Origin of the sequence: Psychrobacter sp. Arc9, from assembly GCF_041431295.1 — a bacterium.
Lineage (GTDB): Bacteria > Pseudomonadota > Gammaproteobacteria > Pseudomonadales > Moraxellaceae > Psychrobacter.
In genome coordinates, this window is the sequence record NZ_JASMRK010000004.1 from 57672 (window position 1) to 173014 (window position 115343).

The window sequence follows — 115343 nt, forward strand, 5'->3', positions numbered from 1 at the left end:
TATTAGCGCAAATCATTCGTATGGTAGAACAAGCCCAAGGCTCTAAATTACCGATTCAAGCATTGGTGGATAAAGTCACCCTGTGGTTTGTACCAGCGGTGATGTTTTTATCAGCATTAACCTTTATAGTTTGGTTGATTTTTGGCCCTGACCCTGCTTTAACCTTTGGTTTAATCAATGCGGTTGCCGTGCTCATTGTAGCCTGCCCTTGTGCAATGGGATTGGCCACTCCCACCTCTATTATGGTCGGTACGGGTCGTGGTGCCGAATTGGGTGTGCTATTCCGTAAAGGTGAAGCGCTACAAATGCTTCAGGACGTGAGCGTGGTTGCCGTTGATAAAACAGGCACATTGACTGAAGGCAAACCTACGTTAACGGATTTCCAAGTCCAAAAAGGGTTTGAGAAAGAACAAGTCCTACGTGTGGTGGCATCGGTTGAAGCAAAATCTGAGCATCCCATTGCCTTGGCCATTGTACAAGCAGCAGAACAACAGAGTATTCAACTGCTGCCTATCACTGATTTTGAGGCGATGACAGGTTTGGGTATTCAAGCAAACGTGGCAGGCCAAGTGATTCATATTGGCGCGGATCGTTATATGCAACAATTGGGGCTTGATGTTGCGCCTTTTGCACAAGATGCGCTACGTTTGGGACAAGAAGGTAAAACCCCACTCTATGTATCGATTGACCAGCAATTGGCTGCTATCATCGCCGTTGCCGACCCTATTAAAGAGACGACTCATGCCGCCATCGCCGCACTACATCAGTTGGGCTTAAAAGTGGCCATGATTACAGGTGATAATCGCCATACCGCCCAAGCGATTGCCACAAAATTGAATATCGATCAGGTAGTAGCAGAAGTATTACCTGAAGGAAAAGTGGATGCAATACGCCAGTTGCAAGAGCAATATGGCCGAGTGGCATTTGTTGGTGACGGTATCAATGATGCCCCTGCATTGGCTCAATCTGATGTTGGATTGGCCATTGGTACAGGCACAGACGTGGCGATTGAGGCGGCTGAAGTGGTGCTAATGTCAGGTAGTCTGCAAGGCGTTCCTACTGCGATTGCCTTGAGTAAAGCTACCATCAGTAATATCAAACAAAATCTGGCTTGGGCATTTATTTATAATATTGCCTTGATTCCGATTGCCGCAGGTGTCTTGTATCCCGCATTTGGTATCCTGCTCTCACCCATTTTTGCGGCAGGCGCCATGGCACTGTCTTCTATTTTCGTATTGGGTAATGCGTTACGCCTCAAGTACTTTAAAGTATAGTCAGCGAACTACTAAACCGCTACAGAGTAAATATAGAATCGTAAAGGATATCCATATAGGGTTTAAACATTAATGCTTAAGCCCTTTCTAGGTTAGGAGGAAAAATATGAATATTGGTCAAGCATCCAAAAAATCCGGCATCTCTACCAAAATGATTCGCTACTATGAACAGATTGGCTTGCTAGAAACAGTCAATCGGTCGAACTCAGGTTATCGCTTGTATTCTAAAGACGATATAGACGACTTATGCTTTTTAAGACATTCTCGTGACTTGGGATTCTCATCCAAGCAAATGAAAGAGTTACTGTATTTGCGCAAAAATGCCAACCGTCAGAGTGCAGATGTTAAGCAACTGACACAAGAGCATATTGAAACGCTAAACCAAAAAATTGCCCAATTGCAAGAGATGGTCAATTCGCTACAGAACTCTTTTGATCATTGTGCAGGCGATGATAATGCAGACTGCGCTATTCTGGATGATCTTGGGCAAGCTAAATAGAGCTCTTAACGAGCATCTCCTAATGTAGAAGGCGTTAAAATGTCAGGTCATGCTGTTTTGCACAACTAAAATAAAAGTAAATATTCATACTGTTCAAGTATTGACGGTCAGCTTAGTGCCCATAGTAGTCGGTGGTAACACAGTCATAAGTTGTGAGTATTATCTGGCTCAAATGTGTAGTGGAGCAGAACCGAGAAAACTGTTAGCAGTTCCGCTTCAAATGCTTGTTATATCCCGTTTTTAATAGACTCTACTTGTGTGTTTAATATATTCCGCATCATTATAAGCGAGAACTTTACGCCATCTTTTTCGGAAAGAATCTCGCTTAAATATATTTTTTTATCATCATATTGTTCTGGAAAATTGATACTTATATATGTCATTTTTTTCTTCTCAGCTTCCCAGAATCTATACTTTATTTCGGTATGACCAGCGTACTTTTGGAGAAAGCGATCAATGGTTAACCCTTCTTTTTGCCAATTTACTAAGCCTTTTGTTAACCAAACCTCATTCCAACTCTCAAACAAGGGAAAGTGAGCAAAAGTATTTCTAATAAATTTAAACAATGGGCCACCAATTTCAGATTCCATTGGAGGTCTTTGTTTCTTAATTGCCTCAAGAACATACTTAAAGGGCTCATAAGCTAGTAACTCTGCATAAACTGAAAATAGGTTAATCACTTTGCTAAAACGATACCAGTCTTCTTGTTCCCAAAATGAGTCTTCAATTATTTCATCGGCAAGATCATAAAACCTATTGTAAGCAAGGCTTAAAAAAACTTCTTCTTGTGATGTAGGTCGCAAATTCATGAAAGAGAACTCCTAGAAACATAACGCCGGGTTAAACTGCAAAAAACGTGTGTTAGCATTTTGAGCGAAGCCGAACCAACTTTTTTATTTCCGTTTAAACTGCTTGTTATATAAATGTATTAATCATCGATCTTCAGGTTTTGTGTGTTTAACTTTTGCTGAGAACTCTTTAAGTTCTTCAATGCTATATTTGGTATGTACTCTTTCAATTGAAGGAGGCTGATGGTTGATACTTAAACCTATACGTCTAGCCATTTTAGGTCGAATAGGTCGAGGAACAAAACCACCGCCACAATTTGGGCATACATTTTCTAGTATTTCATTTACACATGTGACGCAAAAAGTGCATTCGTATGTGCAAATCATTGCTTCGGTAGAATCTGGTACTAAGTCTTTATCACAACATTCACAATTAGGTCTAATTTCCAGCATATATCAACTCCATTTTAATTCACCTAGGGCTTAATTCTTGGGTTGCAGAGCGCAATTCGTGTTGCAGCCCATAGCAGTTACTTGTCATATTTTGATGCCTACCAATTAATGATTAATGGCAAAACTGGTCGTAAGTCTTCAGATAATCCACTACGCTTATTATCAGGAGATCTCAACTTTCTTGCTAGCCCATTATTCGATTCTTTACTATCACGTACGTATAGTATTTCGAGAATTTTAGCCCGCGCCTATGCGGATTAGACTAGCAGAAAATCTAACTAGTATGAATTGATTATAAAATTTCTGCTTAGGCTATTATTTTATACTTCCTACTTTTATCCTCTCAACCAAGAAATCGACGGCGGCTTTTACCTTAGGCACTAGATAGCGCTGCTTTTGATACAGCAGATATACGGCCATATCAGCATGCTGCGTGATTGCTAATGGATGCTCAAATTTAATCTCTTGCAATGCCCCTGACTCAAGATATGAGGATAGTGCCCACCTTGTTGACATCAAAATCCCTTCACCATCACAAGCCTTTTTGGCTAGCCATGGTCCATTGTTTGAAATTGCCACTGCTGGCCCTGAGACATCATGCCACTGATCGTCCACATAGCAGAGCCAAGGCGTTGGCCCGTTTGGTGCTTTGAAATACAGGCCTTTATGTTCCTTTAATGCCATCACATGACTAGGTTCGCCATGCATCTTTAAATAACTGGGCGACGCAACCGGTATAAAGCCATTGTCCATGAGCCTAATAGCAATCACGTGCTCATTTGGCGCATAACCACCGCGAATCGCAATATCGACATCGTCACGTCCCAATGCGGATAATTCATCACTGAGACTGACATCTAGCACAATCTCTGGATACAACTCACCAAACTCATCCAACAGTGGTAGCAGTATTTTTTCACCAAAACCCACCATAGAGCTGACGCGTAACCGTCCCATCGGCGTCGTTTGATAACTGCGTACTGTTTCTTTGCTTTGCTCGAGCCGATCCAATATTTGCTGCATATCGTCATAATAAACCTGCCCTACTTCGGTCAATTTAACGATTCGAGTCGAGCGCTTTAACAGTGTCGCGCCCAAGCTCTTTTCTAAATCAGATACTCGTCTTGACAGTGAGGATGGTGGCACTTTGAATGCATTTGCTGCTTTAGTAAAACTGCCCGTTTCTACGACTTTGCTAAAATACTTAATGGCACGTAATTGATCCAACTGACCTCTCCATTTAGATGAATATGTGAGCATTTTCGCTTTATTATTGTCTTAAAAGCAATAGTGATTCACGTTATTCCTTATATATAACCACATTAAAACCAGTAATAATGTGTTTAACTTAGGGCGTGCTTGATATTCGACCATGGCACTGACAGAGACTATTTTTTGCCACTTCATTGTTAAAACATAGACGCTTAGAATGACTAAACTTACTATTTTTAACGTCGAACTGTCTAAAAAATAGTCCTGTCTCCTTCTGTTTATATTGGAGCTGATGCTAAAACTGCCCCATACTGTGTTGTAAATCTAGTTAAGGCACGAGCATTACCGTCGTTTTACGCCTTGTCTGGAACCGTTTTAGCAATCAGCAGTGCCTATTTGTGAATATCAAACACGCCCTAAACGTTGCAATGAAAACACGATTAAAAATAACTTTTACGTCAACAATGGAAGAATGACTTATGATTACTTTGCACGGCTTTGCTGCAAGCAACTATTACAACATCGTAAAACACGCTCTTTTATATAAAGGCATCCCATTCCAAGAGGACCTTTTGTACGCTGGTAGTGATGATCTACTCACCGTCAGTCCAGTGGGTAAAGTACCTGCGATCACCATGCCGGACGGTTTTAATCTGTCGGAATCTAACGTGATTTGTGACTTCCTTGAAGAAACGTATCCTGAAAAGCCACTATATCCTGCCGATGCAGCAAAACGCGCGTCTGTACGTCAGATTATGAAAATAGCAGAGCTATATTTTGAGCTACCAAGTCGTCGTCTAATTCCATATGTATTTTCTGGTACTCAAGCACCTAACGCAATCAAAGAGGAAGTTCGTCAAGTATTGGGCCGCGGCATTATTGCTATGAATCGCTTATGTCAATTTTCGCCTTGGATTGCAGGCGAGCAATTCACCATGGCTGATATTTACGTGCATTACGTCAATACTATTGTCAACGCTTTTGGCGCGACTCAGCTTGAGTGGGATGTACTGGCAGAAGTGGACGGCATGAAAGAATGGAACAAAGCCATGAGTGAAACCGAGATTGCAAAAAGTGTTCAGGCAGATAGTCAAGCAAACATGCCTGAGTTTATGCAACACGTTAAGGCTCTAATCCAAGCCGCAAACGCTAAATAACTTGTGGCAATGTGGCTACTAAAAATGAGCCACATTAAGAAAATTACTAAAATTCAATAACCTAAAGAACGACCAATGCCGTAAAGGGATTGGTCTAAAAATCTAACTATTTGCAGGAGCAAATCTTATGACCGATAAAAATAAACAACTGGTTTCAACCATCAGTGATGACAACAAATTAACCCTGTCTTTAAAAGATATCGAGATGCCGCAACCCGGTGCTGACGAAATTGTCGTTCGCATGGAAGCCATGCCATTGAACCCTTCTGACTTTGGTGTGATGTTCAGCGCCGCTGATATGTCAACCGCTGTACAATCAGGCACTGATGACAACCCGATCATTACTGCTGATGTGCCTGCGAAATTCATGCCATCACTCAAAACTCGGGTAAATAAAGACACGCCTGTCGGCAATGAAGGCGCTGGTACAGTCGTCGCCGCAGGCTCATCAGAAGCCGCACAAGCACTCATGGGCAAAATGGTTGCGGTGATTGGTGGCGGTACATATCGTCAATACCACTGTGTCAATGTAAGGAGCTGCATAGAAATGCAAGACGGCACGACAGCTACCGAGGCTGCATCGTCTTTTGTAAACCCGCTCACTTCACTGGCAATGGTCGAAACCATGCGCGCTGAAGGCCACAAAGCCATCGTACATGCAGCAGCCGCTTCTAGCCTTGGTCAAATGCTAAACCGTATCTGTATGGCAGACGGTGTTGATTTGGTGAATATCGTACGTAAAGACTCGCAAGAAAAGCTATTGCGCGATATGGGCGCAAAGTATGTGGTGAACTCAAGCAGCGAGACGTTCCTTGCTGATTTGACCGCCGCGATTACTGAAACAGGCGCTACGATTTCGTTTGACCCTATCGGTGGCGGTAAGCTCACCAGCGATATTCTAAACTGTATGGAAGCCGCTATCACTCGTGACGTAGAAGAATACAGCGTCTATGGCTCAAATACCTTTAAACAAGCTTATATTTATGGCGCCTTAGACCGTGGTCCAATCACCTTAAACCGTAACTTTGGTTTTGCGTGGGGTGTGAATGGTTTCTTATTATTCAATGCACTTGGCAAACTTGGTAGTGAAACGGTTCAGTCCATGCGCAAACGCGTGGCAGAAGAAATCACCACCACCTTTGCGAGCAGCTATACGCATGAAGTGACGCTAGAGGAAGCACTACAATTGAAATCAATCGCCGCTTATGGCAAACAGGCGACTGGTGAGAAGTACTTGATCAAACCTCAAGCTTAATAATTGTTTGAAGCATAATATAGAAATAAAAAAAGCAGATATTCTAGGATGTCTGCTTTTTTGTGCTTGATTGCTATAGCAACGTTTATTTTAGAGTCGAATAATATTTATTCATTGTAATAATTCTTCTTTAAGTTTCTATTATGAAATATTTTTTAGCGTAAATTTCTAATCAGAAAATTGTTAATACCTAAAGGCCATGACATCTTTTATACTTTTTTCCACTTCCGCAAGGACATGAAGCATTACGGCCGACTTTTCGTTTTTGCTTTGGCTCTAACTTTCCCTTAACGGCATGATCGGCTCTAGATTTTATTTGCTGATTCATCCGTTTCGCATCTTCAAATATGAGCATATTTTCTTTAGTCTGCTCCACTGGAACATTAATTTTTAGAGGTTGTGCCGCTTCATAAACACCTCGTTTACCAACTTTAAGTAGTACCCCTATTAGGTTTTCTACTTTAATCGATATAGCAACAACACTTGCTTTATGGTTTACCTTCTCCCATTCAACTTCATATTTTGAGTTTTGCATCCAGACAAGAATTGGATTAGCTTCCCCACCAAATGCGAAATAGCGAGCTGGATGCTGTTCGATAGTTTTGTCTAGATCAGTAAGGTATTTTGCAAAGTTATTACGTGCTTCCTCACCAAAATCTCGAATTAGGCTATCGACAGAGAGCCATCCTGGTTCACGAGAAATATCAAGTGCTGAAAGTACCTTTAAAACCACTTCAGGAAATTCTTGAGTAGGTTTTGAGCTTGTTTCCCATTGTTCACTTGCGAAAGCGCTGTCTACAACGTCACTCATCCCATTATATATTACTAAACTAGCATTTTCGTCCTTAGACTGGTCAATGATATCCTGATCAAAGCGATTTTTAGTTAGGTAAGCTCCTAGATGATCGAATTCATCGAAAAGAAGTCCTTGTTTAATGCCTGCAATTGCTTGTCGCACTTCCATATAATGTGCAAATACTCCAGGAGTAGGCAACATACGTCTTAGAACAAAAAGGTCATCAATGGAAATCGAAACAAAACTATATTGCCCAACCAGTGGTTTTACTTGGGGTAAGTTTTTAGAAAATGATGAAAATGGAGAGAATGACTCAACTGTTAGCCCAATGGGGATCATTACACGATAGTCTGAATGACGGAGTTTTCCTACTTCCTCATATTTTCCATTTATTAGGTTGAATAGTGGGACTTCGTGAGACCATCCCAGATTCTGTGTAACTGCCATTTAGATTAAATGCCTGCTAATACGATCATCAAACATAATCATAAAGCGATTCAGAGCAGACGTCCAGTTACGAATCGGCATCGACCACTTTTTAGACGCCTGCTGGGTTGCTAGATAGACTACCTTAAACGCTGCCTGATCAGAGGGGAACACCTTACGCTTATTCACTGCCGTACGAATCACACTGTTTAGCGACTCAATAGCATTGGTGGTATAGATGACTTTTCTGATGTCTTTCGGGTAATTAAAGAACACCGTTAAGCCTTCCCAGTTATTGCGCCAAGACTTGACCACGTGCGGGTATTTATCGCCCCACACTTCATCAAAGTGCTCAAGATTGGCCTCTGCTATCTCAAGCGTATCCGCACCATAAATGGCCTTTAAATCAGCCGCTACGGCCTTTTTATCCGTCCACGGTACGAACTTCATTGAATAACGCACCATGTGTACGATACACAGCTGAACCTGAGCATTTGGATAAACAGTGTTAATGGCATCAGGGAAGCCCTTTAAGCCGTCGACACAGGCAATGAGGATATCTTGTACGCCACGGTTTTGAAGCTCGGTAAGAACACCTAGCCAGAACTTAGCGCCCTCATTTTCTGACAGCCACATACCAAGTAGCTCTTTCTTACCATCAAGTCCCACGCCTAGAGCCAGATAAATAGCCTTGTTGATGATCTGCTTGTCTTGACGTACTTTGACGACAATGCAGTCTAGATAGACGATAGGATAAACACTGCTCAATGGCCGGTTCTGCCATGCAGTGATGTCCTCTAAGATGTTGTCAGTGACTCTTGAAACCAAGCTACTTGAGATATCGACATCGTAGAGCTCTTTAATGCTCTCTACAATCTCGGTGGTGGTTTGGCCCTTGGCGTAAAGAAATATGATTTTATCATCAAGCCCTGAGATACGGGTTTGATGCTTGCGCACAAGTGTAGGTTCAAAGTCACCATCACGGTCTCTTGGGGTAGATATCTCAAGATCGCCTGTGTCACTGCGGACGGTCTTTTTAGTGTGCCCGTTGCGCTTGTTAGGCTTATCCGCCTTTTCATGCTTGGGATAGCCGAGATGATCTTCCATCTCAGCTTCAAGGGCAGTGTCGATAAAGGATTGCATGAGCTGCTTTTGGAAGTCTTTAATGTCATCGAAGCTTTTCATGCTACCAGCCATCTGCTGGGCCAGTTTCTTGATGTCGGGTTGAGTAGTCATTGCTTATTCTCCAGTTAGTGGATTATAAGCAGTTACACAAAGTTTGGGAAAGGCTCGACTTCGTCAGCAGATTTTAAATATTCAAAGAAACGTTCACACTGCTTGTAAGCCTTTATTATCAAATCTTTTATAGATTGTGAATGGCGCTTAAAATCAAGTTCAGGTGAAGCTATGCTCGCAGCTGCGCCAGCTTTAGCTTCAACGAGGTAAAGTACATCATCAATTAAAACTAGGGTATCGTTTTCAGCCCATTGTTTAGTTTTGGGGTCTTTATAATAGACTTCTTGATAGATTACTGCTCCACTCAGTTGTTCAGCAAGTATTTCGGGGAACGCAGCTTCACTCATTACTTTCTGTCGTTCTTTAAAAGCTTCTTTGTAATCAGGCTTCTTTTGCAACAAATTAAAAAGAAGCGAACGGTACCCTGCGTCCCGGATAAAACAAGGATCTACAGCATAATAGTCTTCACCAAGTTTGATTAAAGGTTTTTTACGAGCAGGTAATGTCCTGTAAGGTGTGCCGGAAAAATCACCTTCACTGAAGAAATCAAGCTCCTCACCACGTGAGTACGCCAAATCTGCTAAAAGTTCTGAAGGTAGTTTTGTATGTCTACTGACATTGGATATACCACCTCTTAGCATATCATCCACAGCTAAGCCCGCACTTTTCGTTTGTTGAGCGTTTGCTTCGACCCATTCTTCCATAGCATCTTCGAGCGGTTTATTCTGCTTTTCAGCGAAATCTTGAGCAGCTTGAAACTGCTTCATCATTTCTTCAATAGCATTAGCCTGGCCTACACGCGTTGCATTGGCTAACTGTTGAAACCCCTCAGCAATTTCAATAGCTCCAATACCATAAATATCTTTTAAAACATCATCATGTGGTGCAAGAACATATTGATAAAACTCACCTTCTAACACCTGATAGCGATTTCCTCTGAGCATAAGCCAAGATGATTTGGCCTGAAATTCAATATCCGCCGTATTAGAACCGAAGTCTTTATTCTGAGTATTTATAGAAGAAACCATCGCAAAACACATGGATTTTTCTCGTAAATTTCGACTAAGTGCAAATAATTCACCGCATTTTCTTTCATCAAACACCACATATTCTTGGGCTACATCAGAAGCAAGAACCGCATGCACGTACTCTAATAAGAATTGAATTTCATTTTTTTCTTTATTTTGAGTATCGGAGCTTAGTTCTGGCGAAGTGGTATTACTGTTCATCATCATAAGTTGGCCATAAATGTACCCAAGCAGTTCTTCTGGTGGGATCCCATTTATTAAAATACGTATTTTTGTAGCAACCTGCTCCATCTCCTTTAACAGGTTAGCGATTACTTTTTCTTGTTCGATATTCATCACTTTCAATCCTTTATAGGAAAAGTAGAAATTCAGCGCGATACAACGTTGATGAGGATTTGTAAAGATAAGCTCACAAATATCAGTTTAATGATCGAAAAAAGCACTTGCTCAATACTAACAGTTAGTTATAACCAATATAATTCCGGCATTATCAATCTTAATATTAAACTATAAGAAATTAGTATTACTGGTTATTCTCTAATATCATTCTATTTATATTCAATAAAACGTGGAGGGTTATAACTAAGATATATTATAAAACCATTACCCACCAGATTTGCACAAAACCCGTTACCATTCAACCCATCGTATTTACTCGCAATTTATATAAACGTTATCAAAAAAATCTTGCGATAGCGGTGTCAAAATTGGACAACCAAATACCAAGAGCCATGAATTAACATCACTAACAAACCTATAGTTGCATCTGACGCTTATTACGCCTAGTATTTCGCTCCTTTAAATAACTCTATTTTTAACAATAGCACCTCCATAGGTTTGTCTACTCACAATAAAGAAGGATTCGTTATGCCAATAAATACAACCACAATTATTGATGGTGGCATGGGACGAGAATTGGCGAAACGTGGTGCACCGTTTCGTCAACCTGAATGGTCAGCACTGGCAATGATAGAAGCGCCAGAGATCGTTCGTGATGTACACCGTGCTTATATAAAGAGCGGCGCGGCAGTCATTACGACCAACAGTTACGCCCTAGTACCCTTTCATATCGGCGAGGAGCGTTTTGTGGCGCAAGCACAAGATTTGGCAGCAGCATCAGGCGAAATGGCACGTGCAGCAGTGACGCTAGAAGGCGCAGCAACCAAAGTAGCTGGCTCTATCCCGCCACTATTTGGCTCCTACCGTGCAGACTTGTTTGATGCTGACCACGTAGAAGATATCGCCACCCCACTAATCAAAGGTCTAAATCCGTATGTCGATTTTTGGCTCGCTGAGACTCAGAGTCTAATCGCCGAGTCTATCGCTGTTCGTGAGCTACTTAGTACGCTAGATACAGACAATAAACCGCTATGGGTAGCTTTTACTTTAGAAGACAGTATGGATATCGATGTACCACGTCTGCGTTCAGGAGAAACCGTCGAGGAAGCTGTGGCAACGATGGCTGCTCTCGATGTCGAGGCGATACTCTTTAACTGCTGCCAACCTGATGTCATCGAGCAAGCACTAGATGTCGCACAAACTGTACTGCAAGCAAAACAAGCGCAGCATATCAAACTTGGCGCTTATGCCAATGCTTTCCCGCCGCAACCAAAAAATGCTGCGGCAAATGATACGCTTAATGAAGTACGTGATGATTTGACCCCGCCTGCCTATCTGCTCTGGGCACAAAAGTGGCAAGCACAGGGTGCTTCATTAATCGGTGGCTGCTGCGGTATTGGCCCTGAGCATATTCAGGAATTAAGCCAACATTTCACTGCTACTGCCTAGACATAGGCTGATCTGAACATAGAAAATGTAAGATAATTAGATCGTTGAGTTCATCATGCTGACGACCATCGAATGTTATTTAATGGTCGGCATGTTGCTGGTCATGGAGCTATGCTGTAAACGTATCGAAAAATTCAGTAGCAGCTACAGGCTTGAATGAAATCATTGACTAGCTTGTCATAAATATGCGTATTGTATTTTTAACAGCCTACCATTCCTACCGCTACCCTGAAGTCTTTCTACCCGTTTGTATCAGTAGGACACCACTTAAAATCAGTACCAACGCTATAATTTCTAAGCTGGTGATGTCCTCTCCAATTACAGCGCCAATGATGACAGCAACGACTGGAGCAATATAAGTAGCACCAGCAGCCCGCACCGAACCCAACGTCTCGATAATAAAATAATAAATCAAAAAAGCAGCGCCAGTACCCAAAGCACCCAGACCAAGTATCGTTCCCCACATTGCCCTAGTATCTGTCGACAGCTGGGTTATACCATCGAAATCGATGAGTATCGAAAGCGTTATGACAGCCAACCCCACTTGCCAAGTGGCTAACGCCAGTGGCGGCAACCTCAAAGGAGACAGATAGCGCCGCGCATATACAAAAGACGCACCCACACTCAAAGATCCTGCCAACATCCACAAAACGCCAACGAGAGAGACACCAGTAGCGCCTTGCCATGGTCGCGCACTTAATGCGATACCAGCAAATCCTAGCGCAAGTCCAATCGCCATTTGCTTGGTCGGACGCTCATCAGGTAAGAACAGCGCCGCGCCCAAAAAGGTAAATATAGGGATTGAGCCACTTAATAGACCTGCAATGCTACTGGGCAATAGCGCCGTACCTGCGACAAATCCATAATAGTAAAAAGACGTTGCGAGCACTGACATCACTATAAAGTATGGCAAATGCTGTAACTGCGCCCGAGTAATTACTTTACTGTGCCAGGCAACGGCAACCAATGGTAAGAACCCAAATAGCAGGCGTAAAAATACGGTTTGTGAGGGGCTAATTAGAGCCGTCGCCCATTTCATAAAAATAAAATTCGACCCCCAGATGACACCAAGTAGCACCAGTGCAGCATATGCTCGAAACATAACATTGGCCTTAATAAATAGATGAGCTGCTTTTTTCAAGCAGCTAGCGTCGATAGTGTTTTATTGCTTGTACTAACAGTCTGGTATTAACTATCTTGTATCAATAGGCTTGTATTGATTGATTCGTTACACAGAGCGAATGACGCCACCATCAACCCGTATATTCTGACCAGTGATATATCCGGCAGCTTCGGATAATAAAAAGGCAATCGTTGAGGCGACTTCTTCAGAGGTGCCATAACGCTCCATCGGTACACTAGCACGTCGCTCATCGACTTCAGGCAAGCTATCAATCCAGCCAGGTAAGACATTATTAATACGCACACCTTTTGCTGCATAGTCATCTGAGAAAATCTTGGTAAAAGCGCCAAGGCTGGCACGAAAAGCCGTTGACGTAGGAAAAAGCGCAGTCGGCTGCGTTACCCAAGAGGTAGATATATTGACGATAGCACCGCTACCCTGTGCCACCATGATTGGCGTGACCAAACGAATTGCACGTACCGCACTAAGAAAGTAAACCTCTAGCCCTTTATGCCAATCCTCATCAGTGATGTCCAAGATAGGTGCGCGCGGGCCATGACCAGCAGAGTTTACAAGCGCATCAATACGTCCCCACTGTTGCATCGCCAAATCAACCAAACGTTGTACATCTTCATTAATAAGGTTGGAGCCAGTAACACCAATGCCGCCCAACTCTTTTGCTAAAGCCTCACCTTTACCAGAGGAAGACAGAATAGCGACATGATAACCATCGGCTGCAAGTTTACGAGCAGCGGCAGCACCCATGCCTGATCCGCCTGCGGTGATAAGCGCTACTTTTTTTGTTGTTGTAATATTATTCATCTTTCTTTCTCCATTAGTTATCGTTTCATTTATCATAACCAATAAAATCAGATTCCTAACATCATAATAAAAGATGCTAGACTGTAGAAAATCTATAGTCTAGGAAAACAAAATGTCAAACAGCCATCGTACATTGCCACCGCTCAATGCCTTACGTGCATTTGAGGCTGCTGGGCGTCATCTTAATTTTCGGGCGGCGGCGGATGAGCTGTTTGTGACACAGGGCGCGGTCGCTCAGCAGGTAAGAATGCTAGAGGAGCATATCGGCTTTCCTTTGTTTCAAAGACTACCAAGAGGCGTGGCTCTCACTAGCCAAGGTTCTGTTTACTTTGCAGAAGTTACTCGCGCTTTTAAAATTTTGGATAAAGCAACAGCTCAGCTACTCAGAGAACCCAAGACAGTCACTATCAGCGTGACACCGACTTTTGCCACCAAGCTATTATTACCTCAGTTGTCAGCTTTGACCGCTGCTATCCCTGATGTAGAATTGCGTACGGTAGCGACTGAGTCCATTGCAGATTTTGACCGTGATCAAGTAGATATCGCTGTGCGTTTAACACGCCCTCCCTTTCCTACCTCACTCGAGGCTCAGCTACTGTTTAACCAAACACTCGTGGCAGTTGCCAGCCCGCACCTGATAGCCAGTAGAGAACTGCCTATATCAACAGAGGCGCTACAAGAAATGCCATTGCTCCATGACTCACATCATCATTGGCCACGATTTTTTGGTACCACAGATAAGCTGCCCGGCGCTGTATTTAACCAAACCGCATTGGCTTTAGATGCAGCGCTGGCGGGTCAGGGCGTTGCGATTGCTTGTCAGGCTTTTGTACAAGCGGATTTGAATGCAGGAAGATTGGTTCAGGTAAGTGAGTCAACGCTAACAGTCGATCCAGATTATTATCTCGTTCGCAAAAAGAGTTCGTCATCAACACCAACTGTCGACGCTGTCTGGAACTGGTGTGTCACTCATTTAGCACTGGCTTAGTACAGGCTTAGCACTGACTTGATTTAGCTAGGGCTAGCTAAGCATTAAGTTAAGCGTCAATATACATAATCTAATCTCAAACTTATTAACGTAGTTAGCTTCTGAAACTAACTACGATTTCAGTCGTGCTTCAACGTAATGATGTAGACCTTTCTGCTTTTTTATCCTCGTCTTTTCTCCTCTTTTTTCCTTATGCTAATTACCCTAACTTAAAAATAAAACACAGCTACCTACCCCATTCTGAATCAAAAAACGCCCTATTTTTACGTTATTAAACTACTAAGTTTTTATGTCACATTACATACAACTTACACAGTTAATTTATCACAAACAATTATCGGCTAAATTATTACTTAATTTTGTATTAGTATGCCTTGGTATTCATTAAATGACTGAGGATACAAGTACTTACATTGTCTATAGGCCCATTCTTTCTATATAAATTTCATTTGCTGTACATGCTTAAGGACCAGACATGACTGCTAACACACAAAAAGCTCTAACTAGCGCAGCACTCAGTTTTCAATTGATGACGCGAGCTGAGCCTCCAGAGCTGGTTATCGCCACGATAAAGTCGTTATTAGCAGTAAAAGAAGCGTGTGACGAGATATTAATTATCGATAATAATAATAAAGAGACGTCGTTATATGAGCCGTTAGCAGCATTTTGCCAAAGTTTAGACGCTGAGTTGAATGTTCATTTTTATCACATTGATCGTGTCGAAGGATTTAAAGCGGGTGCTTTGAACTTGGCACTTGGGTTAATGAGTCCAGACTGTAGTCACATTGTGGTGGTCGATAGTGATTACCAAGCATTACCACATGCTAGAGCCTCTATTACGCAGGCTATCGCTCAATATCCTGAGTATACCCTACTGCAGTTTCCGCAGTTTTATCGTAATGAAGGACAGCTCGATGCGCATAGCGAGTTGAATCACTATTTCAATCATCATTTGTATCGTCCTTTTAATCGCAATCGCGCCTTATCAACGGGTACTTACGCAGTCATTCGACGCTCAGACCTTTTGAGCATAGGAGGCTGGTCAGGCGCTTCTATCACTGAAGATGCTCAGATGGGCGTGCTTATGCATCGACAAGGTTTTCGCAGTCAGTTTGTGCCAGAAGTTATTGCCACAGGCTTACTACCTAACACGCTAGATGACCTAATATGTCAACGCCGACGCTGGATCTACGGCAATATGCAAGTGCTCACGGATTACTTGTCAGTCCCGTACAACTCTCCATTTCAACATGTCTCGCAATCTAAAAGTATGGATGAACGTTTAGCATATATACGCGCTCATCTGTCTCAATTAAGTGCTTGGGCAAACTTCACGGGGTTCTTTATCCTTTTGCATATCTGCTCATTATTGGTAATGGTTGATATGCTTTTAATAAATAACGCTGACGTGTCGATGCTTGCACCTTTATATCTGGTTTATGCAGGCTACACATTTTTTATCCTTAGACGTCTATGGGCTTACTGCCGTGATCAATCGCCTCTCAATCAACAAATAGATGACAGCTACCAGCCCCGTTTTGGTAGAAAAATACGTGCATGGTTGATGCATTTGAACTTTTGGGAAATTGGTGCCTTGTCATGGCTTCCGGTGCTGTGGGGACGAGAAAAACCTTTTGTCTGTACGCCAAAACAAAACTATATCCAAAATCGTCATTCCTTATTCCTTAAGAATATAGCGGCGTTACCAAAACTGCTGTTGGTGCTAAATATCATTACAGCCATAGTTGTAGCGCCATTTTCACCGCTCTATTCGCCAGTACTATTTATATGTGCAGCGGCAGTTTGTATTCTTAAACTAAGCGCCGCCAAGGTCGCAATGGATAATTTCTCTGATGCTCGAGCAGATATATTAAGTATGAGTAAGGTTCTGAGACAGACTCTAAAAGTAGCCCATGAAAAGAAGACGACTATCACGACATCTTATGCGACGTCTTTATTTAAAGATAAAAAGACCATCGACTCGTAAGAATCAGTACTTATAAAGATAGCGGTTTATATAAGCCAATTTTGAAACAAGGTCATTCTATTGTCTTTTATTGTTTCTATACTAAGTTCCCTATACGCCACTCTACTAACCAAAACGCTTATAGCCATGATGCTTATAACTATAAAGGTCTTAAAAACATGATTAGGTCTTCGAATTCACCGCTACGTATTGCCATTATTGCGCATTCACTATATCCCATTGCCCAGCCTTACGCGGGTGGTCTAGAAATGATTACCCAATTGATTTGTGATGAGCTAGTGGCGCAAGGTCATGAGGTATTGCTTTACGCTCATAAAGATAGCGAGACGAAAGCAACGCTGGTGCCATTATTGACTCGTCATGAGTTTAACAAGATGGTCTATGATAATGAGCATGAAACGGTCGCCATGGGCCGTGAAGAGATGTACCAATATCTCACCTATCAGATAGCCCTACGAGATATTATCGAACGTGATGAGCGCGGTGAGATTGATATCGTACATAACCACAGTCTGCATCATATTCCGATGATGACAGGCCAAGCATTTGGCGAAAGGTTTTTTACCACTTTTCATACGCCTATTTTTCCACAGTTACGTTTGGCACTTTTGACGCTACGCTCTGGTACAACCACTCAGTTTACAGCGATTAGTAAACATCAACAGCAGTTATTCGCTGAGTTTGTTCCCTCACAAGTGGTGTATAACGGCATCGATGTCGAATCCTTTACTGCCAATACAGAATCGCTTGGCAATACTAATGGTAGCGATGACGAGGTGTATTTGTGGTATGGACGCATCTGCCCTGAAAAAGGCACTCATTTAGCCATGCGGTACTGTATGGAAGCTGGGAAGAAACTTATCATAGCAGGACCTAAAAGCAACGAAGACTACTTTAATCAAAAAGTAGCCCCTTTATTATTTAAAGACAGTAAGAGTGGCGATGACAAACTATTCAGTTACGTAGGTCATGTCACCAAGGACGAGATTAACAATTACTTATGCCAAGCAACTGCCATGCTATTCACCAGTACTTGGGACGAGCCATATGGATTGACCTTGGCTGAAAGTTTGGCATGTGGCACACCAGTGATTGGTTTCGATGCTGGAGCCAGTGCAGAAATTATTACTCCAGAGACAGGAGTCATCGTACCTAAAAAAGACAAAGCCGCCTTTATCAATGGCTTTGCTACGATTAAAAACATATCACGCCAAGCCTGCCGTGACCGTGCTTTAGAGTTTTGTTCAGTGTCAGCCATGGTAGACGGCTATCTGGAACTTTACCGAGCAGCGTTAAAAAATAGAACTGCGTTAATAGAAGACAATTCAGTAAGTTATATCAACAATATCAACAGCTATGAGCTCTCTGATTTAACAAAAGACTCCCTGCAGTTTTTCAATCAGGCCATTCAAGCACCAATTGAAACTGATAATGATCTTGTTAGCTTTTCTGAGGGATCGTAATGATGCGTATTGGATATTATGCTCATCATCACGGCTCAGGACATTGCCGACAGGCAGACAAACTGGCTGCATTGCTACCTAATGACGCAAGAGCGCAATTAACGGTATTTACGAGCTTAGATATAGATAGCTATCGTTTTACCGCTATTGATGAACAACAAATCGTACGTTTAAATGCAGAAGATGAACGCCCAGATGACATACTAGCAGGTCGTGCAGGAGAATATTGGCAACCAGCCAGCCTACATTACTCGCCCGTAGGCAATGGCGACATTCAAAAACGCAGTCACCAAATATTAGACACTATCTTTCAATGTAAGATTGATCTGATGATTATCGATGTCAGCGTTGAGGTGGCAATGCTCTGCCGTGCAGCAAGTATTCCTTACCTTTACGTTAGGCTTCCTGGCATTCGCGATGATACGCCACATTTGGGTGCTTTCGTTGGCGCGCTTGCCTTACTAGCACCTTATCCTAAAGCGTTAGAGTCTGCCCAGACATCTGAGTGGGTCTGTGATAAGACGCTCTATCTTGACTTTATCTACTCTCAAAAAGCTGAGTCATACACTTATGAGAGTTTTATAGATATCTTGGCAAAATTAAGCGTAGGTGGCGAAATTTCTGCGCCTAAATCTACAAACCTACCATCTATTGAAACTCAATTAACAGATAAGTCCGGAGCTACAATACCTGTTATCACCGTTATCAAAGGCTACGGTGGACACAAAGCGATTGACGAAAAATTATCAGAGTTGCGCTCACTGCTACCCAATGCATTAATTATCTCTCTCGGGCCTATAGACGATGACAAACGATGTTATGTCGATATCTCAACTGAAGTAAATGACGTCACACCATTTATTTGTCATAGCGATTATCTGATGATGGCCTGTGGCTTAAATGCTGTTGCGCAAGCGTATCATTACGATACGCCGCTCATAGTAGTGCCTGATGACAGACCGCATAATGAACAGGTCGTCATGGCTGAAGCGTTAGTTACTCAAAATAAAGCGCTAAATTGGCAGCAGTTTAAAACCTTGATGAGCGTCAATAACGGTCAACCTGAATCTATTGCCCAAACAATTCATGGTCGAAATAAACCACACCCCACTACCTCGGTTGATAGCATTGAAAAAAATAACAGTGAGGAAGATAGCATTGAGGAAATCAACGCAGTTACGCCAATAGCTGCTCAAGCGTTTATGCATAGCACCACTGATTATCCTACTACTAATCTTTGGTTTGAAAACTGGTTGCTTCCTCGACTCAACTTAATGCCCGAATCAACAATTAAATACTGACTTATTAAAAATAACAGGCAACCTGATAGCGAGGTAAAGACAAGCGATGACCATTCAGCCAACGAATAACGCTAGCACAACTTCTGATACTGTATCGATGACCGTCATTACGACTTGCTATGGTCGTAATCGTCATCTCTACAACCTACTCAGCAGTCTAGAAAATAGTAGTGTAAAGCCAGCCGAAGTCATTATCGTCAATGACGATGCCGATCCCAATCGGTTAGCTGAATTTTCACTAAATATCGTGAAATTACCAACTACGGTTAAATCAGCTGTAAATGATGGTGGTGATACTACAACTACAGAGTTTGATATCGGACATAATCGCAATCTTGGAGCGTTGCAGGCAACTCACGATATGCTGATTTTTTTGGATGTTGATTGTATCGTAGCGCCTACGTTTATTGAGCAAATGTATAAGAAGCTTCTACAATATCCTAGTGCGCTTTTGATGGGTCAACCGCGCTATCTAACGCGACCATTATCAGTAGAAGAAAATGCACAATTAAAAATCAATCATCTGCCTTTGTCTCTTTTAGACGAGCTGTCTGTCTATAACCCTTATCGTTATAATTTTGATGAAGCTGACTCATATCCTACTGAAACAGAGCAAACAGCCATCAAACAAACTGATGATTACGGTGCATTTTGGAGCCTATGCTTCGCTATCAAGCGGCAGACTTTTGATAAAATTGGCGGTTTTGACACCCAATATACAGGTTATGGTGCAGAAGATACCGATTTTGCCTTTACAGCACGTCGATTAGGTATCAATTTTTACCTTACTGCTGATATCGCTTATCATCAGCAGCACAGTGTCTACCGGCCACCTCTTAATCATCTGGACAGTATCATTGTCAATGCCAATCGCTTCTATCAAAAATGGCACTGTTGGCCCATGACAGGATGGCTGTCCCAATTTTCCGATATGGATCTGATTGATTGGAAAGAAGAACAGTCATCATTGATAGCCGTCCGACGAGAGCCTGACGATAACGAGATAAAGCGCGCTCATTGCCCAGACGCTCCTTATGTTTAACTATTTCTAGCAATTTTTAGCTAACGAAAACTTAGCTAATCAATATTCTAGTACCGATGAATAGTCACTCCTTTAGGTAGTCGACTCATTTCCTGACGTTCAAAATCCCAATTATGACCATGCCAAAAGTGAGCAGTTTTATCATTGTCATTGAAGCCGATCATTAATATCTCTAATGGTAGTTTTGTCTTTTGAATATGGTGTAAGTATGCTCGAGCTACCAGCATCAGCCGATATAACAGAAAACCTGATGAGGGTGCTGACGAATGAATCTCGGTAAAGCATGGATAGTCAGCAACGACTTTATGATGCTCTGATAGCACACTGTGATAGGTAGGGCTTGATAATAGTTTTTGCATGTTCGAGGGAATATCTAAGATGCGATGAGCAGTGATAGGATCGTCATTAGGGCTTGGATCATCAGCTAATGTTGGAAACTGATAAGGCTGGTTGCTCGTCAATATCCCTAATGGCGCGGTCTCTGCCATTTGCTCCACCACTGATATATGATTGCTTCTAGGCGGTAGGCCAAAATGCAGTTTACTGTCACCAATCTGACGAAAAAACAACAGCTTAGGCAGTAAACTAGCTAGCTGATGGCTAGCAAAAAAATCAGCGTGAATAAAGTGATTAAATAACACTAAGACATCATCGGGCTGTAACAACATCTCAAGCTGCGTCGTGGTTACAGCAGGATTATTTGCAATTAGAACAACTCGTTTAGCTTGCTCTAGTGCAGTCTGTATAACGACTGGTAGTGTTAAGAAAGCAGATTGCGCTGTATTTATGTCATTAGATATATATTCGCTATTCTTTGACAGCGCGATACTCTGTTTGAATATTGGTTTTTCTGTATTGGACTCTATATTAGACATAGCAACCTTAGTTAATGTGAACTTTTTATTGCTACTTTAGCATTATTAGCGATTTTTATAGAAAAATTGACGATGTTAGTATGCCTATTGCTTTTGCCTTAAATAAGTAAAGCCCTTAAAACTTATACTTGATCAAATTTTTTCACGCTTATATATGAAGCCTTCTTCGTCATAAATTTGATAAGTAACATCTAATAACGTTTCCAGTAATCCAGACTTATCAAAATGTCTAACACTCATCACGATTGGCGAAGTTAATATCCCCTCTTCAAATGGGATATAGGTTATCTCTTGATGACGTAAATGCTCAAGTGTCTTTGGTACGATAGTCAACCCTTCTCCTGCTGCTACTAACCCTAGGGCAATATGCAATTCACGTACTTCCATGAAATAATTCGCCTTCAAATTACGATTTTCAAATAGTTCTAATACGTAATCAATGAAACTGGGCCTCGGTGCTGTTGGATAAAGTAAGAGGTTTTCATTTGTTAAATCGATCAAGCTTAAACTGTCGCGTTTTTCTTTTGATAATGGGTGTTCGATAGGAACAGCAACTACTAAATCTTCCTCTCTAAGCACCATTCGCCTAATAGAAGCATCTTCAAATAATAACCTGCCAAAACCTACATCTATCTTACCTTCTGTCAATGCTTGCATTTGTTGCCAAGAGTTTAGCTCATACAATTTAACTTCGATATTCGGATGAACTTCTCTGAAACGGGATATTACTCTCGGCAATATGCCATACAATATAGATGATACAAAGCCTATTGAGAGCGAATTATCAAAATTTCCCTTACGAATAGTCATAGTACGCAGATCGTCTGATTTTTTTAAAATTTGAATAGCATGATCATAAAAAAATTCGCCAGCCTCAGTGAGTTTCAAGGGACGATTCTCCCTATCGATAAGCGTAACGCCAATCTCTTCTTCCAACTGTTTTATCTGCCGGCTAAGTGGTGGCTGCGAGATGTATAAACGAGCAGCTGCTTTATTGAAGCTTTTTTCTTCTGCCACGGCTATGAAATAGCGTAAATGCCTGAGTTCCATTATTCTTCCTTGATTGACTTCCTATTGTTTCTATCCTAAGTCGTTCTAATTTCTTCCCTTTTATCCATCACCTACTTCATATACAAAACATCCATACCTAAAGAACATAACATACCACCTACCTTTCGACAAAATACCTAAAAAGTATTAAAAAAAGACTAAATAGGTCTTAGACATGTCGATATTTAACACTTATAGTTCTTATTAAGCATAAGGAAGCCAAAATTTTATACTAAGGATAGATATGATTCGTTCAATTAATACTTTACTAGTACCAATACCTACTATTCGAGCGCATAAACTGGCTTGTACCGTGATGAATGAACAAGTATTGGTTCTGGTGCATATCCAAACCGAAGATGGCTACGAAGGTTGGGGCGAAGCAACGACGATTGGCGGCTTAAGTTATGCTGAAGAAAGTCCTCATAGTATCAAAACTAATATCGATACTTACTTTACCCCTCTCTTGATGAAAGAAAAGCCTACAAGCACAGCAAAAGCAATGCAGCTATTGAATACCCACATCAGCGGCAATCGTTTTGCAAAATGCGCGATTGAAACTGCTCTACTCGACATCGAAGGCAAAAGACTCAATCTACCTATCAGCGAGCTCATCGGTGGTCGCGTCCGTGATCGTATCGAAGTGGCATGGACGCTTGCTAGCGGAAATACTGATACCGATATCGCTGAAGCTCATCAGATGATTGAACAGAGAAAGCATCGGATTTTTAAATTAAAAATAGGTAGCAACCCTATCCTTGATGATGTCGCCCATGTGTTAGCTATTAAACAAGCTTTACCTGATTGCCGCATCACCGTTGATGTTAATCAAGCATGGACAGAGCTTGAAGCTATGAAAGGTATTAGTCTGTTGCAAAATGGCGGTGTTGATTTAATCGAGCAACCAGTATCGATGCGTAATAAATCAGCGCTAAAGCGTTTAACTGAACACTTTGACGTGGCTATTATGGCTGACGAAGTCGTGCAAGATCCACATAATGCGTTCCAATTGGCAACGGATCATTGTGCCGATGTCTTTGCTGTAAAAATCAATCAAGCTGGTGGATTAAAAGCTGCATGCTTAATCGGACAAATGGCACATCTAGCAGGTATCGAGCTTTATGGCGGGACGATGCTTGAAGGACCTATCGGTACGGCAGCATCCGCCCATGTGTTCTCGACATATCCAAGTCTCAACTTCGACACTGAACTCTTTGGTCCTTTGTTATTAACTGACGACGTTTTAGCACAGCCTCTTGATTATCAAAATTTTGGATTGAGTGTACCTACGGGCGCAGGCCTTGGTATCGAAGTAGATAGCGATAAAGTCTATCACTACGCCAAACAAGCAGTCCCTACGTTACCTAAACCATCAAATCCATAATTCTCTACCAACGCTCAAACTGAAACGCTGTAAAAGTCAGCCAAATTATCTTTCATCACGTATAAGGAAATAATTATGTTATACCACGTCAGAATGGATGTCTTAATCCCAACAGATATGGATACCGATAAAGTCAACGAGCTTAAGGCAACTGAGAAAGCACTGTCACAGAAGCTGCAAGAGCAAGGTAAATGGCGTCATATTTGGCGTATAGCAGGTCAGTATTCTAACTTCAGTATCTTTGATGTTGAGAGTAATGAAGAGCTACACGATATTATGATGTCATTACCACTTTATCCGTACATGAAGGTTGAAGTGACACCGTTATTGCGTCACCCATCATCTGTTCGTAGTGATGACAGTTAAATCAAGGCATTAAATCTGTAATCAGAATCTATAAAAGGTGGGTAAGAATACTCACTGTAGTTACCCCTTAATAAAACAGTCCTCAACAAGGAGAGAGACATGGAACGCAGCCAAATTGAAGCATTAGCCACTCAGTTCATCAAAGGCAAAATCGACTTCCCTGAACAAGTAAATCCACGTGTACAAGAGATTGTATTACGTATTGTGACCGACCTTATGCAAACCATTAATGACTTAAAAATAACCGCCGATGAGTATTGGTCTGGGGTTGAGTTCATTGGTGATTTAGGCAAAGAAGCCGGTTTGTTATCACCAGGTCTTGGTTTTGATCACTTCATGGATTTAATGATTGAAGAAGATTTAAAAGAAGCAGGATTGGATGGCGGGACTGTACGTACTATTGAAGGCCCTCTCTATGTCGCTGGCGCACCAGAAGAAAAAGGGTTTGCACGTCTTGATGACGGTACAGATATTGATAATGGCACGGTGCTATTTATGCAAGGCACTGTTTATGGTGAAAATGGAAAACCTCTTCCAAACGCAAAGGTAGAAGTATGGCATGCCAACAGCTTAGGTAACTACTCTTTCTTTGATGAATCACAGTCTCACTTCAACTTGCGTCGTAGCATCATTACAGATGAGAACGGCAATTATGCATTCCGCAGCATCGTTCCGCTAGGTTACTCGGTACCACCAGAAGGAATGACGCAAAAAGTATTGGGCGCGCTAGGACGTCATGGTCATCGCCCAGCTCACATTCATTTCTTCGCCAGTGCTGACGGTCATCGCAAACTGACCACGCAGATTAACATCGATGGCGATGAGTACCTATGGGATGACTTTGCTTTTGCAAGCCGCGAAGGTTTGGTACCAGAGGTAACGATGGTCGAAGATGCGGACAAGCTAAAAGAAAAAGCGCTGGATAAGCCTTACGCAAGTATCGACTTTGACTTTCATTTAGTAAAAGACATTGACCAAGCTGTACAAGGCAGCGAAGTAGAACGCCGCCGTGCTCAAGGTTAATGAGCACTCATATTAAATAGCATTAATTAATTGATCACTACTAGCGACTTACGTTTGATATGCCCTCAGTTGCCGTATCAAACGTAAAATTCTAATCTCATTTTATACCGTCATTATACAAGGAAGGCAGCCATGAGCGAGCGTATCAATTTAGTACCTGAAGGATCAGACATCACTATTGATGATTTTTTAGAAGAGAACAGTGAAAAAGGGATTTATCGTCTGCATCGTAGCGCCTTCACTAACGAAGAGCTGTTCGAGCTTGAGATGAAGTACATCTTTGAGAGCAACTGGGTCTATTTGGCTCATGAGTCTCAAGTTCCTGATAACAATGACTACTACACCTCATACATCGGTCGTCAGCCCGTGATTCTTGCCCGCAATAAAGAAGGCGAGCTGCATTGCATGATTAACTCATGCTCACATCGTGGTGCACAGCTCTGCCGTCATAAGAAAGGCAATAAAGCCACTTACACTTGCCCTTTTCACGGTTGGACTTTTAACAACTCAGGTAAGCTGCTTAAAGTTAAAGACCCAAGACACGCCGGCTACCCAGAATGTTTCAATAAAGAAGGTTCACACGACCTAAAACAAGTGAAAATGGCCAATTATAAAGGCTTTATCTTTGCTAGCTTAAATGATGATGTTCAGTCAATTGAAGACTGGCTTGGTGGTTCTACCAAAATTCTTGACATGATTGTCAATCAGTCGCCAGAAGGTCTAGAAGTTCTACGCGGCACATCAACCTATACTTTTGATGGTAACTGGAAACTGCAAGCTGAAAACGGTGCTGATGGCTATCACGTATCAGCTGTGCATTGGAATTATGCGGCTACCACTGCACGTCGTAAAGAACAAGAAGCAGTCAAAGAAGACAACATCAAAGCCATGAACGCTGGAAAATGGGGACGTCAAGGTGGCGGTTTCTACTCTTTTGAAAACGGACACATGCTGTTATGGACACAGTGGGAAAACCCACAGGACCGTCCAAACTATGCCTATCGCGATGATTATGTCGCTAAATACGGTGAAGCAATGGCGGACTGGATGATTGGACGTTCACGTAACTTATGCCTATATCCAAACGTCTACATTATGGATCAGTTCAGCTCACAAATTCGTATGCTCCGCCCTATCGCGGTTGACAAAACTGAAGTCAGCATATGGTGTATCGCACCAAAAGGCGAAAGCGATGAGTCACGTGCACGCCGTATCCGTCAGTATGAAGATTTCTTTAACGTTACTGGTATGGCAACACCTGATGACTTAGAAGAGTTCCGCTCATGCCAAGAAGGTTATAACGGTATCAAACTTGAATGGAATGATATGTGCCGAGGCTCCGAGCACTGGATTCAAGGAGCAGATGAAGGCGCTGCCGCTATTGACTTAAAACCTTTAATGAGCGGTGTTAAGACTGAAGATGAAGGGCTATATACCGTCCAACATCGCTACTGGCATGAAGAGATGAAAAAAGCTCTAGAGCAAGAGCAGCAGCTACACGGTGCTAATAGCGACTAATACATTTTTATTATTACTCTGCTATTTATTGTAGAACTGACAAAAAATAAGGATATCAATCATGAAAAACACAACTGTTAACATTGAAGACATTAGACAGTTTCTATACCGTGAAGCGCGTTTATTGGATGAGAAAAAATGGGAAGAATGGCTCACTTATTACGATGAAGACTGCCCTTTCTGGATGCCAAGTTGGGATGATGATGGTCAGCTCATCAGCGACCCACAACGAGAAATTTCGCTGATTTATTATCCGGACCGCCGTGGTCTTGAAGATCGTATCTTCCGCATCGAGACTGAGCGCTCATCAGCGACCATACCTGATACACGTACCACGCACAATTTATCAAATATTGAATTACTCGAAAACAATGACGGTATTGTGACGGTACGTTTCAACTGGATCAACAAGTCCTTTCGCTATCACGAGACCAATACCTATTGGGGTTACTCTCAGTACAAAATAGACATGACTCAAGACCAACCAAAAATTTTGGATAAGTATGTGGTCTTAAAAGACGACTATGTGCATCAAATCATGGATGTCTATCACGTCTAATCATTATTCACTCATTACTTAATCACTAGCTTTTAATTAATACGTGTTGAAAAGGGATATTTCTCATGGAATATAATATTGCTCTACAGTTCGAAGACGGCGTCACGGGCTTCATCAAATGTGAAGCCGACGAAACAGTTGCCGAAGCAGCGTATCGTCAAAAATTTAATATCCCTGTGGACTGCCTAGATGGTGCTTGCGGTACTTGCCGTTGCCATTGTGAATCTGGCAGCTATGACATGCACCCTGATATGTATATCGAAGATGCACTCACAGAAGCTGAAGCTGAAGAAGGTTATGTACTCACCTGTCAGATGATTCCTGAAAGCGACTGCGTGATCAAAGTACCAACCTCCTCTGAAGCTTGCAAAGTTGGCAAGTCTGTATTCAAAGGCAAACTACAGCAGCTGAATGTACTGTCTGAGTCTACCATTCACTTTGGCGTCGAAGTCGATAATCCAGATGCGCTAGTATTTTTGCCAGGCCAGTATGTCAATGTCAGTATTCCTGATTCTAACGAGACACGCTCCTATTCATTTAGCTCTATACCTAGTGCCAATCAGGCCGAATTTGTCGTCCGCAATATTCCTAACGGCAAAATGAGCACCTTTTTATCTGATACTGCAACTATAGGCCAAGAGATTAATTTTGAGGGTCCATTTGGTAGCTTTTACCTGCGCCCTCTAATCCGCCCGACCCTATTTCTAGCAGGCGGTACCGGTATCGCGCCTTTTTTATCGATGCTAAAAAGTTTAGAAGTGTCTGGTGCTCATCATCCTGTCAGGATGGTCTACGGCGTCACCAACGATTTTGATCTGATAGAAGTCGAGAAACTAGAAGAAGTAAAACAAAACCACCCTTGGTTTGACTACCGCACCTGTGTCGCCACAGAAGATAGTAGTCATGAGCGTAAAGGTTATGTTACCGGTCATGTTGATAATGAGTGGCTGAACGATGGTGACGTCGATGTGTACTTGTGTGGTCCGTTAGGGATGGTGGATGCGGTGAGTAATTGGTTAGACAGCAGTAATCTAAAACCGTGCAATTTTTACTATGAAAAATTCACGCCCAGTGAACAATAACATAGCTTAGCCGTATTACTCTACTAGCAAAGCATGAGCAAGATTTTTAGGAGACTGTCATGAGTAAAAGATTTGATAATAAAGTATGTATCGTTACTGGTGCCGCCCAAGGCATCGGGCGCGGAGTCGCATTACGCTTAGCAAGTGAGGGCGGAAAAATCGTCATGGCAGACTTTTCTCCATTAGTAGAAGAGGTGCTGGCTGAAATCATTGCTAATGGTGGACAAGCCGTTACCATTCAAGCTGACCTTGAAACCCGTCAAGGTGCTAAAGAGGCTATTGATAAGGCACTTGATAGCTATGGGCGTATCGATATATTAGTCAACAATGTCGGCGGCGCAATATGGATGAAACCTTTTACCTGCTTCTCTGAAGCAGAAATCCAAAAGGAAATCAGTCGCTCATTATTTCCAACATTATGGTGTTGTCATGCGGTATTACCAACCATGGTCAAACAGCAGTCAGGCATTATTGTTAATGTGTCCTCTATCGCTACTCGTGGTATCAACCGCATACCCTACTCGACAGCGAAAGGCGGCGTGAACGCCATGACCGCATCGCTCGCTTTTGAGTATGCAAACGATGGCATCCGTGTGAATGCCGTGGCAACTGGCGGTACTGAAGCGCCGCCCAGAAAGATTCCACGTAACGCCAAACCATTAACTGATGATGAAAAATCATGGATGAATGCGGTGGTTGATCAGACCATTGATCGCACCTTTATGAAACGCTACGGCACGATAGATGAGCAAGTCAATGCCATCTTGTTTTTAGCATCCGATGAGTCTTCTTATATTACTGGTAGTACCATTCCTGTAGGCGGTGGCGACGAAGGCTAATAATAAATCTGTCAATCAGTAGCATGCATCTTAATTTGCAACCCCGTAACGAATGCTAATTTGCAAGGAAGCAATATGGCCTCTGTAATCCAAACCTTAAAAAACGACTGGTCGCTCTCTGCATCGGTTGCAGGGTTCTTAGCGGTTCTTATTTCCTATGCAGGTCCTTTGATTATTTTTTTTCAGGCCGCACAAGCCGCACAAGTATCGGATGCCATGATGGCGTCTTGGATTTGGGGTGTCTCCATTGGTGCTGCCATTCCTGGTATTTATTTATCTATTAAATATAAAACACCGGTTATTACAGCATGGTCCGCACCTGGTACCGCTTTACTGGTTACCCTATTTCCACAGATGAGTATTAATGAAGCTGTTGCCGGTTATATCATCTCAGCGATTGTCATATTTATTATTGGAGCGACAGGTTACTTCGACAAAATATTAAAATGGATTCCTAACGGTATTGCCGCTGGCATGATGGCAGGCATCCTATTTCAGTTCGGCTTAGAATTATTTAAAGCCACTGATAGCATGCCATTTATCGTCTTTAGCATGCTCGGTTGCTATTTATTAGCCAAACGCTTTTCGCCGCGCTATACGATGATCTGGGTGTTGATATGCGGTGTTATCTTAAGCGTCTTACTTGGCAAAATGAACCCTGTCCATTTCGATTTAGCCGTTACCATACCTAATTTTATTGCACCTGAATGGTCGTGGAACTCAACGTTTAACCTCGCTATACCACTCATCCTTGTGAGCTTAACTGGTCAATTCTTACCCGGCATGGCTATTTTAAATCTAAGTGGCTATGACACGCCAGCCAAGCCTATTGTGAGTGTTACAAGCCTCGCCTCTTTAGCAGTTGCATGTGTTGGTGGTATCACTATCGTACTTGCCGCTATCACAGCCGCGCTTTGTACTGGCAAAGATGCGCATGAACTTAAGGAAAAGCGCTATATCGCAGGTGTCGCTAATGGCATCTTCTATTTATTTGGCGGTTTATTTGCTGGCAGTATCGTGATGGTATTTAGCTTGCTTCCAAAAGAGCTTGTCGCGGCACTGGCCGGCCTTGCGTTAATCGGTGCCATTTCTGCCAATATCACCATTGCTATGAAAAATGATGAGCAAAGAGATGCAGCGTTAATTACCTTTTTGGCGACAGCATCGGGTATGAGCTTTTTGGGATTAAGCTCTGTGTTTTGGGGCATTCTTATTGGCATGATTGCTCACTATATTCTGACCAAAAAACGCCTACTACCAACATCATCTATCTCATTAACGACCTCTAATAATGAAGCCAATTAAAAGCAAGTCTCTTACAAAAAATTTAAGTAGTGTCAGAGCAATGAGTCTAACCCATGTACCACTTATTAATTTTAAAGACACTACCTCATATGACTTTTTATAGGATATAAACATGATTAACAAAGCTGATAAAGGTATCACTGACGTACTTAGTCAAATCAAAGATGGCGCCACCATTATGATTGGTGGCTTTGGCACGGCAGGTCAACCCGCTGAACTCATTGACGGGCTTATTAATTTGGGCGTAAAAGATTTGGTCATCATTAATAATAATGCCGGTAACGGCGACCATGGCCTTGCCAAACTCTTACAAACAGGTGCTGTACGTAAGATAATTTGCTCTTTTCCCCGTCAATCAGACTCTTGGGTATTTGATGAGCTTTATCATGCTGGCAAGATTGAACTGGAGCTAGTACCACAAGGTAATTTGGCTTGTCGTATTCAAGCAGCAGGTATGGGACTCGGCGCAGTATATACGCCAACAGGCTTTGGCACTTTACTCGCAGAAGGTAAAGAGACTCGTCATATCGATGGTAAAGACTATGTTCTTGAATATCCGATAAAGGCTGATTTTGCCTTAATTAAAGCCAATAAAGGCGATCGCTGGGGCAACTTGGTGTACCGCAAGTCTGCACGCAACTTTGGTCCAATCATGGCAATGGCAGCTGAAGTAACTATCGCCCAAGTCTCTGAAACGGTGGATCTTGGTGAACTTGATCCTGAGTATGTTATTACACCGGGTATCTTTGTGCAGCATGTGGTGCAAATCCAGCCTACTAGTACTGAACCTGCTAGTGATGAATATGCTAGCACAGCAACGACAGCCACCGCTTAATACTGCCAATTATAAGGATCGTCATCATGAGCCATACTTCCTACACCGTTTTGACCCGCGATCAAATTGCCGAGCGCGCTGCACAAGATATTCCAGATGGTGCTTATGTCAATTTAGGCATCGGACTACCGACCAAAATTGCCCAATACCTACCGGATGATAAAGATGTATTTTTACATTCAGAAAATGGCTTACTAGCTTTTGGACCACCACCTGCTAAAGGTGAAGAGGATCCCGAGCTGATTAATGCCGGCAAAGAATACGTCACCATGCTCGATGGCGGTAGCTTCTTCCATCATGGCGACTCTTTTGCGATGATGCGTGGTGGTCATATCGACATTTGCGTATTGGGCGCGTTTCAAGTGGCAGCCAATGGCGACTTAGCCAACTGGAGTACCGGTGCAGAGGATGCAATACCTGCCGTTGGCGGCGCAATGGACTTAGCCGTCGGTGCCAAAAAAGTCTTTGTCATGACCAATCATACCACCAAGACGGGCGACCCTAAAATCGTCAGCGAGCTTACTTATCCTGTGACTGGCAAAAACTGCGTTGATCGCATTTATACTGATTTATGTGTCATTAATGTCACCGATAAAGGCTTAGTAGTCACCGAAATGGTCGATGGCATTAGCTTCGAAGACTTACAGGCCTTGACGGGTGCCACACTGACTGACGCTACTACAGTAAAATAATAAAAAGGATAATATCTACAATGGATAACTTAACAAACGCTTATATCATTGACGCCATTCGCACCCCTTTTGGACGCTACGGCGGCGGTCTAGCACCCGTACGTGCAGACGACCTAGGCGCTATCCCTATCAAGGCGTTAATAGAACGTAATGCTAATGTCGACTGGGTACAAGTAGATGACGTCATCTATGGCTGTGCCAACCAAAGCGGCGAAGACAATCGCAACGTCGGACGTATGTCGTCATTGCTAGCCGGCCTACCTTATCAAGTGCCTGCGACAACTGTTAACCGCTTGTGCGGCTCGTCGATGGATGCGTTAGCGATAGCTGCTCGTGCGATTAAAGCTGGTGAAGCCAATTTAATTATCGCAGGTGGTGTTGAGAGCATGAGCCGTGCGCCATTTGTGATGGGCAAATCAGGTCAGGCATTTGGTCGTAGTCAAAAGCTGGAAGATACTACTATGGGCTGGCGCTTTATCAATCCAAAGCTTGATGAGCTATATGGCACAGAGACTATGCCGCAAACCGCTGAAAATGTCGCAGAGCAATTCAATGTCAATCGAGCTGACCAAGATGCATTTGCGCTACGTAGCCAACAACGTACCGCAGCGGCGCAAGCGTCAGGATTCTTTAAAGACGAGATGACCCCTGTCGTCATCCCGCAGCGTAAAGGCGAGCCTGTCACCGTCGATACTGATGAGCATCCTCGTGCTGACACCACCCTTGAGAAGTTGACTAAACTGCGTCCTATCGTCACCGCAGATGGTACGGTGACTGCTGGTAATGCCTCTGGAATTAATGATGGTGCAGCAGCCTTCCTAGTAGCGTCAGAGCAAGCGGTTAGAGAATTTAATCTAAAGCCGCGTGCGCGTATTGTGGCCTCAACTACGGTAGGCGTTGAGCCACGTATTATGGGTTTCGCCCCAGCACCAGCGATGAAAAAATTGCTTGAGCATACGGGACTAACGCTTGATGAGATGGATGTCATTGAATTAAACGAAGCTTTTGCCGCGCAAGCTCTAGCTTGTACGCGTGACTTGGAGTTAGCTGATGATAGCGAGCGCGTCAATCCTAATGGCGGTGCGATTGCCCTTGGTCATCCACTCGGCGCCTCAGGTGCCCGTTTGATCTTAACTGCCCTCAATCAACTTGAAAAAACGAGTAAGCGTTATGCAATCTGCTCAATGTGTATCGGTGTTGGACAAGGCATCGCAATGATTATTGAGCGCGTTGAAGGCTGATTAATCGTTCAAAATAAAATAAATAATACCCACCTCAATAGGTCAAAAGTAATACTTCAATCACACGATAGTCAAAATAAGGACATTCATCATGCCTGTATTTGAAAATAAAGACGTAACGCTAAATTATGCCACCTTTGGTGATAGCAGCAACCCCGCCCTAATATTTTCCAACTCTTTAGGTACTAGCTATCGTATGTGGCAACCACAAATCGATACCTTGCAAGATGATTATTTTATTATCTGCTATGACACTCGTGGTCATGGTAAATCATCAGCACCCAGAGGCCCTTATAATTTAAACCAGCTGGGGCAAGATGTGATTGATTTGTTAGATCACCTGCATCTTGATAAGGCATTTTTTTGTGGCATTTCTATGGGCGGCATAACAGGTCAATGGTTAGCTATCAATCATCCCGATCGCTTCCACCACTTGATGTTATGTAATACCGCCGCGAAAATTGGTAACGAAACAGCATGGACGGAGCGTGCAAGGTTGGTACGTGAGAAAGGTCTAGCGCCTATCGCAGCTACAGCTGCTCCGCGTTGGTTTACAGCAGATTTTATCGATCATTACCCAGATGTAGTCGCGGCATTGTCTAGCGCTCTTGCGGCTGGCAGTGCAGAGGGCTACGCAAGCTGCTGCGAGGCGTTATCTATCGCTGATACTCGCGAGCAGTTACAAAATATTCGTGTACCCGTCACAGTAGTTGCAGGTATCGAGGATCCAGTGACAACGGTTGCCGATGGTCAATATATAGTCGATCATATTCCTAGTGCTAAGCTCGCCACTATCAATGCCTCGCATATCTCAAATATTGAACAACCTGAAGCATTTAATGAGTATATTAAATATTACCTGCAATAACGCCAATAAATGCTTTTAAAAAACACATTCATTAGCGTTGATTAATTAGGCTAATTTTATCTATTTATCTTATATTTTTAATCATCTATATATTTTTTTAGTATATGGATGATTTTCTGCGTATTCAGTATTTTCATAATAGAAATTAATGAAACTTCTTGGCGTTAGTTGTCTTACACACACTCACTGCAAGCATCATTCTTCGTATCTAATACTTTATAAGAGTACCGAATACTCTAATAAAGATAAAAGTCAACATTGTTTCAATAGAATGTTATATAGAAAAATATACCTTTTAGGTATCGATTGATACCTAGATAGTTTTTGACTTAGCACCTGTAAAACCCTAACTTGTAAAGCACGTATAAGGATATCATCAACGGAGAATATGAATGGAATCTCAAACCTTAAACATCAATAAAGTTATTGATGAAGCCAAATTTTCACCTTTTCATTGGAAAGTCCTGTTTTGGTGCTTACTGATTATTATCTTTGACGGCTACGACCTCATTATTTACGGCGTGGCCCTGCCATTACTTATGGAGGAGTGGTCATTGACTTCGGTACAAGCAGGTTTTCTTGCTAGCGCAGCACTATTCGGTATGATGTTTGGTGCCATGATTTTTGGCACTTTATCTGACAAAATCGGTCGTAAAAAAACAATTATGATTTGTGTCGCTCTATTCAGTAGCTTTACTTTTTTTGGTGCTTTCGCTAGCGGGCCTATGCAGTTTGCGGCTTTGCGCTTCATTGCAGGTCTAGGTATTGGCGGCGTGATGCCAATCTGCGTGGCACTAACATCTGAATACGCACCGAAACGTATGCGTAGTACTTTAGTCGCTATTATGTTCAGCGGTTATGCAATTGGTGGTATGACGTCAGCATTATTAGGATCTTTTTTGGTGCTAGATTTTGGCTGGGAAATTATGTTTTATATTGCGGGCATCCCTACTTTGCTATTGCCAATTATCTGGAAGATGCTACCTGAATCCTTGATGTATTTGGTCAAAGAAAAGCGAGAAGACGAAGCTAAAAATATCGTTCAAAAATTGGCTCCTCAAGAAAAAGTTACACCCTCTACTACGTTAGTACTAGACGAACCCACCAAAGGTGATGATGCACCAATTAAAGCGTTATTTCTGAACAGACGTGGATTCACTACTATTATGTTTTGGGTAGCATTTTTTATGTGTTTGCTGATGGTTTACGCTTTAGCAAGCTGGTTACCAAAGCTAATGATTCAAGCCGGTTACTCATTAGGTGCTAGTATGTTATTTCTATTTGCACTTAATATTGGTGGGATGATTGGGGCTATTGGCGGTGGTGTCCTAGCTGATAAATTCCATTTAAAACCTGTACTAACTATTATGTTTGTCGCTGGGGCAATAGCATTAATTTTGCTTGGCTACAACAGTCCTCAGATTGTACTATATACGCTCATTGCGATTGCAGGTGCTACAACCATCGGCTCACAAATTCTGCTCTATACTTTTGTGGCTCAATATTATCCTACCGCTGTACGTACGACTGCTATGGGTTGGGCGTCAGGGATTGGACGTATTGGTGCTATCGTAGGTCCAATCCTAACTGGTGCGCTTCTCACCTTAGAGCTGACCCATCAGATGAACTTCTTATTTATCGCTATACCAGGTATTATCGCAGCCATCGCTATCTTCTTAGTAAATCTGAGCGCAGCGGTCGACAGCAAAGAAAGCAAACTGCAACCAACAAGATTAGATACTTCAGCAGCGTAAAAGTAATATTGACTTTAAAAATCGTATTTCTGTTACCGTAGAAAACACATAGTACCTTATCTTTTTATAAACTAATATAACTGGCGTTTCGATTCTTACAATTGCAACGTCAGTTATATTTATAAAAAAGCTCCTAGTATATATTCTAATACCTGAATAACATGATAAGTATCAATAAAAAATCATTAATCAAGATAATACATCCCCACTATAACTATGAAGATGCGCCATCGTATCGCTTACTCCTCTCAACACTTCAACTCAAAAATCATATTTTGCCATTATTTCAATTTGCTGACCTGCTGGCATCCATGGGAATGTCGTTACGTCCTGATTTCTCCACTCAATACCCAAATCTAGATCTGGTAGATACTCATAGATAAGGTTTGCGCTTTTTACATTAGCAGAAGTGTCTGCCGCATCGTTTACATTTACTTCACCATAACGCAAGTTGCCACGCAGCTTTTGGGTAAACTGATGCTTATATCCTACGCTATAGCCAGTTTGCGAGATCAGCTTCCCATCCTCGGCATCACAGTCTACGCCGCCATTCATAATTAGCGGTCCTCCAACACAGATGGCAGAATAGGCACCCATGCCTTTACCATTATATATACTGGCATGGAGCGAATCTTTACCCAATGTTAGCTTGCCAGCTAAAGAAACACCGATACCCACATCTGAACCATCTCCGTTCTCAGCATCACGAGCCGTGACAGCCACGTTATAGTCAAAGTTAGATATCTTATCTTTGTAGCTTACCACCATATCAGGTAAGCTCGCATTATCGTAAACAGGGTCTTGCGCCGTAAAACGTAGCCCCTTATAAGTATAGTGCAACGTCAAATCTGGACGAATATAAGAACCACCACCAGAGGCCGTGCCCAAACCAGTGCCCCAAAAATCAAGCTGCTCCGTAGACAGAGGTGCCACTGCCAAAAATTGACCGTTCCAAGTCTTACCCACTGTCAAATCATCAACCTGAACATAAGCATGACGCAAACGCAGATTTGAGCCGCCCTTGGCGTAATCGCCATAAAAATCACCTTCGATAAACCCCGTGAGTTTTTTATCATCTACCGACTTAGTCGTTTTCACATTAATACGAGACTGGCGTAAATTACCCTTAAATTCCGACTCGCCTTCATCAGGAGAGTTAAAAGCACCTTCTGCTTTGATGTAACCACCGATACTCAAAGTCGTGTCATCTGTTGTCACAAGATCGATTGCTTGTGCAGATACGCATGTTACAACCGTAGCAAAACCTACAGATAGCCTTTTTATATAAAGCATCATTCATCTATTCCCTGTTTTATGTTGATATCCTTATCAATCCCAATTGCTACTACGCTTTCTTTAATCCATAAAAATAAATAATCCTTTTAGATGAAAATTAACTTCTAATTAATAAGTACTTTCTAATTAAAAACCCAATCATAATTTGACCGATATATTAGGTTTTAGGCTTCTTGATTAATACTTTCCAAAGCAGCAATCGCGTCTTTTTGCGACTCATTGATAGGCTTTTTTTGCCCACTCAATTTATCGAGATATACCAACACCGACTCACCGATTGCAACGACTGCTTTCTGCACCGTACTGTAATAGGTATATTCATGAATCAGACTTGAATTACCTATTTTTTTGACCTTGACACCAATCCATAATTCATCAGGGTAAGCAACCGATTTGAGGTATCGACATGACGAGGCAGCCATCACCGAAGACGTCTGTTCGTTAAATAAACCAAGCCGCCTGTTGTAGTAGATACGAGCATTTTGAGCATATTCGTAATAAACCACATTATTGACATGACCAAAGGAGTCCATATCACCCCATTCCACTTGCTGAGGATAGATAACGGTAAAGTCATGCAATGGGTGATTGTCATCGCTTGTGACAATCTCTTGTATTTCTGGGAACGTAGGCGCAGCTTCCATAATTTCTCTCTTTTTATTAGATAGGCTTTGTTATATAGACGATAAATATGACTCAGGGTGCGCGTGACTCACACACCTCCCCTATCCCTAGCATTTAATCAAGCACTAGGGTTTATGCAAGTTTTCCTTTTGTCAGAGTCGATTTGATGGTGACCAGATTATTTGACTAGATGAGGTTTTCTGAGTACATCGACCGCATGCGTTTTTTATCGAGTTTACCGACGCTGGTTTTTGGCATGTCTGGCAAAAACCTCACTTCACTTGGCACACCGTATTTTGGCAGATGACCTCTCTCTACTGCTTGATGACCCAATGCCAAAATATCTTCCATTTTTGTGTCGACATGGTCTGGTTTTAGCACTATCAATGCCAAGGGGCGCTCGCCCCAACGCTCATCTGGTACACCAATCACCGCGATATCAGCGACGCTAGGATGAAAGGACAAAATGGTTTCGACCTCAAGCGAGGACACCCATTCGCCGCCAGATTTAATGACATCTTTGAGCCTGTCTGTGATGCTTAGCGTACCATCAGCGGTCATGCAGGCGATATCTTGAGTATGCATCCAGCCGCCTTTCCATAACTCATTACCTGCGTCAGGATTTTTAAAATAGCTTTGGGTCAGCCAAGGCGCGCGTATCACAAGCTCGCCTGTCGATTTGCCATCCATGGGTTGTGGTTTACCGTTCTCATCCCAAATTTCCATCGAAACTAACATAATTGGCGAGCCTGATAGACAGCGATAATTCAGATTATCCTCTAACGTCATCGACTCTGTTTTGTCATCGAATACTGCTCGAGACAGTACAGGGCAAGACTCTGACATACCAAAGCCTGACATAAACTCTATACCACATTCGATTGCTGCCTTTGCCAAGCCTTCGTTTAGCTTTGAGCCACCTAGTAACAGTTTAAGATCTTCGAATTTGCGGCCACGCTCTGCCATTTCTTTGAGAAGCATTTGCAATATCGCAGGGACACCATGTGACAGCGTGACCTTGTGCTCCTCAATCAAATCGACCAGTTTTGGTGCCAGATATCGTCCTGGATATACTTGCTTGAGCCCTATCATGGTTGCGCCATATGGCCAGCACCACGCATGTACATGAAACAAAGGCGTCATTGGCATATAGACATCGTTGTAGCGCGCGCCTTGACCTTCGGCATTGAGGGCTGACGCCAAGGTACTTGCCATCGTCTGTAGTACAATCTGTCGATGAGTGAAGAAAACCCCTTTTGGATCGCCTGTCGTACCACTGGTGTAAAACGTAGTAGCGATGGTATTTTCATCAAAATCTGGGAAGACAAACTCGTCACTAGCAGCTGCTAATAGCGCCTCATATTCGCCATCGACATAGTCTGGCAGCTCAGCTTTATCACTTTCTGCTTTATTGTCATCTTCATCATCAGCCCACATTACATGCTCGATAGAAGGCGCATCGTCACGATAATCTTTAATCATCGGCGCAAATTCAGCATTCAACAATAAGGCTTTTGGCGCAGCATGATTGACGGTATATAGCACTTTTTCTTCAGACAGGCGCACATTAACGGTTTGCAAAATCATGCCCGACATTGGTACTGCAAAGTAGGCCTCAAGGTAACGATGACTATCCCAGTCCATGACCGCGACCACATCACCTGCCTGCAAGCCCATATTTTTTAATACATTGGCCAAGCGATTGATACGTTTAAAAAACTCAGCATAGGTATAAGTGACTTTGTCGGCATAGCTAATGGTTTGGTTAGTGGAAGCAATCTTGGCGCGGTTTAGTAGCTGTTTGATAATTAACGGGAAACCATACGCGTCTTCGGCTTGATGGTAATTATCGTGTTCGTTGAGTATGGTTGTCATGGTATCTTCCTTGATAATAAATTGTCCTTGATATAGTCAATTCTCTATAAAAGAGTGACAGCGTTACCCTCACTTGAAGTATCACAGTTACATCTGCGATCGGTTGCCTTGTCTCTCTTCTAAACTGAATCAACTATAATCAATAATGGGGCGAGCATGCTTTTGAGTCTCAAACGCGTTCTATCACCATGGCAAGCCCTTGCCCAATACCAATACACAAGCTGACCACGGCATATTTGCCGCCCGTACGCTGTAGCTCTCGAGCAGTACTCAAGGCGATTCTGGCACCTGATGCGCCAAGCGGATGACCGACAGCGATGGCCCCACCATTGGGATTGACACGCTTATCATCAAAATCAATATCTAACCCTTTTAGACAACCCAGTACCTGTGAGGCAAAAGCTTCATTGATCTCAATGACAGACATGTCCTCAAGGGTCAGATCCGCACGCTTTAGTGCTAGCTTAATCGCTTCAACAGGACCCACGCCCATGATATTGGGTTCAACACCCATTGCACCTGATGATAAGATCTTGGCAATCGGTTTAAAGCCTAGCTTTTTCTCTGCTTGCTTTGAACCAATGATGAGCGCGGCAGCACCATCATTGATGCCAGACGCATTACCTGCGGTGACGACTCCATCTTGATTCAACGGTTTGAGTTTTTGTAGTGCTTCAATATTAGAGCTGGCACGCGGATGCTCATCATCTATGACTACTTTTGCAGGCAATTTCTTACCTTGGGATACAGTAATAGGTGTTATCTCATCGTCAAAAAACCCTGCTTGCTTGGCGGCTTGGTACTTGGCTTGCGATGCGGCTGCAAATTTATCGGCTTCCTCGCGCGTAATACCATACTTCTGCGCGACATTATCGCCCGTCTGCGGCATGGTATCACTGCCGAACTGCTCAATAATTTTTGGGTTGGGAAAACGGCTACCAATGGTGGTATCAAAAACTTTAAAGTCACGGCTAAAAGGCTGTTCTGTCTTGGCAAATACAAACGGCGCACGCGTCATCGACTCGACCCCACCTGCTAAAATAATATCCCCTTCATTGCACGTAATACTGCGAGCAGCATCGACAACAGTAGACAGACCTGATGCACATAGACGGTTTACTGTCTGACCTGGAGTTGTTACATCCAACCCTGCTAGCAGAGCAGCGTTACGCGCGATATTGCGAGAGTCCTCGCCTGCTTGGTTGGCACTACCTAGCAACACTTCATCAAAGATATCAGCAGATAGTTGGTGTTTTTCGACCAATGCTTTCATCACGGTAGCAACCAAATCATCAGCACGTACGGTTGCTAATGCGCCAACATAGCGACCAAATGGACTTCTTAATCCGTCATAAATATAAGCATCTAACATAACGTTTCCTTGTCGTATTTTTTAACTCTAAATAATGGTTTTATGGTTTAATAACCATATCTTGTCGTTCAAATTAGTAAGTGTTTTGCTGAGTAAACAATGACATGTCAAGCTTGGCACGGCGTTGCAGCCAAGAGCTTGGACGATAACGTGGGTCACCTGTCAGCCCGTAGATGCGCCCTAAAATAAGCAGCACACGCGAGGCCCCAAGATGGTCGCCCCAAGAGATAGGACCATATGGATAACCTAACCCAAGCTTGACAGCATTATCGATGTCCTCAGGTGAAGCAATCCCTTGCATAGCAATGTCACAACCAAGGTTAATCACCATAGCGACCACACGTTGTGCCACAAAGCCGATGCTTTCTGTAATTAGCGTGGCACCGACAGCGGATTGCGTGGTTGCTTCACTGTCATCCAAGCCCTTACTGAATAATGCATAAGCTTGTGCGATAAATGTTTCCTGCGTGACGAGACTTGGCATCAAAGTACGATGCTTTGCTAGTCCAGTGAGCATATCAATGGCAACGGCTTGCTTAGGATTAACTTGATAACGAATGGCAGCATTGGTCGTATCTTCGCCATAGGGTGCGAGCAGCACCAAACTATCAGGGTTTGGCTTGTCGTTGTCATCGATCGCGACACCCTGAGACTTTAGGTAATCGACCAGTTGAGTTTTGTCTTCTGCCAGATCAGCGCCAACCCAAACTGAGGTAATAACGGCATCAGATATGAGTGCTTCGGACGACCGATCTTGAGCAGTAGCTGCTGACAACTTCTGACCGTTTTCATAGTGATAGAACCCTGCACCAACCTTACGACCAAGCTTTTTACCTACTAGCATTTGACGGGTCAATGGATGCGGGCGATAACGCGCTTCGTGATAGAACTGGTTGTAAATCGACTCCATCACGGGGTGCGATACATCGATACCAGTGAGGTCTAATAGCTCAAACGGCCCCATGCGAAATCCTGCGCCTTCACGCAAAATTTGGTCAATATTCTCAAACGTGGTTACCCCTTCACCCAATATTTTTAACGCTTCTGTGCCGTACGCTCTACCGCCATGATTGACGATAAAACCCGGTGTGTCTTTTGCTACCACACCTAGATGACCCATACGTTTGGCCAAATCGGAGAGAACGTCAATCACTGATTGCTGAGTAGACAGACCTGGAATGACCTCTACAATTTTCATTAAGGGGACTGGATTAAAGAAGTGAAATCCTGCCACGCGCTCCGGATGATCACAGTCAGCAGCAATTGCGGTCACTGATAAGGATGAGGTATTGGTCGCCAAAATAGTATCGGCAGTGACCACACCTTCTAACTGGGCAAAAAGCTGTTTTTTGATGTCTAGATTTTCGATAATGGCTTCAACCACTATCTCAGCAGTCGCAATTTGGTTAAGCTCCTGTAGTACCGTCAAATTACTTAAAGTATCCTGTAACTGCGCATCGGTAAACTTACCTTTAGCAGTTAGTTTTTCTAGGGTACTTTGCAAGGATTGTCGTCCTTGTTCAGCAGCGCCTGACTTAGCGTCATACAAGAGTACTTGGATGCCAGCTTGAGCAGCAATTTGAGCAATACCCATGCCCATAATACCAGTGCCGATAATGGCAATTGTGTTCACAGTCATAATAACTCTCTACATAGTGTGCTATGAAATTTTGGTTCAAAGGTGATAACTTGCTTCAAAAGCAATCACAATGTGGCTCTGAATTCACGTGCCTATGAATTCACGTGCTTATGAATTAACGCGGCTAGGGATTAATGCCCTTTGTACTCCGCAGGACGCTTTTCTAAGAAGGCTTTAGCGCCTTCTTTTTGGTCGTGAGTATTGAACAAAATCTGGAAAGCCTTACGCTCTAAAGCCAACGCACCTTCTAAAGGCATATCAACACCCAAATTTGCCACTTCTTTGATTTGCGCTAAGGCAATGGGAGAGTACTGTGATAGCTGCTCAGCAATCTCAATGGCGCGTGTGATAGTAGCCTCATCTTCAACGACTTCAGATACCAGCCCCATTATGTCCGCCTCATCTGCACTGATCATATCGCCCGTTAGTACCATCTTCATGGCCTTATGTTTGCCAACCGCGCGAAACAAACGCTGCGTCCCGCCAGCACCTGGCATGAGTCCTATCTTGATTTCGGGTTGACCAAATTTGGCAGACTTGCCTGCGATGATGATGTCAGCATGCATGGCCAACTCACAGCCACCGCCCAGCGCATAACCATTGACGGCAGCAATAATGGGTTTTTGGCAGTTAGTAATGGCATCCCAATAGCGCTCACTATGACGCAGGTACATATCCGCTGTACTAGTAGTCAGGAAATCATTGATATCTGCACCAGCGGCAAACACCTTGTCACCACCAGTAAGGACGATCGCTTTGGTTTGTGGGTCATCATTTAGTTGAATGAACAAATCTGCCATTTGTTGACGTAGCTCGCTGTTTAGTGCATTGCGCACTTTGGGGCGATTAAGTCTAACGACACTCACGCCCTCTCCTTTTTTCTCACAAATAATGAGCGGCTCTTCCATGATCGACCCCTTAAACTTCATTCTTGCATAAAGTATAAACACCCTAACAAAGTATTTATTTTGAATATTAAATATCGCTATGCGGTATTTAATATCAATATATACTGTTTATTTTGGTTTGTGAAGCATAAAAATTTGATATATTAGAATAAATGTAAAGTAAAACGCTATATTCAATTATATAAATACCGCAATGCGGTTTTTTAAACCAAAACTATTGTAATTTAATAATTCATCGATTATGCTGTTTATCCAAGGACGTCAGATTATTTAGCACCGTCATAGAGCCGATATTGATATCAGGCATCAATCAAACAAGGAAGATTCATATGATTAGAGATAAAGAGACCCTCGACCACATCACTCAAACCATTCGTAACTTCGTTAACGATCAACTTATCCCTATGGAACATTGGGTTGCCGAAAATGACCGCCTTCCAGAAGAGATCATTGAGCAAATGCGAGAATTAGGGCTTTTTGGACTGACCATACCCGAAGAGTACGGCGGACTTGGTGTCACTATGGAAGAAGAAGTCACGCTGGCATTTGAGTTAGGACGCACCTCCCCTGCGTTTCGCTCATTAATAGGGACAAATAATGGTATTGGCTCATCTGGCCTAGTGATTGATGGCACTGAAGCGCAAAAGCAGAAGTATCTACCTCGGTTGGCCAGTGGTGAAATCATCGGTTCGTTCTGTTTGACCGAGCCGGAGTCGGGATCAGATGCCGCCTCATTGAAAACGACCGCTATTAAGGATGGTGATACTTATATCATCAATGGCACCAAACGTTATATCACCAATGCCCCGCAGGCTGGCGTATTCACTGTCATGGCACGTACTGACCCACAAAACAAACGCTCTGGCGGTATTTCAGCATTTATTGTGGAGAGTGACACACCAGGTATTACTTTGGGTAAAATTGACAAAAAAATGGGCCAAAAAGGCGCGCATACCTGTGATGTGATTTTTGATAATTGCGTCGTACCGGCGGATGCACTCATCGGCGGTGTTGAGGGTGTTGGCTTTAAAACGGCCATGAAAGTTCTTGATAAAGGGCGCTTACATATCGCAGCAGCCAGTACTGGAGCTGCTACTCGCATGCTGAATGATGCACTCAATTATGCTGTCGAGCGTAAGCAATTTGGTCAACCGATTGCTAGCTTTCAGCTTATTCAGGGCATGCTCGCTGATTCAAAAGCAGAAATCTATGCTGCCAAATCCATGGTGCTAGACGCTGCACGTCTGCGTGACGAAGGCAAAGACGTCGTTACTGAATCCTCATGCGCTAAAATGTTTGCCACTGAGATGTGTGGCCGTGTTGCTGATAGAGCGGTACAAATCCATGGCGGTGCCGGTTATATCGCAGACTACGGTATTGAGCGTTTTTATCGTGATGTACGTCTATATCGTTTGTATGAAGGTACCACACAAATTCAGCAAGTCATCATTGCCCGCAATATGATTAAAGAAGCCAGCGAGTAATCCCTACCACTTTTTTACCCACCAGAATGCACGGCGGTATTTGCTAGGATGCTGATACCGTTCCCCTCTATTTTTACCACTACGCATCAAATTAGTTTTTCATTCTCACAACGTTAAGGATATAAATTGTGAAAAGTGTCGCTATAACTGCAGATCCAAGTATGAGCTCCTCCCAAAAACAACCTTGGAAACTGGCCTTTGTTTTTTGTTTTTTAGTTTTACTATGTGATGGGGCTGATATCGGTATTCTTGCCTTTACCTTATCCAGCCTAAAACTAGAGTTTGCACTGACCAATGTACAGGCTGGCGCTCTAGGCAGTTGGTCGTTATTTGGGATGGCAATCGGTGGGTTTTTTGGTGGTTGGGCTTGCGATCGCTTTGGCCGAGTACGTGTCATCGTTCTTGCGACTGGCATGTTCTCTATATTGTCTGGTTTTAGTGGATTGGTGCAGAGCTATGAGCAGTTTGTCACGCTACGGGTTATTGCCTGCTTGGGGCTTGGTAGTCTTTATATCGCTACCAATACGCTTATGTCAGAGATGGTACCTACCAAGCATCGAACCACCGTCCTTGCTGCATTAATGACTGGATTTACTTTAGGCTCATTGGTTATCACCAGTGTATCCGCTTGGATCATCCCTAGCTATGGTTGGCGTACACTATATCTACTGACTTTTTTGCCGATACTTTTGGCAGTATCAATGTACTTTTTAGTCCCTGAACCCCAGTCTTGGAAAGACGCTCGAGCACTAAAACTGAGCGGCGCACTAGATACTCTCAAAAAAGCAGAGAACCCATACAAAGCGATAATGGAAAATCCGAAACACCGTATCATGTTTATCCTATGGTCAATGAGCTCAGGACTTTTGTTATTCGGCTATTTTGGTGTCAGCAACTGGCTACCTTCTTATCTAGAAACTGAATTGGGTATCAAGTTCAAAGAAATGGCACTGTATATGGCGGGAACGTACCTGACTATGATGTTTGCCAAAGTTGTGGCTGGATTTATGGCTGATAAAATCGGACGTAAGATAGTATTTGCCTTTGGTACGATGGGCACCGCATTGTTTATTCCTATTCTAGTGTATATGCATACTCCAGAAAATATCGGCTGGTTAATGATCACCTTTGGTTTCTTATATGGTATTCCTTATGCCATTAATGCCACCTATCTAACCGAAAGTTTCCCTACTGCTATCCGAGGTACTGCGATCGGTGGTGCATTTAATATTGGACGGCTTGGCTCTGTAATTGCTCCTGTTGCCATTGGTTATATGGCCATGCATAACTCTATCGGCGCAGGTTTATTACTTATGGCAGGTGCATATTTCTTATGTGGTCTTATCCCTACTTTGTTTATTAAAGAAAAGCAATATGATCCACAACAAGCCTAACCATACCTCTTATAACGACTATTGCTACCGTTCATACCGCATAGCGAAACAATAGTTTCTCGTTATGCTATGCTGAGAATGAGAATGTGAAAGTAAATTGATATAATATAATTAAAGAGACAGTGGGTAACTGTGAGCTGATATTAGCTCACAGAATGCTATGAATAATAAAGTTTTGTGATTTTATAACGCTTGTATGAATTTGATTGGGGATAATAGACGACATATGACTAATGATACCCTTACCGATGAAGACGCTAACAACGAGATGCATATTGAACTGTTAGAACCCATTGCAGAGATGAGAGATAAAAATGACCGACAATTTGTCACAGCGTTGGCTCGAGGGTTAGAGCTGCTGCGTTGTTTTACCCCGCAGCGACCTTATCTAGGCAACCAAGACCTAAGTCAACTGACAGGCCTTCCTAAAGGCACCATTACTCGTCTGACCTATACGTTGGTCAAATTGGGATATTTAAAACAATCGACCAATAGTAGTAAGTACCAGCTTTCGACAGGGGTACTAAGCTTTGGTTATACCATGATGACTAATATCTCTATCAATAACCTTGCGACTCCTTATATGGAAGAGCTGGCAGACTATGCCAATAGTGCCGTTGCCATGGCTACTCGTGATCGACTGATGATGGTGTATCTCAACGTTGTGCAAGGCCAAGGGACCACGACCATGCAACGCAATGTCGGCTCTTATTTGCCTATTCATTTAAGTTCGATGGGGAGAGCCTGTTTGGCGAGTATGCCACCTGCTGAGCAAGAGTTTATCCTTAATGCCATTCGTAGTAAGTATAAAGATGATTGGCTAAAGATTAGACGAGGATTAGATAAAGCCTTTCAAGACTATGAAGACTATGGTTATTGTTTTTCAATTAGTGAATGGCAAAAGGATGTCAACGCGGTAGCCATTGCGCTGATGCACCCAACGGAAGGCTTGCTCACTTTTAACTGCGGCGCACCAAGTTTTATCCTTAGTCGTACCAAACTAGAAGAAGACATTGCCCCTCGCCTGCTGCATATGAAAAACATGATCGAGAGTAATCTATATATTAGCTAGCATCGCTTAAATGTGCCCCATGAAAATAACGATTCATCTCCACCAACTATTCAAGCGATAGTCATATAAGTCACTCATATCGTTTTGACATTTTATGTTACGTGTCTTTTTATTTTCAGTGCCTTTAGACGTTTTTTGAGGATTCACCATGAGCCAGCTTTTTTCGCCTTTGAAACTTGGGCAACTCACATTAGATAACCGTATTATCATCGCACCCATGTGCCAATACTCTGCCAACGATGGAGCGGCAAGTGATTGGCATATGATCCATTTGGGCCAAATGAGTTTGAGCGGCGCAGGACTACTTATTTTAGAAGCAACAGCGGTCAATCCACAAGGACGTATCAGCTATGCTGATTTAGGTTTATGGGATGACAGGACTCAAGCTGCACTAGATAAAACGCTAACAGCAATCAGACAGTACAGTCCTATGCCAATAGGCCTACAACTGGCCCATGCTGGACGTAAAGCGTCAACCGAAAAGCCATGGGACGGCGGCGGTTCGATTGCCCCTGATGAGGTAAATGGGTGGCAAACGGTGGCACCATCAGCGCTTGCGTATGACGAAAACTCTACTGTACCCACAGCCATGGACCAAAAAAACATTGATTCGCTCATCAGCGATTTTGTCGATGCGGCAAGACGTGCCGATGCGCTGGGTCTTGACCTGATTGAGCTTCATGGTGCGCACGGCTATCTATTGCATCAGTTTTTATCGCCGCTTTCTAACAAGCGTGATGATCAATACGGCGGCAGTCTTGAAAACAGAATGCGCTTGTTACTTGACGTGTTTACAGCGGTTCGAGCTGAGTTTTCAAGTAAAAAGCCAGTGGGTGTGCGTGTGTCTGCAACCGATTGGGCCCAAGGCGGCTGGGACCTTGCCCAAACGATCGAGCTGGCTAAAGCATTAGAGGCATTAGGCTGTGATTATATCCATGTGAGTACCGCAGGACTTAGCCCAGACCAGCAAATTCCTGTGGAAGCGAACTTTCAAGTGCCTTTTGCAACCGCGATAAAAGAAGCCGTCAATATACCCGTCATCGCAGTGGGCTTAATCACCGAAGCCGAGCAAGCGCAAAGCATCATTGCTGAGCAGCAAGCGGATGCGGTTGCATTAGCACGCGGTATGCTTTATGACCCGCACTGGCCTTGGCATGCGGCGGCCGAGCTTGGCGCAACCGTCAAAGCGCCTAAACAATATCTGCGCTCAAGCCCACATGGCAAGCCGTCTCCGATAGAATAAGTGTAATCGAACTACGAACATAGACTGAAGACATTACTTGCTTCAGTCTATGCATTAACTCACTTTAATTCAAACTAAAGTAATTATGGCTTAAAAGTTAGATAGTCATCAGTGTATTCAACTTGACAAGTGGTAGTGATATCAACGCTGCCATAATTTACCGGCTGAAGTGTAGCGCAGGGAGGTCAATTTATGGTCTTGTTAGGCCTGCTAAATGTTCCATAAGCGGAATTACCTCATTGTAAATACCCCATTCTTAACACAACATCATCGTAGAATAATTAAGCCACCTGCCTGTACTCAGCAGGTGTCATTGTAGTGGCATAATGAAATAGGACAGTAGATAAGAGGTTATACTATCACCAAGACTGGAGAGAAGATATGACCACTACACACCGCACAAACAAAAGTATTAAGCTATTATTCTAGTAAGTAATGAAACAAAATTATATATGGTTTTCCGTTCACCCTGAGCCTGTTGAAGAGTAGGAAAACCGTTATGGTTCGACAAGCTCACCACGAACGGTTTTTTATAATTTAAATTTGTTCAGTTACTTAAATCAGAATAGTATGATGAAGAAAGCCTTTCCTAAATTAGATACGCATAATATTCTACTGCTTTTCACAATATCACCATCTACAGTTTAACCTATCAAACGCTGTGCTAAAAAATTCACCAACACGCCAATTTTTACCACATTACGGCTAGTGGGCGGATACACCAAATAAATCCCGTCATCTGTCGCCAAAGACGGGGTCACTTGCCAATCAGACAACACCTGTACCAACGCCCCAGACTGCAACGCTTTCTCAATCAGCCAATTAGGTAAATGGCTAATCCCTTGTCCATCAAGCGTGGCTTGTTTCAGCATTTCTATATTATTACCCATCAAATTCCCTGTCACCCGCAAACTTTGCGTTTTACCCGTTTGATGGAAATACCACTTTGACGCATAGCCTTGATACATAAACGGCAAACAATTATGCTCGGCTAATTGTGACGGTATTTGTGGTGTTCCATGCAATCGTAGATAATCGGGACTGGCACATAACAGCCGTTGCTGAGAGGCAATAAATTTTGCTACCAAGCGGTCATCCTCCACACGCCCTAACCGCACCCCTACATCATATTTCTCATTAAATAAATCTACAAATTCATCACTGGCAAATAGCTCCAATTCAATTTTTGGGTATAAATGGGCAAATTCGGCAAGCAATGGGGCGATTTTTTCAATCCCATAGGCACTGGGAAAAGTAAGGCACAATCGCCCTTGTGGCTCAATTTGCTCCTCTTTAATCGCTTCATTTACCTGTTGTAATTCAGCTAATATCGGCTCGGTCTGTTGTAAATAACGCATCCCTGCATGGGTCAAATCCAAATGTCTGGTTGAGCGATTCAATAGCTTAACTTGCAAGGATTGTTCTAAGTTATCAATTTGCCGAGTGACAGACGACACCGCCAGCCCAAGCTGACTTGCCGTGGCAGTAAAGCTATTAGTATTCGCCACATGGTGAAAAATAGTGAGGGCATAGAAGTAATTGATGGTCATGGGTTTGTTAGCAGTTAAGTGTATTTTTGAATAAACATATTTTTGCAAAAAAAGCAAAACTGTTTCTAATTTTACCCCAATTATCATTAAAAATAAAAGCATTATACTAGGGCTATATTTTTTAATGCTTAATTTAACGGAGTGACTCCCATGACCACAAGCTCACAAACTGCTGTACCAAACCTCTCTGTTCTTGGACAAGACAATAGCCAATTATTTCACACCGCTGAGACGAATGAAAATATAACCCCGCAACAAAAACAACTACCCCCTCATCTTGCCAATCACCCTGCATTTAGTGAGGTGTTTCAAGCGGATAAACTCACCTTGGGATTGATTGCCCCGTTTAAAGGCTATCCCAATAGTCCGATTCCGAGCTTAGAAGACTTTGGGGAAACCGCTGTCTTAGCAGAACAGCTTGGATTTTCTGCACTATGGTTGCGAGATGTGCCATTTTATGACCCAAGTTTTGGCGATGTTGGACAAGCATTTGACCCCATGGTTGCCATGGGCTATTTGACTGCGAAAACCCAACGAATTGCGATAGGTTCAGCAGGCATCGTTGCACCTTTGCGGAGTCCCATTCATATCGCCAAAGCCTCAGCAAGTACGGCAGTATTAAGCAATAATCGCTTTATTTTGGGGATGTCGAGTGGCGATAGACCTGTGGAATACCCTGTGTTTCAGCAAAACTTTGACAATCGTGCCGAGCGTTTTCGAGAAAGTTGGGACATGATTCGTGCCTTAACCACCCAAAAATTTCCGCAGTTTAAAGGGCAACATTATGGGGATTTAACAGGCAATATTGGCTTTATCCCTATCCTTGAACAACGCTTACCGATGGTTGCTATTGGTCGTGCCAGACAGGAACTAGATTGGCTTGCTAATACTGCCGATGCGTGGATTTGGCATGGGGTAAACCCAAAAGATACCAAAAATATCGTGCAAACTTTGGCGGATTTAAATCAAGATGACGCTTGGCATCCTTTTGGTTATGCCAATTTTGTCGAACTTAGTGAGAATCCGAATGAGCCTGCTCAATTATCTCGCAATATTTATCTACGAGGCGGGTCACATAGTTTGCTGGAATTTTGGCAAGAGCAGAAAGAACAAGGCTTATCTCATGTCACCATTAATTTAAAGCCTACCAAACGCCCTGTCAAAGAAACGTTGCAAGACTTAGCAGAAAATGTGTTAGCCAAATTAAACCAATAAAAATGGGGTATAAAACCATGAAAACGCTTGTCATTGATACCACAATCAATGCCCATACTGAGTCATTTTCGGCTCAGTTACTACAACAAATCAAACAGCAATTTGCTGAAAGCACAACCTATTTGCCATTAAATGACATGGATTTACCTACCTTGGATGAGGCAACCCTAACGGTCATTTATAAACAAAAAGCAGGGGAGGCTTTGAGTGTGGCGGAGCAAGCTATCGCCGACACTCGGCAATCGATGTTACAGCAGTTTAAAGCGCATCAAAAAATCGTTATTATCTATCCGATGTATAACTACAATATCCCTGCTCGACTCAAAGATTATATGGATATGGTGTTGGTGCCACGAGAGACTTTCCAGTACAGCGAGGCAGGTAAAATTGAACCCTTATTGACCGATAATAGAGCCGTGTTGTTTCTACAAATTAGTGGGTCGATGTTCTCATTGGATAAAGAATGCCAACAAATGGAATTTGCTTACCGTTATTTGGATATGATGTTTGCAAAAATGGGCTTTAAAAAACGCACCTTGATTCGAGCAGAAGGCACAGCCATTTGTGATAAAGAGGCAATTTTACAAGCCACGCTAGAAGATTTTAACCAATGGCAAGTTAATTAAATTTTAAGATAGCTGATACATAAGCTCAAGTTACCCAATATACTGTTAGGAGAATTTTCTTATGAAATCAAAATACCACCCTTTATTTCAACCTTTTACCCTTAATAATGGCATCGTCATCAAAAACCGTTTGGTAGTTGCTCCTATGACGCATTGGGGTTGTTAGAAGCAGCTATTACAACAGTACTAAATCTAGGTCTATAGACATTGAACTTATAAGGCTCAAAGCCTTAATCAGAGAAGTATTTGAGCAGTCAAATGGCTCGGCTGGTGCAAGGACGGTATCTGCTATCGTCACGCATCAACATGACATTAAACTCACACGCTACAGAGCAGTTAAACTGATGGCACAAATGGGGTTGATTAGTCGACAGATAAAATCACATAAGTACAGGCGTTGTGAAGAATTCCATAAAGCTTATGGAAACATACTAGACCGTCAGTTTGCGCCCACTGCACCAAACCAAGTGTGGACAGGTGATGTTACTTATATTCGTATCAAAGCCGGATGGTGTTATTTAGCCATCGTTATGGATTTATATGCTCGACGTATTGTTGGTTTTGCCTTGTCAGATAGCCCGAATACCCAGCTGACCACATCTGCACTAAAAATGGCATATCACATAAGACTTGAGCCTAAAGGCGTGCTGTTTCATTCAGATCAAGGCAGTCATTATACCAGTGAAGAGTATGCTAAATGCGTAGCCAAGTGCAATGGTATGTCGCATAGTATGAGCCGACGAGGCAACTGTTGGGACAATGCACCTACAGAGAGGTTCTTTAGAAGCTTTAAGACAGAGTGGATGCCAAAAAACGGCTATGACAATATTGATGAGGCTCGGCAGGCAGTAAATGATTATATTTGGGGCTATTATCAAAGTGTAAGACCACACAGCTTTAATGAGTATTTAACACCGAGCGAGAAAAAGAGACTTTATTTCAACAAAAACCTCTTAAGTACTGTCTAAAAATATTTGACCACTACAAGTATACAATGTGTATTCTCCTACGTTCTTTCAAATCTATACTTTACCTACCACTCACCACTCATGTGATCATATAAATAACTTCAAATACCAGATATTAACAAGGAAAAATCACCACCTCATCGCCTTCTTGCCATGGTTCAAACTTAGTCATAACTTGCAAAAATAACGGATGTTGCAACCAATGTTGTAGCCATAGCTGTAGCTTGGGATAAGGCAAACTATAAAAAATATCACGATCTACATGGGCAAACTGGCGAACAAACGGCATGATACCGATATCAGCAACCGTCACGTTATTACCTAGTAGATACGTATTCTTAGTCAATAACGCTTCTAAATCCTGCAGAAAAACTTCACCCTGCTGCCGATATTCTATTTGAGTCATCTCAGGGTGACGATCGGCATATTTGTAGCGATCGAGCCACTGCTTAAACTCATTGTCGTTTTGTGCTATCAGTGCATTAGCCTCAGATGAAACCTTTTCACCTAGCAGTCCTTGAGGATCGTTTTGCTCAAGCGCCCACATCATGATCTCCGCACTCTCTTCAATGACGGATCCATCTGAAAGCTGTAATACAGGAACCGTGCCTTTTGGACTAATCGCTAGCATCTGATCTGGCTTATTCTTTAACGTTATTTCTCGTAGCTCTAGTGGTAACTCGGCGAACATTAGACCGAGACGAGCGCGCATAGCATAAGGACAGCGACGAAAAGAGTACAAGCGAGGCAACGAGGTGTTCATAGATTCCTCCATAGTTGAATAGGAATTAAGCAATAGGTAAAAAGCAAACGAAGAAAAATTAGCAGACGCAAACCTACTGACATCGATAGTTATTAAGGCGCTGTTGAATAGGTGACAGACTTATAATTGGCCATAGTTTCTACCAACGACTGTGGCAAATAGGCATTTTTCAGGTGCGCGTGCGAATAATGCTGCTCAATCCACGATTGATAGTTATAGACAGTTAGCGTACCACAATATAATAAATATAAAACCTGTACACCGATGCTACGCGACAGCCCCATCACGCAATGAAAATTGATAAGTGTGATGAAGCTATCCTTTACCTGATTACCTTCTACCTGACTACCCTCTACCCAACTCTCATTATTAGCGGTTATCGCTTGTGTCTCTACCGATTGTATCAACGCTTCAATTTGTTGAAATAGATCAATATAGTCTTGGAGCAATACGTCATTTAATGGCTGCAAATCCAACAAAGGCAAATATAAGTAATGAACAGGCATCTTAGTGATATCGTTAGCAACTACTTCAAGATTGTGGGTGTGGCTAGATATCTCAGCAGCTAAATCAACAACAATAATTTGATAGCGAACTGCAGGCCGATTGCTTTCTAACGAACTTCGCAACTCTAATGAGCTGTAGCTAGATAACCAATACGTTATATGGCTACTTAGATCCGTCTGCATCAATCGAGGTGAAGCAACAACATTGACCTTGTCATTAATAGCATATGGCGTGAGTGAATACTTTTGACTTTTGGAGAAAATTTTGAAATACCACTGTCCAAACAACGACATGCCATTGTAAATAATAATGATTGGTGCAAACTTAATCCAAGTATGTAAGGTCAGTCGACCGCTACTGGATTTTTGAAACCAGCGTATATCTCGTATTGGCTTGACCTGTTGATAGACACCAGCCAACATCGTAAAGCTGATTAACCAATATGAAGCAATCATAATGGCTAAATCTTCTACAACTTCAGACGCTATCATACTCATATTAGCAAAGTAAAACCCTGCTATCGCTATCAATAAGAATCCTATTACTCCTAGTGTCAGATGCTTGATTACCAGTGCATTACGGATTCGATTTGAGAGTATCAGCACCAACACTGCCAATACTACCCCGCCGAACATATCTAGCAAATGATGTTGATACGTCAACACTGTCGACAGGGCAATCAATGTACATATGCCAGTCAGCAACAATCGATAAGCCGCTGAAATCCATCTCTTTTTAGACGCTACAACATCCCATAAGGATACGCCAAGCAACATGGCATAGCTGACATGCAATGATGGCAACTGATTGAATGGCTTGTCCACCAACTGCAAAAACTGATAACCAAACTGCGTCCAATCATCAGGTATCGATCGATTGAATGAGAAACGAGCGGGATAGAGATAGAAAATTAAACAGGCAAAGATGGTCGTCAGAATCAAGCGATAGCTCAATAAAGATAATTGTGTAGACGTCCGCACCAAAAAAAAGCTAACCACAAATAAAACCAACGACCAGCTATAAGGAATAATCATAGCGGGAATAAAAGGAACAAATTTATCAAACGGTGTGGCGAGATTATAAATTTGCGATGGGTAGCGTGTATATAAAGATACGCTATAAACAGTCGTCAAATTATAAAGCAAATAAAATATCGCTAACGCAAGACCTAGGTGTTTGAAGCGATTTAAATTTGATGGAGTTTGCAACACCTAGTACCTCATTTGACTATTGAATAAACATTTCAAAAAACTTTGGCAATATAATCATAGTCAAAGTTTTCACAATAGCAACTTATTGTTGGCTAAAAACCGCCTAAACCCATTGGAAATACAGTGGTTTTGAACTTATACTTGACTATTTTCCGGACTTAGAAGGATTTGAGAAATGCAGTTTTTGAGGATGATAAGTCAGCAGTTGAGTCGATTTACGGCATTGGTTATTATTTTAGCGGCCGCAGTGACATTTATAGAGCCTGCGACTTTTTCTTGGGTGACAGGTGATGCCCAAGTCATCGTTCTGGGTGTCATTATGCTCGCAATGGGTATGACACTAGGTAAAGAAGACTATAAGGTGTTGGCCCAGCGCCCGCTTGATATTTTTATCGGTTCAATTATCCAATATACCATTATGCCGATTTTAGCGATTAGCGTGGCCAGATTGTTTGATTTATCGCCTGGGTTAACACTGGGTCTAGTATTGGTTGGTACTTGTCCTGGTGGTGTGTCTTCAAATATTATGAGCTACCTTGCAAAAGGTGATGTGGCATTTTCGGTAGGTATGACCACCGTATCGACCATCATTGCACCGTTAGTGACGCCGCTTTGGCTCAATTATTTGGTTGGTCAATCTGTAGAGATGGATGGCTGGGGTATGTTCCGCTTTATGCTATTAGTGACATTGTTGCCAGTCGCTATCGGCTCTATGTTAAACATACTATTTCAAAACAAGCACTGGTTTAATGATGTACGTGCGGTGATGCCAGGCGTAGCTGTATTAGCCTTTGCCGCTATCGTCGGTGGTGTTGCCGCTGTATTTGGCGATCAGTTCTTGCAGTCAGGGCTAGTTGTTATTTTAGCCATTGCGGTACACAATATCGTCGGCTATATATTGGGTTACTACTCAGGTGCCTTATTTGGTATGAGCAAACCCAAAAAGCGCACCATATCTATCGAGGTTGGCGTACAAAATGCAGGGTTGGCCACGGGCTTAAGCACTAAGTTTTTCCCTGGCAATGCAGAGTCCGCCATCGCTGCCGCCGTTGCTTGCATTTGGCACTCTGTTTCTGGCTCTATATTGGCCAATATCTTCGCTTGGTGGGATAAACGTCAAGAAGCGAAAAATCCTACCGTCATTGAGACTGAAGAGACCGTAGAGCTTGGTAAACCAATTAGAAATCATTAGTACCGAGAAAGGTAATGCTCAGTAAGGTAATACTGAACTAGGTGATATTGAACTAGTTAGTAAAGCTAAAACGCTATGAGTTAAAATACTATGCTAGATTATTGTTTCTAGCATAGTATTTTCTAATAAAGCACCTTCTAATACAGAGTCTTTCAACATAGAGACTTTTAAATGTGAATTTTCTAATAAAGCACCTTCAAATATAGCGCTCTTCAGCATAGTATTTTTAGCATAGCACTATCGGTAATTTGCATGAACCGCTAGCCTCTCTTCTAGGTTCTCACTTAACGTAGTCTACCGCAACTCATTTCCAAAACGTTTACGCACCTGACGCAAGTATAAAGCTGGTGCAATACGCCACAGTAAACTGCCAAAGCGTGAGGTAGGGTCCGGCAATATCCAACGTTTGCGCCGCTGCAAACCTTGATCGATCTGTTCGGCCATCCACTCAGCACTACGCATATTACCGATCATTGAGCGTGGATGCTTTGCGATACTGCCATCACGGCCGAGCGCGTGGTTCTCGATAGGTGTATCAAGAAAGCTGGGATAGACCATAAGAATATGTATACCCTCAGACTCTAGTTCCAAGCGCAATACTTCAAAGAACTGGGTCAGCGCACCTTTTGCCGCACAATACGCTGCCCGTCCAGGAACTGGCATCCAACCAGCCATTGAGCCGATACAGATAATTTGACCTTTAGATTCTCTTAGCATCGGTAGCGCAGCCATAGTCAGCTCCACTGCTCCTTGCCAATCTACCGCCATAACTTTGCGGAACACTGCAGGATCAGTCTGATGTGCTGGTGATCGATGGGTAATCCCAGCATTGTTCACCAATAAATCAAGACGGCCAAAGCGCTCGCTAACTTGCTCAATAAGGGCAGCAATATCATCAATTTGAGTAATATTAGTGACGACTGTCATGACTCTAGCAGAGTCCTCTAACTCACGAGCGCGGGCGATCAGCGCTTGCTCATCTATATCAGCGAGTACTAAGTGATGCCCAGCGGCATACCAGTGCTGTGCCATCGCCCAACCAAGTCCTGATGCAGCACCAGTGATTAAAGTAACAGTTATTGATGACATTGGTGGCATTGATGGCATTGATGGCATCGATGACTTTCTCCCTATCAAGGTTTACGCAATCCATTACATTCGATGAAGTACTCGAAGGTTTCGGCAGACGTTTTTTCTAAACAATAACCAAACTCTTCTTTGAGTCGCCTGTTACTCAGTACTGGGCGATAACGCAAAAAATTAACCTGCTCTGGCCCTGTTGGCTTACCGCTCCACTTTGCCACCTGTAAACCAGCTTTAACCAAACCCACTGGCAGAGTCAATAGCGGTTTATTAAGTCGGTTTGCGATATCCCTCATCGTCAGTGCACCATCGCCTGCCATGTTATAGATGCCAGATTTGTCCTCACGAATACCTATTTCCATCGCGCCGATCACGTCTTGATCCCAAATAAACACAAAGGGCGACTCACTGCCTTTGAGCGCAAGCACACGCGGCGCCATGAACAGACTGGTAATTTGATTGCGCGTATCAGCGCCTAGTACGGTACCAGGTCGAAAGATCAGCTGCTGTAATTGTGGATGCTGCTCGCGAAAATCTGCAAGCATTTCCTCGACTTGTCTTTTGTGATCCGAGTAGGCAAACTCAGGATTACCGCGTAGTGCATCTTGCTCATCAATCCATTCAGGATTGTCAGCATGATATCCGTAGGCAGCACCCGAGCTGGTGAGCGTTATATGTGCGACATCTTCTTTGATACAGCAATCAAGTACGTTACGCGTGCCATTGACATCGATATCATAGTCACGAGCACGATCTTTTGACGCTTGCAAGATAGAGGCGAGATGCACGACATGGGTAATGCCCTCTTCTTTTAGTAGCGTTGCCAAACCCTCATCGCGCACATCTAATACGTGAATTGGAAAGTCTAGATCATCGCGCTTGCGAATATCTGTGCCGACGACATGGTAATGATCAGCCAGGCGATTGCCCAACTGATGGCCGATGTAACCTGCGGCACCAGTGATTAATATACGTTTATTCACTATGCTTTTATTTATTGCGCTTTTATTCATAGGGTATCCGTGCCCAAATTTGTGAAAGTGTCAGTCCTGACACCAAATGCCATACACCCCAGAACGCCGTGATCAGCATCATGCCACCTGCCTCTGGGAAAAAAGTAAATAAAATAACCAATCCTAGCCCTGAGTTTTGTATTCCTACTTCCAAAGTCACCGCGCGCCGATCCGCGACTGGCAACTTGAGCACCAGCCCCATGCCATAACCTAACGAAAGCGCCAATAAATTATGGCCAACGACCAACCAAAAAAAGCTATGGAAACGCTCTAAAAATAGCGCGAAATTGCTAGAAAAAGCGATTGCCACAAAAGCCATCAGCACGAGTAGCGAGAAAATACGTAGCGGTTTTTGGATACGTACGACCAGATCTGGCAAGCGGCGCCCCGTTACCATCCCTAGCACTAAAGGTAACGCTAACACTAATAGAACCAGTATCAGAATACTGCTAGGCTCAATCGTTATCTTTGTCAGATACTCACGCGTGTGTGGGTTAAGCCAACCATAAAAGGCAAAATTGACTGGTGTTAATATAGCTGCAGCGAGGCTCGATACCGCAGTCATACTGACTGACACCGCGACATTACCGCGTGCCAGCCAAGTCATAATGTTAGAAAAACTACCACCTGGGCAAGACGCGACCAAAATCATTCCTAGCGCCAACTCAGGATCGATATTCAATGCCCACGTAAACAGGCACGTGGCTAAGGGCAGTAGAAAGAACTGAGCGAACAGACCTGCTATCGGCGCAATAGGATACAAGACGATACGCTTAAAATCTTCGAAACGTAAGCTCAATGACACGCCGAACATCATCAGCGCCAAGATTAGATTGAGCAGAATCAAACTCCGTGGCTCAAACGCCACTGCCGCTATCATACCTCTAACGCCAATACAGGCTGCTCTGTTTCAAGCTCGGCAATATGCTTGGACAGCGTTTCTAAGTATTCATCTTTGTTCACGTAATATGCCATACGCGCAAGCTTAATATAATCATAGCCACCATCGAGTGTCTTGCCAGCTCGCTTACGCTTCACTTTATTAAACTGTTTAGCAGCTGCTGTATTTTGCTGACGCTGCTGAATATATAGTGCGACAAGCCGCGCTTGGTGATTTCGTCCTTCCCAGCCCAACCCTGCTGCTTCAACCATACCCATCATAAATAAATTATCATGCTCAGGATGAAAGACATTCATATAAAGCTGAGGAGCGTCATGATTGGCAGGCCAATTAAGATGCGCGCGCTCAACAAATGGATAGTCTAGTAAATACCCAGTCGCCATAAGAATCAAATCATAATCATGACTTTCTCCATCACTAAAGGTCACCGTATGACCATCGATGCGGCGAATATCACGGCGCGCCTTAATATCGCCATGACCCAAATGATGTAATACCAATGAATTGACCACAGGATGTGATTCATACATGCGATAGTTTGGGTTTGGCAATCCATAATCAGAAGGTTTTCCGATAACCATACGAATCATCGCCGCATCCATACGCTGCTTAACTGGACGCGGCAACTTTAGTTTTCCGCCTAGTGTGTCAATTGGCTGACCCTTGATAAATTTGGGAAGAAAGTAATAGCCGCGGCGCAGACTGATATCCACCAATTTAGCATGATGCACCGCGTCAACAGCGATATCAGCACCAGAATTGCCACAGCCAACGATCAACACACGTTTGTCTTTAAACACTGACGGGCGACGATATTCAGAGGAATGCATTAACCTGCCTGCAAACGTACCTGGCAGACTTGGTATATTTGGGGTATGTAAAGTGCCATTTGCCATAAGCACACCTTCAAACAGCCGCGATTGCTTTTGACCATTGCACTCACTAACTAAACGCCAGCCATCCCCTTCAGGCACCATGCTGACCACACGCGTGGAGAATTCATAACATGATTTTAGATTGAACGTATCTGAAAAGTCGCGGAAGTACTGACGAAGCTGGGTATGATGAGGATACGCCGCGACTGAGTCACTCATAGGAAACTCTTTGAACTCCGTCATACGCTTGGACGAAATCAAATGGGCACTTTCATACATGGTACTGTGCGGATTGTCGATATCCCATAGGCCCCCTACATCTGTATGTAGCTCAAAGCCGACAAAAGGAATATTGAGTTTTTGCAAATTTCGGGCTGCAGCGAGCCCCATTGGACCTGCTCCAATTACTGCATACATAAGCGCCACCTTAAAAATCCATTTCAATTATATAAATCAGTCAATTCCGTTTGACTGCATCTCTGGTAAGCGATACCAACGTACTCCATACCAGTGATAATACAATAGCATACATTGGTACATTAGCTGGCTCAAATGAACGAAGCGCTCAAATAGACTGCTTATAAAAGGTAAACCAAACGCTGATTAACACTCCCTTTTTGGTTCAAAACAAACCTAACTTCGCTCAGTATAAAAATACTGTCCTAGTTGCAGGCTATCCTATTATCGAAACATAAAGCGATCTCTCTAATTTACTCAAATATGATATAGTAGAAATAGGTTCAGCAAACCATTGTAATAATAATGATTATCATTATAATAAGCATTTAACTTACATGCTGGAAATATTCATGCAACTATCTCGCTTATCTGCTGCGTTATTTAATCTTTCGAATGTATCTGGTTCTTCTCTACGATTAGCATCTATACCCTCGCGATTGGTATCGACGAAATCACCCTCTCTAAAGACACTATACTCAACCTGTCTATCTACTTCTGTCATCGTATTAGCAACGAGTCAATCGGCATGGGCACAGGTAGATGATGTAGATGCTCAAACCACTCCTAACGTGGTACTTGATACTATCGTCGTAACCAGTAGCGCTGATGCTTCAGCAGATGGACTACCAAGCGCCTATGAAGGTGGCCAAGTTGCGACCGGCAGCCGCGTCGGAATCTTGGGTAACCAAGACATCATGGATACGCCGTTCTCTACCACCTCATACACCAATGAATATATCGCCAATCAGCAAGCGCAAAGTGTAGGCGATCTACTCAAAAAGGATCCTACTGTTCGTGTAGCAAGAGGTTTTGGTAACTTTCAAGAAGCCTATTTCATGCGTGGCTTTATCACCACATCAGATGACACCATGTACAACGGTCTATATGGCATCTTACCAAGACAGTACATTGCAACTGAATTGTTCGAGCGCGTCGAGGTTCAGCGCGGTGCCTCAGCAATGTTGAATGGTGCGGCACCGAGTGGCGGTAACGCAGGTGGTACAATCAATTTGCTACCGAAACGTGCTGGTAATGAGCCACTACGTGAAGTGACGCTTGGTTATGGTCAAGGTGACCAAGGCAAAGTCGCAGTAGATGTTAGTGATCGCTTCGGTGCTGATGACGCTATTGGGATTCGCTTTAATGCTGCTTATCAAGATGGAGACAGCGCAATAGATGATGAGTCTTCGACCTTGGGTCTGGCGGCGCTCGGTTTGGATTATAGAGCGGATCAGTATCGCCTATCGGCCGATTTGGGCTGGCAAGACAATAAGCTGTCAGAGACTCGTCCTAGTGTCAATCTTGGTGGGGTGTCTAGTGTACCAAATGCTCCAGACGGCTCAAAAAATTGGGCGCAACCTTGGACCTACTCCGATGAAGAGGATGTCTTTGGTACCATTCGAGGAGAATATGATTTTACTGATAACATTACCGCTTATGGTGCTTACGGTGTGCGAAGTGGCGAGGAAGAAAACTCACTAGCCACTTTAACTGTCAACAACGTTGATGGTGCGGGCACGATTTATCGCTTTGATAATTCCAGAAAAGATTTAGTACAAAGTGCCGAGCTCGGTCTGCGTGGTAAATGGCAAACGGGTGAAGTGGCTCATAATTGGGTACTAGCAGCTGATCTCTATGACCAAGAAGAAAAAGGTGCATTCGCGTATGATTTTGGTAATCAACTCGCGACCAATTTGTACCACCCTACCGACTACGCTGAGGTCCCTTTTACAAGCACAGCAATCTTCGGTGGTAATTTAAATGACCCAAAATTAACCAACAAAAAGCAGTTTCAAAGCTTTGCGCTAGCAGACACCATATCACTGTTCAACGATAAGCTAAAAACTACGGTAGGCGTACGTCATCAAAATATCAAAACAACCAGCTATGACTATAATACCCAAGCCAAAACAGCTAGCTATGATGAAAGCGCATGGACACCAAGCGTCGGTATCATTTATCAGCCAACGATGGACTGGTCTGTATATGGTAATTATATCGAAAGTCTAGCACCAGGAAAAAGAGCGCCTCTAACTAACGATAATGACGCTGTCACTAATGGTGGTCAAAATCTAGATCCGTACGTGAGTGAGCAAACTGAACTGGGTGTGAAATACGACAATGGTATGATTGGCAGTAGTCTCGCTGTCTTCCGAACTGATGAACCGCGTGCTTATATCAACAACTCAAATACGTTTACTGCTGCTGGAGAAAATCGTCATCAAGGTGTGGAGTTGACTGTCTTTGGTAGCCCAAGTGAAAACATGCGCCTCAATGCTGGTGTTACTTACTTAAGTGCTAAGCAAAAAGACACTGGTGATAGTGCATTAGATGGTAATCGAGTGATTGGTGTGCCTACCTTACAGAGCAATGTCAACCTAGAGTATGATTTAGCCGCCGTTGAAGGACTGACATTGACGGGTGATATTATCCACACAGGCTCTCGTTATTCGGATAATGCCAATACCTTAAAGGTTGATGGTTATACTACCTTAGACCTTGGTGCACGCTATCGCACTATGTTGGCAGGACAAGACGTTACTCTAAAAGGCATGGTAACCAATGTCACAGGTGAAGACTACTGGCAGTCAGTAGGCGGTTATTCAGATGCAGGCTATCTAAATGCAGGTGAACCAACGGCCTTAAAAGTATCGGCAACGTTCGACTTTTAAGCTTTATTAGTAGGCTTTCTTAGGTTTTATAAAAGGGATTAGGCGCGACCTACTCCCTTTTCTGCTATCAAAAATTTATTCTATTACTGAGTTACTATGTCCTCTCATACCACAGCGTCCTCTCGCATGACTGCTTCTTTATACCATATGATTTGGGCGAATTATCGTCTGCCTTTTCTCAAAGTCATTTTGCTAAATTTGGTCAATGCCGCTGTCAGCGTGGGTATTATTGCCTATATCAACCACACCTTTATCAGTCAGCCAGTATTCGATACCTTATCTTGGTTAAGTTTGGCGCAGTTTTCACTGCTGGTGTTGTTACTGCTATTGACGACTTTTTTGTCGCAATATGCATTGACGCGACTGGGGCATCGATTTGTCTATGAGCTTAGAACAAAACTGGTCAAACAAATCATCGATACTACCGTTCCTCAGATAGATCATTTGGGTAGCGCACGCCTACTTGCCAGCTTGTCTTCAGACATTCAATCGATTACCGTTGCTTTCGTCCGTATGCCAGAGCTAGTACAGGGTGTTATCCTATCTGCTGGTGTTGGATTGTATTTGGGTTGGTTATCGCTGCCATTATTATTTATTGTCCTGTCTTGGATTGTGATGACGATTTGGATAAGCACCCTCTTGGTCAAGCATGTTTATACCCATTTGACCGAATTAAGAGAGATTAATGACGCGTTATATCAGGATTATCAGTCGATAATAGAAGGTCGTAAAGAGCTGGCACTTAACCAACACCGAGCAGAAAAACTGTATACAGATGATTTCTTGGCCCATGCCAAATCGTACGAGAAGACCGTGACTAAGTCTGATACTTTTCATTTATCAGCGGTGAACTGGTCCAATATTATGATGTTTGCATCGATTGGTATCGTGTTTGCAATGGCCAATTATCTCGATATTCCGATGGGGGTTGCCACTACTTTTTCTTTGACGATTTTGTTTATGCAGTCGCCGCTCCTACATGCGGTTGGCGCTTACCCAACATTGCAGACCGCTCAAGTTGCGCTAGAAAAGATACAGTCTTTAGAATTGGCCGAGCATCAGCCGAGCTTTGCGACAGACACGGTTGCACAGGACTGGCAGTCCATAACTTTGAATAATATCAATTATCGCTATGTAGGCAGTAGTAATAGTAGTCATGCACCAGACACAGCGGTTAATGATAATGCTCAAAATAGCGATAACAGTGATAACAATCAGAACCCTTCCAATAACATCTTAAAGTCCGTCAATTTAACCTTGCAACGAGGTGACGTGGTTTTCTTAATCGGTGCGAATGGTAGCGGCAAATCTACCCTTGCCAAAATCATTACTGGTATCTTTACTCCTACTACAGGAACGGTACAAGTCGATGGACAAAGCGTTAATTCAGAGAACAACGCCGATTTTAGACAGCTGTTTTCTGCGATTTTTAGCGACCAACATCTATTTAAACAGCTGATTGGATATGAGGGTAATGATCCTGATGAGGCCCTAGTATCTGACTGGCTACATAAGCTCAATCTACAAGAAAAAGTAAGTGTGTCTGACCATAAACTCTCTACAGATAAGTTGTCGCAAGGTCAGCGCAAACGCTTGGCTATGCTAATCGCTGTCGCCGAACAAAAAGACATATTACTGCTCGATGAGTGGGCAGCCGACCAAGACCCTGCCTTTCGCCGCGTGTTTTACCAAACGCTCATTCCTGAGCTAAAAGCCATGGGTAAGACACTGTTTATTATTAGTCATGATGACGGTTATTTTGAGCATGCTGATCGATTATTACTGATGAAAGAAGGCCGTCTCATTGAGCTAAATGCCGAAGAGCGACAGCGTGCCAGCAAAGATGCCATTGCTATGCTCAAGTAAGCAATACTTTAACTACTAGCATGAACCGATTTATTTCAATCCCATAAAACGTTTGATCAACTTTAAGCTAAATAGCAGTTAATCTGAGTATTTTTTAAGCAAAAAAAGGAGCGCCTTACTGTAAGGCGCTCTTTTACTATATAAGGAACAACGATATCTTACCGTTCGCTTATTTTAACCGTTTCTGCAAAAACCCAACTCGAGAAATCACCAAGAAGTCTAATAGCGCGATAGCTATAATCGCGATAATAGCAGTCGGGAAGATGATAGCCACAACTAATAATGGAATAGCAAGCGGCCACCAGACGGAAACATTTAAGCCGCGAGCTGGTGGGTTTAATCCCGCGCTATTGCTTTCCTGACGAGGGCGACGCTGCCACCACATGATATAGCCACTGACACAAATAACGATTACCGCTAGGCAAAATAGTACATTAGCCAGTACGCTCCACCATCCGAGCGTACCCATATGCAGCGCGATACCAGCCGCCATGAATTTACCAAACGCATTATAGTCATCAAAATGAATATCAGCTAAGGCATTACCCGAATAACGGTCGATATGTACCGTACGATCTGCTATCGGACTTTTCATATCATAGCTCATTGAGTCTTGGCTAATGGTCCAGACGCCTGTACTACCTTGTGGTAGGTTCAATTGATAACGCCCTACAAAACCGATTTCACGAGCGTAGCGATCCACCGTATCAATCATAATGGGTATATTGGCGGCGATACCATCTTTGCCCTTGGTCGTACCTGATAAAGGCATTGGCGTCAGCTCAAGTACCCAAGGAACTTCTTTGTTGTCGCCAGAGTTTAGAGCACTGCCATGTGTGGGTGCATCAGTATGCGCTTCTGACGCTGCCGCACCATGTACATGCGGCGCTGGTGTAGACTCTTGCATGGCAGCATGTTGGCTGTGGTCAATTGATACGGGAACAGGTGCAACGCCCCACTTACCTGCAGGAAACTGGCTCCATGCCTGCACCACTCTCTCACCCCATACACCTGCCCATGCCATACCTGATATACAGAAAAACAGTAGCAGCACAGATATCCAACTGCCCAATGTCGCATGAATCGTACGGATAAAAGAGCGTTTTTTCTTATTGGTTACGCTCTCATTAGGTATCAGCATAGCTTTGACTGATTTACGTTTTTGCCACCACAGATACCAACCAGACAAAATCATTAAAATAGTCAATGATGCCGCCGTTTCTAACAAGTAATCACCAACTTTACCAATCAGCAAATCACTGTGAATATCGTTAAACGTACTATAAAGACCGCTACTGGTAGGCACACTTTGGACGATATCAGCCGTATAAGGGTTGACTGCCACCATATTGCTTTGGTCGTCTGATTTTATCTGAAATAAAGCCACCGTATCGGTATCACGAGGGGCGATATATTTAATCAGCGTGCTATCAGGCAAGGTGCTCAGCGCGTTCTTTGCTTGAGTAGAGACAGGTGCTTGAACCGTAGACTCTGGCACGACAACCGTTAAGCGGTCGTTGTCACGTCCTACTGTGTTGGACATAAACAGCATACCGAGCGCCGTTATCGCCAAAACAACTAAAAAAGGAGCAACAAAAATACCTGCATAAAAATGCCAGCGCCACACTGTGAAATAGCGTTGGTTGTTGGTGGGTTGGTTGGAGGGTGTGTCCATAAATGTGACCTTAAACAATCTTTGGTTGCTCAATAAACAACGTAAACCTATCGATAATAATGGTATATCTGCTTGCAAGACTAATCTTAAAAGGTCTCGCAAAGAACTAGGATAACGCCGATACAGCGATGTAAAAAATCTACTGTAAATAATTGTATTCAGAATGCTGCTGCATAATACGAGAAAAATCTGAGAAAAACCATCGTTTAAAATACATCGTTCAAAACAGTAAGTCTGCATGACTCTATTCGTAATACTGCTTCATTTGCAACACTGCGTCTCTACCTTTTTAAGTTCTGAAAATACTTCTCAAAACTGTCTCGTTGTAATTTTTTAATGATAATAATTATCATTAGTGTTATTATTAGCGTCGTTGCAAATTTGCTTTAACTGTCACAAATAATATTCAATCATTTTAGTCCAAGAGGAAATCTGATGCGGTCTCATCTAACCAATAACGTCATTCGCAAAAAATATCTCACCACAGCAGTACAAGTTGGCCTGATCATGGGTATGAGCCACGCCGCTTACGCTGTAGAGACGACAAACAATACTGAAAATGATGAGGCTGCTACACCCTCAGCCACCTTAGATGCTATTACCGTTTACTCAGATGGCTATCGTAGTACTGGCACCAAAACTGCATTGGATCCAAACGATGCGCCAATGAGTTATACCAGAATCGATCAAGACCTGTTACAAAAGCGTCAGGCAGATAGCGTCAATGCTGCATTACGTTATGAACCAGGTGTAAGCGCTGAGAGCCGCGGTACAGTCTCTATCTTTGACGAATACAACATTCGCGGATTTAAGACCTATTCAAACTTTTATGACGGTCTAAGATTGCCTTATGATGGTACATATAACCTGATGCCCCAAGTAGATATCTATGCAACTGAAGCGGTCGAGGTAGTGAAAGGTTCGGCATCTTCATTGTATGGTTATGCAGCACCTGGCGGTATGGTCAATCAAATCGCCAAAGCACCTAAAAGCACTCAAGAAAACGAAATCCAGCTACGCTTTGGTACTCAAAACCTAAAAGAAGTGGCTATCGATAGCACGGGGCCTATCACCGACACTTTGGATTATCGATTTGTGGCGCTAAAACGCCAAAAAGATGGTCAAATGCAAACTACGGAAGAAGAGCGTCTATTGATAAATCCATCGCTTAAATGGCAAGCGACTGATGATGTCTCGGTACTTGCTAACCTCTTTTATCAAGACGATCCCGACATGGTACCCTCTACCCCATTACCTGCTGTCGGTACTGTCTATAATGCCAGCTATGGCAAATTGGGTAGCGATGCTTATGCAGGCGATAAATGGAATAAATTTAGCAAAGAAGTATTTATGCCAAGCGTCACCGTAAACTGGGACATCAATGATAAGTTAACGTTTAAACATATCACGCGCTATACCGATGCCGAAGCGCAGCAGCGCAATATGTATAACAATGAAGGATTTGTAGAGGGTAGTGATACGATTCTAGACCGTATAGCTTACACAACAGATGAAAGCATGAAAAACTGGACCACAGACAACCAGCTGGCCTATAAGTTTGATACCGCCAATACCTCACATAACCTACTGTTTGGTATTGAGTATCAAGAGACAGACAGCACCGCAACTTATTATGACGCTGGCGCAGATGGCACACCAAACCTTGACTTATCGAATCCAGATTTTTCACAAATCAGCACCGATATTCTACCATTAGATACCTTTAGTCGATACGATGATATCGAACAAAGCCAGCTTGGACTCTATGTGCAAGATGAAATGACGTGGCAAGACTGGACAGTGGTGGCAGGCTTACGACATGATAAATTCAAAAGTATCCTTGATCGAACCGATACATCGAAAGGTGTAATCCCTAGCGAAAAAATGATCGACAATGACGCGTCAGAAACCAGTGGACGTCTTGCTGCTATTTATAACTTTGATAATGGTCTATCACCGTTTTTGAGCTATTCGCAGTCATTTCAGCCAGTGGTCGGTAGTAACTTTATTACCAATGAACCATTTGAACCGACCACTGCCGATCAATTAGAAGCTGGTATCAAATATCTGTCTCCAGACCGTGCGACCAAAGGAACGTTTGCGGTATTTGATATTGCCCAAAAAAATGTCGTTGTGTCAGATTACGTCAAATATACAGATCAAACACAAACTGGTGAAATTGAGTCAAAAGGCTTTGAGATATCAGGTAGCCGTATGCTCAACGATTGGGTAGATCTCTCGGCAAGCTATAGCTACACCGATGCTGAGATCACAGAAGAAGAAATTAATCCTGAAGTGGTCGGCAACACTCCTGCCCAAACTGCTAAACACAAAGCCACGCTATGGGCAGACTACTATGCTACGGACAAACTCACTCTCAATGCTGGCATTCGCTATGAAGATGGCATGCAAATTGATAAACAAAACACAGATGAGCTACCAAGTGTGACCTTGGTTGATATTGGTGGCAGTTATCAGATCAACCCTATGCTCGCTGTCGGTGCTAGTATCAATAACCTCTTTGATAAGACTTATGTTAGTTCTTGCTATGACATTAACAACTGCTGGATGGGACCTGAGCGTCAAATGACAGTCAGTCTAAAAGCCAACTTTTAATCAAATTTATCCGTAGCGGGTTGGTTCTATTAGTAAGCCAACTCGTTGTTAGAAGGAAAGCACAATATGGCAAAACCTACTCCAAGAGTACTAGAAGTTATTGGCACTAGATACATTACGCCAAATATGTACCGTGTCACGCTTGGCGGTGCTGGCATGGTTGATTTTCCTATCGATCAAGAAAGTGCTTATATCAAACTGATATTCCCTCAAGATGCAGGTAGCCGCCCACTGATGCGTACTTATACAGTGAGCGTGCAACGTGATGACGCAATAGATGTTGATTTTGCTTTACATGAGACGGAAGGACCTGCATCGGCATGGGCACGAAATGCGCAAGTCGGCGATCAAATTTTAATAGGTGGTCCAGGGCCAAAAAAACTCATTAACAATGAAGCAGATTGGTTTTTATTAGTCGGCGATATGACCGCGCTACCAGCGATTACGGTCAACTTAGCCCAGTTGCCTACTGAGGCTCGTGGTTACGCAGTACTTGAAGTGACGACTGAGGCAGATCGTCAGACGCTCAAAAAACCAGAGAACGTCGAGATACATTGGGTGATTAATGCGCATCCAAATGCAGACGATAGCCCCTTACTGGACTGTGTTAAATCTTTGAGCTGGCTTGATGGTCAACCTGCCGTTTGGGCTGCGTGTGAGTTCCATAGTATGCGTGCATTGCGCCAGTACTTCAAAGTTGAGCGCGCAATACCAAAGACGCATTTATATGTTTCTAGCTACTGGAAAGTCGATAGCACAGAGGATCAGCATAAAATCGTCAAAAGTCAGGATGCGCAAACGGAAGATCAGTAATTACGTATTTCGAAACAAAAAAGGAGGAGCTAAGATTAGCCCCTCCTTTTTTATCAATCATCACTTATCATACTTCGACCACCTTACCCTCTTCTACTCTACTAATCGTCAGCCCCGTAAACCCGAATAGCAGTGTCAACAGTAACGACAAATAACAGAAGAACGCATAAGGCAGATAATCTAATACCGGTACCCCTAACGCCTGACTGATAAACACCCCGCACACACTCCAAGGTACCAGCGGATTAATCACTGTTCCTGCATCCTCAATCGTCCGCGACAGATTCTTTGGATGTAAATGTAGACGCTCAAACGTCGAACGAAAGGCCGTACCTGATAATAGAATACTCAAATACTGCTCACCGATTAGCACGTTAATGCTTAGTGCCGACATCGCTGCAGCGAATATCGCTCGTCCAGATGTCGTCAATGTATCTTTAATACCAGACAGCAATGCTGGCAAAATCCCTAGTGCCGTTAGTAACCCGCCTAGACTCAGTGCCAGTATCACAATCGCCTGTGTAAAAAACATACTCTGCACACCGCCGCGTGACAGCATGCCGCCCACCTCACCCAGCTCTAATGATTCAGCAGGAGCATACCCTCCAAACAGATAACCACCCAATTGACCAAAGCTTGGTGAACTGTGTACATAAGTAATAATCAATGCCGCGGCAATCGTACAGATAATCGTATAAATCGCATTGACCCGAAACAGGGCTAGCCCAACCAATATCACAAATGGCAGTACCGAATACCCATGTACCAAACCACTGTCTATCAATTGTCCTTGCAATATGGTCACTTGACTCAGATCAGCGCTAGTCGTCTGTCCTGAAAACATCCAAAACAAGATCACCGTCAGTATCCACGCAGGGACTGTCGTATACATCATATTGCGAATATGCTCAAACAGATCGATACCCACTACAGAGGACGCAATCGTACAAGTATCAGACAAGGGCGACATCTTATCACCAAAGAACGCCCCTGACACCACAGCCCCCGCTGCTATCGCCACATTGGCATCAAAGGCGTTACTCATACCAATAAACGCCACGCCAAGCGTTGCTGCAGTCGTCAAACTACTACCCAAAGCAATACCGATAATAGAGGTCAAAATAAAGGCAGAAATATAATAGTATTCAGGTGAGATCAGCTGAAAGCCTACATACATCAGTGTAGGTATTGCTCCTGACATCATCAGAGCCGCCACCATCAGTCCAATAAAGAAGAACAAATAGATGGCACCAATACCACGCATGACACCTGAGGCCATTTGCGCTTGCATGTCATCAAAGCTGAGTCCTTTGTACATACCGATAGCCAGTAGCACACAGATGGCGAGGATAAGAGACAGATGAGGCACCCAGCCAAAGCCGATCATGGTGATACCCATGATACCGATGACGATGGTGGATATGATAAAGGCGAGCTTGGTACTGATTAATGTGAGGGGTTTTGGTGGCATGACACATCCTTAAAATGCCAGCTCAGGCTGGCATTAGAGTGGGTTTGAATTTGGGAGCGTTAGTTTTATAGCGTTAGAAAACGGGTTTGCTAGCGAATAACCGAATGACTTATGCGTTACTTATTAAGTAAGTCATCGGTCTTAGCTGCCATGACAAAATCATTGCGATGCAACCCTTTAATACTATGCGACCACCAAGTGACCGTAGCCTTGCCCCACTCTACCAATATACCCGGATGATGTCCTTCTGCTTCAGCGATTTCTGCCAGTTGATTGGCAAATGCCATTGCTGAGACGAAACTTTTAAATTTATACTGACGCTGCAATTGCTGAATGCCATCTATTTCGATCAATGACCAATCAGGAATTTGCGGTAATAGTTCTCGTGCTTCGGCTTCATCAACTTTCGGTGCGCCAATGCGGCAAGCTTCGCAGCTGTTTTGTGATAGTGCTGTCATGATAAAATCCTTTTATAGTGGCTGTTTCTAATGGTTGTTTTGATAGCTATTTTCTAATACTCGTACATCGATGTTGATATAGCTGTATTGCTATCTCAATACTTCGTACTGAAGTGATAGTTTTCATGTTTAATTTTAAATTGACGTTTTTAACGAGTTTTTTCTGGATAGGTCGGCTCAAATAGTCCAAGCGACATAGCTTTTTTGACCGCACCCATAATGTCACTATTGACGATATCAAATAAGGTATTTAATTCATCAATGACATAGTAAATCGGCTGTATCTGATCAATACGATAAGGCGTACGCAACACATCAAGCAAATCAAACGCTCGATGTTCAGGTTGCGGTTTAGGCTGATGCTGTGTTGTATATCGAAGGTTTGATCGCTCTTGCGCTGTATAATCAAGTGCATAAACCGTTTCAGAAGGTGAGCTCAATATACCGCCGCCGTAAATCCTACGATTTTCCACGCGACTGCCGACCAATCCAAACTCAATGGTAAACCAATACAGCCTTGCTAAAAACCAGCGCTCCTCTTTCGTTGCGCTAAGGCCAAGCTTACCATACGTTTCATTGAAGGTTGCAAACGCAGGATGGGTCAATAGCGGACAATGCCCAACGATTTCGTGAAAGATATCAGGCTCTTCAATATAGTCCATATCATCGAATCGACGAATAAACGTCGCCACAGGAAAAGATTTATTGGCTAGTAATTTGAAAAATTTACCGAAGCTGATTAATGCCGGCACAGCGGCGGTCTGCCAACCTGTGGTCGCTTGTAATACCTCATCGATATCGTGCAACTGCGGGATATGCGTCGTCGGTAAGTTTAACTTAGTCAAACCCTCTAAATATGCAGTACATGCACGGTTGGGCGTTTGTTCCGCTTGACGTGCCAGCAGCGCTTGCCACATCGCATGCTCATCATCACTATAGTGAATATGACCATGGCTATCTGGCTGATGCGAGATATACGGCTGTTTTTTATTTGTCGCGTTAGAATGACTGGACGCATCGTTGCCTTGCTTATTAGTCGCAACGCTATTGGTACCGATGGCAGTATTAAGAGAATCTATCTGTGATAGGCGTTCCATGCCTGTATTCCTTTTATCGCAATGAGAGCATTACCTTTGCAGTATGCTTTTAGGTAATGCACTTATTAAGGACAACACAAACTCCTTTTGTCTTGTCCATTGATTAAATGTGGTCTAAGCGTTAGATAATATTATAGGGTTTCAGTCTCTGGCTGACCGACTGTACCGCGACGTACTTGGTCACGCTCTATCGACTCAAACAACGCTTTAAAGTTACCTTCACCAAATCCATCGGCATAATCGCCTTTACGCTGAATGAACTCAAAGAACACTGGACTACCCAAAATAGTTTCAGAGAAAATCTGTAGTAGCAGACGCGGTGCACCGCCTTCTGTCGTACCGTCCAACAAGATACCGCGCGTTTGCAAGTCAGCAACATTTTCACCATGGTTTGGTAAGCGCTCGCTCAGCATTTCATAGTAAGCAGCATTTGGTGCGGTCATAAGCGGAATACCAGCCGCTTTGAGCTTATCGATACTGGCAAACAAATCATCACTGGCTAGCGCAATATGCTGAATACCTTCACCATTGAAATGCATTAGGTACTCTTCGATTTGACCACCGCCCTGTTTGGCTTCTTCATTCAGTGGAATACGGATTTTGCCATCCGGTGCTGTCATGGCTTTACTGGTTAGTCCCGTGTACTCACCTTTGATATCAAAGTAACGAATCTCGCGGAAATTAAAGATACGCTCATAGAATTTTGCCCAGTACGCCATGCGTCCACGATAGACGTTGTGCGTTAGATGATCGATAACTTTGAAGCCATAGCCGACAGGGTTTCTGTCGATATCTGCAAAGAACTCAAAGTCGACATCATAGATAGATTCGCCGTCTTTATAGCGGTCAATCAAATAGATTAGTGAGCCCCCAATACCTTTGATAGCAGGCAATCTAAGCTCCATCACCCCAGTTGGCACATCTACTGGCTGCGCGCCCATTTCTACCGCACGCTCATACGCTTTTTTGGCATCTTTTACCCGAAAGCCCATGCTACAAGCACCAGCACCATGCTCTTCAACGAAATAACTGGCTTGGCTTTTTGGTTCGCGGTTTAGGATAAGGTTGATATCACCTTGGCGATATAGCGCAACGTCTTTTGAGCGGTGATTGGCGACATGGGCAAAACCAAGTTGCTTAAACAATGCGTCGACTGCATCAGGCTGCGGAGAAGCAAACTCGACAAAATCAAATCCATTTAGTCCCATTGGGTTGTCAAATAAATCTGCCATTGTAATTATCCTTAATTTCAATTGGTAATAGAAAATCGATGAGTAGTAAAAGTCGATTAATAGTAAAAATCTATAAAACGATTAATAATCAATCTTTATTGTTGACGTTGTATTTATATTAGATTAGCTTTATTTATAAGACTAATTGTTTTTTATGATTTATTTATCAGGTTTACTTATGAATATCAGCATTCGCCAATTGACCGCATTTATCAAAGTCGCTGACAACGGCAGTTTCACTCGTGCCAGCGAACAGATGTATTTGACTCAATCTGCTGTTAGTGGATTGATTAAGGAATTAGAGACTGGCCTCGGTATCGTGCTGTTTGATCGAACCACTCGCCAGTTGTCTCTGTCAGCAGTAGGACGGCACCTACTACCGCAAGCGCGGCGTATCTTGAATGAGATGCAGCTGTTTGAAAATGAAGCAAGTAGCTTGACCAGCTTAGCCCAAGGTCAGGTGCGCTTGGCTGTATCACAGTTTGCAGCGTCTTCTCTACCTGCCGTCATCGCCCAGTTTGCCAAAGAATATCCAAATATCGGCGTCTCACTATTGGACTGCTCAGCCGAGAATTTGCTTAAGCATATCCAAGATATCGAAGTCGATTTAGGCGTTGGCACCGAACTTGGTTTTATAGAAACTGAAGATGATATCGGTGCTGATTTGTTGTATCAGCTACCTTTTTGCGTGGTTATGCCAGACAATCATGCACTGGCACAAAGAGATGAAATTACTTGGCAAGATTTATTAGAAACGCCGCTGATTACTTTACAAGGTCCGTTCCTAGATCAAGTAACCGCAGAGCTCGACGACTCTATCTCCGCTCATGTGCAACAAGCCCGCTACAAGGTGAATTTTATGTCCACCGCGCTTGAGATGACGCGCCAAGGCTTTGGTATTACGCTGTGTCTGCCCTATATGCCTGAAGTTATTGATTGGGTCAGCGCCAATGGTCTGCTGATGCGACCACTCACTCAACCAGTCAAAATGCGGCAATTTTTTATCTATCAGCGTGCCTCACGGGCGCTCTCTCCGGCGACGATTGCTTTTAAGCAGTTTTTGCAAACCTATTTTGCGACTCATTATAACGACCTACATCACTCTGACTCATCGTCTATCGAATGACGTATAGCATGTCAAATGCGCTTGATAGATGGATAAATAATCTATTTGGCTATTTATTTTATTAATTGCCGCATATAACCCACTCTCGTGTTGAGTTCAGCCGCGATTTGCTCTATGATTTTCGGCTGCTCGATTTATATTTTTATAAGGAAATGGCATGTTTGAACGTATCGATTATTACGCTGGTGATCCAATCTTAGGTCTTATGGAAAAATACTCAGCAGATAGCAATCCTAACAAGGTCAATTTAGGCATTGGTATCTATTATGATGAGAATGGCGTATTGCCTGTACTCGACTGTGTAAAAACAGCCGAAGCGCGTATTGCTGATCCTATCGCACCGCGTCCATACCTGCCAATGGCAGGCCTGCCAGGCCACCGTAAAGGCTGTCAGGAATTACTGTTTGGTAAAGACGCCCAGATTTTAAAAGACGGCTTGGTCGCGACCATCGCTACAATCGGTGGTTCTGGCGCGTTGAAAGTTGGTGCTGAATTTATTCATGACTGGTTCCCACAAGCTAAGTGCTATGTGAGCGATCCAACATGGGGCAACCATATTGCTATCTTTGAAGGCTCTGATGTAGAAGTCGGTAAATACCCGTACTACGACAAAGCCAACAGCAGCATCAAATTTGATGAAATGATTGCGTTTTTTGAGACATTGAACAAAAATGACGTTATTTTGCTACACCCATGCTGCCACAACCCAACCGGTATGGATTTGACCCAAGCGCAATGGGACACTGTACTCAACGTCGTGAAGGCGCGTGAGCTGATTCCATTCATGGACATCGCTTATCAAGGGTTTGGCGAAGACATGGACAGCGACGCTTACGCTATTCGTAAAGCGGTTGAGATGGGCCTCCCATTGTTTGTTAGCAACTCATTCTCTAAAAACTTATCGCTATACGGCGAGCGCGTCGGCGGCCTATCAGTCGTCTGCCCAACCGTAGACGAAACCGATCGCGTATTCGGTCAGCTAAACGCAACCGTACGCCGTATCTACTCAAGCCCGCCGTCACATGGTGGACGTGTGGTCGATATCGTTATGAACGATGAAGCACTACATGAGCAGTGGGTTGGCGAAGTTTATGCAATGCGCGACCGTATCAAAGCCATGCGCCTAAAGCTAAAATCGGTATTAGAAGCTAAAATCCCTAACCGTAACTTTGATTACATCACTCGTCAAAACGGTATGTTTAGCTTTACTGGTCTCACGCCTGAGCAAGTCGAGCGTTTACAGACTGAGTTTGGTATCTATATGGTCTCTAACTCACGTATGTGTGTGGCTGGCCTAAATACCAGCAACATCGACTATGTGGCCAATGCCATGGCAGACGTCTTAAAAGACTAATTAGTCCAAGTTACTTAACATGTTAATCAATACGTAACTTGATAAAAAATAAACGCGTATAAGAAAGGCTGAGCGATTGCTCGGCCTTTTTTTGTACTTAGCATTTAATCAAAATTATTTCGTCAAAATTATTTTATTAAAATCATCTAGTCAGAACCGTTTAGTCAAAACAACGACAACCACTTTTCAAAGCAGCCTTTTCACAAAAGACATTGCACAAAAAACTTGCAATCCATATATCAATAAATTACATTATACGTAAGTAATTAATTATAACGTAATTCATAATGTATATTAGCAAGGAGCAAATCATGTCAACGACTGACAGCACCCTCACCTCTTTTATCGATATCGCTGCTGACTCTGACTTTTCTATTCACAACCTTCCTTATGGCATCTTTAGCGAGACCAAAGACGCTGCTGGTGATAGCAAGCGCCGTGCAGGCGTTGCCATCGGTGAGCATGTACTGGATCTATCTGTACTCGAAGCCGAAGGATTATTAAGTTTGAACGGTGGTCCTTATTTTAACCAATCCACTCTAAATGCTTTTATTGATTCAGGTCGAGACAATTGGACGCAGGCACGCTCGACTATTCAAACGCTACTATCTAACGACACTGACACCTTACGTGACAATACAGACTTGCAAAAAAAGGCGCTGTTCAAGCAAGCAGACGTCACCATGCATTTGCCAGTGCAAGTACCGGGTTTTACCGATTTTTACTCATCGAAAGAGCACGCGACCAACGTCGGCACCATGTTCCGTGACCCAAACAACGCCCTGCTACCTAACTGGACCGAAATGCCAGTTGGTTATAACGGACGCGCCAGCACTGTCATCGTCAGTGGAACGGATATCGTACGTCCATCAGGTCAGCTAAAGCCTAGCCCTGATGAGCGTCCTATTTTCTCTGCCTGTAAGCGTCTTGATTTTGAGCTAGAGACCGCCTTTGTCGTTGGTAAAGGTAATCATATCGGTCAGCCAATCGCCGTAGATGATGCTGCTGATCATATTTTTGGCATGGTGTTGCTCAATGACTGGTCAGCCCGAGATATCCAAAAATGGGAATACGTGCCATTAGGTCCATTTAATGCCAAGACCTTTGCCTCCGAGGTGTCTCCTTGGATTGTCACTATGGATGCATTGGCTCCGTTTAAAACAGCTTGCCCAACTCAAGAACCCAAGCCGCTTGCTTATTTAAATGAAAAATCGAGCGACAACAGCTTTGACATCAATCTATCGGTTGAATTACTACCTAAAAATGCGGAAACAGCGACCATCATTTGTGAGACCAACTTCAAATACATGTATTGGTCAATGGCACAGCAGCTTACCCACCACACCATCACTGGTTGCAAAGTTGAAGTCGGTGACATGATGGGCTCAGGTACGATTTCAGGCCCAACACCTGACTCTTATGGCTCAATGCTAGAGATTGCTTGGAACGCTACCAAACCAGTCACGCTTGAAGGCGGTGAGACGCGCAGCTTCATCGAAGATGGTGACACGGTCATCATGAAAGGCTATAGCGAAAAAGACGGCATCCGTGTTGGCTTTGGTGAAGTACGCGGCAAGGTATTACCAGCACTGAGCTTTGATTTTGATAAATAGTATTTAAGAAATAACATAGACAGAGAAATAGCAAAATAGGCGTGAAAATTCTCATGCAGGCGGATAGGAAAACAAACGCATTCACCTACTCATAGTTATGTGAATAAAGCCAAATGAGTAACACGTCTTATCAAAAGGACATTGATATGAGCTTTCAAATTGAGAAAATTCATCATGTGGCTTACCGCTGCAAAGATGCCAAAGAAACCGTCGAATGGTATAAAAAAAATCTAAACATGGATTTCATTTTAGCATTCGCAGAAGACCATGTGCCTTCGACCAAAGCCTTTGACCCCTATATGCACGTCTTTTTGGACGCTGGTAATGGCAATGTCTTAGCATTTTTCGAAGTACCCAATCAACCTGAGATGGGCTTTGATCCAAATACCCCAAGCTGGGTGCAGCACTTAGCGCTAAAGGTTAAGGACCGTGACGAGCTAATCGTTGCCAAAGAGCATTTAGAAAATGCCGGCATTGATGTCATTGGCGTGACCAATCACGGCATCTTTCACTCGATTTATTTCTTTGATCCCAATGGTCATCGTCTAGAGCTGACCTATGATGATCCAACCTCAGAAGACAAAGTATCGATGATTACAGATGCCATCAAGCAAGACATGCTAGATGAGTGGTCTCGTACCAAACGCGCCCCAGCACATACACAGTTTTTGCATAGTGATGAGTTGGCTGAAGCACGCGAAGTTGCTCCTGTCGGCGAGTAACTCTCCTGTAATCCTGCTTGCTACGTTTTTAAATGATTAGTTAATCATCGCTTTAATTATAAAGGTGCTAATTGACGACCTACTCTAGGTATCAATAAATAGCGAACCATATATCACCATCATGAAAGGACTCTATGATGAAAATAAGAACCCCTCTAGGAATACTCTTAGCCGCCTCGCTTGCGATGACTGGTTGCTCCAATAACGACCAAACAACAGGCGCGTCTACAGATGCAGGTGAAGTGACAACGTTGCGGTTCTCACACTTTATGACTGCCACTGACAATATAAACACCGAAGCGTTAGAGCCATGGGCAAAGAAAATTGAAGCGGATTCAAACGGCCGCTTAAAGATTGAGATCTACCCTTCTGCAACGCTCAGCAAACCAGGGGCTACCTATGACGCTACGGCGAAAGGTAGTGTGGATATTGGTATGCAAGCACAAGGATATACAGCAGGACGATTTCCTTTGACTCAAATTGTAGAGTTGCCAGGCATCACTAATACTGCACAGCAGCAGAGCTGTATACTTCATAAGCTATATAATGACGGTATCATTAAAGACGAGTACGAAGACACTCACTTGCTCGCTTTGATAGGGACTGGTCAAGGTGCGCTTCATACGGTTGATAAACCGATTCGCACGCCAGCCGACATGAAAGGTCTACGTATTCGCCAACCTTCTGCGGTTGCTAGCCATATTATCGAAGCAACTGGTGCTGCACCTGTCGGCATGCCTGCCAGTGATACTTATACCTCTCTGCAGCGCGGTGTCATTGACGGGCTCAGCTTTACTTGGCAACCCATTCAAGCATTTCGCCTTGATGAGCTGATCAATACGCACACCAATATTCCTTTTTATAATTCTACCTTTGTAATTAGCATGAACAAGGAGAAATACAACCGTTTGCCCGATGACCTCAAAAAAGTAATCGATGATAATTCTGGCGCAGAGCTAGCAGCGCATATCTCTAAAGTATTTGACGTTAGCAATGCCAAAGCAATGGCCGCTGCCAAAGAAAAAGGCGATATTATGATTGATATCCCTGATCCACTCAACGACCCAGATTGGAGAGGTCCATTAATGGAAGGTTCGCAGCATTACCTTGATGAAGTAAATGCAACTGGCCTAGATGCTGACAACGTATACGAAAAAGCAAAAGCGGCCAGTAGCGGCTGTATGGTTTAGAGGCTGAATTGAAGGATCGCCCTAGCTTATAGCATCATATACTGGCTAGGCAATTTGATAACGCTGCGCTATCGCCAGTATTTGCTCAACCACATTATGTTGCTCACTCATAGGCAATTGCTCTGTTGTTCCAATGATAGTAATAGCATATTCTAGCGGTAAATCCTCACCAGCAGTTTGATCACTACTCGTGGATGGTTTAGCAGCACTATTGGCAATCTGTGGCAATATCACAGGTATCGTAATGGCGTTAATCCCTATGAGCATATCGCCCGTCACTGTCGCATAGCCTTGAGTACGAATTTTGGCCTGTAGCTGGGTAAAGTACTGCCACTTATCGGCCATATCTACGGTAGTATTACTCGTATGCCACTCAGCTGCGACCAATGGCTGAATGACGGCATCAGGTTGATAACTGGCAAATAACTGCCCTGTGGCTGATGTCGTCAGAGGCATACGTGAGCCGATGCGAGTAATGATACTAATCGGACTGTCTGGCTCAACGGACTGAATAATAATAGGGCCTTCGCTAAACCATTTGGCAATTTGCACACCACAGTTTAAGGTATCTTTGATTTCATTAGCCACTTGTGTGAGACGTGCCAAAAGATTGTTTTGGTTAAGTTCCGTATGTCCTAATGATGCCAATGCATTGACTCTATCGCCAAGCCCATAGCGACCATCATCAAGCTTACGCGCGTAGTTTTTGCGGATGAGACTGACTAAGTAACGATGGGATTTTGCTGGATGCATTTGCATGGCTTCAGCGATATCCTTTAGCATCATAGGCTCATTACGGTCGATCAGCACATCGAGTAACGACAGCCCAATCTCAAGCGACTGAACCCCACTTTGGTTTTTATTGCTGATAGAACTGTCTACAAGGGTTTTGTCTGCTGGCATGATTTGCTCGATTCTGGTGTGCTTGGTTATTTTTTAATTTTGCTTGTTAGTGGTTTGTTCAATAAGGGTTTGCCCGATCAAATATCACTGAGATACAGATCTTACTTCATAGTATTTACTCTTTTCAAAACACATATACATAAGGACATGAATCATGATGACACTTTATGGCTACTTTCGTAGTAGCACGTCTTACCGTACTCGTATCGCTATGAACCTAAAAGGCTTAGATTACGATGATATCACGATCAATCTGGCACAGGATGAACAGTTAGAATCTGCCTTCAAAGCAATTAATCCACAAGGATTAGTGCCTGTCCTACAAGCTGACGATTTATTATTATATCAAAGTCCAGCTATCTTGGAGTGGTTAGAAGAGGTCTACCCTGAGCATCCATTATTGCCTAACGATGCTGCTGGGCGTATGCAAGTACGCGCACTGAGCGCCATGATTGGTTGCGACATCCATCCAATTAATAATCGCCGCATTTTACAGTACCTACGCAATGAGCTGTCAGTAAATGAGGAAGATGTGATTGCATGGTGCAATCGCTGGATCAGTGAAGGTTTTGCCGCTTTAGAAACACGCTTAGCTGCGGATAACAATCGCGGACAATTCTGCTATGGGGACAGTCCTACTCTCGCAGATTGTTATTTGATTCCGCAAGTCTCTTCTGCTCGCCGCTTCAAAGTAGATTTGAGCGCTTATCCCAATATCGTCGCTATTGATACTCATTGCCGTACACTAAAAGCGTTCGCAGATGCCGATCCTATGATGCAGCCTGATGCACCGAAACGTGATGCCTAATTTGAGACAGTTTTTATAGGATACCTATCTTTATAGAATATTTATCTTCTCGGCCAAATATCAAGTGACTTAGAATTAACACTTAGTATTTGGTCTGGCTTTATTCTTCACACCTTCATATTTTCGCAGCTTAACCTCTAGCTTTATCGCTTAACTTTGCCTCATTGATTATTATTTATTCAATTTTTACAATATAATTTTTAATATATTTATATTAACGGTTGTATGGTGGGCAGCTGTTGGTTATTCTTTATATAAGCATTTGTCATCGCTCAAATTTGTACTTTATTAGCTATAGAAAAAAGTACTGTCTTATTCATCACAATAAGGTTGAACAATATGAATGATATATCCTCATCAGAGATAACCACCCTACCATCGGATGCAGCAAACAAGATTTATGCATCAGCAATCATGTTTAGAGATGAAACAGAAAGCGCTAGAAAAATTGCACCCGTGGTAGTCAATAAACTTTCAGAATTTGCATTATTTAGAATGGGGTTGCCTAAATCGTTAGGAGGATGGGCAGGCAACCCAGTAGAAACGCTAAAAACTTATGAGACGTTGGCCAGTGCTGAGGCCTCCGTTGCTTGGATCGTTTGGAACAACCATTTGGCCTGTACATTCGGTCGATTTTTGGACGAGTCCAGTATGAAAGAAGTATACAGTGACCCATCTCATATTTATGCCAATTCAGCACGTCCTGAAGGCGTGGCCCAAACAGTAGATAATGGCTACATGGTATCAGGACAATGGACACTCGTCTCTGGATGCCAATTGGCTGACTGGTTTGTACTCCGTTGTCTCGTTATCTCCGAAGGCTCTCCTACAACCCTTGGCCCAGGTGCAAATTTAAAGCTATTTTTTATTCCCAAAAAGGATGTAAAAATCATTGATACGTGGGATGTGGGCGGCCTAAATGGTACAGGTAGCCACGATATAATCGTCAAAGACACTTTTGTCAAAGAGGCTTATGCAGTTGACTTTGATAGTCCTGTGGCTGTCGATACTGCCTACAGTCGTCTGCCTATCGGTTGTATCAATGCTGCTGGCTGTGCGGCGATGGCGCTAGGCGTATTGAAAGCCGCTATGGATGACTTGGTTGATATGTGCCTTGAGAGGGTAACGCCTGGTAAGAGTCCAGATCTACGCGACCGTGCAACGGTACAGGCTACTATTGCTAAGAGCAAAACAATACTAGCATCGAAACGCGCCCAACTGCATTATAGTGTCGAGGTACTGTGGAAAGAGGCACAGCAGCAGAACACCTTTACTGATATACAGCTTGCAGATGTATGGGCCGCTTCTTGTGAAGGCGCAAGAGAAGCTCGTGACATGGTATCTGAAATTTACGCAGTCGCAGGCACAGCCTCCCTATATAAAAAGCATAAGATAGAAAGGGCGCATAGAGATATTCATGCGATTTTGCAGCATGGCATTATTCAACCTCACTGGATGAATCAAGCAGGTATGGCCTATGTTGGACTGAAACCGAATGGTGCAATGTTCAGAATATAGAAGCCCTTAATTATAAATAATAAGCGCTTGTGAGACACAATTTACAAGCGCTTATTTTGATTCATCGACATTATTGCTGCATCAATTGTTTATCTTTAAGCCGTAAAAAAGCAAAACATTAGATGTCTTGCTTTTTTATAGTCTACCGATAGCTACAATTGAGAGGTTTTGTTAGTCAAAATGGAAACCTGCACCCACTGCGCCGCCTACGTTTCCTTGAGTATCTGCCGAACCATTTACCTTAATGACCCAGCGACCGTCGTTAGATAATTTAGAGAAACCAATTGCTACAGCACTTTCTCCGTTATAGGTACCGACACCGCCACCAATCAGTGACTTACCTGCGATATAAGCCTGAGGCATTGCCGACATTGCCATTGCCCCGGAGATACCTGCATTTGCATCATCTTCTACTTCGTCGATTTTGTAGCCAAGATCGCTCATATTGTTATTGAGTCGACTATCAAGCGCACTAAGCTGACTATAATTGACGGCGTCTGTTGCTTCGACCCCATCGGCGACACCAGTCATACGTTGGTTGCCAGCATATAGACCTTGAGACGTCATACTTGGCCCATCTTGCATACTGATACCCTCACTATTGATAACCGTTGTCCCAACTGTGACACTATCAACGCTGATATTACCGTTTAGATCAAACTTAATACTACTGCCATCTGCTGTGGTGGTGATGTTATTGCCACCAGTGAAACTGAGGACACTCTCATCGCCAATTGGTTTATTGATATTAGCGCCACTGTCTGCGCCAAAATTGAGTCCAGCATCTAGCTTATCCGTATTGGTTTCGATATTCGTAGTATTGGTCGTGATATTGCTGGTATTCGTAGCAATATTTGTCGTATTGGTCGCGATATTGGTTGTATTAGTGGTAATGCTCTCTGTGTTAATTTGAACATTTTCACTAATTTCAATCGTGCCTTGTCTGATAGAAGCAATCGCACCATCAATATTGCTTTCACCCGTTCCACCAATGTCACTGTTGGTAAAAGTACCATCTTCGGCATTGTAAACAGTGTCACCACCGATAATACTGCTGATACCAGTGCCTTGGGCATAAAGCTGACCACCGTTTATGGCGTCCTGACTTGTCGCCGAAACTTCTCCATTTTGAACGTTGGTAATTTTGGTATCAGCGGCATCAATACCACTTTTCGTAACACTCGGACCACCTACAATAGTCAGTCCATTGTCATTCATAACCGTACCCCCAGTGGTTACGCTATTCAAAGTAATATCTGGGTTAAGATCAAAGCTAATATCATTAGCATTGGTAGGTATGGCTGCAGCCTGCAATGATGGACTACTATCGAAAGCAGCCACATCACTCACTGATTTCCTAGATACCTTGATATTACCGTCTTTACTACTGAGGTCGACAGCATCTCCTTGTTTTACCATCGTAGCGATATCACCTTGAGCGGTGATGCCCCAACCTTGATCCAAGGCAATGGCGACATCTTTTAACTGCCCAACATTGACAGCATCCGTATTTAGCACACCTTCCCCAACGTTGCGAATGGTGTTGCCTCCATTGTCTAGACCACGGCTACTCAATGAGACCTGAGAAACCATTCTATTCACGCCATTTCCAACGAAGGTAAAGCCTGCATCACTCATGATGCTGTTACCTATCTGTATACTGCCATCATCTCCAAGGTCTAACTGATTATTCAGTTTTACTTGGACGCCAGTCGCAGAAGCGACAGTAGTCAGATTGTTATCTCCTGTGACATTGATCGTATCGCCTAATGCAAATTGCTGATCATTAGCACTATTGCCGTCACCAATTTTGATACCTTTAGCAATTTCATCATTAGTCATAGTGAGCTGTGCAAAGTTTACGGCATCGGTTGGGGCAATTCCCTTATCAACTTTGATAATTCTATTATTACCATTATCAAGACCTTCGTTGCTTAACGTAATGGTCTGATTAGGACCATCAGTGATGGTGACGCCTGCATTGTTAAGCACCGTGCTTTCCATTCTCACGCTACCGTTTTTACCAAGCATGACATCTTCAGCCAATCTAACATTTAGATTGCCATCTTCATCAGCGATCACACCGATATTGTTTTCAGTTACGTTGGTAGCACCTCCTTGGAGTGTCAACGTTTGACCTAACTTGCGATTGACGACAACATTTGTATCATCTCCTGTAAAGTTCAGTCCTAGGTCCACTGTATTGTTGGTTGCATTTAATTGTCTAACATTGACAGCATCAGTATCTGCATCACCATCATCTACATTGATGATTCTGTTGCCGCCATTATCAAGACCTTCACCACTCACACGAACTGTACTATCAGTAAAGCTAGCACTAGTGAAAGTGACATCCTCTTTTGTAGCGACTTTAATACCACCATCCTCAGCAGTGAGAACAATGTTATCTCCTGTTAGGAAATTCGCCGTATTGTCCGTTTGGTTAAGCGTTTTAACATCAACGCCATCTATTTGAGCAACAATGGTCTGCATGGCACTGTCCGCTTTTACCAGACTGGCTTTGCTATCTACACTTAAGTCAACGGCATAGTCGGTCATGTTGGTAAACTCGTCTTTGTCACCTGCTGTGACCGTGACGGCAGAAGAGCCTGCTGAAGCAGTAACACCATCTGCATTGACGGTATAGACATCTTGACCGTTACCACCTGTAGACTTCACAACACCCGCAATATTAGTACCTGCGGCGACCTCTGTTTTAGCAGCGGCAGATGAGCTATTTAGCTGACTAACGTTGACAGCGTCTTTATCTAAGACACCCGCTTTAACGTTTGTGATCTTTTTATTGCCAGCATTGATACCACCAGATCTGGTCATGCTTGGACCATTCAGAATGGTTAGACCATCACTGGTCAACGTGGCATTAGATGGGTTAAAAGGGTTTATACCTGTTACGGTCACACCAGCGCCACTGACTGTAGTGACGCCACCCATTGCCAGACCACCTGTGACCATGCCCAAGCGATTAACTTGAGTGCCACCAAAGATATTACCTGTGCTGACGCTGCCGTTATTACCTAGATCAAGATCGTTATTGAGCTTGACTTCGATTTTGCCATTTCTTACTCTTGTGTCGATATTATCATTAGAACCCACTACCTCGACTTGTTCTCCTAGCTGTTTCATTACAGTTTGACCATCGGCAGCTTTTAAACCAAAGCCTTGGTTAACCTTGGCATTGGTATCAAATAGCTGACTACCATTAATTGCATCAGTACTATCTTCGCTTATGTTCCCGACAGCGACATTAGTCATTGTGACTGGGCCAGTTGCTCCAACGCCACCTAAAGTAACAACATCTCTAGTAACAGCATTGTCATACTGTACTGAGTTGTCCGCTTTAACTAGACTGTCTTTAGTAACTTGACTTAAGTCAACCGCATAATCAGTTAAGTTGGTTGTATCAGTAGTTGCGTTTATTTCTACTGCTGTAGATCCTGCTGAGGTTTTAGCACCATTAGCATTAACAGTATAAACATCTTGTCCTGTGTCACTGTCGATTGAGAAATCAACACTAGAAACATTGGTTCCCTTTAAGACTTTGGTTCTGGCAGCGGCAGACGAGCTACTTAGTTGACTGACATTGACAGCATCATTTGGGTCTTCACCGTTATCAACATTGATAATCTTTTTGTTACCAGCATCGATACCACCAGACCTTGTTACGCTTGGACCACCAATAATTGTTAAACCATCCATGGTTAGAACAGTACTAGGAATACCTAGTGGACCATTCACCAATACTCCTAAGCCATTAACTGATGTACTAGCCAGTGCATTACCGGTTCTAACACCTAAACCATCTACAGTTGTACTAAAGTATGAGTTACCTGTTGTTAGACCAGAGCGATCAAGTGTCGTGGTATCACCAAAACCGAACGGAGAGCTTGAACCCATTTCTACACTACCGTTATTACCTAGGTCTAAGTTATTGTTGAGTTCGAACGAGACATCATTACTAGTAGTGTCTTTAGAAACAGTGATATTGCTGTTTTTACTGTTGAAGTCAACTGAATCTCCAGGTCCTACCGTACTTGCGGTAGCACTATCACCTTGTGCGCTGATATCCCAGCCTCTATTGGCTGTTTCTGTAACCACTTTTAGCTGAGATACGTTTACTGCATCCGTATCTGCTGAACCACCTGCAACGTTAATGATACGACGTTCGCTTGCAACAGCGCCTACTGAGACGGTGCCGTTATTGGCATCAGCAGCAACGTTGGTTAAGAAAGATGCGCCGCTTTGTACAGCTGCAATAGAGTTTTGACCTAAAGCGACACTGTTTAGTGCATTTGCTCTAGAACCTTTACCTAGTGCAATACTACCTAACGCTTCAGCTCGTGCATCAAGACCAAGTGCAATAGTGTCTTGGGCGGTTGCTTTTGCTTCATAGCCTATCGCAACTGCACGACTTGCGGTTCCGTTTGTGGCTCTTTGACCTATCGCCACTGAATTAACACCCGCTTTGGCCTCCTGACCACCAGCAAAGCCGTTGAACGAAGATCTTGCGCCTTCACCGATAACGGTTGCATTTGCGTTTGCAAATGCGCTCTCTCCAACAGCGGTTGCATTATTACCTTTTGCATTGGCATTCGAGCCAACGGCAAGAGCGTCAGTACCTGTTACTGACGTGGTGTATGGCTGTGCACTGCTAGAACGGATAGGGAAATCAATGCCAGCAACGATAGTATCTAACGCTTTTAATTGAGATACGTTTACTGCATCACTGTTTTGAGTACCTGCTGCGACATTAATAATTTGGCGAGTACCATTAGTAGAGCTACCAACAGAAACTGCACCAAGGCCTGTACTATTAGTTGCGGTAATAGCTGCTTTGTCTACGACACTAGCACTTGTTGGAGCAAACCCAACCGCACCACCTGCAACGTTAGCCACAGATTGCGATCCTAGTGCCACACCATCTTGAGCATTAGACTGAGCGCCAGCACCCAGTGCCACGGCCCCTTTTTCAGTAGCAGAGGCAGCCACACCGAACGCTGATGACGCGGTTGCAGCAGCATTCGCATGCGTACCTATTGCAGTTGCAAGATGACCCGCCGTACGAGCTTTGACACCAATTGCTATGGAAGCTGCCCCGCCCGATTCAGTATTTCCTGTATATGGGTCGCTTGCATCCAGTAGATCTCGACCCGCATATTCATTAAAAGCCGTATTGACTGTGCCACTGTTTAGCTCAGTGCTAGTGATACTACCGTCGATATTGTATATCGATGCTAAGTTTAGGTCATCGCCACCGATGGCAATAGAAGAGCCGCCTCTTGAAACGACATTGGCACCAATAGCAATAGATTGTTCACCACTTGCCAACGTTTGTTGTCCAGATTCCGAGCTACCAATAGCGATGGTTTGGCTGCCAGTCGCCTTTGCGTTGCCACCCATGGCCATAGCATTATAACCTGTTGCGCCATCGTTATTGGCATTGCCAATAGCTTCAGAGTCAACACTATAATATTTAGTCTTGTTATCCTTGACTATATTAACCAGCCTATATAGCTGCGAGCCATTAACTGCATCTTTACTCCCTGCCATCACAGCACCATTGGATACATTGGTGATTTTGTTATTACCATTGTTTAGGCCACTATTGCTCAAAATGACACTATTGGCTGGATTTATGGCTGTAATCTTAATGCCAGAGTTATCGACTAAGGTATCACCCGTTTTAAGACTACCATCAGTCCCTAAATCGACATTTTCATCGAGCTTTATCGTTAGCGACTTATCATGTCTATTGGCAGTCACGCTAATATTTTTGGTATTGGGATCGCCAGTGACCGTTTCTCCACCCTGCACCGTTAGTGTTTGGTGAAGGAATGAATTGGTATGTATTTTAGGCGTTGGGTCGTCACCAACAAAGTAGGTACCCAATGCATTCACCTGCATGCCAAAGCCAGCAGCTAGTAGCCCAAGCGCTATAGTGCTCAGACGTAACGTATGGATAACGGACAGGTTAGACGTTGTATTTATGGTAGCGTTAGAGCTAACGCTAGATTTGGAAGATTTGCCACGTCCCTTCGCGTATTCACCAACGGCGGTAAAACAACTTAAGGCTTCATTCCAGATGACTTTATAGATGCGGTTCATGATGCGTACTCCCTTACAGACTTGTCAGATTTAAAAAATCAGAGATAAGATCTATGTCAGAGAAACGATGTGACAAAATAAAACGGGTTATAAGCTTATAATAACGAGACCTTGTTCAAATAATAGTTGTAGTAGTCTTCAAGGAATAAGACGTTCTGTTTTGTATAATCTTTATCACTCTCTGTATATATTAGTATTACCGAATATATACAGAGAGACAATGCCGTTCATCCGTGTTTTGATACCGTTCGTCGGTTATATTCATATAAACGAATATAAATTCGTTTAATTCTTGTCTATTTATAATAAATTACGTCGGTTTTAAAAAGAGTCAGCTTTTATCTACTACTAAATATGCGCTTATACACATTAAAAATACATGATAAGCGCATGTTGGTTACATAAATTGTTTCTGCATTATTTATCTTTTTATCTGCTAGGTAGCACTATTTGAACCACCAACCCTTGAATACCATCTTGCCGGTTATAAGCATTGATATATCCTTTATGCGCCATGACCACAGCGTGGACAATAGCCAATCCAAGACCATAACCGCCAGTATCACGATGCCGAGCAGTATCGAGCCGCACAAAGGGATGAAAAATACGTTCTAAGTCTTTTTCTGCGACACCGCCACCTTCGTCTGTTATATTAATTTGAACAGCTGATGCCTTATTGTTCATTTGTATTGCTTTGATTTCCGCAATCACTGTCGAACCCGCTGCCGTGTGCATAAAAGCATTGCGAATGACGTTTTCAAGTGCGCTATACAACTGCTCTGCATTACCTTGGACGGTCCAAAAACCTTCCAAATCATCCAACGCTGAGGCTACAGGCGGTTGCCATTGCCAATGTACGTCTTTATGTTGAAACTCAAAGCAGACATCCTCTCCGATATTGCTAATGATGTCGGATATGTCGACTGCCTCACTCTCCAAGTTATCAACGGTATATTGCTGCATTTGTAGGGACTGAATATGAATGATTTGCTCAATCAGCTCATTCATTCGTGTAGATTCTTTATCGATACGGTCTAAATAGCGATTGGCATTGGGCGCAAAGTCTCGAGTCAGCTCAGTCGCTACATCCAGACGAGCAAGTGGCGAACGCAGCTCATGTGAGATATCACTAAGCATTTGCTTGCGTGCCAGCTCACTGTCGACGAACCTCGTCGATAGATGGGCGACGTCTTTGGCAAGTAGCCCCAACTCATCATCGCCCATCTTGGACAGTTCTGGGTTGGCTTGATAATTACCATCAATCATACGGTGTACGGTATTTTGTACACGGCCAATTCGCTGGGTCAGCGTACGACTGAGCCATATGCAGACCAGTACACTAAAGATAACGATTAATAGCAAACGTATTGGAAAATTCCCGTGCTGTATCTCTACTACGTCTGAAAAACGCAAGTGCGGACGCAACTGTATGATGATTGACTGACCATCAGGTAGTTCAACAGACATATCAGCCAGTTCAGGACGAGTATCGATATCAGCTACTGCTGCACTACTTGCCGTTCTTGGTTTTAGGAATTTTTGCCAAAAAGACAGCTCATCTTCTGGTATTTCATTGTCGTGCTCACGCAGTCTATTGTCAGCATTGCGGCCTTCTACGCCATAAACGTTATTCTCTACTCTAGGCGGTATTTGCTGCAACGGTTGTATTGCACGATCCATTAGCTGCCGACCACTTTGCAGTTGTCCTTGCGCGCGCTCATCTTTGTCACGGTAACGCGGGAATATAATAGCGCCCTGCTCATCATAGACTCTGATTTGATTCATCAACTGGCGGTCTTGACGATACATCTGCCTGACAGACTCTACATCACCAGCCCGTAGTGACGCGACCATCTCTTCACGCTTTATCAATAGACTATCGATTTGCACATCCATACGAGAGGTCAGCTCTTTTTCAGCTAACCAGCGTTCTACCACGATGGACAATACAGAGGTGATTAAAATCGTCAATAGTAGGCTCAGGAATAAACGCCAAAACAAGGTGATGCGCACCTTAAACTTAGGTGCTTTTTTGAGGGTCTGCTCAGAAGCTTTCATCGATATGTCCGTCATTACAGCACCAGTTGATAACCTTTTCCACGCACCGCTTTTATTGGCTCATCGTGAAAAGGTTGAAGTTTTTTACGTAAGCGAGATACATGCACATCGAGACTACGATCAAATGGCTGCAATTCACGCTGCAAGACATTCTCTGACAGCCATGCTTTACTGACCACCTCGCCCTTTTGTTTGAGCAAGGCCACGAGCAGATCAAACTCTGTACCAGTGACTTGTAGCGTCACCCCATCTATCTGACAGGCACGTTGGTTTTGATCGAGGTGCAAACGACTCTCTGGCAACGGAGTATGCTCTGATGCGGTCGTATTGGTACGTTTAATCACTGCATTAATACGTGCCAGCAGCTCTCGTGGGTTACAAGGTTTGGTAATATAATCATCGGCACCAAGCTCTAGACCAATAATACGATCAATCTCTTCCCCTTTTGCCGTCAGCATAATGACTGGAATATCGATAATATTTGGTAATTGGCGCAGGACACTCAATCCATCCAGTTTTGGCATCATAATATCGAGCACGAGTAAATCATAAACCGTATCTTCGTGTGCTACCGCTTTGAGTCGTTGTATGACTGCTGCACCATCATGCACGCAGTCACAGCGAATACCGTGATTGTCCAAGTACTCTTGCAATAACTGAGTCAACTCTTCGTCGTCATCGCCTATCAGGATGTTTGGCATGCTTCTCTCCTTTAATTTTTATTTATCTCTATTTACTCAATCTATAGTAATCATGGCGCAATAAGTCCGCGTACAAGTGTCATTTTGATATGGTTAGCGAAATTGCCGCCGTGGCATTTTTATTGTCAGTAGACTGTAGTTAACCATATTATCAGGCAAGCACTTGTCAATTCACCAGAAACGTTACCTTTCTTAATACTTCATAAATGTTCGTAACTTTTAACTGTCGTAATATACTCCTATCAACAGCAAGTATTGCATTTCTAAGATGGCTGACCATAACGAGCGATAACGTTCAACAGATGGTACTTGCGAGATAAAAATTTAGTGTTTATTAAATCAAACTCAATGTAATCAAGGATCTTATGATGAAAAAATTACTATTAGGCTCAGTATTAGCAGCGTCTAGCATATTTACAGTAACGGCTTGCACCAGCGTTAACGCGACTACTGATACAACGCCAACTTCGCAAATGCAAAAGAACCACAAAGATGGCATGAAAAAAGGTGAGATGAGAGGCCCAATGTCAAAACTGGATCTAACAGCGACACAGCAAGCGCAAATCAAAGCCATCATGCAAAACAAACGTGGCGATCGCACTGCTGACCGCGCAGAACACCAAGCAGAACGCGCGCAAATGGATCAGCAAATACAAGCACTGACCAATGCCAGCACTTTGAATACTGCTGCTTTGAACCGTCTGGCTGATCAACGTGCGGCAAAAGAAAAGCAACGCTTTATCGAACGTGTACAAACACAACACGCCATCGCTCAAGTATTGACTGCTGAGCAACGTGCAAAGATGGAACAAATGAAATCAGAGAGACAAGAAAAAGGTCGCAAGCACTCAAAAGACCGTAAAGGCCATGACAAACAGCATCAAGGTATGTAATAAGCCACTCCGGAAAAGTGTTATTTTACCCAGCTGTATACGTATAAAATGAAAAAGCGCGCCGTTAATAGGTGCGCTTTTTTTAGTGCAAAATTATCCTGTTCAAAAACTAATAATGCTTTCTATTTACTCATTAATACTCTAATCAGTTACTCAACCGAACCAATACGCTCTCTGACCATCGGCAACATGTTAAAGACCATCTTACCTACTGCCGTGCCATTACCATCTTGGTAGTATTGCAGCAGCTCTGGAGCATACTTTCGTAAATCAATGCTATTGCTAGCGTTCGGCATCTGCACATTACTTGGTAAGTTAGGAAACGCCAAGTCCTTAGTGCTAATAGCAGAATACTGCTGCAACACATCTATCTTCATACCCTTATTACTATTCGTTTCGCTAGTATTGTCCAACTGACGACGTAAGTGCTCCCACTTGAGTTGACCACGTTTATCAAACCCGTATAGTTCCTGTACTTCTGTGTTGGCAACGGTTTCACCTGTCGTTGCTCCCTCATGCATTTGATCTTCTATCATAGCCAGTATTTTTTGTACAATAGACTTACTGGTAAATGCCTTTGGATTTTGAATCGACTCAAACGCTGTCATCGGTTCGGGTTCTTGTACCAACTCTGGGTATTTTTCACTGATCCGATCGTAGAAAATCTGCATATATTTCTGTTGCGACGCTTGATAATCCCCAAAGCTTTGTACTCGGCGAATGATTTGATCGCTTGGTAGCATAGCCGATAACTGGTGCGCAGGCAGTTTTGGAGACAGTGAAGCAAGTGAGTTAGGGGCAACATAATTAAACTGGCTGACAGGAGCCGCATCATAAGTCGCATCTAACGCTGCAAAGTGGCTTTTGATTACTTCACTACCAAACCCTTTAGGCAATGTACCATCATCAATGGCTATTTTTAACCACTTGTTTTGCCATTTTGTACCGAGTTTATCGTCTAACAATTCTGAGTTTAGAATCGCAAAATTATCTGCCCATAGGTAAATATCACCGTTTTTAAAATCCATATAAATAGGCTGGTTGATACTGCTGTGATGATTACGTGCTTGATATTGCGCACTAGCGAGCATCGTAGCCTTGCCTGCCATCGGTTGATAGATCCCTTGAGAGTCGATAGAAAGCGGCTTTAGTAGATACTCATCTAATAACTGTGCTTTCTTCACATCTAATGGTCTTTGTTTATCCTCATAATTATCAAATAGCGCTTGATAATCTGGTGCTACTTTTACATCGCTATCGTATTGATGGTCATCCCATGCATGATAGGCAGCTACGCACTCAAAGTACGACTGCCTTATGCTGTCACGCTTAGTATCGTAATCCACCGCTAAGATATCTTTGTTTTGCTGTTCGGCTTGCAAGATTAGAGCGGCGTACGCTTGGTCATGTGCCTCTTCGCAGTGTTCATCTACATAGTCTGATACCGCCATTTTCTCCGTACCAGTATCAGTATCAGCATCTGTAAATTGTTGGTTATTGCCAATCTCAAGATTGCTATGATAGCTAAATGACTGACGACGCTGTTTTTGTAGTGCTGTTTCTAGTGTCTTTTTAGCAACGCTAGGTGCTTGTTTTACAGCCGCCGTGTTGGACTGGCCCAAACTGGTAGACTGGCAACCTGTTAACAACAGTGCCCCTGTCAAAAATGCGCTGGTCACTAGCAGATTATTTTTAGTCTTAAATGGCATACATTGTGCAATGGTGTGATGTACTGTTTTCATTTTTTATCCTTAATAGATATGAGCGTAAATGCAATGAGATGAGGTCATTTGACTTCTATTCTTCATTCATATCATCTTGAGCATCGTCAACTCGGCTCTCATCGACAGCGTCTGTGCCATTGTCATTGTCATTATCGTTACTATACTCATCGCTGCCATATTCATCACTGCTATAAGCACCTTCGACACCGCTATCTTGATAGTCGTAGCGTGCATAGCGAGCCGTTTGTAATCTGTCTTTTTTCTCGCGCTGCGTAGCTATCCATGCATTGCCATCGATAGGAGGCGTAGCGTCTGAACCAAAAGACTCAGCAAGCAGTGGTGTCAAGGCATGACGGTTAAAGCTGGCTTTATCGTAACGTACTTGGTTTAGCATGGTTGTGGTCGACCCCATAAAATCACTACCGATATTGACACGTTGCTGCTTGGCCAGCAGTCGATCTGAGCTGTCTAAGTAATAGTAGTTGATTTGATTAAACGAGATAGGACCGATAGCTTCGATCAGCTGCAATAGCGAACCGACATCCGCGCTTTGATAGCCTTTATTGTATAATTGCGCTTTAGCAAGTGCTGTCTTTAGTGCGGCACCATCAGGATATTTATCTGGATTGGCATCTACGTATTCTTGCAGTGATCTCGTCACATATTTGAGCGTCTTACCAATCATTTCACCGCTTTGCTGACTACCAAAATAGACTTTGACTGCGCGAGTCGCACCGACTTCTTTGGCAAACGTGTCACCACTGATATCTACTGCGCTAAAATGCTCAGGCGCCAGCTCAGCCATGCTGCTCTGTATCGCATTGAGCACCGCATCGTAGAGCACCGCTGGTGGCAATTGTGCCGTGATACTTTCAGGCAAACCAAAACTCACCGTATGCGAGGTCATATGTGATGGTAATGGCGTATTCTCAGGGTTGACAAGTGCAACAATCGGCATGATGGCCGATGAATCTACTACGACACTGCTACTATTAAAATCAAATGCTAACGGTATCTGTATCGATGAGCTAATCGTTGGTGTGGCGTAGTCGTAGCTATAGACGCTTTGTAGTTGGCGCTGCTTGGGACGGTATTGACTGACACTATTGAATGTTAAATGCTCATACTGATAAGCATTGGATGCAGCTATTTGCTCAGGAGTGCGGTGGAACATATCAAGTATATTGCCAATCATGCCTGTAGATGACATTGGTAGGCTGCCACGATTTACCGTCTCTGTCTTAGCTTGCTGTTTTGCCATTTGCATGGCTTCATACTTTGCAGCCATTGACTTGGGACTTAAACCCGACATCCCTGAGAGCATACCTTCAGCACTGCTGCTGTATTCAGCATAACTATCATAGTCGTCACTACTGTAATCATCGCTGCTATAGTCATCTGCTGTATCGTAGGCATACTCGTTATCGCTGTTGGTATCACTGCTCGTAGGCTCATTCTCCCCTGCTTCAGCCAATATAGCAGCAATAGCTCTTCTCTCTGCTTCAGCTTCTGCTCTAGACTTATCATAGTCACTAGGATAGTCGGACTCTATCGAATCTTTCGCATTATCATAATCGTTATAGTCATCATTGTATGGCTCATCATCACTTCTGTTATATGCACCCTCAGGCTGATACACATAGGTTTCTATGATCGTTCTGAGCAAGCTACTAGATCCTGCGTCAATACTATTTGGGTCAATGAAGGGTGCTGATCGATAATTGGCTGTGGCGACTGCGACATGATCGGTCGCCAAGTGTTGACGAATGGCTGCTAGCAAGTGTGATTTGGCTTGGTTTTCGGTATTTGGATACTTCTCTTGATTAAACAGCTGCTCATAACGCGCGGCCTGAGCATTTTGACTGGCAGTAAAGGCTTGACCCTGACTTTGGCTCTGCGCGGTATCTGCAACACTAAAGTCCATCATGGTACTAGAAGCGCTGCTATTCGACGACAGATTGGAAGATGAGCTGGCTGCAGTTGATTGGCAACCTGCGAGTACAAGTGAAGCACTACCAACTATCAAGGCGATAGACGTCAATTTACTGGTTGGATATAGATGACTGTTATTGTTTTTGCCATTATAGTTTTTATGATCAGTGGTAGATAAATAAGCAGGCGCAGTCTCAGAGTAGCGCTGTCGATTGCGGTTATTAATATGGTGTGATGACATAGTAATCTCTTTGTATGAATAGACAGTCGATAATGAGTGTACATTGGTACCGTTATTTATATCACAAGACGTTACAGTTTAGTAATATTAGCGAATATTTTTAAAGAATTTCTTCATTCATAAATAATTTTCTCTGTATAACAGCTGTTTTATCATTAGCTCCATTTATTTGTAATACTGTTGATACAGCTAAACGCTATAAAAGCGTACACCACAAAAGATAATAAACAACTTTCTACTATTTCATATTTTCGTTACTATTTAGGCTTATCTATTTCCTAACTCTATTCTCTCCACTCGCGTAAAAAGGACTTTGCGATGTCACAGTTATTATCTCGCCACCATCGAACCGCTCAGCAACGTAAACCAAAAATTAATACCTTACTCAAATCTAGCGTCGTGCTCATTACAAGTACGCTACTGCTATCTATATCCACACAGGCTGTAGAGCCAACGAACTCAACAAGTAACGCCACGGTCAACAATACATCAATCAATACCAGTGCTATAAACTTGGCCATCATGGCTGATAGTCCAACGGTACTCTCTGAAACCAAGCGCATCACGCGAGCAAAGACCAATACACTTAGCACCGAATCGAACAATGCTAACAATGCTAATAGTGACCAAGCCATCTATTCTGAAGACGCCATTCATCATCCAGTTTGGGCAAAGAACGGCATGGTCGCTACCCAAGAAGCGCTTGCCTCTGACATTGGTTTACAGATTCTAAAGGACGGCGGTAATGCGGTAGATGCTGGCGTTGCAGTGGGTTTTGCCCTAGCAGTAACCTTGCCGCGCGCAGGTAATATCGGTGGTGGTGGTTTTATGATGATTTATGATGCCAAACAAGGCAAAACGGTGGCGCTTGATTACCGTGAAAAAGCACCAAGTAGCGCCTCACGCGATATGTACCTTGATAAAGAAGGCAATGCTGTCAGCGACTTATCTCGCTATCATGGCTTGGCCGTTGGCGTGCCAGGGACAGTAGCAGGACTACTAAAAGCGCTAGAAGAGCATGGTACGATGAGCCGCGAGCAAGTTATGGCACCAGCGATAGCACTGGCTGAAAACGGTATAGAAGTCACCGCTGGCTTGTCCGAGTCACTCACGGCGTTGAGTGATCGCTTACAGAAATGGCCAAGTACTAAAAAAGTGTTTTTTAAGCCTGATGGCAGCGCTTATCAGCCAGGTGAACGTTTAAAGCAGCCTGAGCTTGCGCGTTCGTTAAAGCGGATTGCGGTACAGGGTACCGATGGGTTTTATAAGGGTGAGACCGCTCAAAAACTGGTCAAAGCAGTCAACGAAGCAGGCGGTAGCATGAGCCTGCAAGATTTGGCCAATTATCAAGCCATTGCTCGCGAACCTGTCAAAGGCGACTACCGTGGCTATGAGATTGTTTCTATGCCGCCGCCCTCCTCTGGTGGTATTCACATCGTGCAGATTTTGAATATATTAGAAGGCTATCCGCTCAAAGACTACGGACAAAACAGCGCACAGACTATTCACTTAATGGCAGAAGCAATGCAGTTAGCGTATGCAGATCGAGCTGAGTATCTGGGAGATGCCGACTTTATCGATGTACCTGCCAGCGGCTTAACCTCACAAGCCTATGCAGACAAACTGCGTACGTTGATTGATCCCAATAAAGCCACGCCAGCAGCGACTATCAAAGCGAACAATCCTCTGCCCTATGAGAGTGATCAGACCACACACTTCTCTATCGTTGATAAAGACGGTAATGCGATAGCCAATACTTATACGTTGAATTTCTCTTATGGTACTGGTCTCGTTGCGGACGGTACAGGCATTTTGCTCAATAATGAAATGGATGATTTTTCTGCCAAACCTGGCGTACCAAATGGCTACGGTTTACTTGGTGGCGACGCTAATGCTGTGGAAGCCAATAAGCGTCCACTGTCTTCTATGAGTCCGACACTCGTATTCAAAGACAGCAAACCTTACATCGTCACGGGTAGCCCAGGTGGTAGCCGTATCATCACGACTGTCACTCAGATTATCTCCAATGTCATCGATCATGATATGAATATCGCTGAGGCAACACATGCACCGCGTATCCATGATCAATGGCTACCTGATGAGATTCGAGTAGAAAAAGCACTGAATATAGATACCGTGAAAAAGCTCGAATCGATGGGTCATACCGTCAGTCCAAAATCCGCGATGGGATCTACACAATCGATCATGCTCACACCAAACGGTGTTTATGGATCGTCTGATCCACGTATTGTCGATGCAGCGGTGGTTGGTTACTAAGTTATGAATATATGTCTCTAGTCATTATAAAAAAGCTCTATGTGTTGCTATAACTCATAGAGCTTTTCTTGTATAAATAAGTAAATACTGACCTGCTTTAATATAGCTTAATTCTTTCAAAGAAATCATTATCTAATAATAATTTTGGTCTGGCATTCACCTCTTTTAAACCGACTTTATGTTGCATCATTAACTCGATCAAGTTCATTTGATCAATGAGAATAAGACTGTGCGAATCAGTCGAATTAGCATAGTCTTGAGCAGGCTTAGTAAAGCTTGTAGTAGTAATAAAGATGCCATGATGATTGGTTTTTTGTGGAGGATATGCACCTATGAAATTTCTCAAGTCGCCATTAGATATATTATTGCCATTACTATAGAGCTTGGCCTGTATATAATAATTGTGCACCTCACCATCTGGAAAGTCCTGAATAATTAGTCCATCAATACCATTATCGTTAGACCGCCCTGTATGACGAGATGTTAGATTACTTTCAGGACTTTCTATCTCCAAGGATCTCTCAATTAATTTCAAACAAAACCACTCAAACTGCAAAGGTGATAAGCTTTCAAGTTGAGCCATGATCATATCAGGCGTCACTTTGACAAAATCATTACCAACAGCAGCATCTGCATAATTATTCATAAATATAGAGGTTCGACGTTTAGTTTCGTCAATCAAATGGCTAATAAGCGCGTCACCGTTTTTACCATAAGCAGCGATATTAACTTTTTGCAAATCAGCAAAAGATTTGCTATCGAAGCGTTTAAAGTTGGCAATATAATCACTATTTGGTATTCCTTCACCAATATATTGATTAAAATTATTACCCGCTAGCCAAAAATAAACTTTACCGAAAGGGTCTAAACGTATGATATTTTTAGGGGTTACTTTCTCATCGAAAGTAATAAAATTGGCAAAATTCTGATTTAGATTAGGAATCAAACTAAATTTATCTTCCTTAACCAAGCCCATTGCAGATAAGCATACTAATATCAAATCAATAATTTCGTCGTAGCAAGGCGAACCATCATGACATTCATGGCGTATATCGTAGTTACTCATATAGTTGATGTCTTTATGATCATTTACGATTTGCGCTAATTTCTCAAACTCTCTGTAAAATACAGTGCGCCCAATAGTATTTCGCGTACTTAAATTTTTTATAGTTTGTATTCCAGCATTTAACATGTCGCCAAATGCAGGCAGCTTAGTAATATTACTCATAGTATTATCGTCTTTTTTGATTGCGTGAATAATATAGTGAAATCGGCATAGCATTACAATTATTTAAAAACAAATGTTTATGCTAACAACTATTGAGAGAAAACGCAGCAAAATTTCATGTTAATAAGTAAGAAAAACAAATCCTCTCACGCAGATTAAACCCTTTGAACCTGTGGCTGTCTGCGGCAAATAATGCTATTATTGACGACCCCATTTAAAACGTATCAATATGGCTATCGAGGTCTTGTCGGTCTCTAGATATCAGTATAATTGATTGATAATCATCAATTATTTTAACGGTAGCTTATTTCTTTGATCGTACCAGTAAGAGTCTTCTATGGCATTTGTACATCTTGGCATTCACAGCGAATATTCCATCACCGATTCTATCGTGCGTATCAAACCGCTGGTAAAAGCTGCTGCTGCTGACAATCAGCGCGCGTTGGCATTGACTGATTTGTCCAATTTATATGCCACGGTGAAATTTTATCGTGCCTGCTTAGGTGCGGGTATCAAGCCTATTATTGGTAGTGAAGTCATCATGGACAATGAAGACACACGCCTTACTTTACTTGCCATGAATAACGAAGGGTATCAAAACATTACCCGTATCGTATCGCTTGGGTTTACCGAAGGTCGTGCTGATCCTATCAATCATGGTACGCCGGTTATTAAGCGCAGTCATATACTAGAGCATGCAGCAGGTGTGATTGTACTGCTCACCGAAAAGTCAGACGTGGGTCAAGCATTGGTCGGCTCGATGCCAGAAAAGGCCGATGAACTACTTACTGAATGGCAGGCAAAATTTGACGATCGTTTGTACTTTGCGATCAAGCGTACCAATCGTTCGGGCGAAGATGCTTTTATTAGAGCAGCCATCCATTCAGGTGCCAAACACAACATCCCTATCATTGCGCATAATGACGTGCGTTTCTTAGAGCAGGATGATTTTGATGCTCATGAAGCCCGCGTTTGTATTGCAGGCTCTTATGTTCTTGCTGACCCAAACCGTCCGCAGACTTACTCGGATGAGCAGTATCTAAAAACACAAGCTCAGATGGAGCAATTATTTGCTGATATTCCGCAAGTAATTGATAATACCTTGCGCCTCGCTACACGTTGCAATGTCACCTTAACGCTTGGTATTAACGTCCTACCTGACTTTCCTGTGCCTGAAGGCGAGACGATTGAATCGTTTTTCCGTGCCGAGTCACAACGCGGTCTTGAGCAGCGCTTAGATAAGCTGTTTCCTGTCGAAGCGCGTACTGATAATTGGAGCGATTTCCGTCAGAGATACGATGAACGCCTCGCATATGAGTTAGATATTATTCTATCCATGGGCTTCCCCGGTTACTTCCTAATCGTCATGGACTTTATCCGTTGGGCAAAAGCCAATGGCGTCCCAGTAGGCCCTGGACGTGGTTCTGGTGCAGGTTCGTTGGTCGCCTATGCCCTAAACATTACCGACCTTGACCCGATTCATTACGATCTACTATTCGAGCGCTTCTTGAACCCTGAGCGTGTATCGATGCCCGATTTCGATATCGACTTTTGTATCGAAGGTCGTGACCGCGTCATTGATTATGTCGCGCAAACCTATGGTCGTGATGCCGTATCGCAGATTATTACCTTTGGTACTATGGCCGCAAAAGCGGTTGTGCGTGATGTGGCACGCGTACAAAGCAAATCGTACTTTTTAGCCAATAAAATATCCAAGCTGATTCCAAAAACGCCTGGCATCACACTGAGCCAAGCGCTTGAGCAAGAACCACAGCTCAAAGACTTGATCTCTAATCCTGATAATATGGATTATGAAGATGCCATTGAGATTTGGGAGATGGCGATTAAGCTGGAAGGTGTCTGTCGAAACGTCGGTAAACATGCCGGTGGTGTATTGATTGCTCCGCACAAGATTACTGACTTTAGTGCCATTTACTGTGATGATGAAGGTCACCGCGTCAGCCAGTTTGATAAAGACGATGTAGAAGCTGTTGGTTTGGTGAAGTTTGACTTTTTGGGTTTACGTAACTTAACCGTCATCAACGCGGCGGTTGAAAATATCAATTTGCGCCGTGCAAAAGAAAACGTACCTGCTTTAGTTTTGGAAGATTTGCCGTTAGATGACAGCAAAGCCTATAAACTGCTGCAAGATGCCAAAACCACGGCGGTCTTTCAGCTAGAAAGTATGGGCATGAAAAAATATCTGGCCAAACTGCAACCGACCAATATCGAGGATGTCATCGCCATGTGTGCGCTGTATCGTCCTGGCCCACTCGATGCAGGCATGGTAGAGATGTATATCGACCGTAAGCATGGTCGCGAGGAAGTCATTTATGACCATCCCAATCTTGAGCCGATTTTAGAAAACACCAATGGCGTTATTGTCTATCAAGAACAGGTAATGCAAATCTCGCAGGTGATGGCAGGCTATAGTTTGGGCGGTGCTGATATGCTACGCCGTGCGATGGGTAAAAAGAAACCTGAAGAGATGGCAAAGCAGCGCGATATTTTTGTCACTGGTGCCACCTCACAAGGTATCGATGAGGTCACGTCAGGCGGTGTATTTGACTTGATGGAAAAGTTCGCAGGTTACGGTTTTAACCGCTCTCATTCTGCGGCTTACGGGGTATTGGCTTATCAAACAGCCTATCTAAAACAATACTACCCTGCCGAATTTATGGCAGCGGTCTTAACTTCTGATATGAACAACACCGACAATGTCGTGTTCTTTATCAATGATTGCCGTGAAAACTTTGGGTTAACTGTAGTCAATCCTTCAGTCAATCGCAGTGAGTGGCACTTCGTTGCCGATACTCCGACCAATATCATCTATGGTCTTGGCGCAATTAAAGGCGTGGGTGAAGGCGCGGTAGAGTCTATCGTAGATGCACGCCGCCGCGAAGGTCCTTTTAAAGACTTGTATGACTTCTGCCGCCGTGTCGACATCAAAAAAGTCAATAAACGCACACTTGAAGCGTTGGTCAGTGCTGGCTGTTTTGATGACTTTGCCGCCACGCTACGACCTGACTTGCCAGCCGATGAAGCTTACGAGATTCGCGGTGCCTTGATGAGTCAATTGCCAAGCGCAGTACAGGCTGCTGAGCAAGATCGTCAAAACCGCGAAATTGGTATGATGGATTTGTTTGGTGAAATGGACGGTGTGGTCGCAGCGCCGCCGTTAGTCATGACGCCAGAACTCATTTGGGGTGACAAACACCGTCTAAAAGCGGAAAAAAACACCTTGGGACTGTACTTAACGGGACATCCAATCAATGAGTATTTGGATGAGTTAAAACGCTATACCTCTGGTGCACGTCTCGATAAGTTAACCGATACTGGTTATAACGGCAGCTGCTATTTTTCTGGGCTTATTATAGATATTGCCAACTTTGGTAACCGCAACGTGATTACTCTGGATGATGGTACATCGAGACTCGAGGTTAGCTGCTACGCTGAACGCTTTAATCGTGTCAAAGAGCAGTTGAAAATCGATGAAGTTGTCATCATCAAAGGCAGCATCCGTGAGCGGGATGGACGTTTGTTCGCACGTCTTGATAGTGCCATGAGCATGGTAGATGCCAGACTACGTTGGCTCAAAAAAATCAGTATCAAAGTCCATGGTAGCGATATTGACCTACTTACACGCTTGCAACCATTACTCAAATCCGCACAGGCTGACATTATTCCCGAGCCGCGTCTGGCTTATAACCAAGAGCAAGACGAGCAAGGTAGCAGCAGTAGTAATGTCTACGACCCTGCGATGGGTGGTAGCTTGTATGATGAAAACGGCAATGATTTATTGGCATTAGAGAGCGACATGAACCATGATGCGGCCAATCAAAACGGTATGTCAGCCAGTTATGCCAACAATGCCTTGAGCAATACCGACGCCTCTATCAATGATAACTGTCTACCGCTTGGGTTGAGCGTCTATGAAATGTACGGTATCGCAAATGTGGGACTGTCTGAGCACTGGCGCGTTTATCCAAACGATGATAATTTGCAACAGCTAAAAATGCTAGTAAGTGAAGATAACTTACATTTCCATTACAGCTAAGACGTACATTACGTTTTAAAAATTCATTATAGTAATCTTATTGCTTTAACTTTTATAAATTGGACAACCACCATGGATGACACTACAAATAATAATATGCTCGGACAAACTGATGAAGAAATTATCAATCATGAACAGTTCGAGGACATGCGTGACTTGCTTGAAGAAGACTTTGTTGATTTGATACAAGTATATTTTGCTGATAGTAAGCAAAGAGTTGCAGCGCTGCGAATTGCTCATCAAAAAGACGATAACGCCAATGGCTTTGAAACTGCTCATGCTCTAAAAGGCGCCAGCGCCAACTTAGGTACAACTCAATTAGTCCGTCTGAGCAGCCAGTTACAAGAATACTGCCGTGAACGCCGTATCAATGAGCAAGCCGTCCTTATCGAAGAGATTGCCATTGCATTACACCGTGCTGAACAAGAAATCAATCAGAGACTGGGACAATAATGAGTAACGACGCTTCATTAGCCGTATCATCGCATTCAGTGAACGACTACCTTGCTTGCCTACAAGTGGTCATGGTTAATACCACTTTGCCCGCCAATATCGGCTCAGCGGCACGCGCCATGCATACCATGGGCTTGTCTCGTTTAACGGTGGTCGATCCCAAATTACCGATTGACGAAACCAGTGTATCTCATGCAGCGGGTGGCAGTGAGTTATTATCGTCAGCTTTAATTGCACCTACTTTAGAATCTGCTATCTCTGGCTGTCAATTGGTATTTGCTGCTAGCAGTCGTAGCCGTCATATGCCGCGCCCTGTCGTGACACCTACGCAAGCCGCTAAGATTATGTTTGACTTTATCGATGCACAGGCAGCGTTAAGTGCAGACGATAGTAATGTTGATACCTCATCTGCTGCTACTTCTAACAAACCAAATATTGCTATATTGTTTGGACGTGAAGACCGTGGATTGACCAATGAAGAATTGGCTTATGCTGATTATCACATTCAAATCGATGCCAATCCTGCTTACCCTGTGCTAAATGTTGCATCAGCGGTGCAAGTCATCGCCAGCTTTATTTTTGCTTATGCTCAAACGCATACTCAGACAGCTGATAGTTTAGATTCGGATGCAAGCACAGACGCCCAATCGATAATCAATGTGAATTTGCGTCAGCAATGGGATGAGCCTGCTATTAATCAGCAGCAGCTGCAACAGCTCACTCAGCGCACCACTGACCTTATGGTACAGCGTGGCCTAGCAAATAACGAACATCTAAAGTCATTGCCATCGCGCTTGTCTAGACTTGGGTCACGCCTACAGCTTGATCAAAAAGAATATCAGCTATTAAGCGCTTTGATTGCCAAACTATCGAAAGACTAAAACAAGCCGTAGTTTATAAGCTTGCCTTTGTTTGACAGCTTTTTACTATATTTTGCGGTATAAAGCTGTTATAACTTGCAGAAGCTTAGCGAAAATATATATTCCTGATTATCCGAACTTTATGACCACAGATTAGAGGCATCGCTGTTTTCGCAACGACACTCTACCGACGAATAGATAGGACGCTTTATGTCATTGCCATCCAAATTGTTCAAATCACTTGTTACCATCAAGAACGATTTGAAAGAAGATATTGATGCAGTATTCACCCGAGATCCTGCGGCGCGTAATAGTCTGGAAGTGATCCTAACTTATCCGGGGATACATGCGCTTGTTTTGCATCGCGGTGCACACTGTCTTTGGAACAATGAACAAAAACTAGCCGCTCGCGTGATCTCCTACGGCTCGCGCATCATGACAGGTATCGAGATTCACCCTGCTGCTAAGATTGGTAGACGCTTTTTTATCGATCACGGTGTCGGTGTCGTTATCGGTGAGACCGCTGAGATTGGCAACGATGTGACCTTATACCACGGTGTCACTTTAGGCGGGGTGTCTTGGAACAATGGCAAGCGACATCCAACACTAGAAGATGGTGTAACAGTCGGCGCTGGGGCCAAAGTACTGGGGCCATTCACTGTCGGTAAAAATGCCAAAATCGGCTCAAATGCAGTGGTAGTCAAACCTGTACCAGCAGGCGCTACGATGGTCGGCAGTGCGGCTCGTATGATCTCAGATTATCATGATGAAAAAGGCAATCCAATCGCGACAAAAGTACAAGATGCCAAGCAACAAGAAAAAGTTGCGCATGCTGGTGAGAGCAACGATCAAACTAAAGATACTACCCCTACTGCCAAACGCACCAATACCTTCCGTGCTTATGGTATCGACCCTTATTCACAAGATCCTGTCGCAGAAGCTTTTGCTAAGATGCTTGAGCACATTCAACAGTCAGAAAATCGCCTCGATCAACTACAGTCAGCGATGTGCGATATTGATCCTAATTTTTGTAAAAAAGAATACGATAAGTTATGTCTAGAAGATTTAGATGTGATTGGTCGTGCTGATGTAGAAGATATTAATGATGAGGAAAGCAGGTAAAACAGTTGTTAAAAATAGGCAGAACTATTGCCGTATAAACTGATAACAAATGCTTATATAGGTAGTGAAGAACGAATAAAATCAAAGCGGGATTGGATAAAATCTACCATGTCTGCATACATGGTAGGTTAACCTTCTTAATTTTCTAGCAAATTCTGACTTAGCAAATCGTTGCTTTCCATCTCAGAGTAAGCAGCACGAGTTAGTAGCGCATAATAAAAGATATCTTTGATGGACTGTGACATAGTAAGTTTCCTGATAATTAAGAAGTTTAATTTAACGTAAATAGTGATTTTTCGGTGGTTAATACATAATCTTTTTCCATGCTTTCTACAATTTCACCCGTGCCGCGTTGCCCATTTTCATTCCAATTCCAAAACCAGACATTGCCATCATTTGTGACCACAGCATATGATAAGTACCCATAAACTATTTGGTCTGGATCAATATTTTGCATTATTAAAAAAGGTTTATTATATGTATACGCTGAAATAGAGTTTTTATTCTTCCCAAACCCGTATTTACTCCAAGTATATAAGTCACCTTGAGAAGTTACAGCAGCATGTATTCCAATATTTACAACCTTATGTAAATATGGATTTTTTTCTGGCATTTTAATATCTTCAGAATCTGATAAGGCTAGGTTATCAGAGCTGTTGCTTCCCCAGTTCCATACGCTTCCATCTTCAAGAACTGCCATTGCGCTTGTAGAGGTTACTGAGAAATCGATAGTTTTTTTAGGTAATGCGACTTTAGCAGCAGGATGATATTCTATTTCAGGTTCTTGTGATTGATAGAGAAGACGTCCTAACGCACGTTCTGATTTTCCTGTAGAGTACAACTCGCCTTTTTTATCTAACGCTAATAGAACTCCATTTCTAAATTCAATACGGATTATATCTGAAAGATTAGGAACTTTAGTTGGGATAATAAGTTGCTTTGGGATTTCATTAACCCAACCACCTTCATTACTGCCTAATACATAGACTTCACCGTTATTAGTTAAGAATATGGAGTCCATTTCACCAGCAGCGATATCTACAACATTCTCAATCCCTTTAATCTGTCTCAATTCTTCAATAAAGATGTCACCATCACTAGGGTCTATCTCTCCATGAGAGTTACTACCCCAACCCCACACTGTGCCATCTTTTCGTAGTAGTAACATATGACCAGCACCTGACACAGCCACCGCATCATTGACACCCTCGACTTGCCTAGGCGTTGGATCTTGTCCTGTCTTAGTATCACGCAATAAACCGTCTGTACCCCATGTCCAAAGCGTACCATCGTCTTTTACTCCTGCACTCCATGAGCTGGTCATCGCAAGGCGCTTAGGTTCAATGTTAATCTCAAGTGGGGTTTCTAACGGCTCGTCTGGCATATTTGCCACAGGGTATTTGTCTTCGGTAAGAGATTGAAGATGCTCGGAAGGCGTTTTATCGCAGGCAGGTAAAGTAGATATAATGATTATTGCTACTAAACTCTTGATTATTTTTCTATTCAAAAAGTTCATTGGTTTTTGCATAGGTAGTAGTATCTTGAAGATTACATCGTCACTTATACTAACAACTGCTTAGATAATCGCATAGTTTTTATTAGATTTTTGTCTAGGAAACTGATGGGTTGAGGCAGAGTGAGTACTGAACAGCGATGGTTTCAGATAACAAGATACAATGGCGATTAAGATACGGCTACTTATTAGCCAAACTATAGCTTGGTTAAAATCAATTCTTTAACTCCCGCTTCCTCATGCGCTTTAAACGGATAACGATCTGCCATTACTATCCAATCAGACATTGATTTAAATATCGAATCTTTGCTTAGGCTATTTTCTTTGTCTGCCAATTTAACCATCAAAATATCAATATCCATCGTCACTCGTCGCACTTGATTTGGCTTAGTCTGTCGACATCTATGACAGTCCCCTTCAAGCGTTCTAAAGGTTTGCTGTAGTTGTTGTAGGCTCACAGGTGTGGTCAGTACTAGATGGACACATTGATTGGTATAGTCAGGCTTCGGTTGTTCCAATGTTGCAGTAAAATCAGGATTTTGAAAAGCCGTAGACAATCGCACCTCACCTAGCGCTGCTAATTGCTGCCGAGCAAGCGGGAGATACTTGTCGGCTTGATAATTACTGCCTAGCGCTAACACTAGCTCTACCACAGGCTGTGCTTGCACAGTCTCAGGTGCGCATCGTTTTAGCATTGCCACATTCAAATCCACTGACGTTTTATGCATCATCAGCTTGGCTGACGTTAACTTCTTTGGCAGCTTCTTTAGTAGCTGGCTTGTTGGTTGATGCTGGCGCATAGCGCGTTATTTGCACCCCTACCGCATCAGCTTGGGCAATAGCGGTAGGCTTAGCAATGCTCAACGTTATTTTTTGACAGTCATATTTTGCAAATATCTTATCAGAGATTTGACCAGCCAAATGCTCAAGCAGCTTTGCTTGAATCTCTTTGCACCACTCGCTCACATCATCGCAGACTTCTTTATAACTCAGGGCATCGCTGACATCATCGGACACAGCAGCACGGCTAATGTCCGTTTCAAGCGCAATATCAATGAGTAATGGCTGAGTGATAGCACGCTCCCAGTCATAAACACCGATGACTGCCTCAACTTTTAGACCTTTTATAAATACAACATCAGACTGAGTATGAAACATGCTTTCATCCTTATTTGCTAATTTTTTTTGTGTTTTTAATATTTACTTAACCGATTGTAGCGCTTCTTCACGTAAGCGCGCCGCTTTTAACACTTTACTTGGACGATGGCGCCACAGGTCGATGCTGAATAATAGCAGACCTAACCAAATCAAACCAAATACTGCCAAACGTTGTAAATCGAACGGTTCTTTATAATAGAACACCGCTAAGAAGAAGATAAACGTCGGTGTCAGATAATTCATAAAGCTTAGGATACTATACGCGACAAGCTTGGTAGATTTATTGAACAATAACAGCGGTATCAAAGTAATCGGGCCTGCAATCATAAGCAGCCAAATGTTTGAGCTAAACCAAAAGCTCAGCTGGTGACTGACCACATCAGACTGCCAAAACCACCACAGGCATAACGGTACCAACATTGCCGTCTCAACAAACATAGCATCCACAGCAGTCAATGGCGTTTGTCGTTGAATAGTCCCGTAAGTGCTAAAGCTAAACGCCAAAATCAACGATATCCACGGCAGACTGCCAATCATCACCACTTGAATGACCACAGACAATAATGCAAAGCCAATGGCTACCCATTGTAGCGTGCGCAAACGCTCTTTGAACAAGATCATGGATAGCGCAACGCCGACCAATGGCCCGATAAAGTAACCCAAACTGGCCTCAAGAATACGGTCTTGATTGACCGCCCATACATAGGTCAGCCAGTTGGTCGCAATAATTAAACCAGACAAAAAGGTGAATACAATCCATCTTGGATTTTGCTTTAAGGTGTCAATCCACTGCCAGCGCTTGGTCACTACCAGCAGCACCAGCAAACATAAAAATGTCCAAATAATGCGATGGCCAATGATCTCCGTCGCATCATAATCAGATAACTGCTTGAAGTATAGCGGAAATCCGCCCCAAATAAAGAACGCGATAAGCGCAGTAATAATGCCGCGTCTGGTTGTGGTTATCGGGGCAACGGGTTTTTTGATGACATTTTGGGTAGTCATAATATAGGACAACTTTTTAGAGCAAAGCGCGCTCTCACCTAATTCTAATTATTATTGTCAATTGAATAGTGAAAGCGCAGGGTTACTACAGTGAGATTATAAGGTAAAAAGCAATGTACTCACGCCAATAGTGACATGAATACATTGCTAACGATGTTAGATTAAATTTTTAAGAGTTAATGGCAGCTTAGCGACTTACTCAGCACCAGTATCCACTTGGATAGACATACCAATTTGGTTGGCAAGTTCAGCAAATCCTGGGAAGCTGGTATTAACCGTTTCAACCCCTTCAATCGTAATTTTCTTGGATGCACGCAGACTGGCAACAGAGAAGCTCATCGCAATACGGTGATCATGATGCGAGACAATATGACCACCACCAAAGACAGGTTGGCTATTGTTTACTTCACCGTTTTCGGTAGCTACGCCTTTACCTTCAATAATGAGACCATCATCAGTCACAGTACAATCAATACCAAGCGTATGTAACCCTTCTGCCATCACAGCGATACGATCTGACTCTTTGACACGCAGCTCTTTAGCACCAGTCAAGACCGTACGGCCTTTTGCACAGCTAGCTGCGATAAATAGCACAGGGAATTCATCAATCGCCAATGGTACGAGATGCTCTGGTATTTCAATACCGACTAGGTTTGAGCTGCGAATCGTAATATCAGCAACTGGCTCGCCGCCTACATGTGTCTCATTGCTTAGGCTAATATCTGCATTCATTAATTTTAGAATATCAATGACGCCAGTACGCGTAGGGTTGATACCTACTTGGGTCAAGGTCAGCTCGCTATTTTGACTGATGGCCGCTGCCACCATAAAAAACGCTGCAGATGAGATATCAGCAGGAACTGCGATATCGCCACCTGTTAGTGTGCCGCCACCAGTGACACTGATGCGATTGCCTTCAACGGTTACCGGATAACCAAAGGCCGATAGCATACGCTCAGTGTGGTCACGGCTGATCTCAGGCTGTGTGACCGTTGTCGTACCCTCGGCCCATAGACCTGCTAGTAACAAGCAAGACTTTACCTGAGCTGAAGCAACTGGCATATCATATTCAGTGCCCTGTAATGGCTTGCCAACCGTATCACGACCAGTGATACTCAGCGGTGCCGTACCACTATGACCAGTACTCTGAATCACAGCTCCCATAGACCGTAGCGGTGCCGCCACGCGCTCCATTGGGCGTTTATTCAAGCTAGTATCACCTGTCAACACGCTATCAAACGATTGCGCCGCCAAGATACCAGATAGCAGACGCATACTGGTGCCAGAGTTACCCATATACAGTGGGGTTTTGCTAGGTTTTAAACCATTCATACCGACACCATGAATGGTCAAATTGCCATTATCAGGGCCTTCGATAGTCACACCCATATCACGGAATGCTTGCAGCGTCGCTAGCGCATCTTCCCCTTCCAAAAACCCAGTAACATTTGTCACGCCTGTGGCAAGACTGCCGAGCATAATGCTGCGATGCGAGATAGATTTGTCACCAGGAATCGCGATGGTGCCAGAAACAGTATTGCTAGGGGTAATATTATAAGAAGCTGACATAGCAGAAGTATCCGTATAAGGGGTGCTGGCTAACATATGGCCGAAATGTCGCCGTGCGGCTTGCGCGCGGCCCAAAAGTCCCATCAGGGCGGTTGAATCTTTATCAATGATAAGCTGGCGCATCGCCTGTAAATAGACACCATACTCATCAAGGGCGCTAACAATCGCGCTTTGGTTGGCAAAAAATATATCATGCCACATTTTAGGGTCACTGGCGGCGATACGGGTAAAATCGCGGAACCCACCAGCGGCATAACGAAACATATCTAAATTATCATCATGGCTTGCCAATTGCTCAACCAAATTAAAGGCAAGTAAATGTGGCAAATGGCTGGTGTGCGCTAATATGCGGTCATGGTGCTCAGCATCCATTGACATGACATTTGCGCCTACTGATTCCCATAATAGTCGCAACTTTGCAATAGCAGTTGCACTGGTTGTCGGTAGCTCGCAAATAATGACACTATGATTGACAAATAAACTGGCGCGGCGCGCATGATACCCTGAATTTTCAGCCCCAGCAATTGGATGCGCTGGCACTAGACCTATCGGCAGCGAACCAAACACTGCCTTAGCGGCATCAATGATATTGACTTTAGTACTACAGACATCTGTCATGATGCAGTCACTGGCAAGCTGTCCGTTATCCATCGCTTGCTTGATATCAACAAACACTGCTTGAACTGCCTGTACTGGCACTGCAATGATGATTAAATCACTGCCAGCGATGACGTCTTGTAGGTTTGCACTACCAGCATCAAGTAGACCATGCTCGATGGCTTCTGTGATACTTGGTGCATGCCTATCGACTGCTACCAAACGCTCGCTCAAGCCATTATCTTTAATAGCTTGCGCAAAACTGGCACCAATCAGCCCAAGTCCAATCACGCAAACTTGTTTAAATATAGGTAGCGTAGTATTTAGAGACGATTGAAGTTTATTATTTTTCTGACTACTCACGGCTTTTCTCATTGGACACACTAAGACATAGATAGGGCCAGTCTTAGTGTTATAAATTTTAATGGCTAATTAAGAACAGTTTTTAAATTACAAAGCACTTATAGATGCGCTTAGTCTTCAGTCAAAATAGAACGCAGAGTATCAATCAAACGTAGGTTGTCTTCAGCCACACCTACTGTGATACGTAGCCAGTTAGGTAGTCCATAAGCATCCAACGGACGGACGATAACGCCTTGTTCAAGTAGTGCCTGATGGATAGAAGCAGCGGTTATATCTTCCATCTCAACCTGCACTTCGACCATAATAAAATTGGCATGCGACTTCACAAAACCTAATCCTAGCGCGTCAAACTGCTTTTCTAGCCAGCGCATTTGCTCATCATTCGTTAGACGAGTTTTTTCGATAAAGTCTTGATCGGCAAGTGCAGCAGCAGCGGCAGCTAAACCGATACGGCTGACATTAAATGGCTGACGAATACGGTTTAATAAGTCGGCCACTGGCACTGAGCTTAGGGCATAGCCGACACGCAAACCTGCCAGCCCATAAGCTTTAGAAAAAGTACGCACAATAATGACATTATCGAACTCATCTAATAGTGTGCGGTTGTTACTCTCAGGACTATACTCGATATAAGCTTCATCTAGTACCACCAAGACTGAGCTTGGCACACTGGCAACGAACTGATACAGCTCTTTTTGCTCTAGCTGCGTACCCGTTGGATTATTCGGATTGGCAATAAAAACGATTTTGGTATTCGAGTTATCTTGCACCGCTTGGCTCATGGCTTTTAGATTATGGCCGAAGCGCTGAGCAGGCACTTCAATGCCCGTGGCACCTTGCATCTTCGCTAGCATAGGATAAACCACAAAAGCATACTGGCTATAGACGATGGCATCATCAGCACCCACAAAGCTGCGTGCTAAAATATCGAGCAAATCATCAGAGCCATTACCTAAGGTAATTTGATTGGCATTGACATCGTTAAAATCAGCCAGCGCTTGCTTTAGATAGTAGCCATTGCCATCAGGATAGCGCG

General features: G+C 43.3%; 89 protein-coding genes (2 of these 89 cut by a window edge). 48 read left to right on the top strand and 41 right to left on the bottom strand.

Features of this window, described 5'->3' with window-relative positions:
• Positions 1-1274: the 3' portion of a heavy metal translocating P-type ATPase gene (locus tag QO187_RS03465; protein WP_371547277.1), read on the top strand. Its footprint begins 1189 nt before the window's first position; only the last 1274 of its 2463 coding nucleotides appear in the window; the start codon falls outside the window, past its left edge; its stop codon occupies positions 1272-1274.
• Between the two features lie 106 nt (positions 1275-1380).
• Positions 1381-1773: a Cu(I)-responsive transcriptional regulator gene (gene cueR / locus QO187_RS03470; protein WP_101204531.1), complete on the top strand. Its 393-nt coding sequence runs from the start codon at positions 1381-1383 to the stop codon at positions 1771-1773.
• 227 nt (positions 1774-2000) lie between these two features.
• Here the strand turns inward: cueR and QO187_RS03475 are convergent, their stop codons facing one another.
• The 3 genes from QO187_RS03475 to QO187_RS03485 all read right to left on the bottom strand — a co-directional run bounded on the left by QO187_RS03475 (position 2001) and on the right by QO187_RS03485 (position 4241).
• Complete coding sequence (locus QO187_RS03475) at positions 2001-2582, bottom strand: hypothetical protein (RefSeq protein WP_101204530.1); 582 nt, start codon at positions 2580-2582, stop codon at positions 2001-2003.
• Positions 2583-2705: 123 nt separating this feature from the next.
• Positions 2706-3014: a DUF1272 domain-containing protein gene (locus tag QO187_RS03480; protein WP_101204529.1), complete on the bottom strand. Its 309-nt coding sequence runs from the start codon at positions 3012-3014 to the stop codon at positions 2706-2708.
• Between the two features lie 315 nt (positions 3015-3329).
• Positions 3330-4241 (bottom strand): LysR family transcriptional regulator, encoded by a 912-nt coding sequence (locus tag QO187_RS03485; protein WP_101204528.1) that lies wholly within the window; start codon positions 4239-4241, stop codon positions 3330-3332.
• 464 nt (positions 4242-4705) lie between these two features.
• Between QO187_RS03485 and QO187_RS03490 the strand changes: the two genes are divergently transcribed.
• Positions 4706-5383, top strand: a complete 678-nt coding sequence (locus tag QO187_RS03490; RefSeq protein WP_101204527.1) for a glutathione S-transferase family protein — start codon at positions 4706-4708, stop codon at positions 5381-5383.
• Positions 5384-5510: 127 nt separating this feature from the next.
• Positions 5511-6638, top strand: coding sequence for a zinc-binding dehydrogenase (locus QO187_RS03495; RefSeq protein ID WP_101204526.1), 1128 nt, complete (start codon positions 5511-5513; stop codon positions 6636-6638).
• Positions 6639-6828: 190 nt separating this feature from the next.
• Here the strand turns inward: QO187_RS03495 and QO187_RS03500 are convergent, their stop codons facing one another.
• From QO187_RS03500 to QO187_RS03510, 3 genes are read right to left on the bottom strand one after another with little or no spacing between them, the layout of a single operon-like run.
• Positions 6829-7881 carry an SEC-C metal-binding domain-containing protein gene (locus QO187_RS03500; protein WP_371547283.1) on the bottom strand — a complete coding sequence of 351 codons (1053 nt, stop codon included), beginning with the start codon at positions 7879-7881 and terminating at the stop codon, positions 6829-6831.
• Complete coding sequence (locus QO187_RS03505) at positions 7882-9096, bottom strand: IS256 family transposase (RefSeq protein ID WP_102092626.1); 1215 nt, start codon at positions 9094-9096, stop codon at positions 7882-7884.
• A 32-nt stretch (positions 9097-9128) separates the two neighbouring features.
• Positions 9129-10460: a hypothetical protein gene (locus tag QO187_RS03510; protein WP_371547285.1), complete on the bottom strand. Its 1332-nt coding sequence runs from the start codon at positions 10458-10460 to the stop codon at positions 9129-9131.
• Positions 10461-10991: 531 nt separating this feature from the next.
• Here QO187_RS03510 and QO187_RS03515 point away from each other — a divergent pair.
• Positions 10992-11912, top strand: coding sequence for a homocysteine S-methyltransferase family protein (locus QO187_RS03515; protein ID WP_185156580.1), 921 nt, complete (start codon positions 10992-10994; stop codon positions 11910-11912).
• A 223-nt stretch (positions 11913-12135) separates the two neighbouring features.
• Here QO187_RS03515 and QO187_RS03520 read toward each other — a convergent pair whose 3' ends face one another.
• Positions 12136-13014, bottom strand: coding sequence for a DMT family transporter (locus QO187_RS03520; RefSeq protein WP_102092701.1), 879 nt, complete (start codon positions 13012-13014; stop codon positions 12136-12138).
• A gap of 126 nt (positions 13015-13140) precedes the next feature.
• Positions 13141-13857: an SDR family oxidoreductase gene (locus QO187_RS03525; RefSeq protein ID WP_102092702.1), complete on the bottom strand. Its 717-nt coding sequence runs from the start codon at positions 13855-13857 to the stop codon at positions 13141-13143.
• Between the two features lie 112 nt (positions 13858-13969).
• Between QO187_RS03525 and QO187_RS03530 the strand changes: the two genes are divergently transcribed.
• The 5 genes from QO187_RS03530 (at position 13970) to QO187_RS03550 (ending at position 20638) form a co-directional block, all read left to right on the top strand.
• Entirely contained in the window at positions 13970-14845 is an 876-nt protein-coding gene (locus QO187_RS03530; protein ID WP_102092703.1) for a LysR substrate-binding domain-containing protein, read from the top strand.
• A 475-nt stretch (positions 14846-15320) separates the two neighbouring features.
• Positions 15321-16832 carry a glycosyltransferase family 2 protein gene (locus tag QO187_RS03535; protein ID WP_371547289.1) on the top strand — a complete coding sequence of 504 codons (1512 nt, stop codon included), beginning with the start codon at positions 15321-15323 and terminating at the stop codon, positions 16830-16832.
• Between the two features lie 158 nt (positions 16833-16990).
• Complete coding sequence (locus tag QO187_RS03540) at positions 16991-18295, top strand: glycosyltransferase (protein ID WP_101204520.1); 1305 nt, start codon at positions 16991-16993, stop codon at positions 18293-18295.
• Positions 18295-19596, top strand: coding sequence for a hypothetical protein (locus QO187_RS03545; protein ID WP_145990530.1), 1302 nt, complete (start codon positions 18295-18297; stop codon positions 19594-19596). The genes QO187_RS03540 and QO187_RS03545 overlap by 1 nt, the downstream gene beginning before the upstream one ends.
• 46 nt (positions 19597-19642) lie before the next feature.
• A complete protein-coding gene (locus QO187_RS03550; RefSeq protein ID WP_101204518.1) occupies positions 19643-20638 on the top strand; it encodes a glycosyltransferase family 2 protein in 996 nt (331 codons plus the stop codon).
• A gap of 47 nt (positions 20639-20685) precedes the next feature.
• Here the strand turns inward: QO187_RS03550 and QO187_RS03555 are convergent, their stop codons facing one another.
• Both QO187_RS03555 and QO187_RS03560 read right to left on the bottom strand, forming a co-directional pair.
• Entirely contained in the window at positions 20686-21513 is an 828-nt protein-coding gene (locus tag QO187_RS03555; protein WP_102092706.1) for a hypothetical protein, read from the bottom strand.
• Between the two features lie 132 nt (positions 21514-21645).
• Entirely contained in the window at positions 21646-22563 is a 918-nt protein-coding gene (locus QO187_RS03560) for a LysR family transcriptional regulator (RefSeq protein WP_101204516.1), read from the bottom strand.
• Between the two features lie 244 nt (positions 22564-22807).
• Between QO187_RS03560 and QO187_RS03565 the strand changes: the two genes are divergently transcribed.
• The 13 genes from QO187_RS03565 (at position 22808) to QO187_RS03625 (ending at position 36029) form a co-directional block, all read left to right on the top strand.
• A complete protein-coding gene (locus QO187_RS03565) occupies positions 22808-23947 on the top strand; it encodes a muconate/chloromuconate family cycloisomerase (RefSeq protein WP_101204515.1) in 1140 nt (379 codons plus the stop codon).
• A 75-nt stretch (positions 23948-24022) separates the two neighbouring features.
• Positions 24023-24313 carry a muconolactone Delta-isomerase gene (catC, locus tag QO187_RS03570; RefSeq protein ID WP_101204514.1) on the top strand — a complete coding sequence of 97 codons (291 nt, stop codon included), beginning with the start codon at positions 24023-24025 and terminating at the stop codon, positions 24311-24313.
• A gap of 99 nt (positions 24314-24412) precedes the next feature.
• On the top strand, positions 24413-25336 hold the full coding sequence (catA, locus tag QO187_RS03575; RefSeq protein ID WP_025643597.1) for a catechol 1,2-dioxygenase: 924 nt from the start codon (positions 24413-24415) through the stop codon (positions 25334-25336).
• Positions 25337-25468: 132 nt separating this feature from the next.
• Complete coding sequence (benA, locus tag QO187_RS03580) at positions 25469-26854, top strand: benzoate 1,2-dioxygenase large subunit (RefSeq protein WP_025643599.1); 1386 nt, start codon at positions 25469-25471, stop codon at positions 26852-26854.
• Positions 26855-26915: 61 nt separating this feature from the next.
• Complete coding sequence (gene benB, locus QO187_RS03585; RefSeq protein ID WP_025643600.1) at positions 26916-27413, top strand: benzoate 1,2-dioxygenase small subunit; 498 nt, start codon at positions 26916-26918, stop codon at positions 27411-27413.
• A 65-nt stretch (positions 27414-27478) separates the two neighbouring features.
• Positions 27479-28495 carry a benzoate 1,2-dioxygenase electron transfer component BenC gene (benC, locus tag QO187_RS03590; protein WP_025643602.1) on the top strand — a complete coding sequence of 339 codons (1017 nt, stop codon included), beginning with the start codon at positions 27479-27481 and terminating at the stop codon, positions 28493-28495.
• Between the two features lie 59 nt (positions 28496-28554).
• The gene (locus QO187_RS03595; protein ID WP_101204513.1) at positions 28555-29334 is read left to right on the top strand and encodes a 1,6-dihydroxycyclohexa-2,4-diene-1-carboxylate dehydrogenase; all 780 of its coding nucleotides are present in this window, start codon (positions 28555-28557) and stop codon (positions 29332-29334) included.
• Between the two features lie 75 nt (positions 29335-29409).
• Complete coding sequence (gene benE, locus QO187_RS03600; RefSeq protein WP_101204512.1) at positions 29410-30639, top strand: benzoate/H(+) symporter BenE; 1230 nt, start codon at positions 29410-29412, stop codon at positions 30637-30639.
• A gap of 112 nt (positions 30640-30751) precedes the next feature.
• Complete coding sequence (locus tag QO187_RS03605; RefSeq protein WP_101204511.1) at positions 30752-31474, top strand: 3-oxoacid CoA-transferase subunit A; 723 nt, start codon at positions 30752-30754, stop codon at positions 31472-31474.
• 26 nt (positions 31475-31500) lie between these two features.
• Positions 31501-32166: a 3-oxoacid CoA-transferase subunit B gene (locus tag QO187_RS03610; RefSeq protein ID WP_101204510.1), complete on the top strand. Its 666-nt coding sequence runs from the start codon at positions 31501-31503 to the stop codon at positions 32164-32166.
• 20 nt (positions 32167-32186) lie between these two features.
• Positions 32187-33407 (top strand): 3-oxoadipyl-CoA thiolase, encoded by a 1221-nt coding sequence (gene pcaF / locus QO187_RS03615; RefSeq protein ID WP_102092707.1) that lies wholly within the window; start codon positions 32187-32189, stop codon positions 33405-33407.
• 91 nt (positions 33408-33498) lie between these two features.
• Entirely contained in the window at positions 33499-34275 is a 777-nt protein-coding gene (pcaD, locus tag QO187_RS03620) for a 3-oxoadipate enol-lactonase (protein ID WP_102092708.1), read from the top strand.
• A 392-nt stretch (positions 34276-34667) separates the two neighbouring features.
• Positions 34668-36029 (top strand): MFS transporter, encoded by a 1362-nt coding sequence (locus QO187_RS03625; RefSeq protein ID WP_101204507.1) that lies wholly within the window; start codon positions 34668-34670, stop codon positions 36027-36029.
• Positions 36030-36290: 261 nt separating this feature from the next.
• Here QO187_RS03625 and QO187_RS03630 read toward each other — a convergent pair whose 3' ends face one another.
• From QO187_RS03630 to QO187_RS03655, 6 genes are all read right to left on the bottom strand, one after another.
• Positions 36291-37325, bottom strand: a complete 1035-nt coding sequence (locus QO187_RS03630) for a hypothetical protein (protein ID WP_228153132.1) — start codon at positions 37323-37325, stop codon at positions 36291-36293.
• Positions 37326-37489: 164 nt separating this feature from the next.
• The gene (locus tag QO187_RS03635) at positions 37490-37969 is read right to left on the bottom strand and encodes a thioesterase family protein (protein ID WP_102090625.1); all 480 of its coding nucleotides are present in this window, start codon (positions 37967-37969) and stop codon (positions 37490-37492) included.
• A gap of 166 nt (positions 37970-38135) precedes the next feature.
• Positions 38136-39824, bottom strand: coding sequence for a fatty acid--CoA ligase (locus tag QO187_RS03640; protein WP_102092709.1), 1689 nt, complete (start codon positions 39822-39824; stop codon positions 38136-38138).
• 169 nt (positions 39825-39993) lie between these two features.
• Positions 39994-41196: a 3-oxoadipyl-CoA thiolase gene (locus QO187_RS03645; RefSeq protein WP_101204504.1), complete on the bottom strand. Its 1203-nt coding sequence runs from the start codon at positions 41194-41196 to the stop codon at positions 39994-39996.
• Positions 41197-41269: 73 nt separating this feature from the next.
• Positions 41270-42835, bottom strand: a complete 1566-nt coding sequence (locus QO187_RS03650; RefSeq protein ID WP_101204503.1) for a 3-hydroxyacyl-CoA dehydrogenase — start codon at positions 42833-42835, stop codon at positions 41270-41272.
• Positions 42836-42966: 131 nt separating this feature from the next.
• Complete coding sequence (locus tag QO187_RS03655) at positions 42967-43743, bottom strand: enoyl-CoA hydratase (protein WP_102092711.1); 777 nt, start codon at positions 43741-43743, stop codon at positions 42967-42969.
• Positions 43744-44072: 329 nt separating this feature from the next.
• Between QO187_RS03655 and QO187_RS03660 the strand changes: the two genes are divergently transcribed.
• The 4 genes from QO187_RS03660 (at position 44073) to QO187_RS03675 (ending at position 48936) form a co-directional block, all read left to right on the top strand.
• Positions 44073-45227, top strand: coding sequence for an acyl-CoA dehydrogenase family protein (locus QO187_RS03660; protein WP_101204502.1), 1155 nt, complete (start codon positions 44073-44075; stop codon positions 45225-45227).
• A gap of 161 nt (positions 45228-45388) precedes the next feature.
• Positions 45389-46621, top strand: a complete 1233-nt coding sequence (locus QO187_RS03665; protein WP_228153135.1) for an MFS transporter — start codon at positions 45389-45391, stop codon at positions 46619-46621.
• A 226-nt stretch (positions 46622-46847) separates the two neighbouring features.
• On the top strand, positions 46848-47693 hold the full coding sequence (locus QO187_RS03670) for an IclR family transcriptional regulator (protein WP_101204500.1): 846 nt from the start codon (positions 46848-46850) through the stop codon (positions 47691-47693).
• Positions 47694-47841: 148 nt separating this feature from the next.
• Positions 47842-48936 carry an NADH:flavin oxidoreductase/NADH oxidase gene (locus tag QO187_RS03675; protein ID WP_101204499.1) on the top strand — a complete coding sequence of 365 codons (1095 nt, stop codon included), beginning with the start codon at positions 47842-47844 and terminating at the stop codon, positions 48934-48936.
• Between the two features lie 644 nt (positions 48937-49580).
• Here QO187_RS03675 and QO187_RS03680 read toward each other — a convergent pair.
• Positions 49581-50486 (bottom strand): LysR family transcriptional regulator, encoded by a 906-nt coding sequence (locus QO187_RS03680; protein WP_197707684.1) that lies wholly within the window; start codon positions 50484-50486, stop codon positions 49581-49583.
• A 150-nt stretch (positions 50487-50636) separates the two neighbouring features.
• Here QO187_RS03680 and QO187_RS03685 point away from each other — a divergent pair, with 150 nt between their 5' ends.
• The 3 genes from QO187_RS03685 (at position 50637) to QO187_RS03695 (ending at position 53295) form a co-directional block, all read left to right on the top strand.
• Complete coding sequence (locus QO187_RS03685) at positions 50637-51701, top strand: TIGR03571 family LLM class oxidoreductase (protein WP_101204498.1); 1065 nt, start codon at positions 50637-50639, stop codon at positions 51699-51701.
• Between the two features lie 17 nt (positions 51702-51718).
• Positions 51719-52327, top strand: coding sequence for an FMN-dependent NADH-azoreductase (locus QO187_RS03690; protein ID WP_157822722.1), 609 nt, complete (start codon positions 51719-51721; stop codon positions 52325-52327).
• A 206-nt stretch (positions 52328-52533) separates the two neighbouring features.
• Complete coding sequence (locus QO187_RS03695; protein WP_322868749.1) at positions 52534-53295, top strand: IS3 family transposase; 762 nt, start codon at positions 52534-52536, stop codon at positions 53293-53295.
• 115 nt (positions 53296-53410) lie between these two features.
• On the opposite strand, the gene QO187_RS03700 is transcribed toward QO187_RS03695, so the two are convergent.
• Together QO187_RS03700 and QO187_RS03705 are read right to left on the bottom strand one after the other, a co-directional pair.
• The gene (locus QO187_RS03700) at positions 53411-54058 is read right to left on the bottom strand and encodes a glutathione S-transferase (RefSeq protein WP_102092713.1); all 648 of its coding nucleotides are present in this window, start codon (positions 54056-54058) and stop codon (positions 53411-53413) included.
• Between the two features lie 92 nt (positions 54059-54150).
• Positions 54151-55599 carry a phosphatase PAP2 family protein gene (locus tag QO187_RS03705; RefSeq protein WP_228153136.1) on the bottom strand — a complete coding sequence of 483 codons (1449 nt, stop codon included), beginning with the start codon at positions 55597-55599 and terminating at the stop codon, positions 54151-54153.
• Positions 55600-55951: 352 nt separating this feature from the next.
• Here QO187_RS03705 and QO187_RS03710 point away from each other — a divergent pair, with 352 nt between their 5' ends.
• The gene (locus tag QO187_RS03710) at positions 55952-56968 is read left to right on the top strand and encodes a bile acid:sodium symporter family protein (RefSeq protein ID WP_102092715.1); all 1017 of its coding nucleotides are present in this window, start codon (positions 55952-55954) and stop codon (positions 56966-56968) included.
• Between the two features lie 294 nt (positions 56969-57262).
• On the opposite strand, the gene QO187_RS03715 is transcribed toward QO187_RS03710, so the two are convergent.
• The 4 genes from QO187_RS03715 to QO187_RS03730 are packed head-to-tail and all read right to left on the bottom strand — an operon-like array spanning position 57263 to position 61257.
• Positions 57263-58084 carry an SDR family oxidoreductase gene (locus tag QO187_RS03715; protein ID WP_228153133.1) on the bottom strand — a complete coding sequence of 274 codons (822 nt, stop codon included), beginning with the start codon at positions 58082-58084 and terminating at the stop codon, positions 57263-57265.
• Between the two features lie 17 nt (positions 58085-58101).
• Entirely contained in the window at positions 58102-59064 is a 963-nt protein-coding gene (locus QO187_RS03720; RefSeq protein WP_102092716.1) for an SDR family oxidoreductase, read from the bottom strand.
• Positions 59057-59944, bottom strand: a complete 888-nt coding sequence (locus tag QO187_RS03725) for a bile acid:sodium symporter family protein (RefSeq protein ID WP_102092717.1) — start codon at positions 59942-59944, stop codon at positions 59057-59059. Before QO187_RS03725 ends, QO187_RS03720 begins: the two co-directional genes overlap by 8 nt.
• Positions 59941-61257, bottom strand: coding sequence for an NAD(P)/FAD-dependent oxidoreductase (locus QO187_RS03730; RefSeq protein WP_102092718.1), 1317 nt, complete (start codon positions 61255-61257; stop codon positions 59941-59943). The genes QO187_RS03725 and QO187_RS03730 overlap by 4 nt, the downstream gene beginning before the upstream one ends.
• A gap of 392 nt (positions 61258-61649) precedes the next feature.
• Here QO187_RS03730 and QO187_RS03735 point away from each other — a divergent pair, with 392 nt between their 5' ends.
• Entirely contained in the window at positions 61650-63971 is a 2322-nt protein-coding gene (locus tag QO187_RS03735) for a TonB-dependent siderophore receptor (protein WP_102092719.1), read from the top strand.
• 147 nt (positions 63972-64118) lie between these two features.
• Entirely contained in the window at positions 64119-65837 is a 1719-nt protein-coding gene (locus QO187_RS03740) for a multidrug ABC transporter permease/ATP-binding protein (RefSeq protein WP_371547383.1), read from the top strand.
• A gap of 169 nt (positions 65838-66006) precedes the next feature.
• On the opposite strand, the gene QO187_RS03745 is transcribed toward QO187_RS03740, so the two are convergent.
• The gene (locus tag QO187_RS03745; RefSeq protein ID WP_371547310.1) at positions 66007-67512 is read right to left on the bottom strand and encodes a PepSY-associated TM helix domain-containing protein; all 1506 of its coding nucleotides are present in this window, start codon (positions 67510-67512) and stop codon (positions 66007-66009) included.
• A 435-nt stretch (positions 67513-67947) separates the two neighbouring features.
• Here QO187_RS03745 and QO187_RS03750 point away from each other — a divergent pair, with 435 nt between their 5' ends.
• Positions 67948-70128: a TonB-dependent siderophore receptor gene (locus QO187_RS03750; RefSeq protein ID WP_371547313.1), complete on the top strand. Its 2181-nt coding sequence runs from the start codon at positions 67948-67950 to the stop codon at positions 70126-70128.
• Between the two features lie 66 nt (positions 70129-70194).
• Positions 70195-70941, top strand: coding sequence for a siderophore-interacting protein (locus QO187_RS03755; RefSeq protein WP_371547316.1), 747 nt, complete (start codon positions 70195-70197; stop codon positions 70939-70941).
• A 67-nt stretch (positions 70942-71008) separates the two neighbouring features.
• On the opposite strand, the gene QO187_RS03760 is transcribed toward QO187_RS03755, so the two are convergent.
• From QO187_RS03760 to hppD, 4 genes are all read right to left on the bottom strand, one after another.
• Positions 71009-72412, bottom strand: a complete 1404-nt coding sequence (locus QO187_RS03760) for a Na+/H+ antiporter NhaC family protein (RefSeq protein WP_371547319.1) — start codon at positions 72410-72412, stop codon at positions 71009-71011.
• Positions 72413-72528: 116 nt separating this feature from the next.
• Positions 72529-72870, bottom strand: a complete 342-nt coding sequence (locus QO187_RS03765) for a 4a-hydroxytetrahydrobiopterin dehydratase (RefSeq protein ID WP_371547322.1) — start codon at positions 72868-72870, stop codon at positions 72529-72531.
• A gap of 149 nt (positions 72871-73019) precedes the next feature.
• Positions 73020-73967, bottom strand: coding sequence for a phenylalanine 4-monooxygenase (gene phhA / locus QO187_RS03770; RefSeq protein WP_371547324.1), 948 nt, complete (start codon positions 73965-73967; stop codon positions 73020-73022).
• A 131-nt stretch (positions 73968-74098) separates the two neighbouring features.
• Positions 74099-75199 carry a 4-hydroxyphenylpyruvate dioxygenase gene (gene hppD / locus QO187_RS03775; protein WP_057759888.1) on the bottom strand — a complete coding sequence of 367 codons (1101 nt, stop codon included), beginning with the start codon at positions 75197-75199 and terminating at the stop codon, positions 74099-74101.
• A 178-nt stretch (positions 75200-75377) separates the two neighbouring features.
• Between hppD and QO187_RS03780 the strand changes: the two genes are divergently transcribed.
• From QO187_RS03780 to QO187_RS03800, 5 genes are all read left to right on the top strand, one after another.
• On the top strand, positions 75378-76325 hold the full coding sequence (locus QO187_RS03780) for a LysR family transcriptional regulator (RefSeq protein WP_371547326.1): 948 nt from the start codon (positions 75378-75380) through the stop codon (positions 76323-76325).
• Positions 76326-76482: 157 nt separating this feature from the next.
• Positions 76483-77679, top strand: a complete 1197-nt coding sequence (locus QO187_RS03785) for an amino acid aminotransferase (RefSeq protein WP_057759885.1) — start codon at positions 76483-76485, stop codon at positions 77677-77679.
• 311 nt (positions 77680-77990) lie between these two features.
• The gene (gene fahA / locus QO187_RS03790; RefSeq protein WP_371547330.1) at positions 77991-79292 is read left to right on the top strand and encodes a fumarylacetoacetase; all 1302 of its coding nucleotides are present in this window, start codon (positions 77991-77993) and stop codon (positions 79290-79292) included.
• Between the two features lie 146 nt (positions 79293-79438).
• Positions 79439-80014, top strand: coding sequence for a VOC family protein (locus QO187_RS03795; protein ID WP_179797180.1), 576 nt, complete (start codon positions 79439-79441; stop codon positions 80012-80014).
• 137 nt (positions 80015-80151) lie between these two features.
• A complete protein-coding gene (locus tag QO187_RS03800) occupies positions 80152-81204 on the top strand; it encodes a TRAP transporter substrate-binding protein (RefSeq protein WP_371547333.1) in 1053 nt (350 codons plus the stop codon).
• Between the two features lie 45 nt (positions 81205-81249).
• Here the strand turns inward: QO187_RS03800 and QO187_RS03805 are convergent, their stop codons facing one another.
• Positions 81250-82107: an IclR family transcriptional regulator gene (locus tag QO187_RS03805; RefSeq protein ID WP_371547336.1), complete on the bottom strand. Its 858-nt coding sequence runs from the start codon at positions 82105-82107 to the stop codon at positions 81250-81252.
• Between the two features lie 157 nt (positions 82108-82264).
• Here QO187_RS03805 and maiA point away from each other — a divergent pair, with 157 nt between their 5' ends.
• Positions 82265-82915 (top strand): maleylacetoacetate isomerase, encoded by a 651-nt coding sequence (gene maiA / locus QO187_RS03810; RefSeq protein ID WP_371547385.1) that lies wholly within the window; start codon positions 82265-82267, stop codon positions 82913-82915.
• 339 nt (positions 82916-83254) lie between these two features.
• Positions 83255-84433, top strand: coding sequence for a hypothetical protein (locus QO187_RS03815; protein WP_371547338.1), 1179 nt, complete (start codon positions 83255-83257; stop codon positions 84431-84433).
• Between the two features lie 171 nt (positions 84434-84604).
• Here QO187_RS03815 and QO187_RS03820 read toward each other — a convergent pair whose 3' ends face one another.
• The 3 genes from QO187_RS03820 to QO187_RS03830 form a co-directional block, all read right to left on the bottom strand.
• Positions 84605-90556 carry a YadA-like family protein gene (locus QO187_RS03820; protein ID WP_371547339.1) on the bottom strand — a complete coding sequence of 1984 codons (5952 nt, stop codon included), beginning with the start codon at positions 90554-90556 and terminating at the stop codon, positions 84605-84607.
• Positions 90557-90985: 429 nt separating this feature from the next.
• Positions 90986-92614 (bottom strand): sensor histidine kinase, encoded by a 1629-nt coding sequence (locus tag QO187_RS03825; protein WP_371547342.1) that lies wholly within the window; start codon positions 92612-92614, stop codon positions 90986-90988.
• A gap of 14 nt (positions 92615-92628) precedes the next feature.
• Entirely contained in the window at positions 92629-93315 is a 687-nt protein-coding gene (locus QO187_RS03830) for a response regulator transcription factor (protein WP_057759848.1), read from the bottom strand.
• A gap of 368 nt (positions 93316-93683) precedes the next feature.
• Here QO187_RS03830 and QO187_RS03835 point away from each other — a divergent pair, with 368 nt between their 5' ends.
• Positions 93684-94208, top strand: coding sequence for a Spy/CpxP family protein refolding chaperone (locus QO187_RS03835; RefSeq protein ID WP_201571780.1), 525 nt, complete (start codon positions 93684-93686; stop codon positions 94206-94208).
• 149 nt (positions 94209-94357) lie between these two features.
• On the opposite strand, the gene QO187_RS03840 is transcribed toward QO187_RS03835, so the two are convergent.
• The gene (locus QO187_RS03840) at positions 94358-95950 is read right to left on the bottom strand and encodes a hypothetical protein (protein ID WP_371547344.1); all 1593 of its coding nucleotides are present in this window, start codon (positions 95948-95950) and stop codon (positions 94358-94360) included.
• A 55-nt stretch (positions 95951-96005) separates the two neighbouring features.
• The gene (locus QO187_RS03845; RefSeq protein ID WP_371547347.1) at positions 96006-98105 is read right to left on the bottom strand and encodes a hypothetical protein; all 2100 of its coding nucleotides are present in this window, start codon (positions 98103-98105) and stop codon (positions 96006-96008) included.
• A 318-nt stretch (positions 98106-98423) separates the two neighbouring features.
• On the opposite strand from QO187_RS03845, the gene ggt reads away from it, so the two are divergent.
• Complete coding sequence (ggt, locus tag QO187_RS03850; protein ID WP_101204468.1) at positions 98424-100382, top strand: gamma-glutamyltransferase; 1959 nt, start codon at positions 98424-98426, stop codon at positions 100380-100382.
• 97 nt (positions 100383-100479) lie between these two features.
• Here ggt and QO187_RS03855 read toward each other — a convergent pair whose 3' ends face one another.
• Positions 100480-101610: a restriction endonuclease gene (locus tag QO187_RS03855; protein WP_201571786.1), complete on the bottom strand. Its 1131-nt coding sequence runs from the start codon at positions 101608-101610 to the stop codon at positions 100480-100482.
• A gap of 337 nt (positions 101611-101947) precedes the next feature.
• Here QO187_RS03855 and dnaE point away from each other — a divergent pair, with 337 nt between their 5' ends.
• The 4 genes from dnaE (at position 101948) to cysE (ending at position 108102) form a co-directional block, all read left to right on the top strand.
• Positions 101948-105667 carry a DNA polymerase III subunit alpha gene (gene dnaE / locus QO187_RS03860; RefSeq protein WP_201571788.1) on the top strand — a complete coding sequence of 1240 codons (3720 nt, stop codon included), beginning with the start codon at positions 101948-101950 and terminating at the stop codon, positions 105665-105667.
• Positions 105668-105739: 72 nt separating this feature from the next.
• On the top strand, positions 105740-106120 hold the full coding sequence (locus tag QO187_RS03865) for an Hpt domain-containing protein (RefSeq protein WP_057759831.1): 381 nt from the start codon (positions 105740-105742) through the stop codon (positions 106118-106120).
• A complete protein-coding gene (locus QO187_RS03870) occupies positions 106120-107001 on the top strand; it encodes an RNA methyltransferase (protein WP_201571790.1) in 882 nt (293 codons plus the stop codon). Before QO187_RS03865 ends, QO187_RS03870 begins: the two co-directional genes overlap by 1 nt.
• Before the next feature lie 189 nt (positions 107002-107190).
• Positions 107191-108102 carry a serine O-acetyltransferase gene (gene cysE / locus QO187_RS03875; RefSeq protein ID WP_201571791.1) on the top strand — a complete coding sequence of 304 codons (912 nt, stop codon included), beginning with the start codon at positions 107191-107193 and terminating at the stop codon, positions 108100-108102.
• A 271-nt stretch (positions 108103-108373) separates the two neighbouring features.
• On the opposite strand, the gene QO187_RS03880 is transcribed toward cysE, so the two are convergent.
• The 6 genes from QO187_RS03880 to hisC all read right to left on the bottom strand — a co-directional run.
• Positions 108374-109630 (bottom strand): hypothetical protein, encoded by a 1257-nt coding sequence (locus tag QO187_RS03880; protein WP_201571792.1) that lies wholly within the window; start codon positions 109628-109630, stop codon positions 108374-108376.
• A 182-nt stretch (positions 109631-109812) separates the two neighbouring features.
• Entirely contained in the window at positions 109813-110415 is a 603-nt protein-coding gene (locus QO187_RS03885) for a 2-amino-4-hydroxy-6-hydroxymethyldihydropteridine diphosphokinase (protein ID WP_227673278.1), read from the bottom strand.
• Positions 110336-110773, bottom strand: a complete 438-nt coding sequence (folB, locus tag QO187_RS03890; RefSeq protein WP_201571793.1) for a dihydroneopterin aldolase — start codon at positions 110771-110773, stop codon at positions 110336-110338. The genes QO187_RS03885 and folB overlap by 80 nt, the downstream gene beginning before the upstream one ends.
• Before the next feature lie 42 nt (positions 110774-110815).
• Complete coding sequence (gene rarD, locus QO187_RS03895) at positions 110816-111778, bottom strand: EamA family transporter RarD (RefSeq protein WP_201571794.1); 963 nt, start codon at positions 111776-111778, stop codon at positions 110816-110818.
• 195 nt (positions 111779-111973) lie between these two features.
• A complete protein-coding gene (locus tag QO187_RS03900; RefSeq protein WP_201571795.1) occupies positions 111974-114319 on the bottom strand; it encodes a bifunctional prephenate dehydrogenase/3-phosphoshikimate 1-carboxyvinyltransferase in 2346 nt (781 codons plus the stop codon).
• 98 nt (positions 114320-114417) lie between these two features.
• Positions 114418-115343, bottom strand: the 3' portion of a protein-coding gene (gene hisC / locus QO187_RS03905; protein WP_201571796.1) for a histidinol-phosphate transaminase. It continues 217 nt past the right edge of the window; 926 of the gene's 1143 nt are visible here — the last part of the coding sequence; its start codon lies beyond the right edge, outside the window — the gene reads right to left on this strand; its stop codon occupies positions 114418-114420.

Coding starts and splice junctions, on each gene's coding strand:
- QO187_RS03825 (WP_371547342.1), bottom strand. CDS start 92,614: ATGAAAGCTTCTGAGCAGACCCTCAAAAAAGCACCTAAGTTTAAGGTG.
- QO187_RS03520 (WP_102092701.1), bottom strand. CDS start 13,014: ATGTTTCGAGCATATGCTGCACTGGTGCTACTTGGTGTCATCTGGGGG.
- QO187_RS03475 (WP_101204530.1), bottom strand. CDS start 2,582: ATGAATTTGCGACCTACATCACAAGAAGAAGTTTTTTTAAGCCTTGCT.
- fahA (WP_371547330.1), top strand. CDS start 77,991: ATGTCAACGACTGACAGCACCCTCACCTCTTTTATCGATATCGCTGCT.
- maiA (WP_371547385.1), top strand. CDS start 82,265: ATGACACTTTATGGCTACTTTCGTAGTAGCACGTCTTACCGTACTCGT.
- QO187_RS03705 (WP_228153136.1), bottom strand. CDS start 55,599: ATGATTATTCCTTATAGCTGGTCGTTGGTTTTATTTGTGGTTAGCTTT.
- QO187_RS03515 (WP_185156580.1), top strand. CDS start 10,992: ATGCCAATAAATACAACCACAATTATTGATGGTGGCATGGGACGAGAA.
- QO187_RS03715 (WP_228153133.1), bottom strand. CDS start 58,084: ATGCCATCAATGCCATCAATGCCACCAATGTCATCAATAACTGTTACT.
- QO187_RS03610 (WP_101204510.1), top strand. CDS start 31,501: ATGAGCCATACTTCCTACACCGTTTTGACCCGCGATCAAATTGCCGAG.
- rarD (WP_201571794.1), bottom strand. CDS start 111,778: ATGACTACCCAAAATGTCATCAAAAAACCCGTTGCCCCGATAACCACA.
- QO187_RS03660 (WP_101204502.1), top strand. CDS start 44,073: ATGATTAGAGATAAAGAGACCCTCGACCACATCACTCAAACCATTCGT.
- QO187_RS03675 (WP_101204499.1), top strand. CDS start 47,842: ATGAGCCAGCTTTTTTCGCCTTTGAAACTTGGGCAACTCACATTAGAT.
- QO187_RS03735 (WP_102092719.1), top strand. CDS start 61,650: ATGCAACTATCTCGCTTATCTGCTGCGTTATTTAATCTTTCGAATGTA.
- QO187_RS03750 (WP_371547313.1), top strand. CDS start 67,948: ATGCGGTCTCATCTAACCAATAACGTCATTCGCAAAAAATATCTCACC.
- QO187_RS03670 (WP_101204500.1), top strand. CDS start 46,848: ATGACTAATGATACCCTTACCGATGAAGACGCTAACAACGAGATGCAT.
- QO187_RS03530 (WP_102092703.1), top strand. CDS start 13,970: ATGTCAAACAGCCATCGTACATTGCCACCGCTCAATGCCTTACGTGCA.
- catA (WP_025643597.1), top strand. CDS start 24,413: ATGGAACGCAGCCAAATTGAAGCATTAGCCACTCAGTTCATCAAAGGC.
- QO187_RS03805 (WP_371547336.1), bottom strand. CDS start 82,107: ATGCCAGCAGACAAAACCCTTGTAGACAGTTCTATCAGCAATAAAAAC.
- QO187_RS03480 (WP_101204529.1), bottom strand. CDS start 3,014: ATGCTGGAAATTAGACCTAATTGTGAATGTTGTGATAAAGACTTAGTA.
- QO187_RS03710 (WP_102092715.1), top strand. CDS start 55,952: ATGCAGTTTTTGAGGATGATAAGTCAGCAGTTGAGTCGATTTACGGCA.
- cueR (WP_101204531.1), top strand. CDS start 1,381: ATGAATATTGGTCAAGCATCCAAAAAATCCGGCATCTCTACCAAAATG.
- QO187_RS03880 (WP_201571792.1), bottom strand. CDS start 109,630: ATGCAAAAACCAATGAACTTTTTGAATAGAAAAATAATCAAGAGTTTA.
- QO187_RS03800 (WP_371547333.1), top strand. CDS start 80,152: ATGAAAATAAGAACCCCTCTAGGAATACTCTTAGCCGCCTCGCTTGCG.
- benE (WP_101204512.1), top strand. CDS start 29,410: ATGGCCTCTGTAATCCAAACCTTAAAAAACGACTGGTCGCTCTCTGCA.
- QO187_RS03885 (WP_227673278.1), bottom strand. CDS start 110,415: ATGCGCCAGCATCAACCAACAAGCCAGCTACTAAAGAAGCTGCCAAAG.
- QO187_RS03870 (WP_201571790.1), top strand. CDS start 106,120: ATGAGTAACGACGCTTCATTAGCCGTATCATCGCATTCAGTGAACGAC.
- QO187_RS03690 (WP_157822722.1), top strand. CDS start 51,719: ATGAAAACGCTTGTCATTGATACCACAATCAATGCCCATACTGAGTCA.
- QO187_RS03650 (WP_101204503.1), bottom strand. CDS start 42,835: ATGACTGTGAACACAATTGCCATTATCGGCACTGGTATTATGGGCATG.
- QO187_RS03655 (WP_102092711.1), bottom strand. CDS start 43,743: ATGGAAGAGCCGCTCATTATTTGTGAGAAAAAAGGAGAGGGCGTGAGT.
- pcaF (WP_102092707.1), top strand. CDS start 32,187: ATGGATAACTTAACAAACGCTTATATCATTGACGCCATTCGCACCCCT.
- QO187_RS03740 (WP_371547383.1), top strand. CDS start 64,119: ATGATTTGGGCGAATTATCGTCTGCCTTTTCTCAAAGTCATTTTGCTA.
- QO187_RS03605 (WP_101204511.1), top strand. CDS start 30,752: ATGATTAACAAAGCTGATAAAGGTATCACTGACGTACTTAGTCAAATC.
- QO187_RS03785 (WP_057759885.1), top strand. CDS start 76,483: ATGTTTGAACGTATCGATTATTACGCTGGTGATCCAATCTTAGGTCTT.
- QO187_RS03680 (WP_197707684.1), bottom strand. CDS start 50,486: ATGACCATCAATTACTTCTATGCCCTCACTATTTTTCACCATGTGGCG.
- QO187_RS03525 (WP_102092702.1), bottom strand. CDS start 13,857: ATGAATAATATTACAACAACAAAAAAAGTAGCGCTTATCACCGCAGGC.
- QO187_RS03815 (WP_371547338.1), top strand. CDS start 83,255: ATGAATGATATATCCTCATCAGAGATAACCACCCTACCATCGGATGCA.
- QO187_RS03635 (WP_102090625.1), bottom strand. CDS start 37,969: ATGGAAGCTGCGCCTACGTTCCCAGAAATACAAGAGATTGTCACAAGC.
- QO187_RS03595 (WP_101204513.1), top strand. CDS start 28,555: ATGAGTAAAAGATTTGATAATAAAGTATGTATCGTTACTGGTGCCGCC.
- folB (WP_201571793.1), bottom strand. CDS start 110,773: ATGTTTCATACTCAGTCTGATGTTGTATTTATAAAAGGTCTAAAAGTT.
- QO187_RS03820 (WP_371547339.1), bottom strand. CDS start 90,556: ATGAACCGCATCTATAAAGTCATCTGGAATGAAGCCTTAAGTTGTTTT.
- QO187_RS03665 (WP_228153135.1), top strand. CDS start 45,389: ATGAGCTCCTCCCAAAAACAACCTTGGAAACTGGCCTTTGTTTTTTGT.
- QO187_RS03560 (WP_101204516.1), bottom strand. CDS start 22,563: ATGGAACTCAGGCATTTACGCTATTTCATAGCCGTGGCAGAAGAAAAA.
- QO187_RS03500 (WP_371547283.1), bottom strand. CDS start 7,881: ATGGCAGTTACACAGAATCTGGGATGGTCTCACGAAGTCCCACTATTC.
- QO187_RS03865 (WP_057759831.1), top strand. CDS start 105,740: ATGGATGACACTACAAATAATAATATGCTCGGACAAACTGATGAAGAA.
- QO187_RS03625 (WP_101204507.1), top strand. CDS start 34,668: ATGGAATCTCAAACCTTAAACATCAATAAAGTTATTGATGAAGCCAAA.
- QO187_RS03720 (WP_102092716.1), bottom strand. CDS start 59,064: ATGAATAAAAGCGCAATAAATAAAAGCATAGTGAATAAACGTATATTA.
- benC (WP_025643602.1), top strand. CDS start 27,479: ATGGAATATAATATTGCTCTACAGTTCGAAGACGGCGTCACGGGCTTC.
- pcaD (WP_102092708.1), top strand. CDS start 33,499: ATGCCTGTATTTGAAAATAAAGACGTAACGCTAAATTATGCCACCTTT.
- QO187_RS03505 (WP_102092626.1), bottom strand. CDS start 9,096: ATGACTACTCAACCCGACATCAAGAAACTGGCCCAGCAGATGGCTGGT.
- hppD (WP_057759888.1), bottom strand. CDS start 75,199: ATGGCAGATTTATTTGACAACCCAATGGGACTAAATGGATTTGATTTT.
- QO187_RS03745 (WP_371547310.1), bottom strand. CDS start 67,512: ATGGACACACCCTCCAACCAACCCACCAACAACCAACGCTATTTCACA.
- catC (WP_101204514.1), top strand. CDS start 24,023: ATGTTATACCACGTCAGAATGGATGTCTTAATCCCAACAGATATGGAT.
- QO187_RS03685 (WP_101204498.1), top strand. CDS start 50,637: ATGACCACAAGCTCACAAACTGCTGTACCAAACCTCTCTGTTCTTGGA.
- benB (WP_025643600.1), top strand. CDS start 26,916: ATGAAAAACACAACTGTTAACATTGAAGACATTAGACAGTTTCTATAC.
- QO187_RS03640 (WP_102092709.1), bottom strand. CDS start 39,824: ATGACAACCATACTCAACGAACACGATAATTACCATCAAGCCGAAGAC.
- QO187_RS03645 (WP_101204504.1), bottom strand. CDS start 41,196: ATGTTAGATGCTTATATTTATGACGGATTAAGAAGTCCATTTGGTCGC.
- QO187_RS03900 (WP_201571795.1), bottom strand. CDS start 114,319: ATGAGAAAAGCCGTGAGTAGTCAGAAAAATAATAAACTTCAATCGTCT.
- QO187_RS03760 (WP_371547319.1), bottom strand. CDS start 72,412: ATGCCACCAAAACCCCTCACATTAATCAGTACCAAGCTCGCCTTTATC.
- QO187_RS03725 (WP_102092717.1), bottom strand. CDS start 59,944: ATGATAGCGGCAGTGGCGTTTGAGCCACGGAGTTTGATTCTGCTCAAT.
- QO187_RS03490 (WP_101204527.1), top strand. CDS start 4,706: ATGATTACTTTGCACGGCTTTGCTGCAAGCAACTATTACAACATCGTA.
- QO187_RS03795 (WP_179797180.1), top strand. CDS start 79,439: ATGAGCTTTCAAATTGAGAAAATTCATCATGTGGCTTACCGCTGCAAA.
- ggt (WP_101204468.1), top strand. CDS start 98,424: ATGTCACAGTTATTATCTCGCCACCATCGAACCGCTCAGCAACGTAAA.
- QO187_RS03550 (WP_101204518.1), top strand. CDS start 19,643: ATGACCATTCAGCCAACGAATAACGCTAGCACAACTTCTGATACTGTA.
- QO187_RS03855 (WP_201571786.1), bottom strand. CDS start 101,610: ATGAGTAATATTACTAAGCTGCCTGCATTTGGCGACATGTTAAATGCT.
- QO187_RS03845 (WP_371547347.1), bottom strand. CDS start 98,105: ATGTCATCACACCATATTAATAACCGCAATCGACAGCGCTACTCTGAG.
- QO187_RS03565 (WP_101204515.1), top strand. CDS start 22,808: ATGATTCGTTCAATTAATACTTTACTAGTACCAATACCTACTATTCGA.
- cysE (WP_201571791.1), top strand. CDS start 107,191: ATGTCATTGCCATCCAAATTGTTCAAATCACTTGTTACCATCAAGAAC.
- QO187_RS03765 (WP_371547322.1), bottom strand. CDS start 72,870: ATGACAGCACTATCACAAAACAGCTGCGAAGCTTGCCGCATTGGCGCA.
- QO187_RS03495 (WP_101204526.1), top strand. CDS start 5,511: ATGACCGATAAAAATAAACAACTGGTTTCAACCATCAGTGATGACAAC.
- QO187_RS03540 (WP_101204520.1), top strand. CDS start 16,991: ATGATTAGGTCTTCGAATTCACCGCTACGTATTGCCATTATTGCGCAT.
- QO187_RS03555 (WP_102092706.1), bottom strand. CDS start 21,513: ATGTCTAATATAGAGTCCAATACAGAAAAACCAATATTCAAACAGAGT.
- QO187_RS03835 (WP_201571780.1), top strand. CDS start 93,684: ATGAAAAAATTACTATTAGGCTCAGTATTAGCAGCGTCTAGCATATTT.
- benA (WP_025643599.1), top strand. CDS start 25,469: ATGAGCGAGCGTATCAATTTAGTACCTGAAGGATCAGACATCACTATT.
- QO187_RS03700 (WP_102092713.1), bottom strand. CDS start 54,058: ATGAACACCTCGTTGCCTCGCTTGTACTCTTTTCGTCGCTGTCCTTAT.
- QO187_RS03755 (WP_371547316.1), top strand. CDS start 70,195: ATGGCAAAACCTACTCCAAGAGTACTAGAAGTTATTGGCACTAGATAC.
- phhA (WP_371547324.1), bottom strand. CDS start 73,967: ATGGAACGCCTATCACAGATAGATTCTCTTAATACTGCCATCGGTACC.
- QO187_RS03780 (WP_371547326.1), top strand. CDS start 75,378: ATGAATATCAGCATTCGCCAATTGACCGCATTTATCAAAGTCGCTGAC.
- QO187_RS03830 (WP_057759848.1), bottom strand. CDS start 93,315: ATGCCAAACATCCTGATAGGCGATGACGACGAAGAGTTGACTCAGTTA.
- QO187_RS03545 (WP_145990530.1), top strand. CDS start 18,295: ATGATGCGTATTGGATATTATGCTCATCATCACGGCTCAGGACATTGC.
- QO187_RS03630 (WP_228153132.1), bottom strand. CDS start 37,325: ATGATGCTTTATATAAAAAGGCTATCTGTAGGTTTTGCTACGGTTGTA.
- QO187_RS03840 (WP_371547344.1), bottom strand. CDS start 95,950: ATGAAAACAGTACATCACACCATTGCACAATGTATGCCATTTAAGACT.
- QO187_RS03510 (WP_371547285.1), bottom strand. CDS start 10,460: ATGAATATCGAACAAGAAAAAGTAATCGCTAACCTGTTAAAGGAGATG.
- QO187_RS03730 (WP_102092718.1), bottom strand. CDS start 61,257: ATGTATGCAGTAATTGGAGCAGGTCCAATGGGGCTCGCTGCAGCCCGA.
- dnaE (WP_201571788.1), top strand. CDS start 101,948: ATGGCATTTGTACATCTTGGCATTCACAGCGAATATTCCATCACCGAT.
- QO187_RS03535 (WP_371547289.1), top strand. CDS start 15,321: ATGACTGCTAACACACAAAAAGCTCTAACTAGCGCAGCACTCAGTTTT.